At 65.8% G+C, this 86,121-nt stretch carries 77 protein-coding genes, 2 tRNA genes and 2 pseudogenes; 41 read left to right on the forward strand and 40 right to left on the reverse strand.

The window, feature by feature from the left end:
* Positions 1-17 precede the first annotated feature (17 nt).
* The gene (gene hisB, locus H8S47_RS08815; protein WP_187503518.1) at positions 18-605 is read right to left on the reverse strand and encodes an imidazoleglycerol-phosphate dehydratase HisB; all 588 of its coding nucleotides are present in this window, start codon (positions 603-605) and stop codon (positions 18-20) included.
* Positions 606-676: 71 nt separating this feature from the next.
* Here hisB and H8S47_RS08820 point away from each other — a divergent pair, with 71 nt between their 5' ends.
* The 5 genes from H8S47_RS08820 (at position 677) to gmk (ending at position 4,033) form a co-directional block, all read left to right on the forward strand.
* On the forward strand, positions 677-1,162 hold the full coding sequence (locus H8S47_RS08820) for an SspB family protein (protein WP_056052087.1): 486 nt from the start codon (positions 677-679) through the stop codon (positions 1,160-1,162).
* Positions 1,163-1,346: 184 nt separating this feature from the next.
* The gene (fumC, locus tag H8S47_RS08825; RefSeq protein WP_187503519.1) at positions 1,347-2,753 is read left to right on the forward strand and encodes a class II fumarate hydratase; all 1,407 of its coding nucleotides are present in this window, start codon (positions 1,347-1,349) and stop codon (positions 2,751-2,753) included.
* Between the two features lie 147 nt (positions 2,754-2,900).
* A complete protein-coding gene (locus tag H8S47_RS08830; protein ID WP_056052081.1) occupies positions 2,901-3,113 on the forward strand; it encodes a hypothetical protein in 213 nt (70 codons plus the stop codon).
* Positions 3,110-3,310 carry a hypothetical protein gene (locus tag H8S47_RS08835; RefSeq protein ID WP_056052077.1) on the forward strand — a complete coding sequence of 67 codons (201 nt, stop codon included), beginning with the start codon at positions 3,110-3,112 and terminating at the stop codon, positions 3,308-3,310. The genes H8S47_RS08830 and H8S47_RS08835 overlap by 4 nt, the downstream gene beginning before the upstream one ends.
* Positions 3,311-3,382: 72 nt before the next feature.
* Positions 3,383-4,033, forward strand: coding sequence for a guanylate kinase (gene gmk, locus H8S47_RS08840; protein WP_056489738.1), 651 nt, complete (start codon positions 3,383-3,385; stop codon positions 4,031-4,033).
* A 28-nt stretch (positions 4,034-4,061) separates the two neighbouring features.
* On the opposite strand, the gene H8S47_RS08845 is transcribed toward gmk, so the two are convergent.
* The 6 genes from H8S47_RS08845 to H8S47_RS08870 form a co-directional block, all read right to left on the reverse strand.
* Entirely contained in the window at positions 4,062-4,742 is a 681-nt protein-coding gene (locus tag H8S47_RS08845; RefSeq protein WP_187503520.1) for an ATP12 family chaperone protein, read from the reverse strand.
* A gap of 13 nt (positions 4,743-4,755) precedes the next feature.
* A complete protein-coding gene (locus H8S47_RS08850; RefSeq protein ID WP_187503521.1) occupies positions 4,756-4,971 on the reverse strand; it encodes a hypothetical protein in 216 nt (71 codons plus the stop codon).
* Complete coding sequence (locus H8S47_RS08855) at positions 4,968-5,627, reverse strand: HAD-IA family hydrolase (protein WP_187503522.1); 660 nt, start codon at positions 5,625-5,627, stop codon at positions 4,968-4,970. The genes H8S47_RS08850 and H8S47_RS08855 overlap by 4 nt, the downstream gene beginning before the upstream one ends.
* A 546-nt stretch (positions 5,628-6,173) precedes the next feature.
* Positions 6,174-7,475: an RluA family pseudouridine synthase gene (locus H8S47_RS08860; protein WP_187503523.1), complete on the reverse strand. Its 1,302-nt coding sequence runs from the start codon at positions 7,473-7,475 to the stop codon at positions 6,174-6,176.
* A complete protein-coding gene (gene crcB / locus H8S47_RS08865; protein ID WP_187503524.1) occupies positions 7,472-7,846 on the reverse strand; it encodes a fluoride efflux transporter CrcB in 375 nt (124 codons plus the stop codon). The genes H8S47_RS08860 and crcB overlap by 4 nt, the downstream gene beginning before the upstream one ends.
* A 294-nt stretch (positions 7,847-8,140) precedes the next feature.
* Complete coding sequence (locus tag H8S47_RS08870; RefSeq protein ID WP_235982713.1) at positions 8,141-8,869, reverse strand: hypothetical protein; 729 nt, start codon at positions 8,867-8,869, stop codon at positions 8,141-8,143.
* Positions 8,870-9,102: 233 nt separating this feature from the next.
* Here H8S47_RS08870 and H8S47_RS08875 point away from each other — a divergent pair, with 233 nt between their 5' ends.
* On the forward strand, positions 9,103-9,324 hold the full coding sequence (locus H8S47_RS08875) for a hypothetical protein (RefSeq protein ID WP_056052052.1): 222 nt from the start codon (positions 9,103-9,105) through the stop codon (positions 9,322-9,324).
* A gap of 179 nt (positions 9,325-9,503) precedes the next feature.
* On the opposite strand, the gene H8S47_RS08880 is transcribed toward H8S47_RS08875, so the two are convergent.
* From H8S47_RS08880 to H8S47_RS08890, 3 genes are all read right to left on the reverse strand, one after another.
* Positions 9,504-10,103, reverse strand: a complete 600-nt coding sequence (locus H8S47_RS08880; RefSeq protein ID WP_187503525.1) for a glycine zipper 2TM domain-containing protein — start codon at positions 10,101-10,103, stop codon at positions 9,504-9,506.
* A 114-nt stretch (positions 10,104-10,217) separates the two neighbouring features.
* The gene (locus H8S47_RS08885) at positions 10,218-10,646 is read right to left on the reverse strand and encodes an OsmC family protein (protein WP_056065668.1); all 429 of its coding nucleotides are present in this window, start codon (positions 10,644-10,646) and stop codon (positions 10,218-10,220) included.
* Between the two features lie 95 nt (positions 10,647-10,741).
* Positions 10,742-11,047 (reverse strand): glycine zipper 2TM domain-containing protein, encoded by a 306-nt coding sequence (locus H8S47_RS08890; RefSeq protein WP_131583811.1) that lies wholly within the window; start codon positions 11,045-11,047, stop codon positions 10,742-10,744.
* Positions 11,048-11,266: 219 nt separating this feature from the next.
* On the opposite strand from H8S47_RS08890, the gene H8S47_RS08895 reads away from it, so the two are divergent.
* Positions 11,267-11,905, forward strand: a complete 639-nt coding sequence (locus H8S47_RS08895) for a trimeric intracellular cation channel family protein (protein WP_187503526.1) — start codon at positions 11,267-11,269, stop codon at positions 11,903-11,905.
* An 858-nt stretch (positions 11,906-12,763) separates the two neighbouring features.
* On the opposite strand, the gene H8S47_RS08900 is transcribed toward H8S47_RS08895, so the two are convergent.
* Together H8S47_RS08900 and sppA are read right to left on the reverse strand one after the other, a co-directional pair.
* Positions 12,764-13,348 (reverse strand): GNAT family N-acetyltransferase, encoded by a 585-nt coding sequence (locus tag H8S47_RS08900; protein ID WP_187503527.1) that lies wholly within the window; start codon positions 13,346-13,348, stop codon positions 12,764-12,766.
* The gene (gene sppA / locus H8S47_RS08905; RefSeq protein ID WP_187503528.1) at positions 13,348-15,297 is read right to left on the reverse strand and encodes a signal peptide peptidase SppA; all 1,950 of its coding nucleotides are present in this window, start codon (positions 15,295-15,297) and stop codon (positions 13,348-13,350) included. Before sppA ends, H8S47_RS08900 begins: the two co-directional genes overlap by 1 nt.
* A gap of 494 nt (positions 15,298-15,791) precedes the next feature.
* Between sppA and groES the strand changes: the two genes are divergently transcribed.
* The 6 genes from groES (at position 15,792) to H8S47_RS08935 (ending at position 20,667) form a co-directional block, all read left to right on the forward strand.
* A complete protein-coding gene (groES, locus tag H8S47_RS08910; protein WP_187503529.1) occupies positions 15,792-16,079 on the forward strand; it encodes a co-chaperone GroES in 288 nt (95 codons plus the stop codon).
* Between the two features lie 98 nt (positions 16,080-16,177).
* Complete coding sequence (gene groL, locus H8S47_RS08915; protein ID WP_187503530.1) at positions 16,178-17,821, forward strand: chaperonin GroEL; 1,644 nt, start codon at positions 16,178-16,180, stop codon at positions 17,819-17,821.
* 203 nt (positions 17,822-18,024) lie between these two features.
* Positions 18,025-18,594, forward strand: a complete 570-nt coding sequence (locus H8S47_RS08920) for a Uma2 family endonuclease (protein WP_187503531.1) — start codon at positions 18,025-18,027, stop codon at positions 18,592-18,594.
* 171 nt (positions 18,595-18,765) lie between these two features.
* Complete coding sequence (locus tag H8S47_RS08925) at positions 18,766-19,713, forward strand: sigma factor-like helix-turn-helix DNA-binding protein (RefSeq protein WP_187503532.1); 948 nt, start codon at positions 18,766-18,768, stop codon at positions 19,711-19,713.
* A gap of 34 nt (positions 19,714-19,747) precedes the next feature.
* Positions 19,748-20,206: a hypothetical protein gene (locus tag H8S47_RS08930; RefSeq protein WP_187503533.1), complete on the forward strand. Its 459-nt coding sequence runs from the start codon at positions 19,748-19,750 to the stop codon at positions 20,204-20,206.
* 20 nt (positions 20,207-20,226) lie between these two features.
* Positions 20,227-20,667: a helix-turn-helix domain-containing protein gene (locus H8S47_RS08935; protein ID WP_187503534.1), complete on the forward strand. Its 441-nt coding sequence runs from the start codon at positions 20,227-20,229 to the stop codon at positions 20,665-20,667.
* A 53-nt stretch (positions 20,668-20,720) separates the two neighbouring features.
* Here the strand turns inward: H8S47_RS08935 and H8S47_RS08940 are convergent.
* A tRNA-Gly gene (locus H8S47_RS08940) sits at positions 20,721-20,794 on the reverse strand.
* A gap of 118 nt (positions 20,795-20,912) precedes the next feature.
* Here H8S47_RS08940 and H8S47_RS08945 point away from each other — a divergent pair.
* Positions 20,913-22,187 (forward strand): methyltransferase family protein, encoded by a 1,275-nt coding sequence (locus tag H8S47_RS08945; RefSeq protein ID WP_187503535.1) that lies wholly within the window; start codon positions 20,913-20,915, stop codon positions 22,185-22,187.
* A 111-nt stretch (positions 22,188-22,298) separates the two neighbouring features.
* On the opposite strand, the gene H8S47_RS08950 is transcribed toward H8S47_RS08945, so the two are convergent.
* The 3 genes from H8S47_RS08950 to H8S47_RS08960 form a co-directional block, all read right to left on the reverse strand.
* Entirely contained in the window at positions 22,299-23,672 is a 1,374-nt protein-coding gene (locus tag H8S47_RS08950; RefSeq protein ID WP_187503536.1) for a glutamate--cysteine ligase, read from the reverse strand.
* A gap of 64 nt (positions 23,673-23,736) precedes the next feature.
* Positions 23,737-24,510, reverse strand: coding sequence for a 16S rRNA (uracil(1498)-N(3))-methyltransferase (locus H8S47_RS08955; RefSeq protein WP_187503537.1), 774 nt, complete (start codon positions 24,508-24,510; stop codon positions 23,737-23,739).
* A gap of 422 nt (positions 24,511-24,932) precedes the next feature.
* On the reverse strand, positions 24,933-25,094 hold the full coding sequence (locus H8S47_RS08960; protein ID WP_187503538.1) for a hypothetical protein: 162 nt from the start codon (positions 25,092-25,094) through the stop codon (positions 24,933-24,935).
* 82 nt (positions 25,095-25,176) lie between these two features.
* On the opposite strand from H8S47_RS08960, the gene ubiA reads away from it, so the two are divergent.
* Genes ubiA through H8S47_RS08975 form a run of 3 tightly spaced genes read left to right on the forward strand, consistent with a single transcriptional unit; the run spans position 25,177 to position 28,285 of the window.
* A complete protein-coding gene (gene ubiA / locus H8S47_RS08965) occupies positions 25,177-26,118 on the forward strand; it encodes a 4-hydroxybenzoate octaprenyltransferase (protein ID WP_187503539.1) in 942 nt (313 codons plus the stop codon).
* A 9-nt stretch (positions 26,119-26,127) separates the two neighbouring features.
* Entirely contained in the window at positions 26,128-27,474 is a 1,347-nt protein-coding gene (locus tag H8S47_RS08970) for a TldD/PmbA family protein (RefSeq protein WP_187503540.1), read from the forward strand.
* A 46-nt stretch (positions 27,475-27,520) separates the two neighbouring features.
* Complete coding sequence (locus H8S47_RS08975) at positions 27,521-28,285, forward strand: 3'(2'),5'-bisphosphate nucleotidase CysQ (RefSeq protein ID WP_187503541.1); 765 nt, start codon at positions 27,521-27,523, stop codon at positions 28,283-28,285.
* 63 nt (positions 28,286-28,348) lie between these two features.
* On the opposite strand, the gene H8S47_RS08980 is transcribed toward H8S47_RS08975, so the two are convergent.
* From H8S47_RS08980 to H8S47_RS08990, 3 genes are all read right to left on the reverse strand, one after another.
* Positions 28,349-28,909, reverse strand: coding sequence for a hypothetical protein (locus tag H8S47_RS08980; protein WP_187503542.1), 561 nt, complete (start codon positions 28,907-28,909; stop codon positions 28,349-28,351).
* 475 nt (positions 28,910-29,384) lie between these two features.
* Complete coding sequence (locus tag H8S47_RS08985; protein WP_187503543.1) at positions 29,385-30,092, reverse strand: hypothetical protein; 708 nt, start codon at positions 30,090-30,092, stop codon at positions 29,385-29,387.
* A gap of 5 nt (positions 30,093-30,097) precedes the next feature.
* Positions 30,098-31,309 (reverse strand): toxic anion resistance protein, encoded by a 1,212-nt coding sequence (locus H8S47_RS08990; RefSeq protein WP_133020402.1) that lies wholly within the window; start codon positions 31,307-31,309, stop codon positions 30,098-30,100.
* Between the two features lie 152 nt (positions 31,310-31,461).
* Here H8S47_RS08990 and H8S47_RS08995 point away from each other — a divergent pair, with 152 nt between their 5' ends.
* From H8S47_RS08995 to typA, 3 genes are all read left to right on the forward strand, one after another.
* Positions 31,462-32,475, forward strand: a complete 1,014-nt coding sequence (locus H8S47_RS08995) for a zinc-binding alcohol dehydrogenase family protein (RefSeq protein WP_187503544.1) — start codon at positions 31,462-31,464, stop codon at positions 32,473-32,475.
* A 330-nt stretch (positions 32,476-32,805) separates the two neighbouring features.
* Positions 32,806-33,783, forward strand: coding sequence for a DUF2268 domain-containing protein (locus tag H8S47_RS09000; protein WP_235982714.1), 978 nt, complete (start codon positions 32,806-32,808; stop codon positions 33,781-33,783).
* Between the two features lie 90 nt (positions 33,784-33,873).
* On the forward strand, positions 33,874-35,718 hold the full coding sequence (gene typA / locus H8S47_RS09005; protein ID WP_187503546.1) for a translational GTPase TypA: 1,845 nt from the start codon (positions 33,874-33,876) through the stop codon (positions 35,716-35,718).
* A 209-nt stretch (positions 35,719-35,927) separates the two neighbouring features.
* Here typA and H8S47_RS09010 read toward each other — a convergent pair whose 3' ends face one another.
* Together H8S47_RS09010 and H8S47_RS09015 are read right to left on the reverse strand one after the other, a co-directional pair.
* On the reverse strand, positions 35,928-36,920 hold the full coding sequence (locus H8S47_RS09010; protein ID WP_187503547.1) for a GGDEF domain-containing protein: 993 nt from the start codon (positions 36,918-36,920) through the stop codon (positions 35,928-35,930).
* Positions 36,921-37,053: 133 nt separating this feature from the next.
* On the reverse strand, positions 37,054-37,743 hold the full coding sequence (locus tag H8S47_RS09015; protein WP_235982716.1) for a L,D-transpeptidase family protein: 690 nt from the start codon (positions 37,741-37,743) through the stop codon (positions 37,054-37,056).
* 205 nt (positions 37,744-37,948) lie between these two features.
* On the opposite strand from H8S47_RS09015, the gene H8S47_RS09020 reads away from it, so the two are divergent.
* Together H8S47_RS09020 and H8S47_RS09025 are read left to right on the forward strand one after the other, a co-directional pair.
* Positions 37,949-38,341 carry a hypothetical protein gene (locus H8S47_RS09020; RefSeq protein WP_187503548.1) on the forward strand — a complete coding sequence of 131 codons (393 nt, stop codon included), beginning with the start codon at positions 37,949-37,951 and terminating at the stop codon, positions 38,339-38,341.
* A gap of 108 nt (positions 38,342-38,449) precedes the next feature.
* Positions 38,450-38,767: a DUF3297 family protein gene (locus H8S47_RS09025; protein ID WP_187503549.1), complete on the forward strand. Its 318-nt coding sequence runs from the start codon at positions 38,450-38,452 to the stop codon at positions 38,765-38,767.
* A 160-nt stretch (positions 38,768-38,927) separates the two neighbouring features.
* On the opposite strand, the gene H8S47_RS09030 is transcribed toward H8S47_RS09025, so the two are convergent.
* From H8S47_RS09030 to ligA, 6 genes are all read right to left on the reverse strand, one after another.
* Positions 38,928-40,796 carry an ABC-F family ATP-binding cassette domain-containing protein gene (locus H8S47_RS09030; protein ID WP_187503550.1) on the reverse strand — a complete coding sequence of 623 codons (1,869 nt, stop codon included), beginning with the start codon at positions 40,794-40,796 and terminating at the stop codon, positions 38,928-38,930.
* A gap of 513 nt (positions 40,797-41,309) precedes the next feature.
* The gene (locus tag H8S47_RS09035) at positions 41,310-42,323 is read right to left on the reverse strand and encodes a cell wall hydrolase (protein WP_187503551.1); all 1,014 of its coding nucleotides are present in this window, start codon (positions 42,321-42,323) and stop codon (positions 41,310-41,312) included.
* Positions 42,324-42,616: 293 nt separating this feature from the next.
* Complete coding sequence (locus tag H8S47_RS09040) at positions 42,617-43,414, reverse strand: LytR/AlgR family response regulator transcription factor (protein ID WP_031393111.1); 798 nt, start codon at positions 43,412-43,414, stop codon at positions 42,617-42,619.
* Positions 43,411-44,556, reverse strand: a complete 1,146-nt coding sequence (locus H8S47_RS09045) for a sensor histidine kinase (protein ID WP_187503552.1) — start codon at positions 44,554-44,556, stop codon at positions 43,411-43,413. Before H8S47_RS09045 ends, H8S47_RS09040 begins: the two co-directional genes overlap by 4 nt.
* A gap of 155 nt (positions 44,557-44,711) precedes the next feature.
* Positions 44,712-48,065 carry a TonB-dependent receptor gene (locus H8S47_RS09050; protein WP_187503553.1) on the reverse strand — a complete coding sequence of 1,118 codons (3,354 nt, stop codon included), beginning with the start codon at positions 48,063-48,065 and terminating at the stop codon, positions 44,712-44,714.
* Between the two features lie 207 nt (positions 48,066-48,272).
* Positions 48,273-50,396, reverse strand: coding sequence for an NAD-dependent DNA ligase LigA (ligA, locus tag H8S47_RS09055; protein WP_187503554.1), 2,124 nt, complete (start codon positions 50,394-50,396; stop codon positions 48,273-48,275).
* Positions 50,397-50,509: 113 nt separating this feature from the next.
* Here ligA and H8S47_RS09060 point away from each other — a divergent pair, with 113 nt between their 5' ends.
* The gene (locus H8S47_RS09060; protein WP_187503555.1) at positions 50,510-51,493 is read left to right on the forward strand and encodes an SDR family oxidoreductase; all 984 of its coding nucleotides are present in this window, start codon (positions 50,510-50,512) and stop codon (positions 51,491-51,493) included.
* 153 nt (positions 51,494-51,646) lie between these two features.
* A complete protein-coding gene (locus tag H8S47_RS09065) occupies positions 51,647-51,985 on the forward strand; it encodes a hypothetical protein (RefSeq protein ID WP_187503556.1) in 339 nt (112 codons plus the stop codon).
* A 254-nt stretch (positions 51,986-52,239) separates the two neighbouring features.
* Here the strand turns inward: H8S47_RS09065 and H8S47_RS09070 are convergent, their stop codons facing one another.
* From H8S47_RS09070 to H8S47_RS09080, 3 genes are all read right to left on the reverse strand, one after another.
* Positions 52,240-53,268: a hypothetical protein gene (locus H8S47_RS09070; RefSeq protein ID WP_187503557.1), complete on the reverse strand. Its 1,029-nt coding sequence runs from the start codon at positions 53,266-53,268 to the stop codon at positions 52,240-52,242.
* Between the two features lie 84 nt (positions 53,269-53,352).
* The gene (recN, locus tag H8S47_RS09075) at positions 53,353-55,017 is read right to left on the reverse strand and encodes a DNA repair protein RecN (RefSeq protein WP_187503558.1); all 1,665 of its coding nucleotides are present in this window, start codon (positions 55,015-55,017) and stop codon (positions 53,353-53,355) included.
* A gap of 61 nt (positions 55,018-55,078) precedes the next feature.
* Complete coding sequence (locus H8S47_RS09080; RefSeq protein WP_187503559.1) at positions 55,079-56,026, reverse strand: outer membrane protein assembly factor BamD; 948 nt, start codon at positions 56,024-56,026, stop codon at positions 55,079-55,081.
* 146 nt (positions 56,027-56,172) lie between these two features.
* Here H8S47_RS09080 and H8S47_RS09085 point away from each other — a divergent pair, with 146 nt between their 5' ends.
* Positions 56,173-56,997: a class I mannose-6-phosphate isomerase gene (locus H8S47_RS09085; protein ID WP_187503560.1), complete on the forward strand. Its 825-nt coding sequence runs from the start codon at positions 56,173-56,175 to the stop codon at positions 56,995-56,997.
* A gap of 481 nt (positions 56,998-57,478) precedes the next feature.
* Complete coding sequence (locus tag H8S47_RS09090; protein WP_187503561.1) at positions 57,479-58,654, forward strand: glycosyltransferase; 1,176 nt, start codon at positions 57,479-57,481, stop codon at positions 58,652-58,654.
* 134 nt (positions 58,655-58,788) lie between these two features.
* Here the strand turns inward: H8S47_RS09090 and H8S47_RS09095 are convergent, their stop codons facing one another.
* Genes H8S47_RS09095 through yajC form a run of 4 tightly spaced genes read right to left on the reverse strand, consistent with a single transcriptional unit; the run spans position 58,789 to position 62,089 of the window.
* Positions 58,789-59,163, reverse strand: a complete 375-nt coding sequence (locus H8S47_RS09095; RefSeq protein ID WP_056489903.1) for an MTH938/NDUFAF3 family protein — start codon at positions 59,161-59,163, stop codon at positions 58,789-58,791.
* On the reverse strand, positions 59,164-60,129 hold the full coding sequence (gene secF, locus H8S47_RS09100; protein WP_187503562.1) for a protein translocase subunit SecF: 966 nt from the start codon (positions 60,127-60,129) through the stop codon (positions 59,164-59,166).
* A gap of 14 nt (positions 60,130-60,143) precedes the next feature.
* Complete coding sequence (gene secD / locus H8S47_RS09105; protein ID WP_187503563.1) at positions 60,144-61,748, reverse strand: protein translocase subunit SecD; 1,605 nt, start codon at positions 61,746-61,748, stop codon at positions 60,144-60,146.
* Complete coding sequence (gene yajC / locus H8S47_RS09110; RefSeq protein ID WP_055875282.1) at positions 61,748-62,089, reverse strand: preprotein translocase subunit YajC; 342 nt, start codon at positions 62,087-62,089, stop codon at positions 61,748-61,750. Before yajC ends, secD begins: the two co-directional genes overlap by 1 nt.
* Before the next feature lie 255 nt (positions 62,090-62,344).
* On the opposite strand from yajC, the gene H8S47_RS09115 reads away from it, so the two are divergent.
* A tRNA-Pro gene (locus H8S47_RS09115) sits at positions 62,345-62,421 on the forward strand.
* Positions 62,422-62,628: 207 nt separating this feature from the next.
* Here H8S47_RS09115 and H8S47_RS09120 read toward each other — a convergent pair.
* Positions 62,629-64,911 (reverse strand): NADP-dependent malic enzyme, encoded by a 2,283-nt coding sequence (locus H8S47_RS09120; protein ID WP_187503564.1) that lies wholly within the window; start codon positions 64,909-64,911, stop codon positions 62,629-62,631.
* A 539-nt stretch (positions 64,912-65,450) separates the two neighbouring features.
* Here H8S47_RS09120 and H8S47_RS09125 point away from each other — a divergent pair.
* The 5 genes and pseudogenes from H8S47_RS09125 to H8S47_RS09145 all read left to right on the forward strand — a co-directional run bounded on the left by H8S47_RS09125 (position 65,451) and on the right by H8S47_RS09145 (position 69,235).
* Positions 65,451-65,987 (forward strand): glycoside hydrolase family 108 protein, encoded by a 537-nt coding sequence (locus H8S47_RS09125; RefSeq protein ID WP_187503579.1) that lies wholly within the window; start codon positions 65,451-65,453, stop codon positions 65,985-65,987.
* Between the two features lie 90 nt (positions 65,988-66,077).
* Positions 66,078-66,308: pseudogene (locus H8S47_RS09130) on the forward strand (3TM-type holin); the annotation flags it as partial.
* Positions 66,309-66,498: 190 nt separating this feature from the next.
* Positions 66,499-67,041, forward strand: a complete 543-nt coding sequence (gene hslV / locus H8S47_RS09135; RefSeq protein ID WP_056066793.1) for an ATP-dependent protease subunit HslV — start codon at positions 66,499-66,501, stop codon at positions 67,039-67,041.
* A gap of 131 nt (positions 67,042-67,172) precedes the next feature.
* Positions 67,173-68,468, forward strand: a complete 1,296-nt coding sequence (hslU, locus tag H8S47_RS09140) for an ATP-dependent protease ATPase subunit HslU (protein WP_132896049.1) — start codon at positions 67,173-67,175, stop codon at positions 68,466-68,468.
* Between the two features lie 101 nt (positions 68,469-68,569).
* On the forward strand, positions 68,570-69,235 hold the full coding sequence (locus tag H8S47_RS09145) for a nitroreductase (RefSeq protein ID WP_187503566.1): 666 nt from the start codon (positions 68,570-68,572) through the stop codon (positions 69,233-69,235).
* Between the two features lie 222 nt (positions 69,236-69,457).
* Here the strand turns inward: H8S47_RS09145 and H8S47_RS09150 are convergent, their stop codons facing one another.
* The 4 genes from H8S47_RS09150 to H8S47_RS09165 all read right to left on the reverse strand — a co-directional run bounded on the left by H8S47_RS09150 (position 69,458) and on the right by H8S47_RS09165 (position 72,623).
* Positions 69,458-69,724, reverse strand: coding sequence for a hypothetical protein (locus H8S47_RS09150; protein ID WP_187503567.1), 267 nt, complete (start codon positions 69,722-69,724; stop codon positions 69,458-69,460).
* A 57-nt stretch (positions 69,725-69,781) separates the two neighbouring features.
* Positions 69,782-71,218: a DEAD/DEAH box helicase gene (locus H8S47_RS09155; RefSeq protein ID WP_187503568.1), complete on the reverse strand. Its 1,437-nt coding sequence runs from the start codon at positions 71,216-71,218 to the stop codon at positions 69,782-69,784.
* A gap of 225 nt (positions 71,219-71,443) precedes the next feature.
* The gene (locus H8S47_RS09160; RefSeq protein ID WP_187503580.1) at positions 71,444-72,172 is read right to left on the reverse strand and encodes a Crp/Fnr family transcriptional regulator; all 729 of its coding nucleotides are present in this window, start codon (positions 72,170-72,172) and stop codon (positions 71,444-71,446) included.
* A 184-nt stretch (positions 72,173-72,356) separates the two neighbouring features.
* Entirely contained in the window at positions 72,357-72,623 is a 267-nt protein-coding gene (locus H8S47_RS09165) for a DUF6894 family protein (RefSeq protein ID WP_187503569.1), read from the reverse strand.
* 150 nt (positions 72,624-72,773) lie between these two features.
* Here H8S47_RS09165 and H8S47_RS09170 point away from each other — a divergent pair, with 150 nt between their 5' ends.
* The 9 genes and pseudogenes from H8S47_RS09170 to H8S47_RS09210 all read left to right on the forward strand — a co-directional run bounded on the left by H8S47_RS09170 (position 72,774) and on the right by H8S47_RS09210 (position 85,016).
* A complete protein-coding gene (locus H8S47_RS09170) occupies positions 72,774-73,805 on the forward strand; it encodes a fumarylacetoacetate hydrolase family protein (RefSeq protein WP_187503570.1) in 1,032 nt (343 codons plus the stop codon).
* Between the two features lie 138 nt (positions 73,806-73,943).
* Positions 73,944-75,233: a thiamine pyrophosphate-dependent enzyme gene (locus tag H8S47_RS09175; protein ID WP_187503571.1), complete on the forward strand. Its 1,290-nt coding sequence runs from the start codon at positions 73,944-73,946 to the stop codon at positions 75,231-75,233.
* A gap of 56 nt (positions 75,234-75,289) precedes the next feature.
* On the forward strand, positions 75,290-76,297 hold the full coding sequence (locus tag H8S47_RS09180; protein WP_056053047.1) for an alpha-ketoacid dehydrogenase subunit beta: 1,008 nt from the start codon (positions 75,290-75,292) through the stop codon (positions 76,295-76,297).
* Positions 76,297-76,536: pseudogene (locus H8S47_RS09185) on the forward strand (biotin/lipoyl-containing protein); the annotation flags it as partial. The gene H8S47_RS09180 and the pseudogene H8S47_RS09185, both read left to right, overlap by 1 nt.
* A gap of 426 nt (positions 76,537-76,962) precedes the next feature.
* The gene (locus H8S47_RS09190; RefSeq protein WP_187503572.1) at positions 76,963-77,340 is read left to right on the forward strand and encodes a DUF4174 domain-containing protein; all 378 of its coding nucleotides are present in this window, start codon (positions 76,963-76,965) and stop codon (positions 77,338-77,340) included.
* A gap of 106 nt (positions 77,341-77,446) precedes the next feature.
* A complete protein-coding gene (gene gorA, locus H8S47_RS09195) occupies positions 77,447-78,802 on the forward strand; it encodes a glutathione-disulfide reductase (RefSeq protein WP_398456294.1) in 1,356 nt (451 codons plus the stop codon).
* A gap of 466 nt (positions 78,803-79,268) precedes the next feature.
* Positions 79,269-82,226, forward strand: a complete 2,958-nt coding sequence (locus H8S47_RS09200) for a TonB-dependent receptor (protein WP_187503574.1) — start codon at positions 79,269-79,271, stop codon at positions 82,224-82,226.
* 67 nt (positions 82,227-82,293) lie between these two features.
* Entirely contained in the window at positions 82,294-83,754 is a 1,461-nt protein-coding gene (locus H8S47_RS09205; RefSeq protein WP_187503575.1) for a glucoamylase family protein, read from the forward strand.
* A 65-nt stretch (positions 83,755-83,819) separates the two neighbouring features.
* Positions 83,820-85,016, forward strand: a complete 1,197-nt coding sequence (locus H8S47_RS09210) for a thiolase family protein (RefSeq protein WP_187503576.1) — start codon at positions 83,820-83,822, stop codon at positions 85,014-85,016.
* A 136-nt stretch (positions 85,017-85,152) separates the two neighbouring features.
* Here H8S47_RS09210 and H8S47_RS09215 read toward each other — a convergent pair.
* Positions 85,153-86,121 (reverse strand): dihydrolipoamide acetyltransferase family protein (locus tag H8S47_RS09215; RefSeq protein WP_214655014.1); only part of this gene is annotated, 969 nt, incomplete at its 5' end.

The following is an 86,121-nucleotide window of genomic DNA, read 5'->3' on the forward strand; positions in this document are numbered from 1 at the left end:
TCCAGGGAGGGGGGAAGTCACAGCATCCCCTTGGTCGACGGGATCGCATCTGCCTTGCGCGGATCGATCTCGATCGCCGTCCGAAGCGCCCGCGCCACACCCTTGAATGCCGCCTCGGCGATGTGGTGATTATTGGTTCCGTAGAGAGTCTCGACGTGCAGCGTGATCCCCGCCGCCTGCGCGAAGCTATGGAAGAAATGCTCGAACATCTCGGTGTCCATCCCGCCCAAGCGCTTCTGCGAGAACAAATCCTTCCACACCAGCCAGGGCCGCCCGGAAATATCCAAAGCCACCCGCGTCAGCGTCTCGTCCATCGGCGACAGCGCATCGCCGTACCGCGCGATGCCCCGCTTATCGCCGAGCGCCTGCGCGAACGCCTGCCCGATCGCGATGCCGGTATCCTCGACGGTGTGATGCTCGTCGATGTGCAGGTCGCCCTTGGTCCGTACGCGGAGGTCGATCAGCGAGTGACGCGACAATTGTTCAAGCATGTGATCGAAGAAACCGACCCCGGTCTCGACGTCGTACACGCCGGTCCCATCGAGGTTCACGGTGACGTCGATCGCCGTCTCGGCGGTGGAGCGGGTAATCGTGGCGGTGCGCATGCCACCTCCCATAACGTCCGCCACGACGCATGCAATCTTGACCGGCATCCGAATGGCGCTACCCAAGGGATATGACCGATGGACTGCCCGATAGCCTGATTCCGTACGACGAGATCGTACAAGAAGCCCTGCGTGCCGTGGTCGGCCGCGTGCTCGGTTCGGTCGCGGAGGCCGGCGGGCTTCCCGGCGAGCATCATTTCTACATCACCTTCAAGACGCAGGCGCCCGGCGTCGACATCCCCAAGCGCCTCATCGAGCGCTTCCCGGACGAGATGACGATCGTCATGCAGAACCGCTATTGGGACCTGATCGTCGACGACGAGCGGTTCTCGATCGGGCTGAGCTTCAACCAAGTCCCGTCGAAGCTGGTGATCCCGTACTCGGCGATCACCGCGTTCCAGGATCCTGCGGTCAGCTTCGAACTCCGCTTCCAGGCGCAGGAGGGTGCGGACGACGCGCTCGGCGACCACGACGAAGCCGAAAACGACGGCCCGACCGCAGTCCCGATCGAAGACGGCTCGAACGTCGTCGCGGTGGATTTCAAACGGAAGAAGTGACCCAAACTCCCTCGCCCCTACGGGGAGAGGGAAGGGGCGCCGCCCTTGCGGTGGGAAGGGAGAGGGGCGTTGGGGCACGCGTCCTGAGCCTCAAGCCCCTCACCCTTCCGTCGCCTGTGGCTCCTCCCTCCCTCTCCCCGAAGGGGCGAGGGATCCCGAGCACGCTACGGAAGGTTGACCCCGCATGACCCAAACCCGCCCAGAAACCACCCGCACAGAAACCGACACGATCGGCCCGATCGAAGTCCCCGCCGCCGCATACTGGGGCGCGCAGACCGAACGCTCGATCGAGAACTTCCCCTTCGCCACCCGCGAACGCATGCCGATCGAGATCGTCCACGCGCTCGCGCTCGTCAAACAGGCCGCCGCCCGCGTAAACCGCACCCACGGCCTCGACGAAACCATCGCCACCGCGATCGACTCCGCCGCGCAGGAAGTCATCGACGGCAAGCTCGACGACCAGTTCCCCCTGGTCATCTGGCAGACCGGCAGCGGCACGCAGTCGAACATGAACGCGAACGAGGTCATCGCCGGCCGCGCCAACGAGGTCCTCACCGGCACCCGCGGCGGCAAGTCCCCCGTCCACCCCAACGACCACGTCAACATGAGCCAGTCGTCCAACGACAGCTTCCCGACCGCACTCCACATCGCCGCCGCGATCGCTACCACCCACCGCCTGATCCCCGCGCTCGACACGCTCCACGCCGCGCTCGACGCGAAGGCCAACGCCTGGGACGACATCGTCAAGATCGGCCGCACGCACCTGCAGGACGCAACCCCGCTGACGCTCGGCCAGGAATTCTCCGGCTATGCGAACCAGCTTTACCGCTGCCGCCACCGCATCGAGCCCGCGATCAGCCACGGCATGGTCATCCTCGCGCAGGGCGGCACCGCGGTCGGCACCGGCCTCAACGCCCCCGCCGGCTTCGGCGACGCGATCGCGCACGAACTGGCGGCAATCACCGGTCTGCCGTTCGTCAGCGCGCGCAACAAGTTCGAGGCGCTCGCGTCGAACGATCCGCTCGTCCACCTCTCGGGCACGCTCAACACGCTGGCGGTCGCACTCACCAAGATCGCCAACGACATCCGCCTGCTCGGCTCGGGCCCCCGCTGCGGCTTCGGCGAGATCGACCTCCCCGCGAACGAGCCCGGCAGCTCGATCATGCCGGGGAAAGTGAACCCGACGCAGTGCGAGATGCTGACGATGGTCGCGGGGCAAGTGATGGGCAACCACGTCGCGGTCACCGTCGGCGGGATGCAGGGCCATCTCGAATTGAACGTGTTCAAGCCACTGATCGGCGCCAACGTGCTGCGCTCGATCGACCTGCTGGCGACTGCGATGGAAGGATTCGCGGAACGCTGCGTCGATGGCATCGAACCCAATCGCGGGCGGATCGCCGACCTGCTCGACCGCTCGCTGATGCTGGTGACCGCGCTGGCCCCCGAGATCGGCTACGATGCCGCCGCGAAGATCGCCAAATACGCCCACGCTGAAGGCCTGACGCTGAAAGAAGCCGGGCTCGCGCTCGGCTTGGTCGACGCCGAAACCTTCGACCGAGTCGTCAAACCCGAATCGATGCTCGGCCGCTAACCTCCCGTTCTCCTGCGCACGCAGGAGCCCAGGGTACCAAGCGCGCCGCCCGCGACCCTGGACTCCTGCGTGCGCAGGAGAACGCGGGCGCGTGGGAACCCAATCCTCCGCCAAACGCTAACCCGCCACACGGACAGGAGAAATTACGTGGGCGCAACGACCATTGGCGCGCTGATCGGCGCAGGCATCGACTCGCTAAGTGGCGACGACGGCAACGCGGACGGCGCGATCATCGGTGCGATCACCGCCAACGTACTCAAGATCGTCGTGCCGCTAGCCGTGACCTACGCGATCGGCTGGGCAGTGCTGCGCGGTGCAGCGGAACTCAAGGACCAGGTTTTCGGGGAGTCAGAAGCATGATCGGACGTATTATCAGTGCATTGGTCGGCCGCGAAATGGGCCGTCGCGACGGTTCGGGCGGCGCTTCGGGTGCAGTAAAGGGCGTCGTGGCGATGGGCCTGATGCGCCGCATGGGCCCGCTCGGCATGATCCTCGGCGGCGGCTACGCGGCCAAGAAGGCGTATGACCGCAACAAGGCGCGCAAGGCCGGCTATTAATCCGCCTTCGTAATACCACGCGCGGGCCGCGCATGGGTTGACGCCCATATGCGGTCCGCGGCAAGGGCGCGCATGCCCCACACACTTCCGTCCGACCCGCATGGTTTCCGTCGTCGCGGAGTCCTGTTCGTCCTGTCCTCGCCGTCTGGTGCCGGCAAGTCGACCATCGCGCGCAGATTGCTCGCGGACGAGCACGAACTCGAAATGTCGGTCTCGGTCACGACCCGGTCGGTGCGACCCGGCGAAGTCGACGGCAAGGATTACCATTTCACCGATCTCGAGGGCTTTCGCGACATGGTCGCGAAGGACGAATTCCTCGAATGGGCGCACGTCTTCAACCACCGCTACGGCACCCCCCGCGCGCAAGTCGAGGAATTGCTCGCGGCCGGCAAGGACGTGCTGTTCGACATCGACTGGCAGGGCGCGCAACAGCTGTTCCAGATCGCCGGCGGCGACGTCGTCCGCGTCTTCATCTTCCCGCCCTCGATGGAGGAGTTGCACCGCCGCCTCACCAGCCGCGGCACCGATTCGGAAGAAGTGATCGAAGCCCGCATGTCGCGCGCGGCGAACGAGGTCAGCCACTGGGACGGCTATGATTACGTACTGGTCAACGACGACGTCGACAGCTGCATCCGCGGCGTGAAGACGATCCTCGCCGCGGAACGGTTGAAGCGCTCGCGCCAGACCGGCCTGATCGGCTTCATCCGCAGGCTGACCCGCTAACTTCCCCCCTCCCTGAAAGGGAGGGGGGTTACAGCAGCCCCAGAAACTCCACCCCGACCCCGAACTCCTTGCGCTTAAGCTCGCGCAACTGAGTCGCCTGCCAGTCCTCGCCCCACATCTCGACCGACCAGTCCTCGTCGATCCCCGCCGCCGCCCAGGCCGCATCAGCATCGATCTCGCCCTCGATCAGCGCCAGCCCGATCACCAGCGACCCGGTCAACGTCACCACCGGCGACAACCCCGCCAGCCGAAAATCGTCATATGCCACGACCGCCTCATGCAGCCGCGCGATCGTAGCCGCCGGTTGCGCCACGTGCATCACGCCGGCCGTCACCGCGAACGTCACGTCGTACCGCCCCCGCGCCCACGCCAGCAGCGGATCCCACGCCGCCGCCTGCCGCTCGACCAGCAGAGGCGGCCCCTCCGCGCGGTAACACAGCAGGTCACTCTCGCCATACGCCGCCAGCCGCGCGGCGAACTGCGCAGGGTCGTTCGCGATCGGATCGGTCGCCGCGTTCGCCAAGCCCGTCAGCGGCATCGTTCGCGGATCGATCGTCTCGCCGACCGCGCGCCATTCCGCCGCGACCGCCTCGGCCAGCGCATCGCTTGGCAACGCCAGCGGCCGCCGCCCGGGCGTCCGCACAGGCTTGCCGTCGAGCGTCACCACCCGGTCCGCATCGATCGCGACGTCTTTCCAGAAGCGTTTCATGCACCCATTCCGTTCATTCAGGCGTCCGCCAGCGATGTGCCAGGCTGCGCGGGACGAGTCCGATCATCACCAGCGCCGACAATACGATCGCCACGCCCAGGATTTTCGGTGCAAAGTCGTGCGCGCGCGCCACCAGAATCAGCCCGAGCAATGCCCCGGCCACGCCCGCCAGCCGGATCCCGACGAGCACCATCCAGCGCCGTTGCGCCAATTTGTCCGCCTCGGTCATGGCCGCGCCACCATGTGCAGCAAGTCCGGTACCGCGGTCGCGACGACATCCGCGCCCGCATCGGAAAGCTCGAGCACGTCGTGATACCCCCAAGCGACTCCGACCCCGCGCGCACCCGCCGCGCGCGCCATCGCCATGTCGAAACTCGTATCGCCGATCATCGCCGTCGTCTCCACGGTCGCACCCGCCTCGGCGATCGCCGCGAACAGCATGGCCGGATCAGGCTTCGACGGATGCCGGTCGGCGGTCTGCAACGTCACGAACCGCTCGGTGATCCCGTGCGCGGCGAGGATATGCGCGAGCCCACGATCGGACTTGCCCGTCGCCACGCCGAGCTTCCAGCCGTCGTCGGCCAGCGTCCCAAGGACCTCGGCGATCCCCTCGAACAACGGCTCGTCGGCCAGTTCGCCACTCGCCCGCATCGCATGGAAGGCGTTCTTGTAGTCGGTGGCGAGCGACCGGTGCTGCGCGTCGTCCGCCTCGGGTAACAACAACTGCATCGCCTCCACGAGACTAAGCCCGACGATCCGCCGAATGGCCGCGCGCGGGGGCGGGATCAGTTTGGCGCCCTCGAACGCGCGTTCGCACGCGACGCAGATGTTAGCCTGGCTGTCGACGAGCGTCCCGTCGCAATCGAATACGGCAAGACGGATCATGGGGTTTCTCGGAAAGACATGGGTAGCGTCGTAGATCACGGGGTGCGGAAGGGGAATGTCAAACCGAGGGCGCGAGGAGCTGGGGGGCTAGGAGCAAGGAGCAAGGAGCAAGGAGCAAGGAGCAAGGAGCAACGCGCTAGATGCTAAGCGTTAGCGCAATACCGCAGCATCCATGTTCCCCCGCGGATGCGGGGGCCCAGCTAAGTACCGACAGCGCCCCCGACTCCTGGACCCCCGCCTTCGCGGGGGAACGGGTAGGGGCGAGGGGCACCTCCAACCAGCGGCCCCACCCCGGCGAAGGCCGGGGCCCAGTTGGATAGGTGGCAATAATAGAGCGCCGCCCTTCCTTAGCGACGTCCCCCAACTGGGCCCCGGCCTCCGCCGGGGTGGGGCGGGAGGTGGGGTTAGGGTCCCAAATGACCCGCCTTGTCCCTACCCCGAGACGCCTCCGGAGGCTCCCCCTCTCCCCTCGGGGGAGAGGGAAGGGGCCCGCGCCCACTTGGCCGTGGGAAGGGTGAGGGCACGTTTCAGGCGGCAGGCCTCAGATCACCGGGTCCCAGGCCCACTCCGCGGCCCAGGCTTCCCAGCGCCACCCGGACGACCGCGCCCGGCAGGCTTGGCCCCCTCGACCCGAGGCCCACTCCGCGGCGCCCCGAACTTCGATCCCGCGCCGGTCCGTGCGCCACCCGTCTTCGGCGCACCCGGCTTGGCGCCCGGCTTCTTCTCCTCGACAACCCCACGTCCGCGCCGCTCACCCTTACGCTCTTTCCGCACCGACTTCGCATGCGCCTTGGCCCGCGACTTCATCTGCTCGCGCGTCGGCGCGGTCTTCTCGTCGAGCACCAGGTCGTCGCCCAGCTTTTCCTCGAAGCCCAACTGCTTGAGGCTTTCGGCGAAATGCGTCGGCAGCTCGGCGGTCACGTCGATCGACCCGCCATCCGGATGATCCACCTTGATCCGCCGCGCGTGCAGATGCATTTTCCGCGAAATACCGCCGGTCAGAAACGCCGCCGCGCCGCCGTATTTGCCGTCACCGACGATCGGATGCCCGATCGCCGCCATGTGCACGCGCAACTGGTGGGTCCGCCCTGTGAACGGCTGCAATTCGACCCAGGCCGCGCGGTTGCCCGCGCGCTCGATCACCCGGTACCGCGTCCGCGCCGGTGCGCCCTCGGCTTCGTCGATGTGCATCTTCTCGCCGCCGGTGCCGGGCTGCTTCGCGATCGGCAGCTCGATCATGCCGTCCTCGATCGACGGCACGTCGACCACCAGCGCCCAATAGACTTTCCGCGCGGTCCGCCCGGAAAACGCCTTCGCGAAGAACGCCGCCGCGCGCGACGTCCGCGCCACCAGCAGCGCGCCGGACGTATCCTTGTCGAGCCGGTGGACCAGCTTCGGCCGACCCTCGTTGTCGTACTGGAGCGCATCGAGCAGCCCGTCGACATGCTGGGTCGTCTTGGTGCCGCCCTGCGTCGCGAGACCCGGCGGCTTGTTCAGCACGAACGCCTGGAAATCCTTGTGGATGACCATGCCTTGCGCGAGCTCGGTCTCCTCGTCGGACAGGATCACGCGTTCGCGGACGCGCTTGGGCTTGTCCGGGTCTGCGGCGGCCTTGTCCGCCTCTGGCGGCGGCACGCGCAGCATCTGGCCCGCCGCGATCCGATCGCCCGGCGTCGCGCGCGCGCCGTCGACGCGCAGCTGCCCGGTGCGCGCCCACATCGCCACGGTCGTGTAGCTCGTATCGGGCAGATGCCGCTTGAACCACCGGTCGAGCCGGATGCCGTCATCGTCGAACCCGACGTTGAACTCGCGGAAACCCGTATCGCTATCGCTTTTGCCCGCAGTCATGCGACGGCCCTTACTGCGGAGAGACCCGCGAACAACGCGGCGATCGAACCGATCACCGACACCAAAACATACCCCAACGCGACGCCGAATGCGCCGCGTTCGATCATCGTGACGACCTCCAGCGAGAACGCCGAAAAGGTCGTGAATCCCCCAAGTACGCCAACCGCGAGCAGCAGGCGCCAGTGCTCCGACGCGGCGCTTCGCGCCAGCACGCCGACCAGCACGCCCATCAACAACCCGCCGACGATGTTCACCGCCAGCGTCCCGAAGGGATAGTCCGGCCCGAGCAGCGCGGTCGTCGCGCTACCCGCCAGATAGCGCGCGCCGGAACCGACCGCACCACCGACCATGACGTAGAGAAGGGGAAGCATCCCCGCGCCCTAGCGTGAATCGGGGAAAACGGAAAGGTGCGGTTGGAGGGGGCGAACCACCCTAGCGCACGCCATTTGTTTCCCCGCGAAGCCGGGGACCCAGCCTGGACTCCCGCCTTCGCGGGAGAACAAGAAAGCGGGGGAGTCACACCAACACTTCACTACCCCGGCGAAGGCCGGGGCCCAGTTGGAAACGTTGCAGTAACGAGGACCGTGCTCAGTTGGAGACGTTTCCCAACTGGGCCCCGGCCTCCGCCGGGGTGGTGCACTCTTGGAGTGGCTCCAACTTGAAGCTCACCGCCCGGCGTTGGAAACCATATCCACATCGCTCCCGCCGCCAGCCCGCGCCGTCACATACACCACATACGCGTCGTTCCCCCGAACCCCGCCCAGCACATGCTGCCTGCCGTCCGTGCTGTGCCCGGCCGAATACCCCGCCGCGGTCGCCTTCGTGAAATACCAGTCGAGCATCTTCTGCATCGGCGCAGCACTCGCGAAACTCACCACGCGTAAGCGACACCCGTCGCGATCCGCCCCCGCCGCCTCGGTCAGCCGCGCCGCCGGATACAGCGGCAGGTCCGCCGGCAACCGGTTCGCCCATCCCGCCGAATAGCCGATCTTCTGTGCACACGCGCCCACATCCGGCGTCTTCTGCCGCTCCGCCAGCGTCCCCAGCGTCAGCGCGCCGTTCGCCGTCTTGCACTCGGGGCAATCGTTCGACGGCGCCGGCGCGCGCTGCAACGTCTTCGGGTCGACCGGATCGGCCTTCAACGGACCCTCGGGCGGCACCGCGCCGCCTTCGGGTCGCGTCGGTGGCCGTACCGCATCGGTATTGGACGATTGGGTCAGCCGAGGGTCGACCATGATCTGCCCGCCCAGCGCCGACGTCAGCGCCGGGTCGCGCACCGTGCCGTTGGTCAGTTCGGCATCGAGGCTGTTGAGATCCTGCTGGTCGGTAGAGGACCGGTTGCAGGCGGCCAGCGCGAGCGGGAGGAGAAGGGCGGAGCGCAGGGGAAAAGTCATCACCCGCATCCTATGCCCGAAAGACGGTGAAGAAAGCGTTTTCCGCTCACCTCCGATCCTCCCCCGCCAGGGGGAGGTGGCTGGCGCTTGCCAGACGGAGGGGGAGGACAGGGAAACCCCTGTTGCGTGTCCGCCCCCTCCGTCACCTTCGGCGACACCTCCCCCTGGCGGGGGAGGATCGTAAGGATCCGGCAAGTCTTGCCCGAACCGGCCCGACTCGCCATGTTCTCCGCATGCTGAACATCGTCTCGATCCTCATCGGCCTCGTCACCCTGGTGCTCGGCCTCGTCGCCTTCATTCCGCTGCTCGGCTGGATGAACTGGCTCGTCATCCCGATCGGCATCGTCGGCGCCGCGGTCGGCGCGCTGTCGTCGAGCAGCGGCGGGCGCAACCTCAACATCGTCCTGATCATCATCTTCGCGCTCCGCCTGAGCCTCGGCGGCGGCATCATCTGACGCGAAAAGGGCCCGGCGTTCCCACCAGGCCCTCTTAAACTCTAATCCTCCCCCGCCAGGGGGAGGTGGCTGGCGCTTGCCAGACGGAGGGGGAGGGCAGCGAAACGTCTGTTCCGTGTCCGCCCCCTCCGTCACCTTCGGCGCCACCTCCCCCTTGCGGGGGAGGATCACCAGAGTCCTCAACGGCAGCGCACGTTGCCCCGGTCGATCGACGACCCCAGCACCGCGCCACCGCCCGCACCGATCAACGTGCCGAGCAACTGCGAACCACCGCTCGAGATGATGTTGCCGAGCGCACCGCCGGCCAGGCCACCGACGATCAGCCCCGTCGTCCCGTCGTTGCGACGGCAGTAATAGCGTCCGTTGCCGCCGCGATAGATGCGGTCGTTCCGGCCCAGGCGACGCTCCTGGTAATAGCGCCCGTCACGGTAATAGCGGTCGGCGAAATAGCCGCGCTGCCCCCGCTCGTAGCGATTATAGTCGTAGCCGCGATACTGCTGCCAGTTGCGCCCGTCGTTGCGACGGTCCTGGCGGATGTCGCGAACGTCGCCGCGACGGTCCTGCCGCGCATCCCGCACCTCTTCACGATATTCGCGGCGCGCATCGCGGACGTCACCGCGTGAATCCGCGTTGCGAACGTCGCGGCGATAGTCGCGCTGCGCATCGCGGACCTCGTTGTTATATTCGCGATTGGCGCCCCGGATCGTCGACTGCGCGTCGGCGGGGATTGCACTGAACGCGGTAGCGGCAAGGGCTGCCGACAAGATGGCAATACGCATGATCTCTCTCTCCCAAATGATGTGCGTACTGAACGGCCGGCCGATGCGGGGGTTGCGTGAACCGCAAACTACGTCGCATTCAGCCGGCCGACAGGTATCTGAGATTAGGCGCTTTTATGCGGCCAGGTTATGCTCCAGCGTGATCTCGGCGTTGAGCACCTTAGACACCGGGCAGTTCGCCTTGGCATCCGCGGCGATCGCCTCGAACTCTTCCTTCGAGATGCCGTCGACCTTGGCGTTCAGCGTCAGCGCCGACTTGGTGATCTTGAACCCGTCGCCGTCCTTGTCGAGCGTCACCTTCGCCGACGTCTCGAGCGTCCCGGCCTCATAGCCCTTGCCCGCGAGCGCGAAGCTCAGCGCCATCGTGAAGCACGACGCATGCGCCGCCGCGATCAGTTCCTCGGGGTTGGTGCCGGGCTCGTTCTCGAACCGCGTGTTGAAGCCGTAGGGGCTGTCGGACAACACGCCCGACTGAGTCGAGACATGGCCCTTGCCGCTCTTGCCGAGGCCTTCATATTTTGCCGAACCGCTGCGTGTGGTCATGATGGGGTCCTTTCGGGACATGAAAAAAGGCGCCGTGGTTCCCCACAACGCCCGTCTTCAACGCACCACCCGCAAAATGGCGGCGCAGTTTTTTTTTAGCGGCAACGACGATTGTTGTTGCTGGTGCCCTTGTCGATCGCACGGCCGGCGAGGCCACCGAGGACTGCGCCACCGAGCGTGCCGACGGTGCGGTCGCCGCGGGTGTCGACGGTGCGGCCTAGCAGCGCGCCACCGACGCCGCCGATGATCGTGCCGGTCGTGCCATTGCTCTTCTTGCAATAGACGCGGCCGTCACGACCACGCCATTCGCGACGATCGCGGGCGTCTGCGGCCGAAACCGGGATCAGGACGGTCGGCAGGACCATCGCGCTGCAGCCGAGTGCCAGGATGAACTTACGCATGTTTAACTCCCTAGTGAATTGATCTGGTGGTGTAACGATGTGACTATACGGCGAGTTGCATGAACCGAAAACAACGTCGCGTTCATCGATGCGTTTGGTTCCGCGGCGATCGGGCGGTGGGCGTGGAAATGCCCCGGATCGGCCATATGACGACCACATGACGGGCTCCATGGAAAAAGCCGGGTTACCGATCATCGATGTTTCGCTAAGTCGCTGGGGATGCTTCCGCACACGCTGATCCCGCCCGTCCTGCCCGCGACCGGGCCGTGGTTCGATATCGCGGGGCTCGCGGTGTTTGCCGCCTCGGGTGCGCTGGCCGCCGCGAAACGCGACCAGACCTTTGTGACGGTCGTCTTCTTCGCGCTGATCACCGGCGTCGGCGGCGGCACGGTGCGCGATCTTCTGATCGGCGCGCCGGTGTTCTGGATCCGCGACGCCCGTGCCGCCAGCGTATGCCTGGTGATGGCGCTGCTGATCTGGACGACGCCGGGCCGCTGGTGGCGCGAGGAGGCGCTCGGCTGGTTCGACGCGGTCGGCTTGGCGGCGTACGCGGTCTATGGCGCGGCCAAGGCGCTCGGCTACGGCGTGCCGCCGGTCCCCGCCGCGCTGATGGGGGTGATGACCGCCTGCGTCGGCGGCATCATCCGCGATGTGCTGGCCGGCGAACCGTCGATCCTGATGCGGCCCGAGCTGTACGTGACCGCGGCGGCGCTGGCGGCGGCGAGCTATGTCGGCCTCGTCCTGCTAGGCGTTCCCAACGCCTGGTCCGCGGTGATCGCCGCCAGCGCGGGCTTTACCCTGCGCGCCGCCGCGATCCGCTACCACCTCGCGCTGCCCTCCTATGGTGGCCGCCGCTGACTTTCCCACTCGCTAGGAGAACAAGGAGGGGCGCTCGAACTCGCGCCGACAGCTCTCCTGGACCGATCCGTCTCCCATGCACCACCCCGGCTCCCCAACCACCACCCCGGCTCCCCAACCACCACCCCGGCGGAGGCCGGGGCCCAATTGGGGAACGGAGCCAACGACGGACCGCGCGTCGTCACTGCAGCCTCACCACTTGGGCCTCGGCCTCCGCCGGGGTGGTGCAGGTGTTCGCGCTGGAAGTCAGGCGCGCATCGAATGCTGAGACCTCACGAGGAAAGGTGATCGCGCCAAGGCCCAAACCGCTCCCCTCCCTGAAAGGGAGGGGCTGGGGGTGGGTAAGCCCGCTTGAGTCCCCACGGCCGAGACACGAGGAAACCAACCCACCCCCCAACCCCTCCCTTCCAGGGAGGGGCGAAGAAGAAGCCGCGCTGCTCTTAGGCATCGGCCGCTTGAATAGGTGTCGCCCGCGCTAGACAGTCCCCGCAGAGCGCCAGCACCCTGCAAAGCGCCTAGCCCCTGCAAAGCGCCTAGCCCCAGCAGAGCACCAGCCCGGATCCCATCCAGCCTTCGCGATGCGAGACAGCCAAAACCGTTCCGTCACCCCGGACCGGTTCGCCACGTATCCCCGTCAAACATGCAGCCGTCATTCCCGCGCAGGCGGGAACCCATACTGGCAAACCTCGCGACATGATCGCGACCTCTTGAGCATATGGATTCCCGCCTCCGCGGGGATGACTGAGCTTAGATGACTCGGCTTCTATGCCGGAGAGGGAAACCCGCCACCAGGAACCCGGGAACCAGTCCGGCACAAGAAACAGATCGCCCCCGCCAAGACCAAACCAAACCCAGCGCCTACCCCCGCACAACCCCCACATCCGCAAACCGCTTCGGCTCGGCCGGCGGCACCGCAGGCGCGTTCAGCTCGCACTGCCAATGCCCGACATCGATCCACTGCCCGTTCTTGTACCCGACCTCGCGGTACACCCCCGCGCGGCGAAACCCAACCGCCTCGTGCAGCTTGATCGACGAATCGTTCGGCAACGCGATCGCCCCGATCGCCTGCGTGACCCCCTGGGCCCGCAGCGTATCGATCAGCGCCTCGTACAACAGCCGCCCCGCGCCCTGGCGCTGCGCCGCATCCGCGACATACACCGTGGTCTCGCACGCGAACCGGTACGCCTCGCGCTTGTGGAACGCCGACGCATAGGCATAGGCCAGTACGCCGCCCTCGGGCCCGACCGTCGCGACCAGCCACGGGTACAGCCCGTCCGACGCCGCCATCCGCGCGCGCATCTGCCGCGCATCCGGAGCCTCGGTCTCGAACGACACCGTGCCGACCAGCACGTGCGGCGCATAGATCGCGGCGATCGACGCGGCATCCTCGGGCCGCGCGGCCCGGATCACGATCCCGCCGCCATTGCCCGAAGTGGCCACCATCAGAAGCCGATCCGCGCCAGCAACAGGTCAAGCAGCTTCGCATCGCCGATGCCCGCCGTCGTCGGCCCCATCCCGCCACACTCCAGGCAGCGCGCCTGGATCGAGCCCGACGTCGCCAGCCGCTTCATGTCGCCGACCGCCTGCGCGAGCATCTGGCGACGATCCGCCGCGACATGCGCGAACGCATCGCCGCCCCCTGCGTCGTCGTCCGAACCGTTGTCGCCGAAATCCTGCGCGATCGTCGCGAGGAAACCCGGCTTCTTCTCCAGATACTCGGCATGCACCTTCGCCGGATCGAGCTTCGCGCGCTTGGCCGCCTCATCGATCGCGTCCTTGAGCGTCCCGAACCGGTCGACCAGCCCGATCTGCCGCGCGGTGCCGCCATCCCAGACGCGGCCCTGGCCGATCGCGTCGACCCGCGCCGGCGTCATCTTCCGCGACGCGGCGACGCGGCTGATGAACTCGCGATAGCCGTTCTCGATGCCCGCCTGCGCGATCGCGTCGAACATCGGCGTGGTGCCGCCGACGATATCTGGCTGGCCCGATAGCGGCGTCGTCTTCACGCCGTCGCTGGTCACGCCGATCTTGGCGAGCGCGTTCTCGAAGGTCGGGATCACGCCGAATATGCCGATCGATCCGGTGATCGTGCCGGGTTCGGCGAAGATCACGTCGGCGGGCGTCGACACCCAGTATCCGCCGCTGGCCGCCAGCCCACCCATCGACACGACGATCGGCAGCTTCTGCCGCTTGGCCTCGAGGATCGCGAGCCGGATCTGCTCCGACGCCAGCACCGATCCGCCCGGTGAATCGACGCGGACCACGAGGGCCTTCAGATCCTTCTTGGCGAGCCCGTCGAGCACCGCCTTCTCGATCGTCTTGCCCGCCGCCTTGCCGGGGCCGCTCTCGCCGTCGACGATCTCGCCGGCGATCGTTAGTACGCCGATCGCGTCGCCCGCGGTCGGCAGCGGGTTTGCCTTCACCCAGGCATCGTATTTGATCGTGTTGAAATTGCCCGCCGGCTTCTTGTCGTCGGACCCGGCGATCTCCGCGACGCGGCGCCCGAACGCGGTCCGGTCGCCCAGCTTGTCGACGATGCCGGCGCGCAGATTGGCCTGCGCGATGTTGCCGTTCGCGGCGATGATGACCTTGTCGGGCGCGCTCATGAACTGCGCGATCTGCGCCTTGGGCCGGGCCTTGGCGACGGCCTCGCGCCACTGCGAGAACAGCGTGCCGTACAGCGCGGTGCTCGCCGCCTTGGCGTCCTCGCTCTGGTCGGCGCGCGTGTAGGGCTCGACGAACGACTTGTAGCGGCCGACGCGGTAGACGTGCGCGTTGACGCCGAGCTTGTCGATCAGGCCCTTGTAATAGAGCTGGTTGCCACCCGGACCCATGAAGATCGTGCCGCCCAGCGGATTGACCCAGACCTCGCTGGCGTTGGCCGCGAGGCGGTAGCCGCCATCGGTATACGCCGTCGCATAGGCGAGCACCGGCTTGCCGCTCGCGCGCACCCGCGCCAGCGCATCGCCGACTTCTCCCAGCGCCGCGGGATACGCGCCACCGAAGCTGTCGAGATCGAGTACCACGGCCTTCACCCGCGCATCGGTTCTCGCCGTGTCGATCGAGCGGACCACGTCGCGCAGGCGGAACTGGCGAGTCGTGTTCTGCCCCGAGAGCGCGGCGAACGCGGCCTGCTCCTCGGGCTGCTCGACGATCGAGCCATTGAGGTCGAGCACCAGCGCGCCGTCCTTGATCGCCGTGGTGCTCTGCCGCGCATTGAGCGCCGCGAAAATAAGCCCGAAGAACAACAGCATCGCGATCAGGACGAGCGCATCCTTGATCGCCACGAGGAACTTCCACACGCCCCGCACCAGCCGCCATTTGCGGCGAGGCCGCGTCGGGTCGGTGTAGGACGGGGGAGGGGCGTAGGACGGCGCTGCGGTATCGGTCATGGGACGAGAGCTAGAGCATGCGCGGACCGACGTAAATGGCCTGTGTTACCGTGCCAACACAGGGGCGTTGTAGCCACGCACATCTGTCCGAACGCCGCGGCATTCCCCTCCCGCTTGCGGGAGGGGTTAGGGGAGGGGCGTCCCAAAAACGCCCCGCCTCGGAAAAGCCCCTCCCCCGACCCCTCCCGCAAGCGGAAGGGGAGCAAAAGTAAAGGCTCGCCGAGCCTTGTTCTCCTGCGAACGCTGGAGCCCAGGATCACAAGCGCCGCCCTCCGTCACCCTGGACTCCTGCGTGCGCAGGAGAACGGTAGTGCATTAGCAGTGCGGTCCACCCCCCCCCTTCAGCCACGACGCCCGAAACCCAAGCCCGCCCGAAAAAATTTCACCCCCGGAACCTTTGACATGCCGCACCACGAGGCACATATGCCGTCCGTTGGCACTCGGGTCCCCTGAGTGCCAGAAATCTGTCACAATCCCAAAAGGACATGGACCCCATGAACTTTCGTCCGTTGCATGATCGCGTGCTGGTGAAGCGCCTCGAAGCCGAAGAGAAGACGGCTGGCGGCATCATCATCCCCGACACCGCCAAGGAAAAGCCGCAGGAAGGCGAGGTCGTCGCCGTCGGCACCGGGACCCGCGCCGAGAACGGCACGATCACGCCGCTCGACGTCAAGGCCGGCGACAAGATCCTGTTCGGCAAATGGTCGGGCGCCGAGGTCAAGGTCGATGGCGAAGACCTTCTGATCATGAAGGAATCTGACATTCTCGGGATCGTCGGCTAACCCCGATAGACCTCAGGGATCATCGGTTTTCAGACCTGATCTTGGCCTAACCCGGCCTAACCTTCTTTTTCTATATCTCATCTGAAAGGGCAGCTGACATGGCTTCCAAGGACGTGAAATTCGGTCGTGACGCGCGTGAGCGCATCCTCCGCGGCGTCGACATCCTCGCCGACGCGGTCAAGGTGACCTTGGGCCCCAAGGGCCGCAACGTCGTCATCGACAAGAGCTTCGGCGCACCGCGCATCACCAAGGACGGCGTCACCGTCGCCAAGGAGATCGAGCTCAAGGACAAGTTCGAGAACATGGGTGCGCAGATGCTGCGCGAAGTGGCCTCGAAGACCAACGACATCGCCGGTGACGGCACCACCACCGCGACGGTTCTGGCGCAGGCCATCGTCCGCGAGGGCATGAAGTCGGTCGCAGCGGGCATGAACCCGATGGACCTGAAGCGCGGCATCGATCTCGCCGTCGTCAAGGTCGTCGAGGACGTCAAGGCGCGTTCGAAGCCGGTTTCGGGTTCGAAGGAAGTGGCGCAGGTCGGCATCATCTCGGCAAACGGCGACCGTGAAGTCGGCGAGAAGATCGCCGAAGCCATGGAGAAGGTCGGCAAGGAAGGCGTCATCACCGTCGAGGAGGCCAAGGGTCTCGAATTCGAGCTCGACGTCGTCGAAGGCATGCAGTTCGATCGCGGCTACCTGTCGCCGTACTTCATCACCAACCCCGAGAAGATGACCGTCGAGCTTCAGGATCCCTACATCCTGATCCACGAGAAGAAGCTGTCGAACCTGCAGGCGATGCTCCCGATCCTGGAAGCCGTCGTCCAGTCGGGTCGTCCGCTCCTGATCATCGCCGAAGACATCGAGGGTGAGGCTCTGGCCACGCTCGTCGTCAACAAGCTGCGCGGCGGCCTGAAGGTCGCAGCGGTCAAGGCACCGGGCTTCGGCGATCGTCGCAAGGCGATGCTCGAGGACATCGCGATCCTGACCAAGGGCGAGATGATCTCGGAAGATCTCGGCATCAAGCTCGAGACCGTCACGCTCGGCATGCTCGGCACCGCCAAGCGCGTCACGATCGACAAGGACAACACCGTCATCGTCGACGGTGCCGGTGATCACGACGCGATCAAGGGCCGCACCGAAGCGATCCGCCAGCAGATCGAGAACACGACCAGCGATTACGACAAGGAGAAGCTCCAGGAGCGTCTCGCCAAGCTGGCCGGCGGCGTTGCCGTCATCAAGGTCGGCGGGTCGTCGGAAGTCGAAGTCAAGGAGCGCAAGGACCGCGTCGACGACGCGCTGCACGCAACCCGCGCAGCCGTCGAAGAGGGCATCGTCCCCGGTGGTGGTACGGCTCTGCTGTACGCGACCAAGGTCCTCGACGGCCTGACCGGTGCGAACGAGGACCAGACTCGCGGTATCGACATCGTCCGCAAGTCGCTGACGGCTCTGGTTCGCCAGATCGCGCAGAACGCCGGTCATGACGGTGCGGTTGTTTCGGGCAAGCTGCTCGACGGCAACGACACGTCGATCGGCTTCAACGCCGCGACCGACACGTACGAGAACCTGGTGGAAGCCGGCGTGATCGATCCGACCAAGGTCGTCCGCACCGCGCTGCAGAACGCAGCATCGGTCGCAGGCCTCCTGATCACGACCGAAGCGGCCGTAAGCGAAATGGCCGAAGACAAGCCCGCCATGCCCATGGGCGGCGGCGGCATGGGCGGCATGGGCGGCATGGACTTCTGATTTTCGACCGGGACCAGCGAGAGCTGGTCCCGGACAGAAAATCAGAACGGCCGGCGGGCTGGGCGGCGAAAGCCCCCAGTCCCGTCCGACGAAAAGGGCCGGCTTTGCCGGTCCTCCGTTCCGACCAGAACGACCAAGGCAAAGGGCCGGGGAGCAATCCCCGGCCCTTTGTTTGTCCGCGCTAAGGGTATACCTTCTCGTCCATGACCGCCCTCCGCCTCGATCCCGCCTACCGCCGAGTCGAAGTCGACGAATTCCTCGCCATGGATTTCGGCGGCGCGAGAGCCGAACTCGAAGACGGCCTGATCTACATGATGGCTGGCGGGAACGAGGTTCATGCCCGGATCGCCATGAACCTCGCAACGTATCTGCACACCCAGTTGCGTGGCACGGGCTGCCGCCCCTACGGCTCCGACTTCGCCACCCGCACTGGCGAGCGGTCGATACGGTTCCCCGATCTGAGCATCTACTGCAACGCCCCGTCGGCGCCCGGCAACGAGCGCAAGCAGCTGCTCGGCGACCCACAGGTCGTGTTCGAGGTCCTGTCGCCATCGACCTCGTCCTACGACCAGAAGGTCAAGCTCGAGGAATACCGCGAACTCGAGGGCACTCGCGAGATCGTCCTCGTCGACCCGATCGACGAACGCATCCGCTTGGTCCGGCGCACGCCGAGCGGCGGATGGACCGACGACTGGCTGCCCAATGGAACCGATCTCCAAATCCCGTCGCTGAACCTCACTATCCCGCACGACGAGATATTCGCCCGCGATTGAGGCGCTCGACTTCCTCGGTTTGCTCATCGCCGGCAAGAGATTGGGGAGGACTACGCCATACAGCACCGGAGTCTCTGCCAGTTCCAACGCTTTGCGCCGTCGTGCCGAAGGAACTCCATTATGCTGTAAGTGAAGGGTGCAACCGTCGCGCGTTCACGCTACCACCCTGCCATGACCGCAGGACGTATCGATCAGTTGACCGAGGCCCAGCGCGCCTGCCTGCGATTGGTGCTGACCCATCATAATTCGAAGGAGATCGCGGCGATCTTCGGTGTGTCGCCATCAGCGATCGACAAGCGGATCGAGCGTGCCATCCAGGTCCTCGGCGTTGGCACGCGGTTCGAGGCGGCACGACGTCTCGAGGAGCACGAGCGCGGCGCGCCTGGCGAGACCGTGCCGGTTCGCGAAGAAGCCCAGCCCGACGCGCCGGCGTCCGCATACGAACGGCTACCATCCGAACCAATCGACGTTCCCATCCCCCCCTCCAACGCCCCAGACAGCGCTCAGATCGAGCCGTGGGGGCTTGTTCGCCGCTTCTTCGGACTGTCCGGAGCGAGTGGATCGACGGGAGCGGCGCGCAATCGGTTTTCGGTTGGCGACAGGATAGTCCGACTGATCGTACTCATGGTCTTGATCGCCGTCGCGTCGATGGCACTCGTGAACATGGCGATGACGTTGACCAGCCTGTTGCGATCGAACCGAGACCGCAATGCTCCGGTACACGGTGCCGCAACGACGGCGCCATCGGGGAGAACGACGATGTTGAAACAGCGACGTGAGGCGACCGACAAGGTCACGGTCGATTTTCTGAAGGCCGAGGCTGCGGTCGATCACGCAGCGATGCTCGCCGCATCGTGCGTATCGACGCTGTTGCAGCAGCGGGCCGCCGCCAACTTGCCGGTCGGTACCGGCGTGATGGCGTTGCAGATGCTCTCGCAGGCATCGCTCGACATCATCAACGCGCGGCAACGCTTCGTCGAAGCACATCGCGCGCTGGTCGATGTCCGCGCGGAGATCGGGCTCGGTCAGTTCTATGGGTATGGTGATACCGCGGAATGTCCGCCCAACGAAGGCGCGCTTCGTGCCGACGGCCCGGTTCGCCTGGCAGCGGTGGCCTGAACGGCCGGTTTCGGTCCTGCTTTGGAGGTAAGAGTTGGATCGGGTCTGGCTGTTCTACGCGATACAGGTGGCCGCGTCCGGCTATGCCCTCCTACGGGGTGGCGCACCGGAGCGGTTGACGGGATTGGCGTTGCTGCTCGCGGCGGTTTCCACCGGCCTCGTTCAGCGGAATGTTCCGTTCCTGTTCGCGGGGCTGGAGGCGGGCGTGTTGATCGTCGACCTGATCCTGCTCGCGGCGATGGTCGCGATCACGCTCAAGGCGGATCGGTTCTGGCCAGCCTGGGCCACTGCGCTCCACGCGTTGGGGACGGGGGCTCATCTGGCCCGGGCGATCAGTCCTGACGTCATCCGGCTCGTCTATGCCGTCCTCTCCGCGGCCTGGAGCTATCCCATCGTCCTGCTTCTCGTGATCGGGACAGTCAGGCACTCGCGCAGGATCCGGGCCCGTGGCTGGGATCTCGACTGGAGTCGCCAAGACCCGACCCTCCGCTGAAGCATATTCGGAAGACGTTTATGACTTACGCAATTGCCGTGGTGCCCATCACGGCCGCCAAACGCGTGGCTTTCCTGCCCGCCGTCAACGTGGCCGTCGCCGATCCGCCGCCGGGTGGAGTGTCGTCGCCGGCGTTGGTGGAGGTTGCCAAGCGGCTCTACACCGTCAGGAAGATTCGTGACGAACTTCTCGGCGAAGCGCTGTTTTCGGAACCCGCATGGGATATCCTGCTCGACCTGTTCATTTCCGATCACGAGCGTCGCCAGCTCAGCGTGTCGGCGGTCTGCATCGGCGCGCGCGCGCCCTCGGCGACTGCGCTGCGGTATCTGACGATGCTGCAGGATGCGGATCTGGTCGAACGGACGCGCGACGAACGCGACGGTCGGCGTTCGCACGTACGGCTGACGGTGCTCGGTCGACGGCGCATGGCAAGCCTGTTGGCGCAGTTCATCGCGGAATGAAGGTAGCGGACGCTAGACTGGCGCTGCCGAGGTTAGGATCGGCGGTGCCGATTTGGAGCGGGTAACGGGAATCGAACCCGTGTATTCAGCTTGGAAGGCTGCTGTACTACCATTGTACTATACCCGCCCGACGCATGTGAGCGAGGGGTGGAACTAGCGTCGCGACGCGCCCGGCGCAAGCGTCCGTGTGGTCGCCCCCGAACATGCTTCATGCCTTCATTACCATATTGCGCTAGGTCGCCGGCATGGATCACGACCCAGCGATTGCCGTTCCTGCCACCAGCGATCCCCGACCCAAGTCGGCGGTCAGCCACGGCGCGGGCTTGGCGGGGCTCGTCGGCGTGCTCGTCTGGATCGGCATCGCGCGGCATTTCGGCATGGACGGGCCCTATTCGGCGCTGATCAACGTCGCCGCGTGCGGCGCACCGATGATCGTCTGGTCGCTGCTGGTCGACAAGGTCCATCTGAGCCCGAGTACCGGCATCGACTGGTCTGCGGGGAAGCCCTTGCGAGAGACGCTCGACCTGAGCCTCACCAAGCTGGTCGGGCTATGGGCGACCTGGGCGGGGATCGCAGTGATCTATGGTGCCGGGCGTTTCTACTGGCAGGGCAATTTCGCGTTCGCGATGTGGTGCTTCACCAATGCCGCACCGATCCTGTTCGTCGCCTCCATCCCGTACGTGCTGTGGATCGACCGCTATCTGGTCGAGCCGCGAGACGGCGCCTGGCATCTCGGCGCGTGGATGACGGGGCAGGCGGGTGTCGACCGCGAGGCGATCTACGGCCATCTCCGCGCCTGGGGGGTGAAGACCTTCTTCCTCGCCTTCATGCTCGCGATCGTGCCGCCGGGGTTCGGCGATTTCGTCCGCGGCGATGTCGCATCGGTGCTGCGCGATCCGGTCGCGTTGGCGAGCTGGCTGGTGACGCTGATGTTCCTGATCGACGTGGCGTTCGCGACGGTCGGCTATCTGCTGACCTTCCGCCCCCTCGATTCACACATCCGCAGCGCAAACCCGTATGCGGCGGCATGGATGCCTGCACTGATGTGCTACCCGCCGTTCATCCTAATGACCCCCGGCGGGCCGCTCGATTATCATCCCGGCACGTCGGACTGGGCCTATTGGTTCCAGGGGCATCCGATCCTGCTGGCGCTGATCGGCGCGACCCTGGTCGGACTGACCGCGATCTATGCGTGGGCGACGATGGCGTTCGGCTTCCGCTTCTCGAACCTCACCAACCGGGGGATATTGACGCACGGTCCTTACGCAGTGTCGCGCCATCCCGCCTATCTGTCGAAGAACGTGTTCTGGTGGATCTCGACGATCCCGGTGCTGACGCTCGGCAGCGTCGTCGACGCCGCGCGCTCGACCCTGCTGATGGCGGCGGTCAGCGGCGTCTATTACTGGCGCGCGAAGACCGAGGAGCGGCATCTGAAGCTCGACCCGGACTATCGCGTCTATTTCGATTGGATGACCCGCAACGGCCTGGTTCCGCGGCTCTTCGCAAAGTTGCGCGGCTAATTCCCTCCCGCTTGCGGGAGGGGTTTAGGGGAGGGGCTGACAGAGGCCGTCAGCCGAGACGCCTGCGGCCAAGCCCTCCCCCGACCCCTCCCGCAAGCGGAAGGGGAGCAGTTAGAAGCTGGACTCGTCGTACACCCTCGAGACGTCGCCGCCCCAGACGCCGTGATACTTCTCAAGCAGCACCTCCGCCGGCACCTTGCCGCTGCGGACGATCTCGCGCAGCGGATCGAGGAAGCCGCTCTCGTTGTCGCCAGCCCGGTTGAACCGCGCCCGCGCCGTCAGCCCGGCCCCGGCGATATCGAGCGCCTGGCCCGCGATGTCGCGCAGCTTGCCGCCGCCCGAGATCGGCGCATCCAGCCCCAGCTTCGGCACCGCGTCGCGCAACGTCTGGCGCTCGTCGATCGTCCAGTCCTTGACCAGGTCCCACGCCGCATCGAGCGCGCCCTGATCGTACAGCAACCCGACCCACAGGGCCGGCAGCGCACAAATCCGGTTCCACGGCCCCCCATCGGCGCCGCGCATCTCGAGGAAGGTCTTCAGCCGCACCTCGGGGAACGCGGTCGAGAGGTGATCCGTCCAGTCGTCGAGCGTCGGCTTCTCACCCGGCAGCACCGACAATTCGCCCTTCAGGAAATCGCGGAACGACAGCCCGGCGGCGTCGATATATTTCCCCTCGCGGTAGACGAAGTACATCGGCACATCGAGCGCATACTCGGCATAGCGCTCGTAGCCGAACCCCTCCTCGAACACGAACGGCAGCATGCCGGTGCGGTGCGGATCGGTGTCCGACCAGATATGGCTGCGGTACGACAGCATGCCGTTCGGCTTGCCTTCGGTGAACGGCGAGTTCGCGAACAGCGCGGTCGCGAGCGGCTGGAGCGCGAGCCCGACGCGGAATTTCTTCACCATGTCCGCTTCGGACGCGTAATCCAAGTTCACCTGGATCGTGCAGGTCCGCAGCATCATGTCGAGCCCCATGCTGCCGACGCGCGGCATGTGCCGCAGCATGATCGCATAGCGCCCCTTGGGCATGATCGGCAGTTCGACGCGCGTCTTGTCCGGCCACATGCCGAGCCCGAGGAAGCCGATCCCGAGCTTCTCGCCCGCGGCTTTCACCTGCTCGAGGTGACGCCCGGTCTCCGCACAGGTTTCGTGCAACGAGTCGAGCGGCGCGCCCGACAGCTCGAACTGGCCGGCGGGCTCCAGGCTGATGCTGCCGTCGGGGCCCGACATGGCGATCGCGTTGCCGCCTTCCATGACCGGCTTCCAGCCATATTGCTCCAGCTCGCCGAGCAGCGCGCGGATGCCGCCGGGCTCGTCATAGGACGGCGCGTGGTGATCGCCGTTCGCATAGACGAACTTCTCATGCTCGGTGCCGATCCGCCACGCGTCCTTCGGCTTTTCGCCCGCCGCGAAGCTGGCGATCAACTGGTCGCGCGACTCGATCGTCGGGCTGGTCTTGGGCGGAGCGGAATTGGTCGTCATCATCGCGCCTTACGCGCCGATGAACGGGGGGGCTAGAGGGGATTCGGACCAATCGGTATCAATGTCATGCACCCGCCCGATCAGCGCTCCAGTCGGCGCTCCAGTCACCAGCGGCCGCCATCCATAACGCGACGGCGGCACCCGCCGCTGTTTCGGCCCGAAGGATGCGCGGCCCCAGTCCAATCCCCACGGCCTGCGGATGCGCGCGGATCGCCTCGCGCTCGTCCGCATCGAAGCCGCCCTCGGGCCCGATCAGGATCGCCGCCGGGCCGGGTCGCGATCGCATCGCCTCCAGCGCAGGCACACCGCCGGTCTCGTCCGCGAAGAACAGCGCGCGGTCGGCGGGCCAGTCCCGGAGCAGGGCGGCCAGCTTCACCGGCTCGGTCACCTCGGGCAGCGCCGTGCGCCCGCATTGCTCGGCCGCCTCGATCATCTGCGTCCGCAGGCGATCGGTATTGGGCTTGTCGACGATCGTCCGCCGCGTGACGACGGGTTGCAGCCGCGCGACGCCCAGCTCGCACGCCTTTTCCGCCATCCAGTCGACGCGGCCTTTCTTGAGCGGCGCGGCGCACAGCCACAGATCAGGCACACCCTCGCGCGGCCGCAGCAACTCGGTGACGTCAAGCGTCAGGTCGCGCTTGCCGACGCTTGCGGCGACGCCGAGCCATTCGCCGGTCCGATCGTCGAACAGCTTCACCGGATCGCCGATCTTCATCCGCATCACCCCGACGAGATAATGCGCGGCTGGCCCGTCGACGTGGAGCGGACCGAGCGCGAGGGGGCTGTCGACGAAGAGGCGCGGCGTGGATTGCGGCGGCCAGGCGGGAGTTGCAGGCATAACTCGCCTCTAGCAAATCCTCCCCGGAACGGGGAGGGGGACCAGCGCAGCTGGTGGAGGGGGGCTCCACAGGCGTCACGCTAGCGTTCAGCGTTTTCCACAAGGGTTGCCCGCGCGTGTCTCGCCTTCCGCCAGCGTTACGTTCGGGGCGATCCCCCTCCACCCTTCGCCAATGGCGAACGGTCCCCCTCCCCGTGCCGGGGAGGATTTTGCGCACCGTCTAGCTCCCCTCCCTGGAGGGGAGGGGCTGGGGGTGGGTCGGCCTGTAATTGCCGAGACGCTCGCCAAGCAGCCGACCCACCCCCGACCCCCCCTCCAGGGAGGGGAGATTATCAGCGCTTCCTTGCGCCCACATCTTGAGATCAGCGCTTCCTTGCGCCCACATCTTGAGATCAGCGCTTCCTTGCGCCCACATCTTGAGATCAGCGCTTCCGCCGCGCCCACATCTTCCGCGCCACCACCCACGCAACAATCAAAACCACGACGCCGAGAATCAACACCCCAGCCACCGCCCCGGCGACCCGGAAAATTCCCCAGAACAACGCCTCGACGAATCGCCCGACCGCGACCGAAAGGCCGATCACAAAAGAGGCTCCATACGCGACACGCCTCACCGGTAGCCGGCAAAGGCTTGCGCGCCAAACCCCGTCTTCCTACGCCCGCAGGATGCAGACCCAGCCGAGCCACGCGGAAATCGTCCCTGACAGCGAGCATCGCGGTCTCGTCGGCCGCCTCCCGCCGACCCTCCGCGGCCTGGCGCTTCTCGCCCGTTTCGACCGCCCGATCGGCTGGTGGCTGCTGTTCTGGCCCGGCGCCTGGGGCGTCGCGCTCGCCGGTGGCGCTGTGCAAAGATGGGACCTGATCCTCTGGCTTCTCCTCGGCAGCATCGCGATGCGTGGCGCGGGCTGCGTGTTCAACGACATCGTCGACCGCGACCTCGACGCGCAGGTCGCCCGCACCCGCGCCCGCCCGATCCCCAGCGGCCTCGTGTCGATCAAGCTCGCCTGGATCTGGCTCGTCGCGCTCTGCCTGATCGGCCTGATCGTCCTTCTCCAACTCACCCCCTTCGCCGCGATCGTCGCGCTCGCGAGCCTCGCCCCCGTCGCCGCTTATCCGTTCATGAAGCGCATCACCTGGTGGCCGCAGGCGTGGCTCGGCATCGTCTTCTCCTGGGCGTTGCTGGTCGGCTGGAGCGACATCGCCGGCGCGCTCGATGCACCGATGTGGCTGCTCTACGCGGGTTCGATCGCCTGGGTGATCGGCTACGACACGATCTACGCGCTGCAGGACCGCGAGGACGACGCGATGATCGGCATCCGCTCGTCCGCACTCCGCATGGGCGCGCGCGTCAAGACCGGCGTCGGCGCCTTCTATGTCGCCGCGATCGCGCTCTGGGCCGCCGCCTTCTGGCAAGTCCGCCCCGATCCGCTCGCGATCGCGGCGCTCGTTCCCGCCGCGCTCCACCTCGCCTGGCAGGTCGCAACCCTCAAACCCGACACGCACGAAGGCGCAGGCACCGCCGCACTCGCCCGCTTCCGCGCGAACCGGTTCGCCGGGCTGCTCATGTTCCTAGCCTGTGTGGTTGTCGGCACGAGCCTGCATCCTTAAGTCGCTGCTATGCTGACCCCAGACCAAGCCCGCGACCGCGCCCACGACATCGTCCAGCGCGCGAGGGCGGCGGGCGCCGACGCCGCCGACGCGGTCTTCGCCGCCGACGCCGCGCTCGACGTGTCGATCCGCCTCGGCAAGCTCGAGGATATCGGCCGCTCCGAAAGCGAGGATCTGGGCCTGCGCGTGTTCGTCGGCCAGCGTTCCGCCAGCGTATCCACTTCCGACCTGTCGACCGCCGCGATGGACGCGCTCGTCGAACGCGCGGTGGCGATGGCACGCGAAGCCCCCGAAGATCCCTGGGCCGGTCTCGCCCCCGCCGACCGCCTTCTCCACGGCATCATCCCGATGCTAGGCCTCGACGACGGCGGCGAAGCCAGCCCCGAGCAACTCCGCGACGCAGCCCTCGAAGCCGAGGACGCCGCCCGCGCCGTCCCCGGTGTTTCGAACAGCGAAGGCGGCGGCGCCAGCGCCTCGCGCAGCGTCTGGGCACTCGCCACCAGCCACGGTTTCGCCGGCGCCTATGCCGCGACGGGCTACGGTGTTTCGGCCAGCGTCTTGGCGGGTGAAGGTGGCACCATGCAGCGCGATTACGCGCACAGCAGCGCCCGCCTCCGCGCGCATCTCGAAGCACCCGAAGCGATCGGCCGCCGCGCCGGCGAACAGGCGGTGGCCCGTCTCAACCCCGGCCGTCTCGTCAGCGGCCCCACCACGATCGTCTACGACCGCCGCGTCGGCGGATCGTTGGTCGGCCACATGCTCGGCGCGATCTCCGGCCAGGCGATCACGCGGAAGACCAGCTTCCTGCTCGATTCGCTCGGCAGCCAGGTGTTCGCGCACGGCATCACCATCCGCGACGATCCGCACCGCCCGCACGGCCTGCGCTCGCGTCCGTTCGACGGCGAGGGGCTCCCCGTCTCGCCGAGCGACATCATCGAGGACGGCATGCTCGAACGCTGGCTACTCGACTCCGCCTCGGCACGCCAGCTCGGCCTCGAACCCACCGGCCACGCCGCCCGCGGTGTCGGCGGCGGCCCCGGCGTGGCGACCAGCAACGTGTTCATGGAACCGGGCCACGTCCCGCTTGAAACGCTGATCGCGGACATCACGTCGGGCGTCTACGTCACCGAGTTGATGGGCGGCGGCGCGAACGGCGTCACCGGCGACTACAGCCGTGGCGCGGCAGGCTTCCGCATCGAGAACGGCCAGATCACCACGCCGGTCGCGGAGTTCACGATCGCCGGCAACGTGAAGGACATGTTCCTCGCGATGACCCCCGCCAACGATCTCGAATTCCGCTACGGCGTCAACGTGCCGACCCTGCGCGTGGAGGGCATGACGGTGGCGAGTGGCTGACCCGCGCCGCCGCGGGCCGGAACGGTCGCCGGAATGGCTGCGCGCGATGGCCGACGCCGTCGCGAAGATCGCCATGGAGGCCGGCGCGATGGCGCACGACCGCTTCGACACCGATTTCCAGCGCTGGGAAAAGACCCCCGGCAGCCCGGTCTGCGAACTCGACATCGCGATCGACCGGATGCTCAAGTCCCGCCTGTCGACCCTGCTCCCCGAGGCAGGCTGGCTCTCCGAGGAAACCGCCGACAACGCCGACCGCCTCGCGCATGACCTGCTCTGGGTGGTCGACCCGATCGACGGGACGCGCGACTATATCCGCGCCCGTCCCGGCTGGTGCGTCTCGATCGCGCTGGTCGACCGCGGCCGCCCGGTGATCGGCATCCTCGACGCCCCCACGCGCGACGAGCACTGGCGCGCGGTGGTCGGGCAGGGCGCCACCCGCAACGGCGTGGCGCTCCAGACCGGCACCCGCACCGAATTCGCCGGCAGCCGCACCCCCGTCGACGCCCTCCCCAAAGCCGACCGCGACCTCGTTATGGTCCACAAGCCCAACTCGATCGCGCTCCGCATAGCCATGGTCGCCGCCGACGAAGCCGACCTCGTCGCGACGCTCCGCTGGGGCAACGAATGGGACATCGCCGCGGCAGTGCTGGTCGCCAGCGAAGCGGGGGCGACGGTGAGCGACGCGCTCGGCGCGCCGCTGGTGTTCAACAAACCGCGGCCGCAGGCGTTCGGGGTGTTGGCCTGCATTCCGGGGATACACGGCGCGGCGGTCGAACGGTTGGCCGACCGGGCGCGCACCGTACTGGGTTGACGGCAATGATAAGGTGGTGAGTGGTCCGATCTTTTCTGGGCAGGAAAAGACAATTTCAGCAGGTTATTGAGCTGGCGAATTAAACGTTAGCTTTTCCCAGTCTTCAAAATAGGCTTCGTCCTTGGGTCTGGCGCGGATCATATCAATATAGTCCTGAGCATCAACGCCAGTCTCTTCGATCAGCGCATTCGCAACCTTTCGGAAATGGTCTGCAGTAAGGGCACAAGCGCCTGCGATCACATCGATGCCCCGCTCGCTCCAGAGGTTATGTATGTGGCACTGCCAGAAGTTATGCGCCAGATAGTCGCGGCCATCCTTGGCGATGCTTAGCGCGTCCCGAAGCAATTCGGACAGCTTGAATGCTCTAAGCAAACGACCTTGAACCGTGGCGAAGTTTCCGCGCATCACGTTGGTAATAAGCGCTCTGTGTTCGGCAGCGTTCGTCTCGGCCATAGCTCGCTCGCCAAGTCTGAGCACTTCTGCCTTCACGATAATCAACGCCATCAGTTGTTCAAGCGCGGACGCGGCTGTCATGGCATGACCGTACGCTTCGAATGCCCGAAACCAATCTACGCCGTCAGGAGGTTCGCCGAACCAAACTGCGATATCGTGCTTGTCGGGCATCAAATCCCAGACCTCGGTAAAGCGTTACGCGTTCGGGTGCCGCTATGGTCAGCGCAATAGAGCAAGCTATGCCATGTCACACGTCCAGAAGTCCTCAACGTAGCATGATCGAGAATAGCGGCATCAAGCTCGCTTTTCTTCAAGTCGTCGCCATTGATAACGCATTGTAGGCTGTTGATCAGGAACGTTCGCGCGTCGGTCATGTCGTCAAACTGCCCCAACGCTAGCGATCCGGCAATGTCCGTTATTCAGATTTTAATCCGGCCAATTACGGTCTGGCTTGAGGGAAATCTACCGAAACGCGAGAGCTACGCGCCTGCCCTTCGTGCGGCTGGTCAGGTGGAAGTGTAGGCACCGGTCGCACCGATACGCCCTGAGCGGCACGCGTCCGGTTTGCGCCACCGCTAGCGCATCCGCCTCCGACACGAACCGTGCCTTTCGGCGGCAGACGCTGAGCCGGGTGCGTTTCACCTGCTCAGTCCTTGTACTTCATCTCCAGGAAGCGACCGCGGGTCGAGAGGTTGTCGAGGTCGCTTTGCGCGAGGCGGGCGGTCATCTCGCCGATTTCCTGCTCGATCAGCTTCAGGCCGTCGACCAGTTCGGCGTCGGGCGTGCGGCCGTTGCGCGGGGTGGTGCGGAGCGACGCCGGGACCTTTTCGTAATCCTTGACGAAGGCGGGCAATTGTTCGCCGATCAGTTTGCGCACGTCGACCGCTTCCTGCGTGTTCGCGTCGAGCGTCGCCAACTGCGGCGTCAGCGTTTCGAGACGCAGGCCTATCCGGTCGACCAGCGTCATCGCGGATGCGGGGAGGGCGGGGCGCTGCGCCTCCAGCCAGCGTTCGGTCTGTGCGGGGAGGGCGCGGATGTCGACTGCCGCGAGCCGCTCCGGCGTCGGCGCGCGTTCCGCCGGCCAGACCGCGAACAGCACCGTCGCGGCGACCAGCAGCGCCATCACCAGCATCGCGCCGCCGATCCCGAGTGGCACGATCCAGCCGATCACCATCGCCGCGATCAGGATCGCCACGTCGGCGACCGCGATCCGGGTCAGCCGCTTGCCGATCGCCTGCGTCTGCCTCGCCCGCCCCCGCGATGGCGTACGCGCGATGGCGGTGCCCGTCCGGTCGTCCGAAATGCGCGACCAGGAGGCGCGGGCGCTGGCGATGGCGTCGTCGACTTCGCTCACGAGGGTTACATCGCCTCCAGCTTGAACGGGCTGGCCGACGGTCCGCCCAACTGCCCCTGCGTTGCGCCTTCAGCCCGCGCGATATAACCACGCGATTTGTCGACCTCGTTCGACAGCGCGCCGACCGTGACCTTCATCGAATCGAGCGCCTTCAGCTTGAACACGTCGATCGCGTCCATCGTGTCGTAGATATTCTGGAACGCGCGTTGCAGCGTTTCCAGCGGGATCGTCGCCGACGCGGCCTGTTCGTGGATCTGCGCGGTCTGCGATTTGAGCAGCTTGCCGGTCGAATCGATGATGTTCGCGGTGGTCGTGTTGAGCGCGGTGATCTGCTCCAGCACCAGCTTCTGGTTGGTCAGCGCCTGCGCCACCGTCACCGCGGTGCGCAGCGCCGACACGGTCGTGGTCGAGGCGCGATCGACGCCCTTCACCAGCTCGACATTGTTCTTCTTGACCAGGTCGAGCGCGAGATAGCCCTGCACGGTCACCGCCATCTGAGTCAGCAGATCCTGCGTGCGCTGGCGCGTGTAGAACAACGCCGTCTCGCGGATCGCCTTCGCCTTGGCGGGATCGCTGTGGTCGAGGTCGTTGGCGACGTCCTCCAGCTTGGCGTCCATCGTCTTCGACAGATGGATCATCTGCTCGAGCCGGCCCATCGCCGCCCACAGGTTCGCGCGCTCGGTATCGATCGCGGCGTTATCCATCAGCAGCTCGTCCTTGCCCGAGCCGAGGCTCTTCAGGATCTGCGCGATGTGCGTCTGCGACGATTTATAGCCGTCGAAATAATTGCGCATCTTGCCACCGAACGGGATGATCCCGAACAGCTTCTGCGGCGCGGTGAGGTTGCCCTTCTTGCCCGGATCGAGATCCTCGACGACGCGGCGCAGCTCGGCCAGATCCTTGCCGACGCCGGTCTCCTGATCCATCGCCTTGACCGGGCGATCGAGGAAGCGGTTCGACTGGCCGGCGGCTTCGCGGATTTCCTTCGCGCCCATCGCGGTAATCGCGTCGACACGCTTGCCGAACTCGGGCGAATTGACGTCCTGCGCGACGAGATCGGTGACGAAGCCCGACACGCGCTCCTCAAGCTGCGACTTCACGCCGGCATCGACGGGCACCAGCCCGGACGCCTTCGCGGCGGCGACGGTCGGCACCGGATCGGGCGGGGTCAACACCAGGCCCGGCTCTTCCGTCAGCGTGTTCGGGGTCGTCGCCATGCTCGTGTCTCCGTTCGGTGGGGCATCGTGGCTGCAACCCGCCCCGCGTTCAAGTGGCGTATATAGATAATACACTCAGGCTTGCCAACTGCTCTCCTTGAAACCGGGCGGCCGCGTGGACAGCTTGTCGGCGACATCACAGGAGTTCCAGCATGCGCGCCATCGGCTATACCAAGTCGCTCCCGATCGACGATCCGCAGTCGCTCGTCGACCTCGATCTCCCCAAGCCCGAGGCGACCGGCCGCGACCTGCTGGTCGAGGTGAAGGCGGTTTCGGTCAACCCGGTCGACACCAAGATCCGCCAGCGTCGCGAAGACCCGGACGGCACGCCGCAGGTGCTCGGCTGGGACGCATCGGGCGTCGTCGTCGCGGTCGGTCCGGACGTGACAGGGTTCAAGGTCGGCGATGACGTGTTCTACGCAGGCGCGATCGACCGACCCGGTACCAATTCCGAATATCACCTCGTCGACGAACGCATCGTCGGCCACAAGCCGCAGTCGCTCGACTGGGCGCAGGCGGCGGCGCTGCCGCTGACGTCGGTCACCGCGTGGGAGACGCTGTTCGACCGGCTCGACGTGCGCAAACCCGTCCCCGGCGCGGCGAACGCGATCCTGATCATCGGCGGGGCAGGCGGGGTCGGCTCGATCACGATCCAGCTCGCGCGGCAACTCACCGACCTGACCGTGATCGCCACCGCGTCACGCGACGAGACGCGCGGCTGGGTCGAGGAGCTCGGCGCGCATCACGTGATCGACCACCGCAAACCGCTCGCCGCGCAGGTCGAGGCGCTCGGGCTCGGCGCGCCGGGGTTCGTGTTCTCTACGACGCATACCGACGAGCATATCGCCGAGATCGGCGAACTGCTGGCGCCGCAGGGCCGGCTGGCGTTGATCGACGATCCGAAGACGCTCGACATCGTGCCGCTGAAGCAGAAGTCGATCTCGGTCCACTGGGAGCTGATGTACACGCGCTCGCTGTTCCAGACCGCGGACATGGGCGAGCAGGGGGTGTTGCTCGACGAGGTCGCGCGGCTGCTGGATGCGGGGACGATCCGGACGACGCTGGCGGAGAATTTCGGGCGGATCGACGCGGCGAACTTGCGCAAGGCGCATGAGCGGATCGAGAGCCACACCGCCAAGGGGAAGATCGTGCTGGAGGGATTCTGAGCCTTCCGACTTTCCAGAGCGTCCCGTTAACCTAGGCCACCACTCCGGCGAAGGCCGGGGCCCAATTGGGGGGACGTTGCTAACGGATGGCGGTGCTCCATTATTAGCACCTTTCCAATTGGGCCCCGGCCTTCGCCGGGGTGGATAGAATGGAGGGCGGAGCGCTTCTTCTCGTTCCCTCGCGGACGAGGGGGCCTAGGAACCAGGGACGACACCGCTTGTGACCCTGGGCCCCCGCGTTCGCGGGGGAACGGCATTGGTTCGGCGGAAGGCGCATCTCACCGCCGAATGAGACTGGCGGCGGCGCAAACACACGATACGCTGCGCACCATGCTCCGCCCGCTGATCCTCGCGCTTGCGCTCCTCCCCGCGGCCGCCACGAATCGTCCCCCGCCAGCCGACCCGCTCACCGCCACGATCCACACCGAAGACGCCGACCGCTTCGCCGCGCTGTTCGCCAAAACCAAGGGCAGACCCACCGCCGCGCAACTGAAGCGCGACTATCTCGACAAAGGCAGTTTCGGGATCGGCGTCTTCACCCCCGGCCGGATCGTCGACGCGGACAATCTCGCGCGCGCCATCGCCGCCAACCCGACGCGGTATGCACAGGCGATCAAGACCTGCCTCCCCGCCGCCAAGGCCGCCACCGCCGATCTCCGCGCGATCTATCTCGGCCTGCACGGCGCACTCCCCGACGTGAAGCTCCCGCAGGTCTATATAGTCTTCGGCGCAAACACCTCCGGCGGCACCGCCAAACCCGGCGCGCAGGTGCTCGGGCTCGAAGTGCTGTGCCGCATGTCGCCGACCCCGGAGAAACTCCGCCAGACGCTCCGCCATTTCTTCGCGCACGAGACGGTACATTCCTTCCAGCAGGATGCGGGCATGACGCTCGCCCGCGACCCTTTGCTCACCGCGATCCTCGTAGAGGGTGCCGCCGACTTCATCGCCCAGCTCGTCACCGGCGAGGAGCCCGACGCCGCCCGCGCCGCCTGGGCCACCTTTCGCGAAGCCGAACTCTGGCGCCAGATGCAGGCCGACATCGCGCTCACCCGCAAGCTCACCGACAAGGACGACCCCGAGGAAGGCTCGCCCGAAGCCAAGGCCTATGCCCGCTGGATCGGCAACTACTCCACGCCGCCCGCCGGCTGGCCTCCCGAACTCGGCTATTGGATGGGGCTGCGGATCTGGCAGCGTTACTATGCCGCCGCCCCCGACAAGCACGCCGCGCTGAGGGCAATGCTGGCGGTCCGCGATCCCCGTGCTATTCTCGCCGCCGGAACATACAAGCGCCGCGGAGGTTCCCTCTAAAGGCGACGAAATGCCGCTGCGTCTTCCCGCGGCGCAACAATTACGCTATGGCGCGCGCCAACCCCGTTCCTCGATCAAGAGAATACATTCATGAGCCTCCGCAACGTGGCGATCATTGCGCACGTCGATCACGGCAAGACGACGCTGGTCGACCAGCTCTTCCGCCAGTCCGGCACCTTCCGCGACAACCAGCGCGTCGAAGAGCGCGCAATGGATTCGAACGACCTCGAAAAAGAGCGTGGCATCACCATTCTCGCCAAGCCGACCTCGGTCGACTGGACTCCTCCCGGCGAGTCCGAGAGCATCCGCATCAACATCGTCGATACGCCCGGCCACGCCGATTTCGGCGGCGAAGTCGAGCGCATCCTGTCGATGGTCGACGGCGTCGTCCTGCTGGTCGATTCGTCGGAAGGCGCGATGCCGCAGACCAAGTTCGTCACCGGCAAGGCGCTGGCACTCGGCCTGAAGCCGATCGTCGTCGTCAACAAGGTCGATCGCAACGACGCGCGCATCCAGGAAGTGCTCGACGAAGTGTTCGACCTGTTCGTGTCGCTCGACGCGAACGACGACCAGCTCGACTTCCCCGTGCTCTACGCATCGGGTCGCAACGGCTATGCCTCGACCGACATGGACGCGCGCGAAGGCACGCTGATCCCGATGTTCGAGACGATCGTGAAGCACGTGCCCCCGCCCGCCGTGGAAGTCGCCGGCGTGCCGTTCACCTTCCTCGTCACGCTGCTCGACCGCGATCCGTTCCTCGGCCGCGTCCTCACCGGTCGCGTCAATTCGGGTACCGTGAAGACCAACCAGCCGATCCACGCGCTGAACAACGACGGCAAGATCATCGAGACGGGTCGCGCCTCGAAGATCATGTCGTTCCGCGGTCTCGATCGCGTACCGGTCGACGAAGCCAAGGCCGGCGACATCATCTCGCTGGCCGGGCTTTCGGTTGCGACCGTGGCAGACACGATCGCCGATATCACGGTGACCGAGCCGCTGCACGCGCAGCCGATCGATCCCCCCACGCTGTCGATGCGTTTTGCCGTGAACGACTCGCCGATGGCGGGCCGCGAGGGCTCCAAGGTGACGTCGCGCATGATCCGCGAGCGCCTGTTCCGCGAAGCCGAGTCGAACGTTGCCGTGAAGGTGACCGAGGCGGCCGACAAGGACAGCTTCGAAGTCGCCGGCCGCGGCGAGCTTCAGCTGGGCGTGCTGATCGAGACGATGCGCCGCGAGGGCTTCGAACTCGGCATTTCGCGTCCGCGCGTGCTGTTCGGCGAGGACGAGAACGGCAAGAAGACCGAGCCGTACGAGACCGTCATCATCGACGTCGACGAGGAGCATTCGGGCACCGTCGTCGAGAAGATGAACACCCGTAAGGCCGAGATGACCGACATGCGTCCGTCGACCGGCGGCAAGACCCGCATCACCTTCTCGGCGCCGTCGCGCGGGATGATCGGCTATCATGGCGAGTTCCTGTCCGACACGCGCGGCACGGGGATCATGAACCGGCTGTTCGAGAAGTACGGTCCGCACAAGGGCGCGATCGAGGGCCGCAAGAACGGCGTGCTGATTTCGAACGGTTCGGGCGAGGCGAACAACTACGCACTGGGTCCGCTCGAAGAGCGCGGCATCCTGTTCGTGGGCCACGGCGAGGCTCTCTATGAGGGCATGATCGTCGGCGAAAACGCCAAGCCGGACGACCTCGAGGTCAACCCGATGAAGACCAAGGCGCTGACCAACTTCCGCGCGTCGGGCGGCAAGGACGACCAGGTCCGCCTGTCCCCGCCGAAGCGCGCGACGCTGGAGCAGGCGATCGCGTACATCGACGACGACGAGATGGTCGAAGTCACGCCAAAGTCGATCCGCCTGCGCAAGCGCTTCCTGGATGCGAACGAGCGCAAGCGCGCTAGCCGGGCTAAGCAGAGCGCCTGAGACCGGCACGGCGAAGCCGGCCAAGCTTACAAGCTCGGCCGACTTCGCTCAGGCGAGGTCCGACGGCACGGCTTCGCCGGGTCGCGCTGGGCTAAGAATGCAAAAAGGCCGGGGGGAAACCTCCGGCCTTTTTGTTTGTGGAAACATTTCCGGCACGGGCTCGCCCAACAATCCTCCCCCTGACGGGGGAGGATCGCAAGGTCACATCCTTACCCGACCAAACGCATTACCTGCTCGACCTCACCGCCGGGCATCCCGACCCGAAACGTGTTCCGCCCCGCCGTCTTGGCCGCGTACAGAGCCGCATCCGCCACCGCGAACATCGCCTCGGCATCATAGGCATAGCCGTCGCCCGCCATCGCGATCCCCGCGGACGCCCCGACCCGCAGGATCTCTCCCGCCCAGACGATCGGCATCCGCAGATCGGCCAGTGCCGCCGCGAGCCGCAGTTCGAGCGCCGCGCCCAGCGTTTCCGCGCCGACCAACACCGCGAACTCGTCCCCACCGATCCGCGCGATCATCGGCGCGTCCGGAAACCCCGCCGCCAGCCGTTCCGCCACCACGCGCAGGCACGCATCGCCGGCGGCATGCCCGAGCCGGTCGTTGACCTGCTTGAAGCCATCGACGTCGAACAGGATCAGCGCCCCCAGCGGTGCAAGTCCAGACCCGCCCGCGGGCGCATCGAGGAACCGGTTCTGGAACACCGCGCGGCTCGCGAGCCCGGTCAACGCGTCATGCTCGGCAAGCTGCCGCATCGCCTCCCAGCGCAGCTTTTCGTCGGTGATGTCCTGCTTGAGCCCGTAAAGCCTACGCGCCCGCCCGCCTTCGACCACGACATTGCCGGTCAGTCGCATCCACCGCCGCGCGCCATCGGTCCGGACGATTTCCGCATCGACCGAAAACCGGCCCCGCTTGGCGTCACCGCTCGTCCCGGCGTCCGCAATCGCCTGCGCGCGTGCCCGTTCCATCGCCTCGCGTGACTCCTCGGCGTACATCGCCACGGTCTCGCGCCGATCGACCCGTGTGTCCGCGGGCAGCCCGAAGAGGTCGTAGATCCCTGCGGTCCACAGCAGCGACGAATCCGCCAGGTCACAGCTCCAGGCACCCATTCCCGCCAGCGCGAGTGCGCGTTCGATCAGCGCCGCTTTGTCGAAGGTTTCTCCAGACGTCGTCGGCGACCAGATATCGATCGTCGTCGTCATGCCTTGAGCCTGTTTTGCCCGCCCCGTTTTGCCATGACGGGAGGATATTCGCTCAACCGTTAAGAGCGAATGGCGATAGAACGAGTTTGGGTGTTAGTTGCTTACAAGGTAGACCGATTACGGTTCGCCCTCCTCAAGCCGCCGTGATCCGCCCGCCGCGCGACAACATCTCGCCACTCGTCACGATCACCCGATCCCCAAGCTTGACCTGCCCGAAGATCAGCTTCGCAAACGCGGTCGGCACCCCGACGCAGCCATGCGTCGCGTACTTCCCCTCCATCAACGCGCTGCCATGGATCGAAATCCCGTCATTGGTCAGCCGCAGCATGTACGGCATCGGCGCGCCGTATAGGTTCGACACGTGATGCGCGTCCTTCTGCGTGATCTTGAACACCCCCAGCGGCGTCGGTTTCTCGTCCGCGCCATAGATCACCGCAGCCGTCCCGATCTCGTACCCCGCGCGAAAGATCGACAAGGTCTGCGCGACGAGGTCGACGGTGATCACGATCGGCCCCTCGGGCACGCCCTCCGTATCCCAGTAATAGGCGCCATGCCGCAGCGGCTCGGGCACATTCAGCACCCGCTTCACGACATACCCCTCGTCCGGCTCCGCCGCGGCGGCGATAACAGGGGAGGGGACGGTTGCGGCCTTCGGCACGGCTTTCGCGGCAGGCGGCGCAACCTGCGCCTTGACCACCCGGGCCGGCGCTTCCGTCGCGCGAACCTTCACCGGCGATCCCGACAAGGCCAGCCCGCCGATCAGTACGGCGCTGCCCCCTAGAACGGCAAAGGCGATCGCTCGCGTCGTCATGGTTTTGCGCATGGCGTCACCCTATCCCATATTCGTGAACGAAGCCCAGACGTGCCCCGCTACGGAGTGTCCCTGCGCGGGACCAGACAGTTATACCGTGGGTTAACAGCCCGTTCCGGCGCAGTTCAGACCGAATCGCCTAAAGCCTGAAACACGGTCGGACACTTATGCGTTTGTCCCAGGCGGACCGGGCGTAACCAGTAACGGAGTTCGGATGATGAACGGATTTTTGAAGAAGGCAGGTTTGGGGGTAGCCCTCGCAGCGACCGCGCTGACGGCGGCGGTACCGGCCGATGCGCAGCGTTGGGGCCGTGGCGGCTATGGCCGCGGCTGGCATGGCCATCGTGGCGGCGGTAACGCAGCCGGTGCGGCAGTGCTGGGCGGTATCCTTGGCCTGGGTGTCGGCGCAGCGATCGCGAGCAGCAACAATCGCAACCGCTATTACGACCGCGGCTACTACAATGGTGGCTATTACGCGCCGCCGCCGGTGGCGTATTACAGCCCGCCGGTTCGCACCTATTACCGCGAGGATTATCGTCCGCGGTGTTGGAACGAGTGGCGCGTCGATCCCTATTACGGCGACCGAGTATCTGTGCAGGTCTGCAACTGATCCGATCACACCGAGTGCAAGGAGGCGTCGGGAGCAATCCCGGCGCCTCTTTTGCATCACGTGCTTTTTTCTGGCGCGGGGCAGGCGCTTGCCGCTAGACGCGCGACCATGACCGACACGCCAAACACCCCCGAGACCGAAGCCGCCGCCACCCCGGCCGCAACCGGCGACACGCCCCCCGATCGCCTGTCGATCAACCAGCGCAGCCCGTTCTTCCAGCAGGAGCAGCTCGAACGCGGCATCGGCATCCGTTTCAAGGACAAGGTGCGTCACGACGTCGAAGAATATTGCATTTCCGAAGGCTGGATCCGCGTCGCGCTCGGCAAGAAGGTGGATCGCAACGGCAATCCCCTGACGCTGAAGCTGGTCGGCCCGGTCGAAGCCTGGTTCGAGCGCCCTGCCACGTCGGATACAGACGAAGGCTGACCAATCTTCCTCCCTCCCTGAAAGGGAGGGGCCGGGGGTGGGTAGGCCAGCTCGAGTCGCAACCGCCTGAACACGCGGAACCCGACCCACCCCCAACCCCTCCCTTCCAGGGGGGCAAGAACGGACTAGGCGGCCTCCCCCAGGGGAGCGCAGAAGGCCTTTAAGCCGCGACCCCCTCCAGCGCCTCGCTAGCCTCCAGCCACTTGGCCTCGCTAGCCTCCAGCTTCGCATGCACCTCGGCGCGACGCTTGCTCAGATCCCCCATCGACATCCGCGAGAACCGCGGCTCCGCATTCGCCGGATCGACCATCGCCCGATCGAGCGCATTGCGCTCCTTGGTGAACTTCGCGGTCTGCTCCTCGATCTCGCGCAAAGCCTTCCGCAGAGCCGCATCGTTGCTCTTCGCATCGGCGGCGGCCTTCTTCCCCGCCTTCTTGTCGGCCTTCGACGCGGCATCGCCCTTGCCGCTGTCGCCCTTCAGGACGAACGCGATGTAATCGTCGAGGCTGCCGTCGAACTCCTTCGCCGTCCCGTCGTCGACCAGCACCAGCCGATCCGCCGTCAGCTCCAGCATATGCCGGTCATGGCTGACCAGCACGACAGCGCCGGTATACGCGTTGAGCGCTTGCACCAAAGCCTCGCGCGCATCGACGTCCAGATGGTTGGTAGGCTCATCGAGGATCAGCAGGTGCGGCGCATCGCGTGTGATCAGCGCCAGCGCCAGACGCGCGCGCTCGCCACCCGACAGCTTGCCGACCCTGGTCGTCGCCTTGTCGCCGGAGAAGCCAAACCGCCCCAACTGAGCCCGCACGGCCGCCGGCGTCGCGCCCTTCATCAGATGCGACATATGCTCAATCGGCGTATCTGTCGGATCGAGCTCCTCGACCTGATACTGCGTGAAGTACCCGACCTTCATCTTGCCCGACGACGACATCTCGCCATCCATCGGCGTCAGCTGCGCCGCCAGCAGTCGCGCGAGCGTGGTCTTGCCGTTGCCGTTGCGCCCGAGCAGCGCGACCCGGTCGTCGGGATCGAGCCGCATGTTGAGCCGCTTCAGGATCGGCACGTCGGCATAGCCCACCGTCGCCATGTCGAGCGTGATCAACGGCGGGCGCAGTTCGGTCGGGTTGGGGAAGCCGAACGACAGCGTCGGATCATTGTAGCTCTCGGCGATCGGCTGCATCTTCGACAGCATCTTCTGGCGCGACTGTGCCTGCTTCGCCGTGGAAGCCCGCGCGGAATTCTTGGCGATATATTCCTGCAGCTTCTCGCGCTGGACCGCCTGGTTGGCGCGCGCCGCCTCGATCTGCGCGAGCCGTTCGGCGCGCTGCCGCTCGAACGCGTCGTAGCCGCCCGGATACAGCGTGATCTTGCCGCCTTGCAGATGCAGGATGTGATCGACCACGTTGTTGAGGAAATCGCGCTCGTGGCTGACCACTACGATCGTCGCCTTGTAGCCCTTGAGGAAATCCTCGAGCCACATCACCGCTTCGAGATCGAGATGGTTCGAAGGCTCGTCGAGCAGCAGCAGGTCCGGCTGCGAGAACAGCAAAGCGGCAAGTGCCACGCGCATCTTCCAGCCACCCGAAAAGCTGTCGAGCGTCCGCGCCTGCATGTCCTCGTCGAACCCGAGCCCGAGCAGGATCTGCGCGGCGCGGGCGGGCGCGGTATACGCGTCGATCGCGATCAACCGCTCGTACACGTCGCCGAGCCGGTCGGGATCCTCGCTCGTCTCGCTCTCGATCATCAGCGCGGCGCGCTCCAGATCGGCTTCGAGCACGGTTTCGAACGGGGTCTTCACGCCGTGCGGCGCTTCCTGCGCAAGGTAGCCGATTCGCGCGCCCTTCGGCATGTCCGCCGAGCCGTCGTCCGGCTCCAGCTGCCCCGCGATCACGCGCACCATCGTCGACTTGCCCGCACCGTTGCGCCCGATCAGCCCGACGCGCGAGCCCGGTGGCAACGCGGCGGTGGCGCCATCGAGGATAACGCGTCCGCCCAGGCGCACCGTGATATTGTTCAGGTTCAGCATGCGCGAGCCGTTAGCAGATGCAGCATGGTTTTGCGAGGGGAGGGGAAGGGGGCATTACGTCAGTCAAGGTCGGGCCGTGCTCCCCTCCATGAAAGGGAGGGGCAGGGGGTGGGTAGGCCGGTTCGAGCCCCAACGGACGGATCGCGCGGAAACCGACCCACCCCCGGCCCTTCCCTTCCAGGAAGGGGGGAAGACGTTTCAGCCAACCGGGGTGTCACCCTGCTGGCCGTAGCTTGAACGGGGGTTGCGCGGGAGCAACAGCAAGGACAGTTTTCCTCCTACCACCACCCCGGCGAAGGCCGGGGCCCAAGTTGAAAGGCCGTCGTGATGGCGCGGTCCGTCGTTAGCGACGTTCCCCAATTGGGCCCCGGCCTCCGCCGGGGTGGAGCAACTATCGGCACAGCAAACCAAACTCCCTCCCCTTCAGGGGAGGGTAGGGGTGGGGCATTGCCGAAAAAGTCTCGCTCGCGGTGGTGCCCCATCCCAACCCTCTCCTGAAGGGGAGGGAACTCATCAGGTCTGGTCCGAAACGATCGCGTCCGCGCCTTCACCGCCGCCAAGAATCGGAGCCGCCCGCCCACCGACATGAACCCGCACCCCCGAAACCAACCGCGTCTGCACGACCACCGCGTCCGCAACCGTCGAACCAGAACGCGGCACCCCCCGATGCACCGTCACCCCATGCAGCACATCGTCCGGCGCCGCATCCGAGTCCGCGGCGATCTCCCGATTGCCATAATGCACCGAAACCCCAGCAACCTGCGCCGCAACCGCCGTCACACCACCACCGGAAAAGCCGCCATCACGAACCCCAGGCTCTACCCCGGCATAAGCCTGCCGAAACGTCAGCGCCCGCTCCAACGCGCCCTGCCAGCGATAAAACACATGCGCCCCAACCGTCGTGATCCGCGCCAGACTCGACGCCCACCACGGCAGGATGCTGGTCGTATGAAACGACGTCGCCGCCCCGACCGGCGCATATACGCTCCCGCCAAGCGCCGCGCTCGCCACCGCCCGCGCGCGATCCCAAGCCCCCGGCTCGCGCGCCCGGTTCATCGAGCCATCGCAGGTAAAGCTGAACTGGCACCCGGTCCGCCGCTCGGCCCCCTGATACACGACGCCGCAAACGCTGTTCGGAAAGGCCCGGTCGCGCACCCGGTTCAACACCACCTGCGCCACCGCCCGCTGCCCATCCTCAGACTGCGACCGCGCCTCGTAATACACCGCCGCAGTCAGGCAGTCCGCCGCGCGGCTAGCGTCATCGACAGAGTTCGAGGTCAAAAACGGCGGAGCCACGAACGGCGTAGCAGCGGCAAACGGCGCATCCGGCGCTGCCGTCGCGATCTTCGCGGAGATGTCGTCGGGCACATGCAACGCCATCCGGCTCAGCAAGGCGCGCGAGTTCCGCTCCGGCTGGACCCGAGCGATCGCCGCCGGCCGATCCGCCGGCACGCACGACGTCGCCATCACCAGAGCGGGCAGGCTGATCAGCGCATGAGGATAAAGGCCGTAACCCGACGTCTTCATCCCCCCGCTCTAGGCCGCGGGGTTTAGGGACTGGTTAATGGGTTGCGGGAAACGGGCGAAGCGCTCGCTAACGAAGCACACCCCCGTCATCCCGACGAAAGTCGGGACCTCGATCGGCAAGGACGGACGTGGAAGGGCGCGCTCCTTAAAGCTTGCCGCAACCACACCCCGGCGTCCGTCATCCTGACGAACGTCAGGATCCAGGGTAACGAGCGTCCCCCTCAATGGCTCTGGATCCTGACTTTCGTCAGGATGACGGGAAGGGGGCGAGGATAAGGGGAAGGGCCCCTACCTCAGTGAACGAACCGCGCCACCACATCACGATACGACCGAGAAACCTTCACGCTAGCCCCGGAATTCAGCACCAGGAAGCATTCCCCGTTCGTATGCGGCTTGACCTGCTTCACCAGATCCAAATTCACGATCGTCGACCGATGCACCCGCTGGAACCGCCGCGGGTCGAGCCGCTTTTCCAGATCCTTCATCGTCTCGCGCAGGATCAGCGTATTATCGCCGGTATAGATGCACATGTAATCGCCGGCCGCATCGATCCGCTCGATCGTGTCGACATCGACGCGGAAGATCTGCCCGCGATCCTTGATGTTGATGAGCTTCTCGAACCGGTTCGCCGACACGGCATCCCCGTCCGGCATGTCCGCCGCCGCATCGGGCGCGACATCGGCCAGCACTTCGCGCAACCGATCGACCTCCTCGACCCCGCGCTTCTCGCTCAAACGCTGCCGAACCCGTTCGATCGTATCGGCCAGCCGTGATTCCTCGACCGGCTTCATCAGGTAATCGACCGCCTGCGCCTCGAACGCGCGCAACGCATGGTCCGAATACGCCGTGACGAACACGAACAGCGGCGGCTCGACCTCCATCAGGCCTTGCACCACGGAGAACCCGTCGAACCCCGGCATCTGGATATCCAGAAACACGAGGTCGGGCTTGTGCGTCTTGATCGCGCGAATAGCCTCGCGGCCGTTCGAGCATTTTTCGATGATCTCGACGTCTTCATGGGCCTGGAGTCGGAGTTCCAGCCCCTGGATCGCCAGCGGCTCGTCGTCGACGAGAATGGTACGGATGGTCATGCGGCCTCTCTGTTCACGTCTTCCAGCTGATACGGAATCTCGATTTCCACCGAGAAGCCTCCAGCCGGCGTGGAGCGGGTTTCGAAACGGTGGTCGGGGCCATATGCCTGCACCAACCTGTCTCTAATATTAGCGAGCCCCACGCCGGTCGAATGGCTTGAACCGATCCGGCCCTCGATCAAGCCCGGTCCGGTGTCGGATACGGCGATCTGCACCCGTTCCCCGGCAAGACGCACTTCGACGTGGATATCGGCGCCTTCTTCCTGCGGGGTAACGGCGTATTTGATCGCGTTTTCGACGAGGGGTTGCAGCAGCAGCGACGGCAATCTCGCCCGTTCGGCGCGCGGATCGATATCGAACTTCGGCCGCATCCGGTCCTCGAAGCGCATCTTCTCGATCTCCAGATACAGCTTCAGCTGATCCACCTCCTGCGCGACGGTGACATGCGCGGTCGGTTCGTTCGCCAGCGTGTAGCGCAGGAACGACGACAGCCGTGACAACATCGCGTTCGCCCGCTCGGTCTGCTTCAACAGCACGAGCGTCGAGATCGAGTTCAGCGTATTGAACAGGAAATGGGGGTTCAACTGATAGCGCAGCATCGCCAGCTGCGCCGTCGACGCCTGGTTCTCCAGATGCTCCATCTGGTCGATCTGCGCCTCGACGATCAGGTAGAAATTGATCCCGAAATACAGCGCCGACCACCCGAACAGCACGGTGAAGGTGACATACACCGACCCCAGCAACCGCGTCAGAGTCACCCCCGGCGTCGACGTCGCGATGAACGAGAAGGTGAACGCGTCGAGCACCGCGTACAGGAACGTCGCTGCGGCGAGAGTCGCGATCGTCAGGAAAATCCCGACCAGCCGGTTCATCTGCCGATACTGGCCGTACATCGTCGAGAGCAGCAGCGTGATGCAGTATCCGACGATCGCCTCGACGATCACCGGGATCACCCCGTCGAGCGACAGCCCGTTCGAGATCGAGACGACCCCGCGCAGCAGCAGGTAGCCGCTCCACCCGACCGCCTGCAGGATCCAGAACGCCCGCGCCTTGTTCTCGAAGAACGGGCGCGCGGTGAAGGGCAGGCGTCGGGCCGAGTTCAGGGCGGAGGAGCCAGGGTGCGGGGCGGAAGAATTAGCCATCGGCCTGCGCTCTTACACGCGGCTAGCGGTGTGCGCAAAAGTCGAACGGTGGCGGGAAGTACGCAATCCTCACCAACGCGACAGCGCCCGGACATTAAATTGGCCGCCGTTCCATACGGAACGACGGCCGTTTAACCGACTAGATATTCGTTCGATTAGAAGCTGAAGCGAGCGCCGACGCGGACCGAGTAGAGCGACTGACGCGCATAGATCGTGTCGGACGGTGTCGAGGCAGGAGCGCTGTAGCGATACTGCGCGCAAGCCTGACTGGAGTTGCCCGTTAGTGCTGCGCCCGGCGCTGTACCGGTAGCGACTGGAGCCTGAAGGCACTGCACGCGTACGGCTGGGATCGTATACGGGAACTGATACTCGCGAATCTGACCCCAATTCTTGTTCAGCAGATTGGTGACGTTCTCTATATCCGCAAACAGCTGAATACGGCTCTTGCCGACGAACGTCGGGATTTCCTGCGAGATGTGAAGATCGAAACGTGTGAACCACTTCGAGTTAAAGCCGTTGCGTGGCGCGATCTTGCCACGATACTTATCCAGCCCGGTCGAGTTGATGAGCGCCTCGAACGTGTTCTGCGTCGCAACGCTGTCGTATGACACCAGCGCGTCGCTGGTCGACGTCGGCACGTACAGCAGGTAGCGCGACGCGCTGCCGATCGTGCCGAACACCGGTGAGCGGGCCGACGACAGGTCCTGCATGGTGTAGCTGTACGGGCGACCGATCCGCGTCTCTCCGAACAGCGTAAAGTTGGTCTTGTAGTCGCCGAAGAACGCGTGGTTGAAGCTGACGTTATACTTGATGTTGTGCTTCACCTGGTCGTTAGAGATGCCGTAGGCAGCGCCATTGGCGTCGAGGAACGCCCCGTTCCCGTAGTTGGATGATGCGGTCGACGACGTTGCCGGCGCCTGATCCTTGACGTCCTGATACGTGTAGCTGACACTCAGGTTCAGACCGAAATCGAAATCCTTACTGACACGAGCGACGCCGATGTAGCTGCGGCCGCGCGACGTATTGGTAAGCAACAGGTCCGAGTTGGTGTCGGCGAAGTTTGTTGCCGAGGCGTAGCGCACTCGACCATCAGGGGTGCGGAGTGCGGTTGGCACGACACGCAAGTCGGTGAAGAACACTTGGTTGCGCACGTCGGACCACAGGAAGTCAGCGCCGAAGTGCCAGCCGTCGCCGAACGTCCCACCCCAATTAGGATCGAAGTCAGCCGACAGCGTACCACGCCACTGCGACGGCACCTTGAAGTTCGGGTCGAGCGCGTTCGTCGGCGACAGCTGATTCACCGCCGCATTGTTCAGGACGCCATTGGCCGCAGTGGGGACCGTGGTGCCGTTGACGTTGGTCAGGATGGCCGCGCCGCTGGTCTGTGCGCCCGCGCCGGTGAGGCCCGGGACGACATAGCTATTGTTGTTGTTCTGGCGAACGTCGATCGCGTTCGTCAGGAAGCCCGTATTCGAGAAGCTGTTGGATACGTACACGTCGGGCGAGCCGCCCGAGAATATGCCGATGCCGCCGCGGAACGAGAACTCGGACGCAGGCTTCAGTTCGAAACCGACGCGCGGCTGGAACACGCCACGACCCGAGATGTATGCCGTGTTCGGGAAGTTGTAACGCGTCAGGAACGCCGAGTTCAGTTCCGGACGGCTTTTGCCGCCGAACATGTCGTAGCGAGCACCATAGGACAGCGTCAGCAGGTCGCTGACACGCCACGTATCCTGAATGCCGAACGTGTAGGACTGATAGCGGAAGCGTGCAGCGCCGTCGATCGGATCGAGGCTGGGTACGGCGTTGCCGTAGCGGAAGCGCTGCGCGTTGCCCGCCTGGAAGTCGGCGATTGAGTCGAAATAATAATCACCGGCGGTGCGTTGCACGAACAGGTTGAAGATCTTCGAGTCGGAAAACTCGCCGAAGACGCGCAGATCATGATTATCGCGCGTCAGCCGGCCCTGGACGAGGCCACCAAAGGTGCGGCTGGTCAACTGGTTGGACTGACGAGAGATATCCGGTCCGAACGACACGTTGCCGAAGCCGGACTGGCATGTGCTGGATAGATCGTTGTTGCCACCCGTTCCGGTGGTGCGATCTGACGTCGGTGCAGTGCAGACCTGCATTTGGGCGAAACCGCGACCCAAGATCGGGTCCTGACCACGCTTGTAATCCTTGTAGAACCCACGGACTTCCGTCGAGAACTCGTCGGTCCAGTCACTGTTCAACTGCGCGACGCCGGTGTGCAGCCGGTTCGAGCCGATATAACCATTCGATTCGAGGCCAAGGCCTGGCGTTCCCGTAACGAAGGTGTTCTGCCCAAGCTGGATCGAGTCCTTCGTGTACAGATACGTGATCGACGCGCGTTGTGTATCGGACAGATTGGCATCGAGACGTGCTACCAGGCGATCGTCGCGATCGTTCGAATCCTGCAGGATACCGCCGGTGTCATAGCCATAGCGCGACTGCGCGATCTGCTGGATCTGCGATACCTGTCCATCGGTGATGTTGGGGACGACGGTGCCAGCATTGGTACCCGCCGTGCCTTCGACGATCGGCGTGTTGGCGCGGATGCGCTCGCCGGCGATCATGAAGAACAACTTGTCCTTGATGATCGGGCCTGAAAGCTCTGCACCGAAATTCTCGAACTTAAACTCAGGAATGTTGACGCGACCGGTTGGAATACCAGCCCCGGCCTTAGTGCGTTTGCCCGTCAGGCCGTCGTCCGAATAGGCATAGAAACCGGTGCCATGGAACTCGTTGGTGCCTGACTTCAGGATGGCGTTGATCGCACCGCCCTGAAAATTGCCCTCACGAACGTCGTACGGCGCGACCTTGGTCTGGAACTGACCGATGGAGTCGAAAGGAATTGGCGAGCGGCGGGTTGGCAGACCATCCGGATTGAGGCCGAAATTGTCGGTGACCGGCACGCCGTCGACCGAGAAGCGATTGAAGCGGGCATTCTGACCGGCGAACGACACTGCGCGGCCGCCCGACGGCGTATCGTCGAGACGCGCGAACGGATCGCGGCGCATTAGATCGCGTACGTCGCGGTTGACCGAAGCGACCGAACCGATCTGCTCGGCGTTCAGGACGGTAGCGGGTCCCTGGCTGACGTTGCGCGCACGCGGCAACGACGACGCAGTGACGACGATCTCGTCGCCGCCTGCGTTGCCGGCAGCCAATTCGACTGGAAGCTCGAAAGATTGTGCAACGGTGGTTTGGATGTCGGTGACCGACACATCCGAGTAACCCGTCGCAGAAACGGTGACGGTGAATGGCCCGCCGACGCGTAGACCGGATGCGTTGAAGCTACCCGATGCGTCGGTCGTCTGCACCGAGCGCGAACCCGACGGGACGTTGAGAATCGTAACAGTCGCGCCGACGACAGGCGCGCCATTCGCGGTTACCGTGCCGCGGATCGAGGAGGTCGTTTCCTGCGCGGACGCAGTCATTGGGGCGATCAGCGCAATCGCTGCCGCACCCAGAAATAGGTTGTTACGCATTGAAGTTCCCCTTTGAGCTTCTGCTCGAGATCCGCGACTTTTCGTTCGGCCTGCCGCGCCCCTGCACGTGGGATATTTCGGTTCTGTGACATTGGCGAGTCGGGAAGTGTCACAGACACAATCAGTGATGGTGCGTTGCAAAAAAGCCACGCAATTGAACCAATTCTGGGGCTCCGGAACCGACTTCGCCAAATGACGTGTTCGGCTTCAGCTCGCGGCGACGATCTCCGCCCACGCGGCTTCAGTGATGACGCGGATGCCGAGTTCGGTGGCCTTCTTCAGTTTCGAGCCCGCGCCGGGGCCTGCGATCACCAAACCCGTCTTGCTCGATACCGACGCGGCGACGCGCGCGCCGAGCGCTTCCGCCTGCGCTTTGGCCTCGTCGCGGCTGAGCGTTTCCAGGCTGCCGGTGAAGACGAGGATCTGGCCCGTCACCGGCGACTCGCGGGTTTCGTGGACCACGTCCGCAGGCTTCACTTCCCGCAACAGGTCGAACACGACTCGGCGGTTGTGCGGCTCGGCGCAGAAGCCGACCAGCGCGCTGGCGACCTCGGGGCCGATCCCCGCGGTCTCGATCGCTCCGACCAGCAGCTTGTCGCGCCGAAGGATGAACTTCCGCTCGGGCTCGCCGATCACGGGTTCGATCCGACTGCGCAGGAACACCGCGTGACGCAACACCGAGCCCAGCGCCTTGGCCGACACATAGCGTCGCGCAAGGTCACGCGCGGTGATCTCGCCGACATGGCGGATGCCGAGGGAGAACAGGAATCGGTCGAGCGGGATCGTCCGCTTGGTCTCGATCGCGGCGATGACTTTGGCCGCCCACACGCGCCCGTCTTTCTTCCTCGCCGCTAGCTGTTCCTCGGTCAGGCGGAAGATGTCAGCGGGCGATTCGATCAGGCCGTCGCGGAAGAACGCTTCGATCAGCGTCTGGCCGAGCCCGCCGATGTCGAACGCATGGCGCGAGGCGAAGTGGATAAGCCGTTCGACCCGCTGCGCCGGGCAGATCAGCCCGCCGGTGCAGCGATAGACGACCTCGCCCTCCTCGCGCTCGGCCGCGGACCCGCATTCGGGGCAGACATGCGGGAAGACATACGCCTCGCGCTCGACGTCCGGCGTCAGGTTCTCGACGATCTGCGGGATCACGTCGCCGGCACGCTGGACGAGCACGCGGTCGCCCGGCCGCACGCCGAGCCGCTCGATCTCGTCCGCGTTGTGCAGCGTCGCGTTAGTCACGACGACACCGCCGACCGTCACGGGAGAGAGGCGCGCAACGGGGGTCATCGCGCCGGTCCGTCCGACCTGGATATCGATCCGTTCGAGCAACGTCTGCGCGCGCTCGGCGGGGAATTTGTGCGCGATCGCCCAGCGCGGCGCCTTGGCGACCTGGCCGAGTCGCGCCTGCCAGTCGAGCCGATCGACCTTGTAGACCACGCCGTCGATGTCGAACGGCAGGTCGGCACGCACGGCCTCGATCCGACGATACACGTCGAGCGCCGCCGCCGTTCCTTCGACCCGAGCGAACCCATCGGCGATCGGAAAGCCCCAACCGCGCAGGGTGTCGACGACCTCGGCCTGGGTCTCGCCCGGCACGACGCTCGCCTCGCCCCAGCCATGCGCGAGGAATCGCAGTGTCCGACTGGCGGTCACGGTCGCGTCCTTCTGGCGCAGTGATCCCGCGGCGGCGTTGCGCGGATTGGCGAACTGTCGTGCGTCCTTGCCGGTCTCTTCGGCCTCGGCAAGCAGGCGCGCATTGAGCGCAGCGAAGTCGTCCTTCGCCATATAGACCTCGCCCCGAACTTCGAAGATCGCGGGGGCTTCACCCTGCAAGGTCTGCGGGATGTCGCTGATGGTTCGGACGTTCGCCGTAACATCCTCGCCGACCTGCCCATCGCCCCGCGTCAGCGCCTGAACCAGCCGCCCGTCCTCATATCGCAGCGAACACGACAACCCGTCGATCTTCGGCTCCGCGGTCAGCGCCACCGGCGTGTCCTCCGCCAGCTTCAGGAACCGGCGCACGCGCGCGACGAATTCCTCGACCTCCTCGTCCGCGAACGCATTGTCGAGGCTCATCATCGCCTTGGCATGCGCGACCTTCGCCAGATGCCCGGCAGGTGCCGCGCCCACGGTCCGGCTAGGCGAATCGCTCCGCACCGCGCCCGGGAACGCCGCCTCGATCGCCGCATTGCGCCGCACCAGCGCGTCATACTCGGCATCGCTGATCTCGGGCGCGTCGTCGGTATGATAGCGCGCATTATGATACGCGATCTGCGCGGCGAGCGTCTCCAGCTCGGCGGCGGCTTCGGTCTCGGTCGCGGGAAGGTCGGGCATCGCGCCGGGTTAGGGGAGGGCGCCACCTTTCGACAAGACCTGGATCAACATCGTGTGAACATTCGCCCGACTTGCGCGCTGACATACCAAGACATTTTCCGGGACACGCAATCATGACAGATACCAGCCGCCGAGACCTCTTCAAGGGCGCCGCCGTCACCGGCCTCGCCGCCGCAGCAGCCCCCGCCTTCGCGCAAGGGCAGGGGGCGGGGCAGGCGCAACTCGCCGATCCGCAGACGCGCTTCGTCTCGACGCCCTTCCCCGAACAGCGCCAGAAATGGCCCGCCCTCCAGCGCGACATGCGCCCCGTCCCGGATTGTGGCGAGGCGAGCTATCGCGGTTCCGGTCGTCTCCAGGGTCGTAAGGCGCTGGTCACCGGCGGCGACTCGGGCATCGGTCGCGCCGCGGTGATCGCGTTCTCGCGCGAAGGCGCCGACGTCGCGATCAACTATTACCCGACCGAGGAACCCGACGCGCAGGACGTTGCCAAGATGCTCCGCGCCGAGGGCCGCAAAGTCGTGCTGATCCCCGGCGACCTAACCGATGCGAAATTCTGCAACGACCTCATTGCGCGCGCCGCGCGGGAACTCGGCGGGCTAGACATCCTCGTCAACAACGCCGCCTACCAGCAGTCCAAGGCATCGATCGCCGAGATCAGCTTCGAACAGTTCGACCGCACGATGAAGACCAACGTCTACGCGATGTTCCACCTCTGCAAGGCTGCGATCCCGCTGATGAAGCCGGGCGCGTCGATCATCAACACCGGCTCGGTCAATTCGGTCGATCCTGGCGAGGAACTGCTCGATTATGCGACCACCAAGGGCGCGATCCTGATCTTCACCAAGGGGCTGGCGAAACAGCTCGGCAAGAAGGGCATCCGCGTCAACATGGTCGCACCGGGACCGGTCTGGACGCCGCTCCAGGTCGCCGGCGGGCAGCTGCCGGGTAAGATGGGCGAGTTCGGCCAGGACACCCCGCTCGGCCGCGCGGGCCAGCCGGCCGAACTGGCGTCGCTGTTCGTGACGCTCGCGGAGACGGGCACAAGCTTCACCAGCGGCAGCGCCTTCGCGGCGACCGGCGGCAGCGGGGTACTGTAAAGCGCCTATCGTCCACTCGCTCGCCCTCTCACACCACCCCGGCGAAGGCCGGGGCCCAGTTGGCAAGACCATTGCAACCAAGTGCCGAATTCACCAACTATCGTGCCCCAACTGGGCCCCGGCCTTCGCCGGGGTGGACATGGGGAGGGTGCGATGAAAACAGCAGTTACACTGTTCGTGATGCTCTGCTCGGCTCCCGCCACGGCGCAGCGCACCTCCCCCACACCGGCCCCGGCGATCGGCCAGGACTGGAACGACGGTTCGTCCGCCGACGACCGGCTCCAGCAATCGTTATGGCCGCGCCCCGACGCCAGTGCCGCCGGGCTAGACGACATGATCCATACCGAACAGGCGCCGATCCACGCCGCGATCCACGAAGACGGCGCGTTCGGCAGTCGTGCGCCACACGGCCTGCGGAAAGTGAGCGGCGACTATATCGTCGTGCCGGTGCTGAAGATTCATTTTGGTCATCCCCGGCAGGCGACACCCTGACCCACGGCGCCCCACCCCAGTTCTCCCGCGAACGCGGGAGCCTAGGGTTACGGATGCTGTGGATGGTATCCTGGACCCCCGCCTCCGCGGGGAAACACTACCGGTGGTAGATCGACCTGAGTGTGAGCGCCCTCAAGCCTGCTCCAGCAACCGCTCCGCCTGAGTCCGCGCCTCGTCCGCAATAGTCGCCTCTGACAACATCTTCGCAATCTGTGTGGATCGGTCATCCTCCCGTGCCGTGCGGCAGATCGAGGTCAGGCGATGATAGCCGCGGTTGCGACAAGTTGCTGGTCGTCGATCGTTTTTATGGAGTCGTCGATCTGTTTCAGCGCCTCGCCGCGCTCGCTTTCGATGCGCTGACGTTCCGAAACGAGGTTCAGCACGCCGGCATCCGTCTGCATCGCCGTCGGATCTGCACCGGCTGTGCGGATCGAGGCGATCGCGCCATCGAGTTGCGTCAAGGCACCGTCGAATTGTGCCGCGACCTGCTGTCGTTTGTCGTTCAGATCGGTCCGATAGCAAGCGTATACGCCAGCGCTTGCCTCCGCAGCCTTCGTCTTGATCGTACCCGTCAGTGCATCGGCACTCTCGCCGAGCTTCTTGCCACGGTCCAGCAACGTCTGTGCTTCAGCCTTGACGTCGTGGAGCGTGATTTCGGGAATTTTGATCTTCCATTCCTGCTTCTTCATCTGAAACTCGGGGATCTTCGTCGAAAGATCCGTTCGGTCCATCCTGAATTCGGGAATGCTCATCGAGATGGATTGCTTTCGCATTTCCGTATGCGGCATGTTCGTGATGATATCCTTCCACTTTACCGTGCATTTAAATCCGTGGCATTTGAACTGGGGATATTGGCCGGTCTTGGTCGGTCGCATGACGATCGTCGGATTGTCCCAGATTATTGCGCGTGTCTTCATCGTCGTTTGCGGCAGATCGAGCGACATGGCGTGGATCTTCATGATCATGCTCGGCAGATGGAAGACCCAGCGTTGCTCCTTCATCTTCATTTCGACGGTGCCGCTGATCGACAGGTTTCCACCCGCCTTCTGGATCGCGTCACCTTCGGTCTGGAGGGCGGCCTGCTCATCCTTGTAGTCGGTTTCCAAAGCCGCCATCGCCGCCACCTTATCGTCGCAGTTCGTTTGCGCCGACCCGGTCGTCGGTATGAAGGTCATCGTGCTCGCCGCCAGCAGCGCGGCTTTTGGATATCGTGTCATCCTGCGATCCCTCGGGTGCGTCCCCTGATTGAGACGGGCACAGGCTAGACCGTCGAACGCCAGCATCGAGAAGGGACGTCACCGCAATGGTGGTTTCAGTGGCAAATGCAGGCGATGCCAAACCACTCTGGACCAGTCTTCAAATATCGGTCACGCAGTTTCCAGCAACCGCTCCGCCTGAGCCCGCGCCTCGTCGGTAATCTGCGCCCCCGACAACATCCGCGCGATCTCCTCGCGCCGCTCGTCCTCCGACAGCGCCCGCACGCCGGTCCGCGTGACCGTCCCGTCGCTACTCTTGGCGATCAGCAGATGCTTCGCGCCGCGTGCCGCAACCTGCGGGCTGTGCGTCACCACCAGCAGCTGCGTGCTCTGCGCCAGCCGAGCGAGGCGTTCGCCGATCGCGCTCGCCACCGCGCCGCCGACGCCGCGGTCGATCTCGTCGAACACCATCGTCGACGCGCCACCCTCTTCCGCCAGCGCCACCTTCAGCGCGAGGATGAAGCGCGACAACTCGCCGCCCGACGCGATCTTGGTCAGCGCTGCGAACGGCGCGCCCGGATTGGTCGAGATCTCGAACTCGACGCGGTCCTTACCCGCGGCCGACCAGCCCTCCTCACCGAGCGGCGCAACCACGGTCTGGAACCGCGCCGCATCCAGCTTCAACGGTGCCAGTTCCCCCGCAACCGCCACATCGAGACGCTTGGCCGCCGCCAACCGTCGTTTCGTCAACGCATCTGAGGCGACGGCGAACGCCTTGCGCGAAGCCGCGACGCGCGCCTCGATCACCGCGATCCCGCCTTCGCCCGCATCGAGCCGCTCCAGCCGCGCGCGCATCTCGTCCGCCAGCGCCGCCAGATCGTCCGGCTGCACGCGGTGTTTCCGCGCCATCGCCCGAAGCTCGAACAACCGCGCCTCGTCATCCTCCAGCGCGCGCGGATCATACGCCATCTCGGCCCGCGCATCGCGCAGGCTCTCCTCCGCGACCGACGCCTCGATCACCGCACGATCGACCGCCGCCAGCGCATTGCCCAGCGCAACATGATCCTCCGCGATCCGCTCGAGCACACGCGCGGCCTGGCGAAGCTTCGCCATCCCGCCGTCCTTGCCCTCGAGGAAATCGTCGATCGCCGCGAGATCGTCCGCGATCTTCTCCGCGCGCTGCATCGACCGCCGCGTATCCGCCAGCGTCTCTTCCTCTCCCGCGACAGGCGCCAGCGCGGTCAGTTCGGCAACCGTATGCTCGAGCCATTCGCGATCGCGCGCCGCCGTCTCGATGTCCGCGCGCGCCGCAGCAAGTTCGGCCTCGGCAGCACGAAACGCCGCGTAAGCCTTGCCCGTCGCCCCCGGCTCGGTCCGCCCGAAGATATCGAGCAACGCCCGGTGCCCCCGCGCATTCAGCAGCCCGCGCTCGTCATGCTGCCCGTGGATCTCGACCAGATGCGGCGCCATCTCGCGCAACAGCCCCGCCGACGCCGGCTGGTCGTTGACGAACCCGCGACTGCCGCCGTCCGCCTTGACGATGCGCTTCACGATCAGCGGCTCGCCGCGCTCGATCTCCAGACCGTTCTCGTCGAACAGCAGCGCAAGCGGCGATTCGGGGGCAGGGGCATCGAACGTCGCGGTCACCACCGCTTGCGCAGCACCATGCCGCACCAGCCCGCTATCGCCACGCCCGCCGAGCGCAAGGCCCAGCGCATCGAGCAGGATCGACTTGCCCGCGCCGGTCTCGCCGGTCAGCACGCCGAGCCCTTCGCCGAATCCCAGATCCAGCGCCTCGATCAGCACCACGTCGCGAATGGAAAGTTCGGTCAGCATAGGATGTCCGCCATAGACGAACGGGCGCGCAATGCGATCCCCCTATGTTCCAACCGAACGCTTAGCTCCCGGTGTTGGACGGCTGGCCAGCCGAGCGCGGCTTGTCGGGCGTACGCACCGACGGGCCGGTCGGCGTCGAACCGGGCTCGTCGAGCTCGACCATCACCGACGGCGTACCCTTAGTCCCCACCGGCACGACCATCTCGCCCGCGGGCAATGGCGGCACGGCCGGCACCTGGTTCTTCTTCAGCAGGTCGTACGCATGCTGATACCAGTCGGTGCCCGGATAGTTGCGACCCAGCACCGCGCCGGCCTTCTCGGCTTCGACGGGTACGCCGAGCGCGAGATACGTCTCGGTCAGCCGCATCAGCGCCTCGGGCGTGTGCGTGGTCTGCTGGAACTTGTCGATCACCGTGCGGAACCGGCCGTTCGCGGCGAGCCACTGGCCGCGCGTCTCGTAGAATCGCCCGATCTCCATCTCCTTGCCGGCGAGATGGTCGTTGACCAGATCGATCTTCAACCGCGCATCCGATGCATAACGCGTGTTCGGATAACGCCGCATCAGCTCGCCGAGCGAATCGAGCGCCTGCCGCGTGATCTTCTGGTCGCGCGTGACGTCGGTAATCTGCTCGTAATAGCCGAGCGCGATCAGATAATAGGCGTAAGGCGCGTCGCGGTTGCCCGGATGGACCGCCAGGAAGCGCTGCGCCGAGCTGATCGACGCGGTGTAGTCCTTGGCGAGGTAATAACTGAACGCCGACATGATCTGCGCGCGGCGTGCCCAGATCGAATAGGGATGCTGGCGCTCGACCTCGTCGAACAGCTGCGCCGCTTCCTTGTAGCGTCCCTGGTCGAGCCGCGCCTTGGCGGTCGAATACAGCGTGCCCACGTCGCGCGCGACATAGGGCAGGTCGCCCTTGGACGCGCGACCGCTCGCACAACCGGCCATGGGGAGCGCAAGCGCGGCGATGAGCGTGACCGCGAGGGCACGAGACTGGGGGATACGCATTGGCGTTGTCCTTAGCGTATGCGGGGCTTGGCGAACAATCCCTTTCGCCATACCCGCATTGGGCCTTTCCGTCGGCCGGATCACACGGCAATAGTCGTGCGTTGGCGCCCCATTCCCATTGCGTCATTCACGTCGAGGATCATGTCATGCCGGCCACATTGTTGCACACCCACCGCGTCGAAAAGCCCTGGGGTCGCGACACGCTCTGGCCCGGTTTCGAAGACCCGGCTGCGGGTTCGCCGCCGATCGGCGAAGTCTGGTTCCAGGAACCCGGCAACACCACGCCCGACCTGCTGATCAAATACCTGTTTACGTCGCAGAAGCTGTCGGTCCAGGTCCATCCCGACGACGACCAGGCGCATGAGCGCGGCCTGCCGCGCGGCAAGGACGAGTGCTGGACGATCCTCGCCGCCGAGCCAGACTCGACGATCGCGGTCGGCACGAAGCAGCCGATGTCGAAGGACGAACTGCGCGCCTCGGCGATCGACGGTACGATCGAGGACAAGCTCGACTGGAAGCCGGTCAAGCCGGGCGACTTCATGTACTGCGCGTCCGACACGATCCATGCGATCGGCGGCGGGCTGACCGTGATCGAGGTCCAACAGAACTCCGAGACGACCTATCGCCTCTACGACTACGGCAGCGACCGCGAGCTTCACCTCGACGACGGCGTCGACGTCGCCGATCCCACGCCCTACGTCCCCGTCGCACCGCCGATCGAGATCGAGACCGGCCGTACGATCATGGTCGAGGGGCCGAAGTTCGTGCTCGAACGCTGGAAGGGCGGCGACCACGTAGTCAACCTGCCCGAGGGCACGACCGGCTGGGTGATCCCGATCACCGGCTCGGGCGACGTAGCGGGCGTCGCATTCAAGGCCGGCGAATGCGCGACGATGACCGGTAGCGAGACGGTTTCGACGAGCGCGGACGCAGACGTGCTGTTCGCGTACCCGGGCACGAAGCGGATCTGATCGAGCGGCGGCGGGGCCTCTGAATCCCGCCGCTCCCGAGAAGAAAACCACCCCGGCGGAGGCCGGGGCCCAGGTGGAAAGGTGGCAATAACGGCGTGCTGCGTTCCGTTATGCAGGTCCCCCCATCGGACCCCGGCCTTCGCGGGGGAGGTGGCCCGGTCGGTAGCCACCTGAAACCAGCAAGACGCCCGCCCGTCCTTGTTCTCCCGCGAAGGCGGGAGCCCAGACTGGATCCCCGCCTTCGCGGGGAAACAAGGTAAGCGCGGCCAACACCAACCCCATATCCAGCCTCATAAATGCCCCAACATCACCTCCACCCCGGCGGAGGCCGGGGCCCAATTGGGGGCCGTTGCTAAAGGATGGCAGCAAGCCGTTATTGCCACCTTTCCAATTGGGCCCCGGCCTCCGCCGGGGTGGAAAGCTAGGCGCCCCCCTCAAACTCACCCCCAATTAACCCGCGCCCCGCTATACCCCCGCCACCATGCTCCGCATCCTCACCCTATCGACGCTGTTCCCCGACGCGACCCGCCCCAATTTCGGCGTCTTCGTCGAACGCCAGACGCTCGGCCTGGCCGCGCACCCCGACGTGTCGCTGGTAGCAGTAGCACCGGTCGGTCTACCCCCGCGCCCACTCCGCCGCATCGGCCACTATGCCAGACTCGGCACCCTGCCGACGCGCGAAATCTGGAAGGGCGTCGATGTCCACCGCCCGCGCTTTACCGCGCTCCCGTTCACCAAGGGCCGCTACCACGCCGCCGCCCTCGAACGCGCGCTCGTGCCCGTTCTCGACGCGATCCGCGCGGACTTCGCGTTCGACGTGATCGACGCGTCGTTCTTCTTCCCCGACGGCCCCGCCGCGGTCGCGCTCGGCAAGCGCTACCACGTCCCCGTCTCGATCAAGGCGCGCGGCTCCGACATCCACCATTGGGGCGAAGCGCCCGCCACCGCCGCACAGGTCCGCGACGCAGGGCAGGGCGCCGCCGGCCTGCTCGCGGTCAGCAAGGCCATGAAGGCCGACATGGTAACGCTCGGCATGCCGGCCGACCGGATCACGGTGCACCACACCGGCGTCGACCAGGACCGCTTCCGCCCCGCAGCCGACCGCACAGCGGCCAAGGCCAAGCTCGGCGTGCCGGGGCCGTTGGTCATCGCAATCGGCGGGCTCTTGCCGCGCAAGGGCCACAACATCGTCGTCGAGGCAGTCGCAGCATTGCCCGGAGTCACGCTCCTGATCGCCGGTCACGGACCCGCGCGCGCCCACCTGGAGGCGTTGATCGCGCGGCTCGGCGTCGGTGACCGCATCCGCCTGCTGGGCGCCCTCCCCCACGCAGACCTACCCGAACTGATCGCCGCCGCCGACGTCAGCGCGCTCGCCTCCAGTTCGGAAGGCCTCGCCAACGTCTGGGTCGAGTCTCTGGCGTGCGGGACACCGATCGTCATCACCGATGCCGGCGGCGCACATGAAGTGGTGAGATCTCCGGATGCCGGCCGCGTGACGATCGGCGATCCGCTCGCGTTCGCAGCCGCGATCGGCGCTTTGCTCGCAGACCCGCCGACCCAAGCAGCAACGCGCGCCGTCGCCGCCCCCTTCACGTGGGAAGCCAACACCGCCGCACTCTACGAGCACCTCACGAGATTGGTCGCGGATCAACGATAAATGATCGATCCTCCCCCGCCAGGGGGAGGTGGCTGGCTCTTGCCAGACGGAGGGGGAGGAAAGGGTAACCCCTGGTCCGTATCCTCCCCCTCCGTCACCTGCGGCGACACCTCCCCCTTGGGGGGGGGCGGGGATCACCCCTCTAGCGGGTACAGCGCCGCGACGATCCAGCGACCCTCGCCGCGCAAAACCGCCCAGGCCCGAGCAGCGGCGCGACTATCCATAGCCTCGATCCCGAACCCACGAGCCTCGACCGCCTTCTTGAAAGCAAGCGGCGGCTGGCGAAGCGCGGATCCGGTTCCTAGCAACAAAAACTCCGGTGGCGGATCGAGCGCCAGCAACGCCGCCACGTCCGCCTCGCCAAGCGCCTCGAACGCCGGTGGCTCCCAGCCATCTGCGCGTTCAGGACTGATCGACAACGCGGTATAATACCCATCATCGACCTTGAACCCGGCCCGACCGATCGCCGAGATCATCGGCCCATCGGTCTTCTCGCGGTCCATCCTCATTTAACGCTCGACCTTCGGACCCACCCGCTCGGCACCGTCCTGCACGCCGCCCTTGCGCGGGGCAGGATCGGCCCGCAGACCCAGCGTGATCAGCAGCGACGACGACACGTAGATCGACGAGTACGTCCCGACGACGATACCCAGGATCATTGCCGCGGTGAACCCGCGCAGCACGTGGCCGCCGAGCACCAGCATCGCGACCAGCGCCAGCAGGATCGTCACCGACGTCATCACCGTACGCGGTAGCGTCTCGTTCACCGACAGGTCGATGATCTCGCGCATGTCCATCTTCCGATACCGGCGCATGTTCTCGCGGATACGGTCGTCGATCACAATCTTGTCGTTGATCGAATAGGAGATGATCGTCAGCACCGCCGCGACGATGTTCAGGTCGAACTCGAACTGCGTCAGCGCGAAGAAGCCGAGCGTCATCAACAGATCGTGGACGATCGCAACGACGGTCGACACGCCGAACTGCCACTCGAACCGCACCACCGCGAACAGCGCGATGCCGAGGATCGCGAGTCCGACCGCGAGCAGGCCCTTGCTGATCAGCTCGTCCGAGACCTTGCCCGAGATCGTATCGTACTTCGAGAAGGTCGCGCCGGGGAACTTTACCGCAAGGTCGTCCGACACCTTCTTGACGAGGCGGTTGGTCGCGCCTTCGTCACCCGCGGGGACGGGCAGGCGGATCGACAGCGTCTTGGGATCGCTGAACGACTGGATCGAGGCCTCGCCGACGCCGAGCCGGTCGACTTCGGTGCGGACCGCGTCGATCGACGGCGCGGTCGCGAACTTCTCCTCGATCAGGACGCCGCCGACGAAGTCGACGCCCATGTTGAGGCCCTTGGTGACGACGAGTCCGGCCGCCAGCAACGACAGCAGCAGGGTCAGCCCGAACGCCCATTTGCGGAGCGAGACGAACTTCAGGTTCGTGTTGTCGGGAACGAGTTTCAGCAGGCGCATGGTTATCTCCCGCCTCAAATATTGATCGTGGTGGGGCGGTTCTTCCGCAGCCACAAGGCGACCATCATCCGGGTGAACGTGACGGCGGTGAACACCGACGTGCAGATCCCGATCAACAGCACGACCGCGAAGCCCTTCACCGGACCCGAGCCGAGCAGCAGCATGATCACGCCGGTGATGGCGTGGGTCACGTTGGCCTCGAAGATCGTCCGGCTCGCTTCCTTGTAGCCGAGCTCGACCGACTGGACGACACTACGCCCGCGTCGCCGCTCCTCGCGGATGCGCTCGTTGATCAGCACGTTGGCATCCACCGCGGTACCGATCGTCAGCACGAAGCCGGCGATACCGGGCAAGGTCAGCGTCGCGTTCAGCATCGCCATGACGGCAACGATGACCAGGATGTTGATGACCACCGCGAGGTTCGCATACAGGCCGAACCGCCCATAGGTGACGAACATGAACACGATCACCGCGAGCGCCGCGATGATCGAGGCGAGCACACCGGCGCGGATCGAATCCTTGCCCAGATCGGGGCTGACGGTGCTCTCGGCGATCGTCTTCAGCGCGACCGGCAACTTGCCCGAGCGCAGCGTGATCGCCAGCGCGTTCGCCGACTCGACGGTGAAGTTGCCCGAGATCGACGCGCGACCACCAAGGATCGGCTCGTTGATGTTCGGTGCGGAGATCACGGAGTTGTCGAGAATGATCGCGAACGGCTTGCCGGTGTTCTCGGTCGTGACCTTGGCGAAGCGACGCCCACCGACGGCGTTGAACGTGATCGCCACCTGCGGCGCGTTGGTCTGCGGCTCGAACTCCTGGCGAGCATCGGCGAGCTGGTCGCCCGAGATGATCACCGATCGCTTGACCGCGATGAACGGCACGCCCTGCGGATTGCCGGGGTAGGGGAGGACCTGGCTGCCGATCGGCGCAATGCCCTTGACCAGATCGGCCGGGTTCGCGGTCTCGTCGACCAGCTTGAATTCCAGCTTGGCGGTCTTGCCGAGCAGATCCTTCAGCGCCTGCGGGTTCTTCAGCCCCGGCACCTGGACGACGATCCGCGTCGCGCCCTGGCGAACGATCGTCGGCTCCTTGGTCCCGAGTTCGTCGATGCGACGGCGGACGACTTCGGTCGCGTCCTTCATTGCCGTGTCGACCGCCTGGGTCAGGCCGGCCTCGGTCGGCTTGAGCACGAACCGGCTCGTGTCGACGACGTTGATGTCCCATTCGCGCTGGCCGCTCATCCCGGCGCCACCGCCGGTGATCGCCAGCAGGCGTTCGCGCGCGGCATCGACCTGGCTCGGATCCCGCAGCAGGAAGCTCAGCTGGCCGCCGCGCGTCGAAATGTCGCCGATCTCGATCCGCGGCGTCCCGTTGCGCATCGTCCCCGCGACGCTGTCGCGCATCGCCTCGATCCGCGTCGCGGCAAGGTCGGCGGTATCCGCCTCGAGCAGCAGGTAACTGCCGCCGGCGAGATCCAGCCCGAGATTGACGCGGGAATGCGGGATCCACCCCCATTTGCTCGTGGTGCTCTCGGGGAGGAAACTCGGGATCGCCAGCAGGCACAATGCCGCCAGCAACCCGATGATCGACCCGACCTTCCAGCGCGGAAAATCCAACATCAGTCGTTGGCCGGCTTCGTGTTCGGGCTGGTAATGTCGGTCAGCGTCGCCTTGACGACCCGGACGCGGACATTCGGCGCAATCTCGACCTCGACGACATTATCCTCGACCTTGGTCACCTTGCCCAGGATCCCGCCCGAGGTGACGACGCTGTCGTTCTTCTTCACCGCGGCGACCGACGCCTGCAGCGCCTTCATGCGCTTTTGCTGCGGGCGGATCATCAGGAAATAGAACACGACGAACACGAGGAAGAGCGGCGCGAGGCTCAGGAACGAGGCGATCCCGCCCCCCGCCGTCGTGGCGCCGTCTGCGGCCTGGGCATAAGCTGGTGAGATGAACATGAAGGTCCGTATCTGGCTGGGCCGTGGAAGGCGCAAGGATGGGTCGGGCCGGACGTCGCGCGTCGCGCCCGCATTGGTCCGCCCGCTATCATCGCTTGGAACCTCGCGCAACAGATCGCCACAGGATGAGACGTGGGCGTCATGCGACCGGACGCATCGCAGATGGCTGCGGACATCGCTGCGGTGTTCGGGCTTGCATCGGGCGCAGACCCCGCGTAGTGCGCCCCCCTCGGGTCGCCTTGCGGCCCGTTCGGTCGGAGCGTAGCGCAGCCTGGTAGCGCACCACACTGGGGGTGTGGGGGTCGCAGGTTCGAATCCTGTCGCTCCGACCATTTTCTTACATCGATGAACGGTGAACTCGTGCAGCTCTTGTGCGAGCGCATTCCGTTACACTCGTCGTCATCCCCGCGGAGGCGGGGACCCATAAATTCGAACGTTGCCTGACACCAAGCAACGCCAGCCCGTATGGATCCCCGCCTGCGCGGGGATGACGGAACTTGGAATGGGGCCGACTCTGATGCCGGCCCCGTCCGGTGATCTTACGCCGTCTCGCTCACCGTCGCTGCATGACCCACGGCCACCGCGCTGAGGTTCACGATTCCCCGCGCGGTCACGCTCGGCACCATCATCTGCAACGGCTTGGCGAGCCCCAGCAGCATCGGCCCCAGCGGCAGCGACTCGGTCGACGCCGACAACAGCGACACCGCGATGTTCGCCGCATCGATGTTCGGCATCACCAGCAAATTCGCCGAACCAGTCAAAGGGCTGTCCGCGACCAACCGCCGCCGCAACGCCTCCGACAACGCCGCATCGCCGTGCATCTCGCCGTCGAACTCGAACTCCGGCGCCGCTGCCTTCAGCAACGCATGCCCCGCGCGCATCTTCTGCGCCGAGGGCGACCGCGACGCACCGAAGCTCGAATGCGACAGCAACGCCGCCTTCGGCTCGATCGCGAACGCGCGCACCGCTTCGGCCGCCAGCATCGTCATCTCGGCGATCTGCTCGGCGGTCGGGTCGACCGTCACATGCGTATCGCAGAAAAACAGACTGCCGGTCCGCAGGATCACCGCCGACATCGCATACAGCCGCGAGACGCCCGGCATGCGCGGCATCAGCGGCATGATGTAGGTCATCTGCGTCCACCAGTCGCCGACGCCACCGCATAAGGCCGCATCGACGCGCCCCTCGCGCAGAAGCATCGCCGCCGCCACGCTCGGCCGCGTGCGCAGTGCACGCTCGGCGCTGTCGGGCGGCGTACCGCGACGACCCACCAGCGCATTATACCCGGCGAGCAGCGGATCGAACACCTCGCGGTCGGTCCCCGGATCGAGCACCTCGACGTCGGTGCCGATCGCCATCCGCAATCCGCTCGACTGGATCTTCTCGGCGATCACCTCGCGCCGCCCGATCAGCACCGGCCGCCCGATACCCTCGTCGATCACCGTCTGCACCGCGCGCAGCGTGCGGTCGTCCTCGCCCTCGGCATAGGCGATCGAGCGCCCCGCCTGCTTGGCGCGCGCGAAGATTGGCCGCATCAGCTGGCCCGAGCGATACACGAACACTTCGAGATCGCGCAGATACGCGTCGAAATCCTCGATCGGCCGCGTCGCCACGCCCGACTCCATCGCCGCCTTCGCCACCGCCGGCGCGACGTGCAGGATCAGCCGCGGATCGAACGGCTTCGGGATGATGTAGGTCGGCCCGAACACCGGCGTCGCACCACCGTAAGCCGTGACCACCACATCGGATGCGGTCGCCCGTGCAAGCGCCGCGATCGCGTCGACCGCCGCGACCTTCATCGCCTCGTTGATCTCGGTCGCGCCGACGTCCAGCGCCCCGCGGAAGATGAACGGGAAGCACAGCACGTTGTTGACCTGGTTCGGAAAATCCGAGCGGCCCGTGGCGATGATCGCATCGGGCCGCGTCGCATGCACCAGCGCCGGCTGGATCTCCGGCTCGGGGTTCGCTAGCGCCAGGATCAGCGGATCGGGCGCCAGCAGATGCAGCCATTCCTGCTTCAGCACGCGCGGCGCCGACAGCCCGAGGAAAATGTCGGCCCCCTCCAGCACGTCCGGCAAGGTCCGCGCATTGGTCGTCCGTGCGTACCGCGCCATGTTCGGCGGCATCACGTCGCCGCGATCGGCATGCACCACGCCGGCGATATCGGTCAGCGTCACGTTCTCGGGGTTGAGCCCCATCGACACCAGCAGGTCGACTGTCGCCAGCGCCGCCGCACCCGCACCCGACGTCACCAGCTTCATCTGGTCGAGCCGCTTGCCGCGCAGTTCGAGCACGTTGCGGACCGCGGCCGCACACACGATGGCGGTGCCGTGCTGGTCGTCGTGGAACACCGGGATGTTCATGACTTCGCGCAGCTTCGTCTCGATCTCGAAGCATTCCGGCGCCTTGATGTCCTCGAGATTGATCCCGCCGAACGTTGGCTCCAGCACGCGGACCGCCTCGATGAACGCCTGCGGATCGAGCTGGTCGATCTCGATGTCGAAACAGTCGATCCCGGCGAACTTCTTGAAGAGCACCGCCTTGCCCTCCATCACCGGCTTCGACGCGAGCGCGCCGATCGCGCCGAGCCCGAGCACCGCGGTGCCGTTGGTGATCACGGCAACGAGATTGCCCCGCGCCGTGTAATCGCGCGCCTTGTCCGGATCGGCGGCAATTTCCTCGCACGCGGCAGCGACGCCCGGCGAGTAAGCGAGCGCGAGATCGCGCTGCGTCGCCATCCGCTTGGTCGCTTCGACCGAGAGCTTACCGGGCTTTGGATAGCGGTGATAATCGAGCGCGGCTTTGCGGAAATCGTCTTCCATGGTCTTCCTAACCTGTCGGCCGCGGCGGCGACCGGGTGGATCCAGAGCGCACGGGCAACCCCGCGGCATCGAATGTTCAAGGGAGCGCATAGCCTTAGGGGGGGCGATCCGCCAACCCCGCGCGGACGTAGCGTCGGTTTGGGGGCGCGGGCGGTGGGGGACGACCGCGATTCGGCGCTCCACGCCACAGCACCACCCCGGCGAAGGCCGGGGCCCAGTTGGAACGTCGAGGGTAACGGAGCGCCGCCCTCTGTCATCGCCGTCCCCCAATTGGGCCCCGGCCTCCGCCTGGGAGGTGCAGAGGAGGGGGAGCACTTCTCGCTCCCCTCCCTGGAAGGGAGGGGCAGGGGGTGGGTCGGCTTCCGCATACGAACGCACCGGACCCAAGCAGGCCGACCCACCCCCAACCCCTCCCTTTCAGGGAGGGAAGCAGGTTGCGCCTGAGCAACCTCGTTCAGCGCCCAAACGCCACAGAATCCCCTGTCCTACAGCGAACCAATATGGTTCGCTCCACCCCCAAACAGGGCGAGACTCATATCATGACCTTCGACCACCTAATCGACGCCGTCATCGACCGCGAAGGCGGCTACACCAACCACCCTGCAGACCGAGGCGGCCCCACCCGCTACGGCATCACGGAAAGCGTAGCCCGCACCAACGGCTACCCCGGAGACATGCGGAATTTCCCCCGCGCAAAGGCCGAAGACATCTACCGCCGCCTCTACTGGACCCGCCCCGCCTTCGACCAGATCGCCACCCGAGCCCCGAAAATCGCCGAAGAACTCTTCGACACCGGCGTCAACATGGGGCCCAGCGTGGCCGCCACCTTCCTCCAACGCGCGCTCAACGCGCTCAACCGAGGCGCCACCGACTATCCCGATATGACCCTCGACGGCCGCATCGGCCCAGCGACGCTCACCGCGCTCGACGCCTTCCTCGCCCGCCGCAAACCCGGCGGCGAAACTGTGCTGCTAAAGGCGATCGAGGCGCTCCAGGGCGAACGCTACGTCGCGCTCGCCGAGACCCGCCCCGCCAACGAAGCCTTCCTCTACGGCTGGCTCGCCAACCGAACCTGACGCCGCTGGGAAACGCTGCCAGCGTGTGAATTTTGTGAACTTCACTCCGACCGGAGATTGCTCATGACCCCGCAGCCCCTTGATCCAGAACCAGATCCCTGGATCACCCGAGCCCGCCCAACCTTCCTCTACGTGATGTACGCATTGCTACTCGGCGCGATCCCCGCAGGCCTGATCGCCGCCGTCCGCCCACACATGGCGCAGGCGATCGCGGGCGGCATGGCGGCGTATCTGAACGCGATCCCCGAACCGCTCTACGCGCTCTTCGGCACGGGCTATCTCGGCTACACGGTGGCGCGGGAATGGGGGAAGGGGCGGTAGTCCCCGATACGTCATCCTGACGAAAGTCAGGACCCAGAGCCCTGGGCGGACCGTTTGGAATCCTGGGTCCTGACTTTCGTCAGGATGATGGAAGATTAGTCAGGACGAAGGAAGAGGGCGGACGCTTCCCGACCGTTGCACCCCCAAAACCAAACCCTACATCGCGGCTATGAGCAACGACCCCCACGCCATGCCGACATGGCACGGCACCACCATCCTCTCGGTCCGCCGCGGCGGCAAGGTCGTCGTCATCGGCGACGGCCAGGTCTCGATGGGCCAGACCGTCATGAAACCCAACGCGCGCAAGGTCCGCCGGCTCGGCGACGGCAGCGTCATCGGCGGGTTCGCCGGGGCGACCGCCGACGCCTTCACCTTGTTCGAACGCCTCGAGCGGAAACTCGAAGCGCACCAGGGCCAGCTCCTCCGCGCCGCGGTCGAGCTCGCCAAGGACTGGCGCACCGACAAGTTCCTCCGCAACCTCGAAGCGATGATGATCGTCGCCGACAAGGACGTGACGCTGATCCTCACCGGCAACGGCGACGTCCTCGAACCCGAGAATGGCGTCGCCGCGATCGGCTCCGGCGGCAACTACGCGTTGGCGGCAGCCCGAGCGCTGGTAGAATACGAGACCGACGCCGAAGTCCTGTGTCGCAAGGCGATGGGCATAGCGTCCGAGCTCTGCGTCTACACCAACGACCGCCTCACGGTCGAAACGATGGATTCGACCACGTAACTCCTTCTCCCCCTCCCGCAAGCGGGAGGGGGCAGGGGGGTGGGCGCCCGCTCACCTCCAGCGCTACCGTTCGAGGGAAGCGCGAGCCCACCCCCAACCCCTCCCGCAAGCGGGCGGGGAGCGAGATCAGAATGAACGACCAGCTCACCCCCAAGGCCATCGTCGCCGCGCTCGACGCCCACATCATCGGCCAGGCCGCCGCGAAACGCGCGGTCGCCGTCGCCATGCGCAACCGCTGGCGCCGCCAGCAACTGAGCGAAGACCTCCGCGACGAGGTCACGCCCAAGAACATCCTGATGATCGGGCCGACCGGCTGCGGCAAGACCGAGATCAGCCGCCGTCTGGCGAAGCTCGCCGACGCGCCGTTCGTGAAGGTCGAGGCGACCAAGTTCACCGAGGTCGGCTATGTCGGCCGCGACGTCGAACAGATCGCCCGCGACCTCGTCGAGGAAGCCATCCGCCTCGAAAAGGAACGGCGCCGCGTCGCGGTGAAGGACAAAGCGGAGGAGGCCGCGATGTCGCGCCTGCTCGACGCGCTCACCGGCAAGAACGCGAGCGAGGCGACGCGCGAGAGCTTCAAGCAGCGCTTCCTCGACGGCCATCTCAACAACGCCGAAGTCGAGATCGAGATCGAGCAGGCCCCCGCTATGCCGTTCGATATCCCCGGCGGCGCGCCACAGATGATCAACCTCGGCGAGATGATGAAGTCGTTCGGCGGCGGCCAGCAATTGAAGCGCCGCAAGCTGACCGTCCACGCGGCATGGGACAAGCTCGTCGAGGAAGAGGCCGACAAGCGCCTCGACCAGGACGAGGTCAGCCGCGCAGCCCTCGCCGACGCGGAAGCCAACGGCATCGTCTTCCTCGACGAGATCGACAAGATCGCGGTCTCCGACGGCCGCGGCGGTTCGATCAGCCGCGAAGGCGTCCAGCGCGACCTGCTGCCGTTGATCGAAGGCACCACCGTCGCGACCAAATACGGCCCGATGAAGACCGACCATATCCTCTTCATCGCCAGCGGCGCGTTCCACGTCGCCAAGCCGAGCGACCTGCTCCCCGAATTGCAGGGCCGCCTGCCGATCCGCGTCGAGTTGAAGGGCCTCACCGAAGCCGATTTCGTCGCGATCCTGTCGGACACCAAGGCGTCGCTGCCGCTGCAATACAAGGCGCTGATCGCCACCGAAGGCGTCGGCATCGAGTTCACCGAAGACGGCATCGCCGCGATCGCGCGCATCGCCGCGGAAGTGAACTCGGAGATTGAGAACATCGGCGCGCGGCGTCTTCAGACGGTGATGGAAAAGCTTCTCGAGGAGGTGAGCTACAACGCCGAAGACCGCGGCGGCTCCAACCTCGTCATCGACGGCGCCTACGTCGACAGCCAGCTCAAGGAAATCGCCCGCAACACCGACCTGAGCCGCTTCGTGCTCTAATTGCTTTCCTGCGAACGCAGGAATCCAGGGTAACATGGAGAAACGCTCGTAACCCTGGACTCCTGCGTGCGCAGGAGAACAAAATTGGAGAGGCCAACACCATGGACGTGACCGAAGCCATAGCCGCTCGCCGCTCCGTTCGAGGCTTCCTCGACACCCCGGTCGATCCCGGACTCCTCCACGACCTCGCGATAAAAGCGTCCCGAGCCGCAACCGGCGGCAACCTCCAGCCTTGGCACATTGCCATCGTCCAAGGCGAACCTATGGTCCGTCTCAAGGTCACGATGGCCCAAAAGCTAGCCGCCGGCGCCACCGAAACCCCAGCCTATGACATCTACCCAAAAGACCTGACCGCGCCCTACCGAGACCGCCGCTACGCCGTGGGCGAAGCGATGTACGCGCACCTCGGCATCCCCCGCGACGACAAGCCGGCGCGGCAGAAGTGGTTCGCCCGGAACTTCGAGTTCTTCGGCGCCCCCGCCGCCTATTTCTGCACGGTCGACAAGCGCATGGGCCCACCGCAATGGTCGGACCTCGGCATGTACCTGCAAAACCTGATGCTGCTCGCGGTCGAGGCGGGACTCGCCACCTGCCCGCAGGAATGTTGGGCAATGTATCCGGAAACGGTCGGGAGGGTCATGGATTTGCCGAACGACCGCATGCTCTTCTGCGGCATGGCGATCGGCTACGAAGACAAGAGGGCACCTGCCAATGCGTTGCGGACGGAGCGGGCAGACGAAGCGGAATGGCTGACGACGATCCGCTGACAGCCTTCAACGAGCGCAAAACCGAACTCCACCCCGGCGAAGGCCGGGGCCCAGTTGGGGGACGATTGTAACGGATGAAGCGCTTCGTTACCCCGGCCTTGCCAACTGGGCCCCGGCCTTCGCCGGGGTGGTGTATATGGGCCGGGTGCGTCGCCCTCATTCTCTTCACCCGCGAAGGCGGGTGCCCAGACTGGGTCCCCGCCTTCGCGGGGAAACAAACTTTTAGAGGACCACCGTCTGGGGCTTGGCACCCTTGATCCCAGCGAGGATCATCGCTTCCCAGACCGCAGGGTCGCCCGCCGCCGCCATCGCCTTGTCAGGCTCGCGCAGAGTTTTCAGCACCGCCAGCGCGTCGGGCAGATAGTCCGCCCAGGCCGCATCGATCAGCCGTGACGCCGACTCGGCATCGCCGCCGGCGTTCGCGCTGATCCGCTGTCCCGCCAACACGCGTGCGACGCGTTCGGCAACCGGTGTCGTGGAAACGTCCATGAGCATTCTCCTCGCGGGCTGGTCTATACCAAACCCGCGAGGCGAACGAATGCTCCTTTAGCGTGCCGAGCTCGGCCCTGCACCGCGCGCAGGACCACGGCCGCCACCGCCGCCGCCAGCCGGACGACCACCGCCCTGACCGCCAGGACGACCACCGCCCTGGGGACGACCGCCGCCGCCTTGGCCGCCGCCGCCACCCTGGCCGCCACGGCTCGCGCCCGCATAGTTACGGCCGGTCGTACCGGTCGCCCTCGGCGAATGCGTCGCCCGCGGCCGTGCCGGATCGCGCGGACGGTCGATCCGAACCTCGGGATCGGCGCCCATCGTCTTCACGCGCGTCTGCTTGATCTGGTTCGACAGGTTGACGAAATCGTCCGGCAGCGACCGGACCTGGACCTTCTGGCGCGTGATCCGCTCGATGTCGCGCAGATACGCCTTCTCGTCGTCCGCGCAGAACGCGACGGCGATGCCGCTCGCGCCCGCACGCGCGGTACGACCGATGCGGTGGACATACTGCTCGGCGACGTTCGGCAGCTCGAAGTTGATGACGTGCGAAACGCCCGAGACGTCGATGCCGCGTGCGGCGATGTCGGTCGCGATCAGGACCTTGACCTTGCCCTGCTTGAACTCGCCGAGTGCCCGCTCGCGCTGGCCCTGGCTCTTGTTGCCGTGAATCGCGTTCGAGGCGATGCCGTTGCCGGCGAGCAGCTTCACGACGCGGTCGGCGCCATGCTTGGTGCGCGTGAACACGAGCGCACGGTCGATCGCCGGATCGGCCAGCGTGATCGTCAGCAGCGCCTGCTTTTCCGACTGGTTGCAGAACGTGACATACTGGTCGACGCGCTCTGCGGTCGTCGCGGCGGGCTTCACCGACACCGTCTTCGGGTCGAGCAGGAACTGCGACGCCAGCTCGCGGATCGCGACCGGCATCGTCGCCGAGAAGAACAAAGTCTGGCGCTTCTTCGGCAGCATGCGGACGATCTTCTTCAGCGCATGGATGAAGCCGAGGTCCATCATCTGGTCGGCCTCGTCGAGTACGAGGATCTCGATCATCGACAGGCTCACGAAGCCCTGCTCGATCAGATCGATCAGGCGACCCGGCGTGGCGACGAGGATGTCGACGCCGCGGCTCATGTCCTGGCGGTTCTTGTTGATGCTGGTGCCGCCGAACACGGTCGTCACCGACATCTTGCTGAACTGGCCGTAAGCGCGGGCGCTGTCGGCGATCTGGCTGGCGAGTTCGCGCGTCGGCGCGAGCACCAGCATGCGGCAATGCGTCGGCAGGACGCGCTTCTGGTTTTCGGTCAGCCGCTGGATCGACGGCAGCACGAACGCCGCGGTCTTGCCGGTGCCGGTCTGCGCGATGCCGAGCAGATCGCCACCCTCGAGCAGGATCGGGATCGATTGTGCCTGGATCGGCGTCGGCTCGGTATAGCCCTTGGCTTCGAGCGCACGGACGAGCGGCTCGGCAAGGCCGAGGTTTGCAAATGACATGAATAGTCTCTCAAATAGATGCCGGGCTCGCGAATCCACACAAGGACGCGCGAGGGGCGGTGGTGTTTTGACACCCCGCGTGAAAAGGGAAGCCCGTTGGAAACGACCGAGGCGGAGCTAAGACCGTAAAGGTCCAATCACGCTGCATTACGCCTCGATGACGGCCATGTGGCGCATCATGGTCGAAAAGTCAACCTTCGACCCGTTTCGGCACCCGTAGCGAACTCAGGTCCGGATCTGGCCGAGGTGCAGATACCGCTCGTTGAACTCCGCGGCATCGCGCAGCCGAGACCAGTCGGTCACACTCACTTGCCGCTTCTTGCGCGCGATCAGCCCGTCGGTTTCGAGCGACTTCAGCACCCGGTTGACGTGCACCGGCGTCAGCCCGAGCGCGTCGCCAAGCTGCTCCTGCGTCATCGGCAACTCGTATGCCATCGCATCGCCGAGCGTCGATTTCTTGAACCGTACCGAGAATTCGCAAAGCAGATGCGCCAGTCGGCTACGCGCGTTGCGCCGGCCGACGTTGAGCAGCCACTCGCGGTGGATCGACGCCTCGACCAGCGCATCGATCCACAACGCCTGGCCTGCGGCGGGACACGCCTCGATGAACTGGCGCAGTGCCAATATCGGCACCTCGGCCAGCGTCAGCCGGGTCAGCGCCTGGATGTCGTGATCGGATTCGTCGAGGAACAGGTTCTGCAGGTCGACGAACTCGCCGGGCATCAGGATCGACACGATCTCGCGCTCGCCATTGGGCGTCAGCTTTTGCCGATAGGCGAGCCCATCGAGGATGAACGCACACCGCGTCGGGCGCTGGCCTTCGCGGAGCATATAGGTCGACGCATCGATCGTCCGCACCTTGAATGGCAACGCTGCGATCTGGGCGCGGTCGTCCGCACTCATCGCCATCCGCGACTCGAACTTACGTATAACCTGTTCAGTCACGGTGGACATATCCACGTGCACTCTCCGCATCCAGTGCAGGAGCACTCGGTTCTCGCTGTCACCCCTTCTTGGATAGCGCGTCGGCGCGGGACGCACCTTATCCCAGGATTGAGCGGACTGACAAAACCCATGTTATGTTAGAGAAGGAGCATTTCGGCATCCTCAGCAATCGACGATGCCTGGCGATATCGGTTCAGGAATGCGGTGAACCGGTTGCGGCGCCTGGCGTGACCCCATGCTCGTCGATCGTGACGGCGACCGCGAGCAGCACGCTCCCCTCGCCGTTTCGCACCGTGACGCGGAAGCATGCGCCGTGGCGTGCGATAGCCGGATGGTCGCTAAGGTAATCCCCCGCGAAGATGACCGCCTGGACGCGCGCTTCCTCGTCGTCCGCCAGATCGGTGCCGTCATCGTCATTGACGTGTTTGTGGTTGTCGATGTCGAAGAAGTATCTGGGCATGCTCGACTTCCTCAACCGTTACGCAAGCCCGATGATAACAGGCCGGCAATCGCTCCGCTCTTACCAAAATCAGTTTCTCTGCGCGCTGCATGCTCGACTTGAACGGCGTCGCGAGCGTAGGATGCGCCCAAACAATAGAGGATCCGCCCCATGAAACTGGCCAGCCTGAAGCATCCCGATGCCATCAAGGGACGAGAGCGCGGACGAGACGGCAAGCTGGTCGTCGTATCGAATGATCTCGCCTGGTATGCTGACGCGAGTCACATCGCGCCGACACTGCAGGCCGCGCTGGACGACTGGGACCGATTGTCGCTCGATCTCAAGAACCTGTCGACCGATCTTGAACACGAGATGATCCCGATGCGACGCTTTCACGAGCACGACGCCGAGTCGCCGTTGCCGCGGGCGTATCAATGGGCCGATGGCTCGGCGTACGTGAATCATGTTGCGCTCGTGCGACAGGCGCGCGCGGCGGAGATGCCCGACAGCTTCTGGCACGATCCGCTGATGTACCAGGGCGGCTCGGACGGGTTCCTGGGTCCGCGCGATCCGATCCCGCTCGCCGACGAGGCTTGGGGTTGCGACATGGAGGGCGAGGTCGTCGTCGTCACCGGCGACGTGCCACTCGGCGCGAGTCGCGACGAGGCGCTGGCGGCGATCCTGCTGGTCGGGCTGACTAATGACGTCTCCTTGCGCAACCTAATCCCCGGCGAACTCGGCAAGGGTTTCGGCTTCTTCCAGTCGAAACCCGCAAGTGCGTTTTCCCCGGTCTTCGTCACGCCAGACTCGCTCGGCGACTGGTGGAAGGACGGCAAGCTGCACCGCAAGCTGATGGTTGATCTCAACGGCCAACCGCTCGGGCGCGCCGAGGCGGGCGAGGACATGACGTTCGATTTCGGCACGCTCGTCGCGCATGCCGCCAAGACGCGGAAGCTGGGCGCGGGCACGATCGTCGGATCGGGCACGGTCTCGAACCGTGGACCCGATGGCGGGCCGGGCAAGCCGATCGCGGAGGGCGGCGTCGGCTATTCCTGTCTCGCCGAGGTGCGGACGATCGAAACCATCCAGGGTGGCAAGCCCGTCACGCCGTTCCTCAAGCAGGGCGACGTCGTCCGGATTTGGGCGGAAGACGACAAGCGCCATCCGATCTTCGGTGTGATCGAACAGACTGTCGGCGGCTAATTCCAGCGGCGGGGGAGAAAAATCCGCGCGGCATATCGTGAATGCGCAACTCCCCCTCGCAATCTGCGTTGAAATTTAATAACAAGCCTCGGTAAGAGTGTTCCGCGGTCACAGCGGCCTCATGGAGATGGAATCACGATGGCAAGCGAGCATCCGCGCGCCAATTTGCAGCCGCTTACGTTGCATATCCCCGAGCCGAAGTTCCGCCCCGGCGACGCGGTTGACTTCGCCGAAGTCGACGTGCCGCCCGCTGGCGAGGCACGCCGCCCCGACACCGCGGACAAGGCGTCCGACTTCATCGATCTCGCCTACACCTTGGTCCGCGTGCTCGACGACGACGGCAACGCGGTCGGTCCGTGGGATCCTAAGCTTTCGCCCGACGTGATGCGCCGCATGTTGCGCAGCATGGCGCTGCTCCGCGCGTTCGACGAGCGCATGTTCCGCGCGCAGCGGCAGGGCAAGACCAGCTTCTACATGAAGGCGCTGGGCGAGGAGGCGGTCGCGGTCGCGGCGGCCTATGCGCTCGATTATGAGGATATGTGCTTCCCCTCGTACCGCCAGCAGGGTCTGCTGATCGCACGGGGCTGGAGCCTCGTCGACATGATGAACCAGATCTATTCGAACTCGGCCGATAGGCTCGGCGGCAAGCAGCTGCCGATCATGTATTCGGTCAAGGAAGCCGGCTTCTTCTCGATCTCCGGCAACCTCACCACGCAATACCCGCAGGCAGTAGGCTGGGCGATGGCCTCCGCCGCCAAGGGAGACACGCGGATCGCTGCGACGTGGTGCGGCGAAGGCTCGACCGCGGAGGGCGACTTCCACTCGGCGCTGACATTCGCGACGGTTTACCGCGCGCCTGTGATCTTCAACATCGTCAACAACCAGTGGGCGATCTCCAGCTTCTCCGGGTTCGCCGGCGCGGAGGCGACGACGTTCGCGGCGCGCGCGGTCGGCTACGGCATCGCCGGCCTCCGGGTCGACGGCAACGATGCACTGGCGGTGTACGCTGCGACCGAGTGGGCGGCCGAGCGCGCCCGCACCAACCAGGGCCCGACGCTGATCGAGCACTTCACCTACCGCGCGGAAGGCCATTCGACCTCCGACGATCCCGGCCAGTATCGCAGCGAAGGCGAACCCAACGCCTGGCCGCTCGGCGACCCGATCAAGCGCCTGAAGGATCACCTGATCGCGATCGGCGAATGGGACGACGAGCGTCACGCAGCGCAGGACAAGGAACTCGCCGAGCAGGTGAAGGCCGCGCAGAAGGAAGCCGAGAAGAACGGCATCCTCGGCCACGGCCTCCACCAGCCGCTCGAGTCGCTGTTCGACGGCGTGTTCGAGGAGCTGCCCTGGCACCTGAAGGAGCAGCGCCAGCAGATGCTCGACGAAGAAACGGCCAGTGGTCGTCCATGGGATCGCAAGGCATGAGCGACATGATCGAGGCACCCGAGTCCGAGGCGACGGACGCCGAACCCACCACCCGCATGAACATGATTCAGGCGATCAACTCCGCCATGGACATCATGATGGAGCGCGACCCCGACGTGATCGTCATGGGCGAGGACGTCGGCTATTTCGGTGGCGTCTTCCGCGCGACCGCCGGGCTCCAGGCCAAGCACGGCAAGACGCGCGTGTTCGACACCCCCATCACCGAATGCGGCATCATCGGCGTCGCGGTCGGGATGGGCGCGTACGGCCTGCGTCCCGTCCCCGAGATCCAGTTCGCGGACTACATCTATCCCGCGCTCGACCAGCTCGTCTCCGAAGCCGCACGCCTGCGCTATCGCTCGGCCGGCGAGTTCACCTCGCCGATCACGGTGCGCTCGCCGTTCGGCGGCGGCATCTTCGGCGGCCAGACGCACAGCCAGTCGCCGGAGGGGCTCTTCACCCACATGTCCGGCATCAAGACGGTCATCCCGTCGACGCCCTATGACGCCAAGGGCCTGCTGATCGCCGCGATCGAGGACAATGACCCAACGCTCTTCTTCGAACCCAAGCGCATCTATAACGGCCCGTTCGATGGCTATTGGGATCGCCCGTCGCAGAACTGGTCGAAGCACCCGGCCGGCGAAGTCCCGACCGGCTACTACAAGATCGAGCTCGGCAAGGCGAAGATCGTCCGCGCGGGCGAGGCGCTCACGATCCTCGCCTATGGCACGATGGTGCATGTGTGCGCCGCGGTCGTCGCAGAGGCGGGCATCGACGCCGAGATCGTCGATCTGCGCACGCTCGTGCCGCTCGACATCGAGACGATCGAGGCTTCGGTGAAGAAGACCGGCCGCTGCATGATCGTCCACGAGGCTACCCGCACCAGCGGGTTCGGCGCGGAGCTGTCGGCGATCGTCCAGGAACGCTGTTTCTACCATCTCGAGGCGCCGATCGAGCGCGTGACCGGGTTCGACACGCCATACCCGCACAGCCTCGAATGGGCGTATTTCCCAGGGCCCGTCCGTATCGGCGAAGCCCTGAAAAAGATCATGAAGGACGCATAATGGCCCGCTTCACCTTCAAGCTGCCGGACATCGGCGAAGGCATCTCCGAAGCCGAGATCGTCGCATGGCACGTCGCCATCGGCGACCGCGTCGAAGAGGACTCGCCGATCGCCGACATGATGACCGACAAGGCCACCGTCGAAATGGAGTCGCCGGTGACCGGCGTCGTCGTCGAACTCGCGGGCGAGGTCGGCGACCAGGTGTCGATCGGCGCCGCGCTGGTGGTGATCGAGACGGATGCGGTGGAGGTGGCGGACGAGGTGGTCGCAGCGCCGCTGACCTCGGCACAGGCCGAAACAGCCGAACAATACGAAGCCGAAAACCCAGGCGTCGAAGAGGTGGCAACCGAAACTCCCTCTCCCCTCCGGGGAGAGGGTCGGGGTGAGGGGCAGCCCCACGCGGAAACGCCGGCAACTGCCCCGGGGGGGGGGGGGCCCCCCCCCCCCCCCGCCCCCCCGGCGGGGGGGGGGGGGGGGGCGGGGGGCCCGGGGGGGGGGGGGGGGGGCGCCGCCCGGCCCCCCCCCCCCCCCCCCGCCGCGCGCCCCCGCCCCCGCCCCCCCCCCCCCCCCACCCCCCCCCCCCCCCCCCCCCCCCCCCCCCGCCCCCCCCCCCCGCCGGGGTGGTATTGGGGAGGAGCGCTCGCTTTACTCGCGCGTTGACATGGGATGTCGATCCTCCTTGCCGTAGCGCTCGCCGCTTCCCCTACCCTCGCGCAGATGAAGTGGGAGCGGCGCGTGCTGATTGTAGCCGCGCCATCCGAGCAAAACCCTTTGCTCGCTGAGCAGCGCCGCATCCTCGCCAACTGGAAGGCAAACAGCGAAGACCGCGACCTCACCGTTGTTGAAGTGATCGGCAACCGGGTCCGCGGCGCGGGCGACACGGCGGCTTCGATCCGCCGCAAATACCGCCTGCCCGGGGCCTTCACTGCGATCCTCATCGGCAAGGACGGCGGCGAGAAACTGCGCAGCGCCAAGCCCTTCCCCGCCGCCGCTCTGGAGCAAACGATCGATGCGATGCCGATGCGCAGGGCCGGCCAGCGATAGAGCCGACCGATCAGCGTGATCGCCGCGCCGGGGTTGTGGCGTCGCGCGCCCTGCCCCAGATGGCATGCAAAGCTGCTCAGCGGCGCGTGACCTGCAAGGACTGCCTGTGACCGATACCCAATTCGACTATGACCTCTTCGTCATCGGCGCAGGCTCGGGCGGTACGCGCGCCTCACGTGTTGCCGCTGCGCACGGCGCACGCGTCGCGGTCGCCGAGGAATACCGGGTCGGCGGGACTTGCGTCATCCGCGGCTGCGTGCCGAAGAAGCTGCTGATCTACGGCGCGCATTTCGCCGAGGATCTGAAGGACGCGAAGCGGTTCGGCTGGCAGGTGCCCGACGACTGCGCGTTCAGCTGGCCGACGTTGCGCGACAACGTGATGGAGGAGGTCGACCGGATCAACGGCGCCTACACGACCACGCTGCAGAACAATCACGTCGACATCATCCACCAGCGCGCGGTCGTTTCCGGTCCCAACGAAGTCACGCTCGCCGACGGCAGCGTGAAGACGGCCGCGAAGATCCTGATCGCGGTCGGCGCGCATCCGCTGACCCCCGAGTTTCCGGGTTCGGAACACGGCATCACCTCGAACGAGGTCTTCCATCTCGACGACGTGCCGAAGCGCGTGCTGATCGCGGGTGCTGGCTATATCGCCAACGAATTCGCCGGGATCTTCCATCAGTTCGGGTCGCACGTGACGCTGGTCAACCGCACCGACGTGATCCTGCGCGGCTATGACGAATCGATCCGCGACCGCCTGCTCCAGATCTCGATGAGCAAGGGCATCGACTTCCGCTTCAATGCCGCGTTCGAGAGCATCGAGAAGGATTCGAACGGGTGTCTCACCGTCCGCATGAGCGGGCATGAGCCGATCACCGTCGACCTCGTGATGTTCGCGACCGGGCGCCTGCCGAACACCAAGGGGCTCGGACTCGAAACCGCGGGCGTCGAGATGGACGCGGCGGGTGCGGTGATCGTCGACGAGGACAACAAGTCGAGCTGCGACTCGATCTTCGCGGTCGGCGACGTCACCAACCGGATCCAGCTGACCCCGGTCGCGATCCGCGAAGGGCAGGCGTTCGCCGACACCTTCTTCGGCGGGAAGCCGACGCGGGTCGATTACGCCAACGTGCCCGCCGCGGTGTTCAGCCACCCGCCGATGGCCGGCGTCGGCATGACCGAGTCGCAGGCCAAGCAGGCGCTGGGATCGGTGAAGGTCTACACGTCCGACTTCCGGCCGATGAAGAACGTGCTGGCGGGGCGCAACGAACGCTCGCTGTACAAGATGATCTGCGACGGCGAGACCGACCGGGTCGTCGGCATCCACATGATCGGGCCGGACTGCCCCGAGATCCTGCAATCGGCGGCGGTGGCGGTGAAGGCCGGGCTGACCAAGGCGGACTTCGACGCGACCGTCGCGCTGCATCCGACGATGGCCGAAGAACTGGTGCTGATGAAGTAAGACGCCGATTTCGCGCCGAAAAAACACCGAACTCTTGGGCACAACATCGCCCAGATGGGGCTTGGCGCCGCTGCGAACACGCCACGTTCGCAGCGGCCGCAACGAAATATTCCAGCCGCAATTCGCAGCGCGTCGACTGTCGTAACAACGCCATTACTGTCGAATGCGACGCGGCAAACATGGATTGTGGCGATAATGACACGGACTGTCGCCGAATCGGTCCTTTGCGCGGACAGGCCATTGGCAGGCATCGGAAACCGGGCGTAGAGGCTCCCTCCGGCGGCCATGCAAACATGCGTGCTGCCCAGCCGACTCCATCGGGAGCGGTTAACGGAGAGGTCCAGGGCATGGGGTCGCGACCGTCGCGAGCATCACGATCGGGCGCTGCCATGGCTTCGGGCAGAACCGCCACGATCGTGCCCAGGCCATTTGCCGATCCGCGATCCAACGCAGGGGACTATTCGACATGAAGACCATGATGGTCGCGGCGCTGCGCGCTGCGCTGGTGACGACGACGATCCTCGGATCGGCTGCTGCCCTCACGACAGCCGCGACCGCCCAGACGACGACCGCCGCGATCCGCGGGCAGGTCCGCGATGCGGCAGGCGCGGCAGTGGCAGGCGCGACCGTGGTGGCGGTCAATGACGGCACCAACCAGACCTTCCGCGCGACCACCAGCGCGACGGGCAGCTATGTGCTGAACGGTCTGCGCCCCGCTACCTACACCATCACGTTCACGGGTCCCGACGGCAAAATTTCGGCGCAGCGTATCTCGGTCGGCGTCGGCCAGTCCGCGACGCTCGACGCGGTGCTCGCGGCACCGACCGCGGCAGCCCCTGCTGCCGGCGCGACTGCTGAGGGCGGCACGGCCACCGGTGGCGCTGGTGAGGGCGGCGAGATCGTCGTCACCGCTGGCAAGCTGGTCGAGACCAAGACCTCCGAAGTCGCCACCAACGTCAGCCAGGCCCAGATCCGCATCCTGCCGCAGGGCGATCGCAACTTCCTGACGTTCGCCGCGCTCGCACCGGGCGTCCGCTACAACGACAGCGAAACCAACAAGGGCATCACCGCAGGCGCCTCGCCCGCGAGCCAGGTCAACGTCTTCATCGACGGCACCAGCCTGAAGAGCCAGACGCTGGGTGGCATTGCCGGCCAGACCGACAGCCGCGGCAACCCGTTCGGGCAGCTCGCAGTCGGGGAATTCCGCGTGCTGACGCAGAACTACAAGGCCGAATACGAGCAGGCCGGGTCGGCGATCATCACCGCGATCACCAAGTCGGGCACCAACGATTTCCACGGCGAGATGTTCGGTCAATATACCGATCGCAGCCTGACCGCCGCCAGCATCCTCGACGAGCGCGCCGGTCGCGGCAAACCGAAGTTCGAGCGCAAGCAATACGGTATCTCGCTCGGCGGCCCGATCATCAAGGACAAGCTGTTCTTCTTCGGTGCGTACGAAGGCAACGACCAGGATCGTGCATCGAGCGTCACGGTCGGCAACCCTACTCCGGAAAACCTGGCGCGCTTCGGCCAGTATGAAGGCACCTATGTCAGCCCGTATCGCGGCGATTTCTATTTCGGCAAGCTGACCTTCACGCCCGACGAGCGCCAGGTGTTCGACCTGTCGTTCAGCCGTCGCCAGGAAACCGACGTGTCGGGGTTCGGCGCGAATTTCGGATCGGCCAACATCGCGTATTCGGCGGCGGTCAACAAGATCAACAAGACCGACACCTACACGTACAAATGGACCTATACCGGCGACAGCTTCGTCAACGAATTCAACGCGACCTATCTCGACACGGTCTACAACCCGTCGTCGCTCAACCCCGACGATCCGAGCTTTCAATATGAGGGCGTGATCACCTTCGGCGGCAAGGATTCGACGCAGCGGATCAGCCAGCAGAGCTACACGCTGCGCGACGACCTGACGTATAACGGCCTTGCCAACCACGTGATCAAGGGCGGTATCCGCTTCGCGTTCCAGGATTACGACTTCACCAAGAACTTCTACGTCCAGCCGAACTACTTCTTCCAGAATGACGCGGCCCGAGGACTCGATTTCAGCTTCCCGGCACAGGCGCAGCTCGGCGTCGGCAATCCGCGGATCATCGCGTCGAACTCGCAGCTTGGCGTCTACCTGCAGGACGACTGGGACATCACCAGCAAGTTGCAGCTCAACATCGGCCTGCGCTGGGATTACGAAAGCAATCTGTTCAACAACAAATATCGCACCCCCGCCGCGGCGGTCGCGACGTTGAACGCGCTGCCCAAGACCGATTATTTCGACCCCGCGGACTACGTCACCGACGGCACCGATCGCCCGACGCGCAAGGACATGTTCCAGCCGCGGATCGGCTTCAGCTACGACTTCAACGACGACCAGCGGACTGTCCTGTTCGGCGGCTACGGCAAGTATTTCGACCGCAACGTGTTCAACAACACGCTCGACGAGCAATTCCGCCTGCAATACCAGACGGGCGTCTTCTACTTCTCGCGCAACGGCCAGCCGCGCGACGGCAACCCGACCGTGGTCTGGAACGACAGCTATCTGACGCGTGACGGTCTGCTCGCGCTGCGGCAGACCGCGCAGACCGGCCTGCCGCAGCTTTTTGCCGTGAAGAACGATGCCAAAGCGCCATCGACCGACCAGTTCAGCCTTGGCCTGCGCCAGAAGTTCGGGATCTTCCGCGCATCGGTGACCGGGTCGTATGTTCGCGGGCAGAACGGCTACACGCACCTGTTCGCGACGCGCAATCCGGACGGATCGTGCTGCGATACGACGATCCCGCGCGCGAACGGCTTCAGCAACGTGCTGATCGGCTATGACGGGCTGCGGACGCGCTACAAGGCGCTGCTGGTGACGATCGACAAGGATTACACGGTTTCGTCGGGCTGGGGCTTCAACCTCGCCTACACGCTGTCGAAGGCGGAGCAGGACGGCGGCGATCTGTTCAGCCTCGATAAGGTCACGCCGGATCAATATGGCTGGCGGCCGATCGCCGACCAAGACGAGCGTCACCGGATCGTCCTGTCGGGTATCGTCGACCTCCCCGTCGGATTCCAGTTCTCGACGCTGACGACGCTGGGCAGCGGCACCGCGTTCCAGTTGCTGGACCAGTCCGCCGGCACCAGCGTCAACCAGCAGACCATCCGATCGCTGTACCGCCCGAAGAACTGCCTCGGCAGCGTATTTGCGTTCTGCGAGGTCAATCTGACGCTCCAGAACAACATCAAGGTCTTCAACACGCACAACATCAACGTGGCGGTCGATCTGCTCAACGCCTTCAACAACAAGAACTACACCGGCTATTCGGGCAATCTCGGTGTCGGCGAAACCTATAGCTTCGGCGGGCCGACGAACCTGCCGACCGGGCTGCTCACCCTGCCCCGCCGCTTCCAGTTCAGGGTCGGATATCGTTTCTGATGCGTTAATCGGCGGGCGGCCATGTTGGTCGCCTGCCGCCATCGGCGGCCCCCGATCAGGAGTATCCATGCTCGATAGACGGCAGTTTCTGGGCACCGGCGCACTATCACTTGGCGGACTGACCGCAGGATGCACATCGGTCGGACGGCCGCTGGTCAAGGCGATCGAAAACGTCACGGGGACCGCGCCGCCCGAACCGCCGCCCTCCGCGAACCCGCTGATCGACAATCTGCAGGAGCGCGCGTTCCTGTATTTCTGGGACACGACCGATCCGGTAACGGGGCTCGCGCTCGATCGCTGGCCGACGCCCTCCTTCTCGTCGATCGCCGCGGTCGGGTTCGCGTTGACGGCCTATCCGATCGGCGTCGTCAACGGCTGGATCACCCGCGAGCAGGCGCGCAAGCGGACGCTGGCGACGATGGAGTTCTTCGCGATCGCACCGATGGGCCCCGAGCCGACCGGCAACAGCGGCTACAAGGGATTCTTCTACCACTTTCTCGGCATTACCAAGGGCCAGCGGTTCGCGCGCGCCGAGCTGTCGACGATCGATACCGCGTTGCTGCTTGGCGGCATGTTGTTCGCGCAGAGCTGGTTCGATGGCGATCATCCCGAAGAACAGCGGATCCGCGCGCTGGCGGACCAGATCTATGGCGCGGTCGACTGGACGTGGATCACGCCGCGTGCGCCGTTCCTGTCGATGGGCTGGCATCCCGAGAGCGGTTTCATCGCCAGCGACTGGAATATCTATAACGAGGGGATGCTGATGTATCTGCTCGCGCTGGGATCGCCGACGCATCCGCTGCCGCCGTCGACCTGGGGCGCGCTGACCGCGAAGTTCGAGCCGTCGTGGAGCGGCGACCATCTCCATTACCCGCCGATGTTCGTGCATCAATACAGCCATGTCTGGGTCGATTTCCGCGGCATCCGCGACGCGTACATCGCGACCAAGGATATCGATTATTTCGAGAACAGCCGGCGCGCGACGATCGCACAACGCGACTATGCGACCGCCAACGGTGGCGCGAATGGCCGCCAGTTCGCCGGCTATGGCCCCGACATCTGGGGACTGACCGCGTGCGACGGGCCCGGCGATTTCAAGGCTACGATCGCCGGTCGCCCGCGCGAGTTCTTCAGTTACTCCGAACGCGGCCCCGGCGCGCGCGACGACGGGACGCTGGCGCCGACCGCCGCAGTCGGATCGATCGTGTTCGCGCCCGATCTCGTCATCCCGGCGATCACCGCGATGCACGATCGCTACGGCAAAGGCATTTACGGCAAATACGGGTTCTTCGACGCGTTCAACCCGACGCTGACCGAGATGGGCGAGCCGCTGAAGCATGGCCGGATCGTGCCCGGCGTGGGCTGGGTCGACGTCGATTATCTCGGTATCGACCAGGGGCCGATCGTCGCGATGATCGAGAATTGGCGGACCGGCATGGTGTGGAACACGATGCGGCGTAACCCGCATATCCGCCGCGGGCTGGACCGTGCCGGATTCACCGGCGGCTGGCTCGCCCGCGTTCCCTGAGGGCTTTCCCCGCAACGCCGGAACGCCTAGAGCAACGACATACCCGATCCTCGAAAGGTTCCAGCATGCGTGAAGCTGCCATCGTCTCGACTGCCCGTACCGCTATCGGCAAAGCGTATCGCGGCGCGTTCAACGCGACCGAGGCGCCGGTGCTGGCGGGGCACGTGATGAACGCGGTGGTCGAGCGCGCAGGGATCGATCCCGCGCGGATCGACGACGTGTTCTGGGGCGTCGGCAATCAATGGGGTACGCAGGGCGGAAACGCCGGGCGGATGGCGATCTTTGCGGGTGGGCTGCCGGAGTCGGTGCCGGCGTTCACGCTCGACCGGAAATGCGGATCGGGGCTGACCGCGGTGGCGCTCGCGGCGCGAACGATCATCTGCGACGAGGCGGACGTCGCGCTCGCCGGCGGGATGGAGTCGATCAGCTACACCGTGACCAAGGACGCGCCGCGGTTCGTCAATGCCAGCGTCGTTGCGAAGGAGCCCGCGGCGTATATCCCGATGATCGAGACCGCGGAGATCGTCGCGGAGAAATACGGGATCAGCCGCGAGGCGCAGGACGAATATGCCGCTATGAGCCAGCAGCGCGCTGCGGCGGGGCTGGCCAGCGGGGCGTTTGTCGAAGAGATCGTGCCGATCACGGTCGAGAAGGCGTTGTTCGACAAGCAGGGCGCGCATGCCGGCATCGAGAGTGTCACCTTGTCGCAGGACGAGGGCATTCGTGCAGGTACGACGCTGGAGGGGTTGCGCGGGCTGAAGACGGTGTGGCCGGGTGGCGAGTTCTCCGGCCCGGGGTCGAGCGTGACTGCCGGCAATGCGAGCCAGTTGTCGGACGGGGCTTCGGCGCAGTTGCTGATGGATCGCAGGACTGCGGAGGCCGAGGGAAAGGACATCCTCGGCATCTATCGCGGGTTCCAGGCGGCGGGGTGCAGCCCGGCGGAGATGGGAATCGGACCGGTGTTCGCGATCCCGAGGTTACTTGAGCGCGCTGGGTTGTCGGTGGGCGATATCGGCCTTTGGGAGCTGAACGAGGCGTTCGCGTCACAGTGCCTGTATTGCCGCGATTTTCTGGGGATCGATCCGGAGAAGTATAACGTCAATGGCGGCGCGATCGCGGTCGGCCACCCGTTCGGGATGACGGGGTCGCGGCTGGTTGGGCATGCGCTGATCGAGGGGCGCAAGCGCGGCGTTCGGTATGTGGTGGTGTCGATGTGCACCGCGGGCGGGATGGGGGCCGCGGGGTTGTTCGAGATCGTTTGATCTTCCTTGCCCCTCCCTGGAAGGGAGGGCTTGGGGGTGGGTCGGCTTCCGTACCACCGAACCGTCGCGACCAAGGCTGACCTACCCACCCCCGGCCCCTCCCTTTCAGGGAGGGGGGAAGGGAGCGTTTTCGGGCTTAGTCGGCGAACAAGAGGACGGGGGTTTCGAGATATTTCTTGAGGCCCTGGACGAAGCTGGCCGCGTCCCAGCCGTCGACGACGCGGTGGTCGCAGCTGATCGACAGGTTCATGAGCTTGGCGCGGACGACTTCGTCGCCCTTGAAGACCGGGCGTTCGACGATCTTGTTGGGGCCGATGATCGCGACTTCGGGGCGGTTGATGACCGGGGTGGTCGCGATGCCGCCGAGCGGGCCTAGCGAGGTTACGGTGATCGTGCCGCCGCCCATTTCGTTGGGGGCGAGCTTGCCGGCACGGGCAGCTTCGGCGAGGCGGGTGATCTCGGTTGCGAGCTGCCAGACGTTGCGGTCCTGCGCGTCGCGGATCACGGGGACGGTGAGCCCGGCGTCGGTCTGCGCGGCCATGCCGAGGTGGATGGCGCCGTGGCGCGTGACCACGCCCGCCTCGTCGTCGTAGCGCGCGTTGAGCATCGGGAAGTCGGGGATCGCCTTGCAGATCGCGACGATCATCAGCGGCAGCATCGTCAGCTTGGGGCGGCCGCCGCGGTTGGCATTGAGGTCGGCGCGCATCGCCTCCAGCGCGGTGACGTCGATCTCGTCGACATAGGTGAAGTGCGGGATCGCGCGCTTCGAGGCGGCCATGTTCTCGGCGATGCGGCGGCGCATGCCGATGACCTTGATGGGCTGGTCTTCGCGGGCGCGCGACGCGTACGGGGGGTGGTAGCCTTCGCCCGAGCCGTAGCGGAGATAGGCGTCCAGGTCGGCGTGGCGGACTCGGTCGGAGTCGGTTTTGACGGAGGCCAGGTCGATGCCGAGATCGCGGGCGCGGGCGCGGACTGCGGGGGACGCGAGAGCTTGGGCCTTTTGCTCCGCATCAGCCGCAGGAACGGGTTGCGCCTTCTGCTCCCTCTCCCCTGCGGGGAGAGGGCTGGGGTGAGGGGCTGGGGCAGTTGCCGGCGTTTCCGCGTG

The sequence above is a fragment of the Sphingomonas albertensis genome (genome assembly GCF_014358075.1).
Classification (GTDB): domain Bacteria; phylum Pseudomonadota; class Alphaproteobacteria; order Sphingomonadales; family Sphingomonadaceae; genus Sphingomonas; species Sphingomonas albertensis.

What these genes read in the sequence shown, in the direction of transcription:
- hisB (WP_187503518.1), bottom strand. Translation starts at nt 605, where the DNA reads ATGCGCACCGCCACGATTACCCGCTCCACCGCCGAGACGGCGATCGAC.
- H8S47_RS08820 (WP_056052087.1), top strand. Translation starts at nt 677, where the DNA reads ATGACCGATGGACTGCCCGATAGCCTGATTCCGTACGACGAGATCGTA.
- fumC (WP_187503519.1), top strand. Translation starts at nt 1,347, where the DNA reads ATGACCCAAACCCGCCCAGAAACCACCCGCACAGAAACCGACACGATC.
- H8S47_RS08835 (WP_056052077.1), top strand. Translation starts at nt 3,110, where the DNA reads ATGATCGGACGTATTATCAGTGCATTGGTCGGCCGCGAAATGGGCCGT.
- gmk (WP_056489738.1), top strand. Translation starts at nt 3,383, where the DNA reads ATGCCCCACACACTTCCGTCCGACCCGCATGGTTTCCGTCGTCGCGGA.
- H8S47_RS08845 (WP_187503520.1), bottom strand. Translation starts at nt 4,742, where the DNA reads ATGAAACGCTTCTGGAAAGACGTCGCGATCGATGCGGACCGGGTGGTG.
- H8S47_RS08850 (WP_187503521.1), bottom strand. Translation starts at nt 4,971, where the DNA reads ATGACCGAGGCGGACAAATTGGCGCAACGGCGCTGGATGGTGCTCGTC.
- H8S47_RS08855 (WP_187503522.1), bottom strand. Translation starts at nt 5,627, where the DNA reads ATGATCCGTCTTGCCGTATTCGATTGCGACGGGACGCTCGTCGACAGC.
- H8S47_RS08860 (WP_187503523.1), bottom strand. Translation starts at nt 7,475, where the DNA reads ATGACTGCGGGCAAAAGCGATAGCGATACGGGTTTCCGCGAGTTCAAC.
- crcB (WP_187503524.1), bottom strand. Translation starts at nt 7,846, where the DNA reads ATGCTTCCCCTTCTCTACGTCATGGTCGGTGGTGCGGTCGGTTCCGGC.
- H8S47_RS08870 (WP_235982713.1), bottom strand. Translation starts at nt 8,869, where the DNA reads ATGACTTTTCCCCTGCGCTCCGCCCTTCTCCTCCCGCTCGCGCTGGCC.
- H8S47_RS08875 (WP_056052052.1), top strand. Translation starts at nt 9,103, where the DNA reads ATGCTGAACATCGTCTCGATCCTCATCGGCCTCGTCACCCTGGTGCTC.
- H8S47_RS08880 (WP_187503525.1), bottom strand. Translation starts at nt 10,103, where the DNA reads ATGCGTATTGCCATCTTGTCGGCAGCCCTTGCCGCTACCGCGTTCAGT.
- H8S47_RS08885 (WP_056065668.1), bottom strand. Translation starts at nt 10,646, where the DNA reads ATGACCACACGCAGCGGTTCGGCAAAATATGAAGGCCTCGGCAAGAGC.
- H8S47_RS08890 (WP_131583811.1), bottom strand. Translation starts at nt 11,047, where the DNA reads ATGCGTAAGTTCATCCTGGCACTCGGCTGCAGCGCGATGGTCCTGCCG.
- H8S47_RS08895 (WP_187503526.1), top strand. Translation starts at nt 11,267, where the DNA reads ATGCTTCCGCACACGCTGATCCCGCCCGTCCTGCCCGCGACCGGGCCG.
- H8S47_RS08900 (WP_187503527.1), bottom strand. Translation starts at nt 13,348, where the DNA reads ATGGTGGCCACTTCGGGCAATGGCGGCGGGATCGTGATCCGGGCCGCG.
- sppA (WP_187503528.1), bottom strand. Translation starts at nt 15,297, where the DNA reads ATGACCGATACCGCAGCGCCGTCCTACGCCCCTCCCCCGTCCTACACC.
- groES (WP_187503529.1), top strand. Translation starts at nt 15,792, where the DNA reads ATGAACTTTCGTCCGTTGCATGATCGCGTGCTGGTGAAGCGCCTCGAA.
- groL (WP_187503530.1), top strand. Translation starts at nt 16,178, where the DNA reads ATGGCTTCCAAGGACGTGAAATTCGGTCGTGACGCGCGTGAGCGCATC.
- H8S47_RS08920 (WP_187503531.1), top strand. Translation starts at nt 18,025, where the DNA reads ATGACCGCCCTCCGCCTCGATCCCGCCTACCGCCGAGTCGAAGTCGAC.
- H8S47_RS08925 (WP_187503532.1), top strand. Translation starts at nt 18,766, where the DNA reads ATGACCGCAGGACGTATCGATCAGTTGACCGAGGCCCAGCGCGCCTGC.
- H8S47_RS08935 (WP_187503534.1), top strand. Translation starts at nt 20,227, where the DNA reads ATGACTTACGCAATTGCCGTGGTGCCCATCACGGCCGCCAAACGCGTG.
- H8S47_RS08945 (WP_187503535.1), top strand. Translation starts at nt 20,913, where the DNA reads ATGGATCACGACCCAGCGATTGCCGTTCCTGCCACCAGCGATCCCCGA.
- H8S47_RS08950 (WP_187503536.1), bottom strand. Translation starts at nt 23,672, where the DNA reads ATGACGACCAATTCCGCTCCGCCCAAGACCAGCCCGACGATCGAGTCG.
- H8S47_RS08955 (WP_187503537.1), bottom strand. Translation starts at nt 24,510, where the DNA reads ATGCCTGCAACTCCCGCCTGGCCGCCGCAATCCACGCCGCGCCTCTTC.
- ubiA (WP_187503539.1), top strand. Translation starts at nt 25,177, where the DNA reads ATGCAGACCCAGCCGAGCCACGCGGAAATCGTCCCTGACAGCGAGCAT.
- H8S47_RS08970 (WP_187503540.1), top strand. Translation starts at nt 26,128, where the DNA reads ATGCTGACCCCAGACCAAGCCCGCGACCGCGCCCACGACATCGTCCAG.
- H8S47_RS08975 (WP_187503541.1), top strand. Translation starts at nt 27,521, where the DNA reads ATGGCCGACGCCGTCGCGAAGATCGCCATGGAGGCCGGCGCGATGGCG.
- H8S47_RS08980 (WP_187503542.1), bottom strand. Translation starts at nt 28,909, where the DNA reads ATGCCCGACAAGCACGATATCGCAGTTTGGTTCGGCGAACCTCCTGAC.
- H8S47_RS08990 (WP_133020402.1), bottom strand. Translation starts at nt 31,309, where the DNA reads ATGGCGACGACCCCGAACACGCTGACGGAAGAGCCGGGCCTGGTGTTG.
- H8S47_RS08995 (WP_187503544.1), top strand. Translation starts at nt 31,462, where the DNA reads ATGCGCGCCATCGGCTATACCAAGTCGCTCCCGATCGACGATCCGCAG.
- H8S47_RS09000 (WP_235982714.1), top strand. Translation starts at nt 32,806, where the DNA reads ATGCTCCGCCCGCTGATCCTCGCGCTTGCGCTCCTCCCCGCGGCCGCC.
- typA (WP_187503546.1), top strand. Translation starts at nt 33,874, where the DNA reads ATGAGCCTCCGCAACGTGGCGATCATTGCGCACGTCGATCACGGCAAG.
- H8S47_RS09010 (WP_187503547.1), bottom strand. Translation starts at nt 36,920, where the DNA reads ATGACGACGACGATCGATATCTGGTCGCCGACGACGTCTGGAGAAACC.
- H8S47_RS09015 (WP_235982716.1), bottom strand. Translation starts at nt 37,743, where the DNA reads ATGCGCAAAACCATGACGACGCGAGCGATCGCCTTTGCCGTTCTAGGG.
- H8S47_RS09020 (WP_187503548.1), top strand. Translation starts at nt 37,949, where the DNA reads ATGAACGGATTTTTGAAGAAGGCAGGTTTGGGGGTAGCCCTCGCAGCG.
- H8S47_RS09025 (WP_187503549.1), top strand. Translation starts at nt 38,450, where the DNA reads ATGACCGACACGCCAAACACCCCCGAGACCGAAGCCGCCGCCACCCCG.
- H8S47_RS09030 (WP_187503550.1), bottom strand. Translation starts at nt 40,796, where the DNA reads ATGCTGAACCTGAACAATATCACGGTGCGCCTGGGCGGACGCGTTATC.
- H8S47_RS09035 (WP_187503551.1), bottom strand. Translation starts at nt 42,323, where the DNA reads ATGAAGACGTCGGGTTACGGCCTTTATCCTCATGCGCTGATCAGCCTG.
- H8S47_RS09040 (WP_031393111.1), bottom strand. Translation starts at nt 43,414, where the DNA reads ATGACCATCCGTACCATTCTCGTCGACGACGAGCCGCTGGCGATCCAG.
- H8S47_RS09045 (WP_187503552.1), bottom strand. Translation starts at nt 44,556, where the DNA reads ATGGCTAATTCTTCCGCCCCGCACCCTGGCTCCTCCGCCCTGAACTCG.
- H8S47_RS09050 (WP_187503553.1), bottom strand. Translation starts at nt 48,065, where the DNA reads ATGCGTAACAACCTATTTCTGGGTGCGGCAGCGATTGCGCTGATCGCC.
- ligA (WP_187503554.1), bottom strand. Translation starts at nt 50,396, where the DNA reads ATGCCCGACCTTCCCGCGACCGAGACCGAAGCCGCCGCCGAGCTGGAG.
- H8S47_RS09060 (WP_187503555.1), top strand. Translation starts at nt 50,510, where the DNA reads ATGACAGATACCAGCCGCCGAGACCTCTTCAAGGGCGCCGCCGTCACC.
- H8S47_RS09065 (WP_187503556.1), top strand. Translation starts at nt 51,647, where the DNA reads ATGAAAACAGCAGTTACACTGTTCGTGATGCTCTGCTCGGCTCCCGCC.
- H8S47_RS09070 (WP_187503557.1), bottom strand. Translation starts at nt 53,268, where the DNA reads ATGCTGGCGTTCGACGGTCTAGCCTGTGCCCGTCTCAATCAGGGGACG.
- recN (WP_187503558.1), bottom strand. Translation starts at nt 55,017, where the DNA reads ATGCTGACCGAACTTTCCATTCGCGACGTGGTGCTGATCGAGGCGCTG.
- H8S47_RS09080 (WP_187503559.1), bottom strand. Translation starts at nt 56,026, where the DNA reads ATGCGTATCCCCCAGTCTCGTGCCCTCGCGGTCACGCTCATCGCCGCG.
- H8S47_RS09085 (WP_187503560.1), top strand. Translation starts at nt 56,173, where the DNA reads ATGCCGGCCACATTGTTGCACACCCACCGCGTCGAAAAGCCCTGGGGT.
- H8S47_RS09090 (WP_187503561.1), top strand. Translation starts at nt 57,479, where the DNA reads ATGCTCCGCATCCTCACCCTATCGACGCTGTTCCCCGACGCGACCCGC.
- H8S47_RS09095 (WP_056489903.1), bottom strand. Translation starts at nt 59,163, where the DNA reads ATGAGGATGGACCGCGAGAAGACCGATGGGCCGATGATCTCGGCGATC.
- secF (WP_187503562.1), bottom strand. Translation starts at nt 60,129, where the DNA reads ATGCGCCTGCTGAAACTCGTTCCCGACAACACGAACCTGAAGTTCGTC.
- secD (WP_187503563.1), bottom strand. Translation starts at nt 61,748, where the DNA reads ATGTTGGATTTTCCGCGCTGGAAGGTCGGGTCGATCATCGGGTTGCTG.
- yajC (WP_055875282.1), bottom strand. Translation starts at nt 62,089, where the DNA reads ATGTTCATCTCACCAGCTTATGCCCAGGCCGCAGACGGCGCCACGACG.
- H8S47_RS09120 (WP_187503564.1), bottom strand. Translation starts at nt 64,911, where the DNA reads ATGGAAGACGATTTCCGCAAAGCCGCGCTCGATTATCACCGCTATCCA.
- H8S47_RS09125 (WP_187503579.1), top strand. Translation starts at nt 65,451, where the DNA reads ATGACCTTCGACCACCTAATCGACGCCGTCATCGACCGCGAAGGCGGC.
- hslV (WP_056066793.1), top strand. Translation starts at nt 66,499, where the DNA reads ATGCCGACATGGCACGGCACCACCATCCTCTCGGTCCGCCGCGGCGGC.
- hslU (WP_132896049.1), top strand. Translation starts at nt 67,173, where the DNA reads ATGAACGACCAGCTCACCCCCAAGGCCATCGTCGCCGCGCTCGACGCC.
- H8S47_RS09145 (WP_187503566.1), top strand. Translation starts at nt 68,570, where the DNA reads ATGGACGTGACCGAAGCCATAGCCGCTCGCCGCTCCGTTCGAGGCTTC.
- H8S47_RS09150 (WP_187503567.1), bottom strand. Translation starts at nt 69,724, where the DNA reads ATGGACGTTTCCACGACACCGGTTGCCGAACGCGTCGCACGCGTGTTG.
- H8S47_RS09155 (WP_187503568.1), bottom strand. Translation starts at nt 71,218, where the DNA reads ATGTCATTTGCAAACCTCGGCCTTGCCGAGCCGCTCGTCCGTGCGCTC.
- H8S47_RS09160 (WP_187503580.1), bottom strand. Translation starts at nt 72,172, where the DNA reads ATGTCCACCGTGACTGAACAGGTTATACGTAAGTTCGAGTCGCGGATG.
- H8S47_RS09165 (WP_187503569.1), bottom strand. Translation starts at nt 72,623, where the DNA reads ATGCCCAGATACTTCTTCGACATCGACAACCACAAACACGTCAATGAC.
- H8S47_RS09170 (WP_187503570.1), top strand. Translation starts at nt 72,774, where the DNA reads ATGAAACTGGCCAGCCTGAAGCATCCCGATGCCATCAAGGGACGAGAG.
- H8S47_RS09175 (WP_187503571.1), top strand. Translation starts at nt 73,944, where the DNA reads ATGGCAAGCGAGCATCCGCGCGCCAATTTGCAGCCGCTTACGTTGCAT.
- H8S47_RS09180 (WP_056053047.1), top strand. Translation starts at nt 75,290, where the DNA reads ATGAACATGATTCAGGCGATCAACTCCGCCATGGACATCATGATGGAG.
- H8S47_RS09190 (WP_187503572.1), top strand. Translation starts at nt 76,963, where the DNA reads ATGTCGATCCTCCTTGCCGTAGCGCTCGCCGCTTCCCCTACCCTCGCG.
- H8S47_RS09200 (WP_187503574.1), top strand. Translation starts at nt 79,269, where the DNA reads ATGAAGACCATGATGGTCGCGGCGCTGCGCGCTGCGCTGGTGACGACG.
- H8S47_RS09205 (WP_187503575.1), top strand. Translation starts at nt 82,294, where the DNA reads ATGCTCGATAGACGGCAGTTTCTGGGCACCGGCGCACTATCACTTGGC.
- H8S47_RS09210 (WP_187503576.1), top strand. Translation starts at nt 83,820, where the DNA reads ATGCGTGAAGCTGCCATCGTCTCGACTGCCCGTACCGCTATCGGCAAA.